This window comes from Streptomyces phaeoluteigriseus, from assembly GCF_001896135.2.
GTDB classification, from domain to species: domain Bacteria; phylum Actinomycetota; class Actinomycetes; order Streptomycetales; family Streptomycetaceae; genus Streptomyces; species Streptomyces phaeoluteigriseus.
In genome coordinates this window covers 65,653-180,734 of record NZ_MPOH02000003.1, presented here as the reverse complement: position 1 = coordinate 180,734, position 115,082 = coordinate 65,653, and the positions used below count along the sequence as shown (strand labels likewise).

Here is a 115,082-nt window from a genome sequence, read left to right as displayed (position 1 = left end):
GTCCGTGACGGTGGCGTCGTACTCGCCGGCTCCGGCGAAGCAGCCGGCCGGTCCGGAGGTGGGCCACCGCTGCCACAGCATCGCGCGCCAGCTGGCGTATCCGGTGTCCGCGCCGAGCCAGAACGGCGAGCTGGCGGACAGCGCCAGCAGCGGGGGCAGCCACGGCGAGATTGCGCACATGATCCGTACGGCTGTGTCCCGATCGCTCACGTCGACATGGACCTGGGCGCTGCACACGAGGTGCTCGTCGGCGACCTGCCGGTATTCGTCCGCCATGCGCCGGTAGCGGGGGTCGGGGGTGGCATCGCCCGAGGTCAATCGCGCGAGAGGCGCGGTCCCGGCCGCCACGACGGCGAGTCCGAGACCGGAGGCCGCCGCGTCGAGCCGCAGCCGCGCCTTGACCACGTCGGCGTGCAGGGAGTCCAACGAGGCGTGCACCCCGCTGTTCCACTCCACGGCGGACCGCTGCAGCTCGGCGGTGAAATCGGACCTGAGGCGCAGGCGGCCGAGGACCGCGTCGGCGCGTGGTACCAGCAGCCCGCTCTCGGTGTCCAGCACATGGAATTCTTCTTCTACCCCGATCCGAACGGCCACGGCACTCCCTCATCCGCACCGGACGATCGCCCGCCCGGTCGGAGACCCGCGGCGATCACAGCCCACCACGAGTTCCCGGCATATGCGTAAATAAGCCTCATTTCTGCACCCATGTGTCGCCGGTGTCACAAATGAGCGGCACCCGGGTGTGGGCGCCGGCCACCGCGCGGTTCCGGGAGGGGGCCCGACGCCGACGCAGGAGTAGCGTGAGAGCAGAGGCACGCCATGCCGACCGTTGACCGGCGTCAGGCGGTGGACGCACCGGAGGTTGTTCCTTCGGAGACGGGACTCCGTCGACCCCGGTGGCACGACAGATGCCGACTGAAGGGGCCTGGGGCCTTGCGAAGGAACACACGATGAATGCCGACGACGCGTACGACGCCAGCCACATCACCCAGTGGCTGCTGGAGACGGACTCGCTCGAAGACTTCCTCCAGACGCTGGCCGACGCCGCCCTGGAGCTGTCCCTCGCGGAAGGCGCCGGAGTGACGCTGGAGCGCGACGGCCGGCCCGTCACCGTGGTCAGCGTAGGGCCCGCGGCGCCCAAACTGGATGAGAAGCAGTACGGGCAGGACGACGGCCCCTGTCTCCAGGCGCTCCGGACCGACGAGGAGGTCTCCGTCCCCGACATGCTCGACGAGAGCCGCTGGGGCGACTACCCCGCCTACGCCGTGTCCTGCGGGATCCGCTCCTCCTTCTCCCTGCCGATCGCCGCCCACACCCACACCGCCGGCGCCCTCAACCTCTACGCCGGTCCGCCCAACGCGTTCCGGAGGGCCGACCTCGCCGCCCTGCGGTCCCTGGCCGCCCAGGCCACCGGCGGCATCGCCCTGGCCCAACGCATCAGCGACACCCAGGAGTTCGCCGAACAACTCAGGACCGCCATGCAGTCCCGCAGCGTCATCGACCAAGCCCTCGGCGTGGTCATGGGCCAACGCCGCTGCACCGCCCAGGATGCCTTCGACACCCTCCGCTCGGCCTCCCAGCACCGCAACATCAGACTCCGCGACCTCTGCACCGAACTGATCACCAACCTGACGGGCCACCCCCCGACCAACCCTGAGCTGCGGCCCCGGCCCTGACGGCACAGGGCTTGCCCGCGACGTCACGGCGACACGGCGACAACCGCTGCGCGATTCCCGGCACCCCTCCACGCCCGCGCGTGGACCGCCAGACGCCCGCCTGACGACCGCCCGGAAACGGAAGGATCGGCCCCAGGTATCCCTACGGCGTCGACGTCGGCGTCGGCACGTCCAGCGCACGGCTGAGGGCGGAGGTGACAGCGGTGGCGTGCTCGGGCAGGTGCCGGGCGGCCCACGCGGCGGCCACCTGGAGGAAGTCGCCCAGATCGCGCTCCGCGTCCGCGAGCAACCGGCGCAGGTCGGTGACGGGCAGCTCGATCACCGGACTGTCGTCACGCTCGGCGTCGACGGTCAACCGGACGGTGTCGCCGTGCCGTTCGGCAAGCGGAGAGGGGTCGTGGCCGAAGGAGGCGAAGCCGTCGCCGTCGACGACCTCCCGCCAGTCGCGCCTCTCGTCCAGCCCGTTGCAGCAGCCGGGCAGCAGTGTGGTGCCGGTTGCCGTGTCGGTGATGCGCAGGCCCCCGGACGCGAACAGGTCGTCCATGGTGAGCAGTCCGTGCAGGAAGCCCCCGAGCGGATCGGCGGGCCGAGGCGGACGGCCGTCGTCGCCGGGGTCCATGTCGTTGCAGTCGACGATGCGCATCACCGCCGTGCCGACCTCCGGCGCGTCGAGCCCGCCGCTGAGCGGCAGAAAGCCGTACGGCACGGAGCGGGCGACAGGCCACAGGCCGAAGCCCCCGCAGGCGTAGATCTCCAGAACGGGCTCCACGACGATCACCCGGGAAGTCTGCGGCACACGCCCTCGCCGCGCACGGCGATCACCGCGCACGACCCCTCTCCGTGGCCGCGGAGGTCCTCGGGAACCGACACGTGGCCGCGAGATTCCTCGGGAACCGACACCCGTGGACGCCGCGCCCCCGACACCCGCACGCCGCGGGCGCCGGCGCCTGAGTACCCGTACCTAGGCCGATCGTGTCGCTCGGCTCAGTCGCGGCCGATCTTCGTCGCCCACGATGACATGGCCCCACCCCGCGTCGAAAGAGGTGCTCATGGACCATGGCCTACAGCTGCGCGCTGCCACTGCGGAGGATCGCGAGTGGATCCACGAACTGCGCCACCGTGTGTACGCACAGGAGTTGGGCCAGCATGCGCCGAATCGGGTCGGGCGGCTTCGCGACGGGCTGGACGGTGACAGCGTCTGTCTGGTCGCGGCGCGAGGCGCGGCCCGCGTCGGCTTCATCAGCGTGACTCCGCCGTGGTCGGGGCGGTACGGGCTGGACAAGTACCTGACCCGCGACGAGTTGCCGCTGCTGGCCGAGGACGATGTGTTCGAAGTGCGCATCCTCACCGTCGAGCCGCGCCGACGGGGCGGCGCGGCGGCGCCGCTGCTGATGTACGCGGCGCTGCGCTGGATCGCCGCGCGGGGTGGCCGCCGGGTGGTGGCGATGGGGCGCACCGAGTTGCTCGGCATGTATCTGGCCGCGGGCCTGCGCCCGGTCGGTCGCACCGTGCGCAGCGGTGCGCTGACGTTCGAGGTGCTGACCGGCGAGGTGAGCGAACTGACGAGGGTCACGATGGACCGCTACCGCGCCCTGGTGGAACGTCTGCGGTCCGCGGTGGACTGGCGGCTCGACGTGCCGTTCGCGCCCGGGCCCGACGGCTGCGAGCACGGTGGCGCCTCGTTCACCGCCATCGGCACGGACTTCCGTAGCCTGCACCGCCGCCATGAGGTGGTCGCGGCCGACGTACTGGACGCCTGGTTCCCGCCGGCCCCCGGGGTGCGTGCGGCGCTCGCGGAGGATCCGGCGTGGGCGGCCCGGACGTCGCCGCCGACCGGCGCCGAGGGCCTGGTGGCGGAGATCGCCGCGGTCCGGGGGTTGCCGGCGGAGACGCTCGCGGTCGGCGCCGGCTCGTCCGACCTGATCTTCAGGGCGTTCGGCCGGTGGCTGACCCCGGAGAGCAGGGTGCTCCTGATGGACCCGGGCTACGGCGAGTACGCCCACGTCACGGAGAGGGTGATCGGATGCCGGGTGGACCGCTTCCGGTTGCGCCGCGAGGACGGCTGGCGGATCGATCCGGCCCGGTTGTCCGCCGCGGTCGGGTCCGGCCGCTACGACCTCGTCGTGGTCGTCAACCCGAACAACCCGACCGGCCGCCACGCGTCGGCCGCGGAACTACGCTCCCTGATCGCCGCCGCGCCGGCCCGGACCCGCTGGTGGATCGACGAGGCGTACCTGGGCTACGTCGACCCGGCCGAGTCGCTCGCCGACCTCGCCGCGACGGACCCGCGGGTGGTGGTGTGCACCTCGCTGTCGAAGATGTACGCGCTGTCCGGCATGCGGGCCGCGTACCTGGTGGCCGAGCCCGACACCGCGGCCCGGCTACGCCGTTGGACGCCGCCCTGGCCGGTCAGCCTCCCCACGCAACTGGCCGCCGTGGCAGCTCTGCGCGACCCGGCGTACTACAGCGGCTGTTGGCTTCGCACGCACACGCTGCGCCGTCAACTGGCTGCTGATCTGCGCGGGTTGGACGAGACGTTGGTGGTCGAGGAGTCGGTGGCCAACTTCCTCGGCGTGACGCTGCCGGCCGGCGGACCGAGCGCCGCTCGATTCGTCGGTGAGTGCCGCCGCCACGACGTGTACCTGCGCGACCTGTCACCGCTGTCCTCTCTCTACCAGGGCCGCACCGTGCGCATCGCCGTCAGGGACACCGTCGAGAACGCACGCGTCGTGGCCGCGGTCCGGGCCGCGCTGGACCTGCTGCTGCCGTCGCGCCAGGTCTCGCCCGTCCCGGTGTCCGAGGGCGTCACGGCCGCCGGCCCGGCCCGGTGATCACGGTGGCTTCGCTGGCGCCCTACCTCGGTGGGGCGCTGGCGTTCAGCGGCGTCGCGGTGGCTGCCTCCCGGCGCCGCGAGCTGCGGATCCGGTGGTGTGCCTGGGCGGTCGGGGTGCCGCTGGTCACCGGTGCGTTCTGGCTGGGCAACCCGGGGACGGCGGCCGTCGCCGTCGCCGTCGCGGTGATCGCCGTACAGGAGTACGGCGGGCTGATGCGGCTGGGCCGGGCGGACCGGGTGGTGCTGGCCGCGGCGGTGGCAGGGATCGTACTGGCCGCATGGCTGGCGCCAGGACAGGTGCTCCGGGTGGCCGCGATCGGTGCGCTCGCGGTGGCCGCGGTGCCGCTGCTGGCCGGGGACGCCGACCGTGGCCTGCACCGGCTCGGGGCGGGTCTGCTGGGACTCGCCTGGCTCAGTGCGCTGGCCGCGCTGGTGCCGCTCGGGGCGGGCGCGCTCGCGCTGTTCGTCGCGGTCTCGGTCGCCGACATCGTGGCGTACTTCGCCGGCAGGCGACTCGGAGGGCCTCGGCTGTCGCCGCTGTCTCCGGCCAAGCGGTGGAGCGGGACCCTGGCGGGGGCGGCGGCCGGGCTCGGCGCGCTCGCCGTGCTGTCCGCGTTCGACTGGCCCATGGCGGTGGCGGTCGCGGTCGGCGGCCCGGCCGGAGACCTCCTCGAATCGATGATCAAGAGAGGTGCTCGCGCAAAGGACACCGGCCGCTGGCTACCCGGCTCAGGCGGCCTGCTCGACCGGATCGACTCCCTGCTCGTCGCACTGGCCGTGCTGCTCGTCCTGCGCTGAGTCCTGGACGGACCGCACGGGCGTACGCCGCGGCGAGCCTGACCGGTCGAACTGCGTATCGGGCGCGGCGTCGCGGCCGCGCCGGCAAGCCGTGCTGAACGTCTCGTCCCAGGGCGGCCCCGGATCGCCGCGTGCTGCCGAACCTGAAGGCGAGCCGGTACCTGAAGGCGAGCCGGTCGGTGCCGTGGAGCGCGGCACGCGGAGCGCGCACGACACCGAGGACCACCTCACCGAGCCTGTCCGGCTTCCCGTGGTGCGCGAACGCCCCTAGCCAGTGCGGCGGGACCCGGAACCCGTGTTCCTGGCAGGTATCGGCCCACTCCCCTCAACGCGCCTACGTGCATGGGGAGTCGGGCCCGGAGGCGATCGCCGGGGCCGACGGTCAGGTGCTCGTCGCGGGCCGGGATCAGACCTTGCCGGCGGCGAACGTCGCGGCCGTGTCGGCGTCGTCGCGGTAGCTGAGGTGGGCGAGCGTGTCCGTGCCGCCGCTCTCGCAGACGGGGTCACCGTCGGCGCAGATGTCGGGGGTGCGGCTCTGGTAGGTGCCGGTGACGCTCTTGCCGATGGCCCGGATCGGGTTGCCGAACAGCAGCACCGCGGCGACCTTCGGTTCGAGCGCGGTGGGAATGGTGGCCACGATGGGGTTGCCGACCGGCGCTCCGGCGCTGCTGATGCCGATGGAGTTGTCGACGACGTTCGCGCCCTGCGAATAGCCGACGAGGATGAAGCGCTGGTCGGGACAGGTGGCCGCCTGGCTCCGCACATGGTTCACCAGGTCACTGTTGCCTCGCGCGGCCGAGGTGAGGGAGAGGTTCGCGGGGATCCAAACGACAGGCGGCCCTAGCCGATCGGAACGGCCTGTCCCGTCACGCGTGTGCGCGTGCTCCGGGGGTCCACGTCGATCAGCAGGTCACTGGGGCGACCCATGTCCTCTCCCTGCCGGATGCTGATCCTGGTCGGGGCGGTGACGAGACCCAGGGTGCGCAGGTATCCGCCGAACGCCGCGGCGGCCGCTCCGGTGGCGGGGTCCTCGACGACGCCACCGACCGGGAACGGGTCGCGGGCGTGGAAGCGTTCCGGCGACTCGCGCCACACCAGTTGGAGGGTCGTCCAGTCGTGACGGCGCATCACCTCGGCGAGGCCCTCGAAGTCGTAGTCCAGGGACGCCAGGCGCGCCCGGGTGGCCGCGGCCAGGACCAGGTGGTCGTTGCCGCCGAACGCGACGTGCGGTGGCAGCGTCGGATCCAGGTCGTCGGCCGCCCAGCCCAAAGCCTGCAGAGCCGCGTCCCGTTCGGTGCGCTCGGCGGGGCGGGAGCGGGTGGCGACGCTGGTGAGCGTGGCCGACACGGTACCGTCCTGCGCCACGGTGGCCACCGGGATCTCGCCGGCCGCGGTGTCGAGGACGATCTCGCCGGGGCCCGTCCGCTCGGCGAGGGCGACGGCCAGGGCGACGGTCGCGTGCCCGCAGAAGGCGACCTCGGCGAGCGGGCTGAAGTAGCGGACGCCGAACCGTCGGTCCGTTCCGTCGCGGCTGGTGACGAAGGCCGTCTCGGAATAGCCGACCTGGGCGGCGACCGCGAGCATCGTCGCGTCGTCGAGCCCGCGGGCATCGAGCACGACTCCGGCGGGATTGCCGCCCGCCGGATCATGGGTGAAGGCCGTATACCGCAGGATCTCCACGGGCGGCCGGGGTGCGTTGACGGGGCTCGTCCCGTCGGCGTCGGTGCTCATGCGCTCCACGCTGCCATCCCCTGCCGATCGAGTCCAACGATGGATTTCGATCCCGTCCATCGCCTTACCGCATGACTCCACCTAACCTGGGGCGTGTGGACACCCGCCTGCTGCACACCTTCACGACACTCGCCCGGACGGGCAGCTTCACGGCCGCCGCCGCCGAGTTGCACCTGGCCCAGTCCACGGTGACCGTGCACATCCGCGCGCTGGAGCGGGAACTCGACGCCCGGCTGTTCGACAGGCTGCCCACGGGCGCACTGCTCACCGATACCGGTCGACGGCTGCTGGAGAGGGCCGAGGACGTACTCGACGCGGTGGCCCGGCTGCGGGCGGACGGTGACGGTGCCGGGGGCGTGGGGGGACGGGTCGTGGTAGGCACCCCCGAGTCACTGTGCACCACCCGGTTGCCGGGGGTGGTCGCGGCCCTGCGCACGAGCACCCCGAGGTGGACATCCAGCTGTACGCGGGCGGCACCGCGCAGTGCGTCGAGGGACTGCGGGCCGGGCGCCTGGACGTGGCCCTGCTGCTGGAGGAGGAAACCGACTTCCCCGATGTGACGACCGAGGCCGTCGCCCGCGAGCCACTCGCCTTCGTCTGCGCTCCCGGCCATCCGCTCGCCGCACGGACCGACGCGGCGACCTGGGCGGAACTCGCCACCGAGAGCGTCTTCCTGCTGGAGCAGGGCTGTTCCTACAGCGATGAGTTGGAGCGGCGCCTGCTCTCCGTACCCGGCGCCCGGCCGCGCCTGACCCGGTTCGGCAGCGTGGACGCCGCGCGTTCCTGCGTGACCGCCGGACTGGGAGTGACCCTGCTGCCCATGACGACCGTGCGGGACCACCTCGGCGACGGACGGCTGGTACGGCTCGTCGGGCCGCCGTTCGCCGATGTCCCGGTGCGGCTGGCCCGGCATCGCAGACGGTGGACGTCACCGGCCGTCCAGGCGTTCGTCCAGGAACTGGTACGGCAGTTTCCCCACTGACGAGCCCGTCCCGACCGGTGCGCGGACCGGGCCACCGGGCTCCGTCGGTCACGTGGGGTTCTACTTGCCCCCGGTGGCCTTGTCCGTGAGGGCGGCGTAAGCCAGTTGGAGCGCGTCCGCACCCGCCAGCGCGGTGAGCGCACCCATGGCCGTCCGTGTGGCGCGCGGCCAGAGCAACTGGCTGCCGGTCAGGGTCGCGGCCACCCAGACGCTCATGCAGAACGGGCAGGTCACCAGTTCGCCGACGGTGTCCTTGCCGTCGTCGGCGCGTGCCTCCTCGTGCAGTTCGGCCGGGCCCTGCGGGCCGACGTACCGCGTGAAGGGAGCCCGCAGCGGACTGGTCACCGATGCCTTGCTGATCAGTCGGCTCAGCCGGAAGGTGGCCACCGCGGTCAGGACCACGTCCCAGGGCTCCGGCCGGTCGGGCAGCGGACGCCCACGCAGCCGCACCAATGTCGCCCAGGCCGCCGTGTACGTCCCGAATCCCGCCATGGCCGCGAGGTAGCCGCCCAGCGGCCGTTCGTGGCCTGCCGAGTAGTCACGTTTCGTGCCCAGGGCGAGGCTCTTCAGGCGTTCCGCGAGGCGGCTGTCAGCTCCTGTGCCCATGATGAGTGCCCGTTCCCGTTCGTGTGCCGTGCGTTGGCCGGTCGTTCCCGCCACCGATGTTCGTGCGCCCCCCGCCGTTCCGGTTCGGGTCGTCGGGCGGGGGACGCCGGAAGTTGTGGATGTGGTGGTCGGCATCCATGTCCCCACCCGGGCGTCCGGCAAACGGAGCCGACCGGCGGCGCGTCCCGGCTCTCAGCCGCCCGGCCGGATGACCGCGCGTACGCAGCCGTCGGACTTGTGCTTGAACATGTCGTACGCCCGTGGTGCCTCGTCCAGCGTGACGGTGTGGGTCGCCAGATGCGATGTGCTCAGTTCCCCGGCCGCCATACGGTCGAGCAGCATCGGGATGTAGCGCTGGCCGTGCATCTGGGCACCGCGTACGGTCAGGCCCTTGTTGATCACCGCGCCCAGGGGGAACTTGTCCACCGCGCCGGCGAAGACACCCAGGATGAACACCGTCCCGGCCTTGCGGCACGCGTGGATGGCCTGCCGAACGGCGGTGGGACGGTCCGTCTGGAGCCGCAACTGCTGCTTGGCCTGGTCGTACAGGTGCACCGGGCTGTCGCTGTGCGCCTCCATGCCGACCGCTTCGATGCACACGTCCGGGCCCCGGCCGCCGGTCCGTTCGCGCAGTTCCGCCCCGACGTCGGTGGCCGTGTAGTCGATGACCTCGCTGCCGACGTGCCGCTCGGTCATCTCCAGCCGCTCGGGAATCCGGTCGATGGAGATCACCCGCTCCGCGCCCAGCAGAAGGGCGGCGCGCGCCGCCATCTGCCCTACGGCCCCGCAGCCCCACACGGCGACCACGTCACCGGGTTTCACGCCCGCCAGGTCCGCGCCCATCCATCCCGTGGGGACCGAGTCGGACACGAACAGCGCACTGGTGTCGTCGATGCCCTCCGGGACGGGGAAGGCGCCGTAGTCCGCGAAGGGAACGCGCACGTACTCGGCGTGGCTGCCGCGCAGCCCGCCCATGGCGTGCGAGTAGCCGAAGATGCCGCCGGTGTCGGCGCCGAACAGGGCCTGTCCGATGCCGGGGTTGGTGTTGGTGTTGTCGCACAGCGACCACAGGTCGTTGGCGCAGTACCAGCAGCGGCCGCAGCCGACGAACGAGCAGACGACGACCCGGTCGCCCACCTTGTGGCGGCGCACCGCGGCACCGACCTCGACGACCTCCCCGAGGAACTCGTGACCGATGACGTCCCCGGACCGCATGAAGGGGATGTAGCCGCCGATGAGATGCAGATCCGAGCCGCAGGTGGTCCCCGCGATCAGCCGCACGATCACGTCCTGGTCGTTGCGCAGAACCGGATCGGGCACGTCCTCCACGGCGAGCTTGTTGACGCCTTCCCAGCACAGAGCCTTCACAGCACACCCTCCCCGCCCGCGCGCCTGGTCAGCAGCCCGACGAGTTTCCCGCCGGGGGTGTCGTGCGTGGTGGGTGGCGCGTCGGGCAGCAGCACCTCACCGGCCTCCAGCAGCGACTTCGCCTCGCGCAGGGCGCGGCGCAGATCCTGGCGCGGGTCCTGACCGGCGAGCCGCGCGGGCACGGAGTCCGAGGTGCCCGACCGTGTCTGCCTGAGGCGTACGGCCAGCTCCGTGCCCCGGTCACCGGGTGCGGGGCGGATCCGCGTCTCGATCCGGTCGCCGTACTCCTGGAGCGGCGCCGGCAGCCTGTCGGGCTGGATGTCACCCGGTCCGCGATTGATCGTCACCGTCAGCCAGCGGTCGGCGGCGGCCGGATCCGCCGGACGCACCGTCGAGCGCCGTACCACGACGGCTCCGGCGGCGAGCGCGGCAGCGGCTGCCCACAGTGATTTTCTGGAGGTCATCGGCGTCACGTCCCATCCCGGCTGTGTCGTCCTCCGGCGGCGCATGGATGAGCGCCGGTGCTCGGCGAGTACCCCCGCAGCGCGTTGCATGCCGGCGGTGGTACCCGCCGGTCGGGTGGCTGTCTCGCGTCGGTGCGGCGCGGGCGCCGTGCTCCGGTGCCGGCGCCGTCAGGCTGGGCCGAGGCTCCCGTCCGCCCCTTCCGGCGAGTGATCTCCGCGCCCGGGGGGACACGCCTACCCACCATCGACCGCCCTGGAGGCGAGAGTGACCTTCAATCCCTTGGAACAGCGCGGTATCCCGCTGGACCGCCAGCTCAGGAACTGGCGCGAACTGAACGTCACCCCCATCGATCCCGACCACTGCGACCCGTACACCCGCTGCCGCATCATCACGATGAACGGCATCGAGGTCGAGGCGATCATGTTCAGCCATCAGCTGGCCCGGAACACCGTCGATCCCGAGGTGAAACGCCAGCTGGCTCGGACGCGGTACATCGAGGCGCAGCAGCAGAAGGTGGTCAACTGGCTGTTGCCCGGCGTGTCGTCGGTGCTGGAGACGACGATCGCCTACGAGCAGGTGGCCGTGGACCTCACCGCCTGGGTCGCCCGCATGGAGCCGGACCCGTACCTGAAGCAGGCGTACCAGTTCGGTGTCCTGGAGGACTTCGACCACCTGTACCGGTACGCGAACCTGTACGAGATGATCGAGCACCGCAAGGCGGAGTCGATCGTCGAGGGCCTGACCGAGGTGATGCCGGGCCGGCCGACGAAGTTCCACCACCGCCACCCGACCGACAACGTCCGCGACCCGTACGTCAAGGACGAGACCAACCCGCTGTCGAAGCTGCACGCGCTGACGATCATGTCCGCGGAGCAGCAGACCATGAACTTCTACATGAACACCGGCCCCACCTACATGGAGCCGATCGCCCGCCAGCTCTACCAGGAGATCGGCCTCATCGAGGAGGAGCACGTCACGCACTACGAGTCGCTGGTCGACCCCGGCGAGACGTGGTGGGAGCAGCTCGTCAACCACGAGTACAACGAGTGCTACCTCTACTACTCCTTCATGGAGCAGGAGAGCGACCCGAAGGTGAAGGCGATCTGGGAGCTGCACCTGAACCAGGAGCTGGAGCACCTGCACATCGCCTGTGACCTGATGCGCCGTCACGACGGGCGCGACCCGGAGTCGGTGCTGGCACCGCAGCTGCCCGATGTGCTGACCTTCGAGCCGAACAAGGCGTATCTGCGGGAGCTGCTCGACACGCAGATCGACCTCACCACGCTCGGTGCCGGGTACGTCCGCGAGGCCCACGAGCGCTTCGAGAAGATGCAGGAGCAGATCCACGGCGGTGAGGCGCCGCCGAGCGAGCGGGTCATGACCCAGCACGACGAGATGTTCGGGCGCGAGTACCGCGTCGAGACCGAGGGCGAACACCCCGACCCCGCCCTGCGCGAGAAGTGAGGAGAGCGGCCATGTCCGAGCTTCACACCCCACAGGCCGGCGACGACGCCGCCCCGGACAACGACGTGGTGTCCCTGCTGATGCGGCAGCACGGAGACATCCGCAATCTCTTCGACGAGGTCGAGGCCTCGACGGGAGAAGCCCGGCAGGAGGCCTTCCACCGCCTGGTACGCCTCCTCGCCGTCCACGAGACGGCCGAGGAGGAGGTCGTACACCCGTTCGTCCGCCGCAGTGTCGCAGGCGGCGACGAGGTGGTCGAGGCCCGTCTCGCGGAGGAGCGGGCGGCGAAGGAGACACTGAGCGACCTGGACGACATGGACACGGGGGACCCCAAGTTCATGCCGCGACTGCTGGCGCTGCGCACCGCGGTCCAGGAACACGCGCGCGCGGAGGAACGCTACGAGTTCGTCCACATCCGGCGCAGTGCCGACGCGGCGGCACTCGCGTCCCTGGCCAAAGGCGTCAAGGCGGCCGAAGCCATGGCACCCACCCGGCCCCATCCGGGCGTGGAGTCCGCGACGGCCAACGTGGCGCTCGGGCCGGTCGCCGCTCTGATGGACCGCACCCGAGACGCCGTCCGTACGGCCATGGGCCGCGACTGACGTCGTCCGTTCCGGCCGACGGTGACATGTTCGCCGCTGCCGCAACACCCGACGCGGGGCCCCACCGCACCGAGCGGCAGGGCCCTTCCGGGGAACGCGGCTTTCCGGGTGGTGAGGCCCGAGCCGGGTCGCCGCCGCGCCTCGCGGTGCGGCTGACCCGCCGTACCCCGTGGTGTCCCGATTCGAGCGGGTCCGGTCGGCGGCGGTGGGATCGTCGCGGTGCCCGGCTCCCGATGGATGGCGCGCCCGTCGGGAGCCACTGGCAGTGCCCGGCAGGGACCGCTCCCGGGGCCGATTCCCCGCACCCGAGTGGGCCCCGGCTCCTCGTGGCCGCGTGCCCGGTCTCTGGTCCCCACGGTGGTCCCTCAAGGCCGGTCATGGCTGCCTCCGGCGGCGTCAGGGGCTGGGCGGGTTCCCCGCGGCCGACGCGGGAACCAGCGGACGCGCGTCAGAGGACCGGCGAGTCCGCACTCGGCCTGCGCACCACCGTGAGCAGATCCCCCTGCCCGGCCACCGCCTCCAGGGACAGCGTGCGGTACCCGGCCCGGTCGAACAGCACCGTGATGCGGTCCAGGTCCTCACTGAGCACGGTGCCCTCTCCCCACTGCTCGTGCCGCACTTCGGTGCCGACGGGGAAGGCTGCGGCCGACGGGTGAGCGGTGCGCGCCTCCTTCCCGTCCTCGGCTCCCTCCTCGTCGCACCCGTCGCAGTTGCCGCAGGGCGCCGGGTAGGCCTCACCGAAGTAGCCGAGCAGGAAATACCGCCTGCACCCTGTGGTTTCGGCGTACGCCCGTGCCATCTCGACCCGCGACCGGTCGGTCCGGCGATGCTCCTCCGCGGCCTTCTGCGCCTGCTCGGTGGCCCGGCGGCGAGACACGCCCGGTGCGGGACGTACCTCGCCCTCCTCCCCCGTCGCGACGGCGTCGGCCTCCTCCAGCAGGTTCACCGCCGCGGTGACCCGGTTCCTCGACAGGCCCGTCTCCCGGCGCAGTCCCTCCAGGTCGGCCGGGTCCCCGCGGTGACCGTGGACGGCCTCGACCACGTCGGCGAGGGCGCCGCGGCCCGGACTGCGGCCCGCGAAGAAGGTCTGCATGCCGGTGTCGTCCGGCCGGTAGTGCAGGACGGCCAGGGCAGGACGTCGGTCTCTGCCGCAGCGACCGATCTCCTGGTAGTAGGCGTCCAGGGAGCCCGGCAGCGACGCGTGCAGGACGAACCGCACGTCCTCCTTGTCGATGCCCATGCCGAAGGCCGAGGTCGCCACCACGACGTCCGCCGTGCCGGAGAGGAAGGCGTCATGGATGCGGGCGCGTTCGGAGGCCCGCATCCCGGCGTGGTAACTCTCGGCGGCCAGTCCCAGAGAGGCCAGTTCCGTGGCGTAGTACTCGCTGTCCTTGCGGGTCGCGGCGTACACGATGCCCGGCTTCGGCTCGGCCGCGGCCCGCTCGACCACGGCCCGGCGCCGGTCGGCCTCGTCCAGGAAACGGCTGACCTCGAGCCTGATGTTCGGCCGGTCGAAGCCGGTCACCATCACCCGGGGCCGGCGCATGCCCAGCCGTTCGGCGATCTCCTTGCGCACCGGTGGGGCGGCGGTCGCGGTCAGGGCCAGCACCGGTGGGCCGCCCACACGCCGTACGGCCTGTGCCAGCCGGAGGTAGTCGGGGCGGAAGTCGTGCCCCCACGAGGACACGCACTGGGCCTCGTCCACCACGAACAGAGCGGGACGCGCCTCGGCCAGCTGTTCCAGCACCTCGTTCTTGGCCAGCTGCTCCGGTGACAGGTACACAAAGCGGGCCTCGCCCCGGCGCACCGCCTCCCAGGCGGCCGCCGTGTCCGCGGCACCGAGGTCGGAATTGACCGCGACGGCGCCGGGCACGCGGTCGCCGTCCGGCAGACCGGCGATCTGGTCACGCTGAAGGGCAAGCAGCGGCGACACCACGACGACCGGCCCGGACAGCATCAGGGCGGGGACCTGGTAGACGGCGGACTTGCCGGACCCGGTCGGCATCACGACGAGGGTGTCCCCACCTTCCAGCACCCATTCCATGGCCGTGAGCTGCTCGGGCAGAAGTGTCTCCCAGCCGAACACGTCCGCGGCGATCCGGGTCAGGCGCTTCGCCCGCTCGTCCGCCGTCCCCGGCCCTGCGCGTCGTGCCATGTTCCGCTCCGCTCCCTCGTTGCCCGGGGCGGGCGCGTGCACGGGGTGCGCAGCGCCTGCCGCACCCCGGAGTACCCGCGGGCCTACGGACGATGCGGTGACCGTGCCCACTCGGCGCCGCGCGGTCCCACGACGGGACCGGCGACGGCAAGGACTCACCCGGCAGGGGCGGCGATCCGCCGGTCAGGCCCGCGGGCACCGGCCGGACGTCTGCCGCTGCCGGCGGCCCCGGCCCTCACGACCCGTGCTCGTGGCGGTCTTCCCCGGCGCGACTCGCCATGACGCCGTCCGTGAGCCGTGCGGCGAGGGCGTCGGGCGTCGACGTGCCGACGGGCTCGGCGCTCGATCCGGCGGACGGTGAGGAACGGGATTGGCGTCAGAGTCCCGTAAGAAGCGCCGGTGCCGTGTTCCGCTACGGCGAGGGCGGGACCGGGAAGAGCATGCAACTGCTGGTGGCGTGGGCGAACAGACGACCCGTATCGTCGACCAACTGCGCCTGCGCGAGAGCGGTTTGGCGGCCCTTGCTGACAACTGTGCCGACGGCACGCACCGTTCCCGTGTCCACGGTGATCCGCCGCAGGAACTTCACCGTGAGGTCGAGCGAGGTGTACGCCATGCCCTGCGGAAGGGTCGACTGGACGGCACAACCGGCCGCCGAGTCGAGCAGGGTGGCGAAGATGCCGCCGTGCACGCTGCCGATGGGGTTGTAGTGCTCCTCGCCCGGTGTCAGGGAGAAGACCGCCCTGCCGGGCTCGACCTCGTCCAGGGTGAAGTCGACGGTGTGACCGACGGGTGGACCCGGCAGCCGCCCCGCGCGCAGCTCGCGCAGGAAGTCGATGCCTGACATGCGTCCGGCTGCTTCCGCCAGGATCGCGGGGTCGTCCCACTGATACGTACGCGTTCGTCCCACGAGTCGAGGCCTTCCGTCTGACTTTTGCAAGTGAAGCTAGCCCTCGGCTCACCTGACTGTCAATGACGAAGCCAGACCTCTACCATGGCGGAATGGAGTGGCTTGAGGCGAGCACGGAGAACTGCCCCGTCCAGCGCACGCTCGACGTGGTCGGAGAGAAATGGACGTTGCTGATCCTGCGTGACGCCGTCAACGGGGTCCGCCGCTTCGACGATTTCCACCGCCACATCGGCCTGTCGGAGGCCGTCCTCAGCGACCGTCTCCGGAAGCTGATCGCGGCTGGCGTCCTGCGGACCGTCCCGTACCGGGAACCCGGTAACCGCTCCCGCAACGAGTACCGCCTGACCCGCAAGGGCTGGGACCTGTGGCCCGTCCTCATGGCGCTGAGCCAGTGGGGCGAGGCCTACGCCCTCGGCACCGAGGGCCCCATGCTGGACGTCCGCCACACCGACTGCGACGCTCCGGTCCGCGTCGTCGTCGAGTGCTCCGCGGAGCATGCGGCCCTCACCCCCGGGGATGTCACCGCCCGACTGGGACCCGGCGCCCGCCCCCGCTCCTGACCAGGACCTCGCACGGCCCCCGCTCCTGGCGGGGACTTCGCACGGCCTCCGGTCCTGACGGGGATCTCGCACGGCCTCCGGCCCTGGCGGGGACTTCGCACGGCCTCCGGTCCTGACGGGGACCTCGCACGGCCTCCGGCCCTGGCGGCGAGCGCCTCACCGCCGTGGGTGGCGGCACCACCCTGTCTCCTGGTTCAAGGCCGACTGGCCTCCCGCCCTTGCGACGGCGTGACGGTCCACGTCAGCGACGGAGTGCGGCGACCGTGGCGGCCTGGGCACCTGGGGCGGGGAGGACGGGAGATCCGGATTCACACGGTGCAGGGTGCCGGGCGCTGCAGCGCCAGCGGCGGCGGGAAGTGTGGTGGGGGCCGGCGGTCCAGGCACCACAGCGCCGTCGCACGAGCGGCGACCCGAATGCCGATGACCGGGCCTGCGGCGGGCCTGGGCGCGGGCCCGAGCGACGCGTCGGCCGACGATGCCGCCGGCAGGCGTGTCCTCACCCTTCCCGCGAGGTGCCTTCGCACCGGTCGCCGGGGAGCCGACCACGCTCGACCCCGAAGTGACCGGTCGGCTCCCCCGGGATCCGGACGTCCGCCACCTGCGGCCCGGCCCGAACGCGCCGGGCATCGAGGACGTACGGGCACACCACTGGATGGCGGGCTCCCGCTCGGCATCCACGGCCGCCGGGCCGACGACGCCCGAACGCGGCACGACACCCCACAGCACGCCTTGGCAACGGCGGGTGCTCAGGCCGCCGTACGACAGGAACCGCGCCCCGCGCTCAGGCGCTCACCTGTCGGCGCGCGGCCATCCTCCGTGGGGCGGCATGGTGCACCGGCCTGCCCGCGCCGGCCGACTGCTGACGCCACAACCACAGGGACGTCACGGACAGCAAGGCGGTGAAGATCGCCAGGAAGAACACCGACACCCACATCTGCCGACTTCCCGGATCCTCCCACCCCGTCCACGCGGCCGAGGCGGCCCACAGGGCGGCTCCGCCCGCGTAGACGGGGCGGATGTGCCGCAGCTGCCGTGCGGCACGCACGGATTCGGTGTGATCCTTCTTCGGTGTCATGCCGGCCCGTGTACCCCGCAACTCGCACTCCATCAGTCCCCGGCTTCGGCGCGGGCGACCAAGTCGGTGATGTGCTCCCGCATGGCAGGCGCGTTGGTGTACCCGGGAAGTGGCGCAGTGGCTGATCGCGATGAGTTCGACGCCGCCTGCGGCCGGCGCCGGGCGGATCCCACCCGAGCGGCCAAAGTCGCCGGAGCGGGGCGCCGCCGAGGTGGCGCCCAAGACGGGATCCGACCCCGGCACGCCGGCCGGGCACCTCCCCGGACATCGCCACCCGGTCCGGGCACCTCCCGGTCCTCGCCACCCGGCTGGACACCACGCGGACACCGCCGCCGCGCGACCGACCACGGCGAGAGCCGGGCTCATGGGCGTCGATGCCATCGGCTTCAGCGCCACCACGTCCGCCCCCACGGCGAGGGTTCGGATGGTGGCACGCTTGTGGCCGACCGGGGGAAGTGCGGCGCGCTGCGGCGACGACGCGGCAACATGTGCGCTCACCCAGTGCTCCACAAGGCCCTCGCCAGCGCCGGCCTCGCCTCCCGGACACGGACCCCGCCCCGTCGCCTGCCCCCTCAGCCGTCCTGCCGGTCCGGCCCGCCCGACATACCTGCCGATCCCCCGGCCCGCCCGACGTCCCCGCCGATCCCTCTTCGCGGCCTCGGCGGCAGCGCCACCTGGTCTCCTCGCCCCCACCGCATCCCGATGCTGCAAGCGTGATCTGCGCTGCCGCAGCCGGCTGCCCGCGTCCGGGGGCCCGGCGAAGAGGTGAGCAGCGGGCGACGGCTCACGCCTGACGGTCGGGAGTCCGCCGGAACGCCACCGCCGCCGCGACGCCGCCTATCAGACCGAAGAGATGCCCCTGCCAGCTGACGCCGGTCGCCGTCGGCAGGACGCCCCAGAGGATCGACCCGTAGACGGCACCGACTAGGAGACCCACGAGTACGTCACCGATGCGGCGGTCGACGAAGCCGCGGACGACCAGATAGCCGAAGAGGCCGAAGACGACGCCGGAGGCACCCGCGGTCGTCGAGTACGCCGGTGACGTGAGCCAGACGCCGAGGCCGCTCACCAGGGTGATCACGGCGACGACGGAGAGGAAGCGGCGGATGCCGGACAGCGCGGCCAGGAAACCCATGACCAGCAGCGGCAGGCTGTTGGCCGCGAGATGGTCGAAGCCGAAGTGCAGGAAGGCGGCCGGCACCACGTCGCGCAGCTCGGCGAACTCGCGTGGCGTGATGCCGTAGGTGTCCAGGGCGTGGCCGCTGATCGCGTCGATGACTTCCAGCGCCCACAGCAGGGTGACCCACCCCGCGACCAGCACGGCCGCGTCGCGGGCCCGCGCCCGCCGCGATTCCGGTGCGGGGCGCGTCACGCCGTACGGTCCGTTCCGAGGTCCGGAACCGAAGTCCGATCCGTACACCACAGCAGCCCCCTCCGATGCCCTCGCATCCCGGCGACGACGCCCCACTCGCCGGTTCGCGGTCCTCGCCCGTCTACTGCTCAACGCAGCGAGGGCTCGTCGTGGTTCCAGCCTCGGGTGGCTTGTTCGGACCGCCCACTGCCCCGCACCGTCTCCATCTCCGCGCCCGCCGCCCGGCCGCTGGTAAAATGGGGGAACGCTTCGACACCGCCGGGGTCCGTACCAACGGGTACGGACCCCGGCGCGTTCCGGGCGTTCACACCGAGGAAGGTTCCCCATGAACGCGAAGTCGCCGGCCCCCGGACTCCCGCATGCCGGAAAGCACCGGTCGGCGACGGCGCCGCAGGGTGAACTCACCACACCGCAGCCGGTCTCCCCCGGCCTGCCGCCGGCCGCGTCCTTCGACGCACTCGGCCTGCCGCCGGAGCTGTTGACGGCGATGACCGGCCTCGGGGTGACGGAGCCCTTCCCGATCCAGGCGGCGACCCTGCCCAACGCCCTGGCCGGCCGCGATGTCCTGGGCCGCGCCCGGACCGGCTCCGGCAAGACGCTGGCCTTCGGCCTCGCTCTCCTCGTCCGTACGGCCGGCCGACGGGCGGAGTCGAAGCGACCGCGGGCGCTGATCCTGGTGCCGACCCGGGAGCTCGCCCAGCAGGTGGGCGAGGCCCTGGAGCCGTACGCGCGGACGCTGGGCGTACGCCTCGCGACGGTGGTCGGGGGCCTGTCGATCAACAAGCAGACGGCGTCGTTGCGGGACGGCGTCGATGTCGTCATCGCGACGCCGGGGCGGCTGACCGACCTGCTGTCGCGCCGGGACTGTCATCTCAACCACGTGCGGATCACGGTGCTGGACGAGGCGGACCAGATGTGCGACCTGGGATTCCTGCCCCAGGTCTCGGGCATCCTCGACCAGATCCCCGCCGACGGACAGCGGCTGCTCTTCTCCGCCACACTCGACCGCAACGTCGACCAACTGGTGCGGGACCACCTGCACGACCCGGTTCTCGCGTCGGTCGACCAGTTGGCCGGCTCGGTCACCACCATGGAACACCATGTGCTGAACATCCACGCCGCCGACAAGTACGCGACCGCCACGGAGATCGCCGCGCGGGACGGCCGGGTGCTGATGTTCCTGGACACCAAGGCCGCCGTGGACCAGTTCACCCGCCACCTGCGCGCCAGCGGGGTACGTGCCTCCGCCCTGCACAGCGGAAAGTCACAGCCCCAGCGGACCCACACGCTGGCCCAGTTCAAGAACGGCGAGGTCACCGTGCTGGTGGCCACGAACGTCGCCGCGCGGGGCATCCACATCGAGGCCCTCGACCTCGTCGTCAACGTCGACCCGCCGACCGACGCCAAGGACTACCTGCACCGTGGCGGGCGTACGGCGCGTGCCGGGGAGTCCGGCCGTGTGGTCACACTGGTCACGCCCAACGAGCGGCGCGAGGTGAACCGGATGATGTCCGAGGCCGGGATCCGGCCGACGGTCACGCAGGTCCGCTCCGGGGAGGCGACGCTGACCGCCATCACCGGGGCGAAGCGTCCGCCGACCGCGACGAAGGGCAGTGGCGGCAACGCCCCCTTCCGCGGCCGCGGTATCCGTCCGGCCGGCGCTGCCAAGGAGTCCCGCAAGACCGTCGAGGCCCGCAGGACGGCGGAGGCCCGTGCGGCGGCCCGGGTGCGCAAGGGCCGCTGACAAGGGACGGACGGGTCCCCCCTCGGGACTTTCCGCCGCGGGTCAGGCCGAGGTCTTGCGCCGTTCCGCCTGGTGGCGCAGCTCCTCGTTGATGCGCCTGGCCTCTTCGAGCTGATCCTCGAGGATGATGATCCGGCAGGCGGCCTCGATGGGGGTGCCCGCGTCGACGAGTTCCCGTGCGCGGGCCGCGATGCGCAGCTGGTAGCGGGAGTAGCGGCGGTGGCCGCCCTCGGAGCGCAGAGGCGCGATCAGACGGTTGTCCCCCAGGGCGCGGAGGAACGCGGGAGTGGTGCCGAGCATGTCGGCGGCCCTGCCGATGGTGTAGGCGGGATAGTCGTCGTCATCGAGCGGGTCGGGGGTGCGGGGGCCGGCAGGCGGCATAGACCTCTTCTTTCCAAGGACGCGTCGGGGGGCCCGAGCGCTGGCGCCCGGGCCCCGAGGTTTCAACACCATCTACCGGCTGACCTGCACCGGCTTCTTTGTTCCGCCTGCCCGCCCGCGAGGACGGACTGCGGGGATCGCAAATGCGTGACCGTGGACCACCTTCCGATCTGGGGCCTGCGGCACCCGGGCGGTTGTTCGTCCTCGCCCGGGCGATCCTGATGGCGTCTGCTCCTCACCTCATTCGGTTGCGCGGTTTCGGTACTTTTGGCTTCTGCGCGGCAACTCGTCCTGCCGCCTACTTCGACTTTCCTGATACAGGAACAACGTTAGCCCCCGCACATCTCAATGTCTACCGCCGCCACGACAGATTTTCTTCGACCCCACGAGATCGCCCACCGTCGCAGGGGGAGCCTTTCGAGGGTCCGTGCGACACGGCGGCGGCGCGGCGTGCCGCGGGGAGTCCGGAGTGCGAGCCCGCCAGGGCCGGATTGCGGCGACCGGCGTGAAGCAGGATGCCGCGAGGGCGTCCCGCGGTGTGCTGATCGTCGAAATCCGGGCGCGGGGAAGCCGCCTCCTCCGCGTTGGTTGGAGCGACGGACAGCAGGGGTACCCGGGGGCGCGAAAGACTGAACGGACGCTCCGGAGGTGAGCGCAGTGACCACTTCGCCCAGGTCGTCGATGGAGACCCATCCCGACATCGTCGCCATGCGTGCCCGACACGAAATGGCAGAACGAGCCACCAGTACCCCCCAGGCGCAGGCCGTCGAGACCCTCGCCTTCCTCACCGGTGTCTACCTGGCGGCTTCCCCGTGGATCGCGGGTTTCAGTGACCTGTCCGCGCTGGCGGTCAACAACCTGATCGTCGGTATCGCCTATGCCCTGCTGATGAGCGGCGGCTTCGGCCGGGCCTACGAACGCACACACAGCATGGCGTGGGCCGCCTGCGCGCTGAGCCTGTGGACGATCATCGCCCCCTGGGCGGTGGCCGGGGACGTCAGCACCACCCGGACCGTCGTGAACAACGTCATCGTCGGAATCATCGGCGTCGTGCTCGCGCTGGCCGCGAGCGCCGTCGCACGGGAGAAGCCGTCGGCGCGACGTGACCGCGGCGCCTAGGCCGGTAGCGGTGCCGGGACCCACCCCCGCGCGCGCAGGAGCGCGGATCTCCATGACGGTGCCGCAGGGCACCCGGCCGGGGGCGGGGAGAGTCGATGACCTCCTCGCCCACCGGCCACGGGCCTCGGCGTGAGCACCGGAAGTCCCTGGCGGCAGGGCTCCTGATCGGCATGGCCGTCATGGCCGCGACCGATGAGATCGTCTTCCACCAGCTCCTGGGCTGGCACCATTTCTACGACCGGTCCACCAACAGTGTCGGTCTGCTCTCCGACGGCCTGCTGCACACCGCCGAACTCCTCGCTCTCGTCGCCGGTTTCTTCCTCTCCGCCGACCTGCGCCGCCGAGGTGCCCTGGTCGGCGCCCAGCGGCGGGCGGGCTTCTTCCTCGGCCTCGGTCTGTTCCAGCTGTTCGACGGGGTCGTGGACCACAAGGTGCTCCGGGTGCACCAGATCCGGTACGGAGTGGACGTCACCCCGTACGACTGGGCATGGAACGTGAGCGGCCTGGTCCTCCTGATCGTCGGCTGTGCCCTGACCGTCCGCGCGGCCCGCCGCGACGGGACGCGGCGGCCGACGGCGTGACGCGGATCCACGTCCACCCCGGGGCAGCCGTCGCCGAGTGGGGCCCGGTCACCGAACTCTGCGTCGCTCTCGCCGCGTCGGCAGCCGCCGCGGTGTATCTCCTGACCGCCCGGCGACTGCGCCGCCGCGGGGACACCTGGCCGTGGGCTCGGGACGCCGCCTTCGTCCTCGGCTGCGGCGCCGTGACCTGGGCCACGTCAGCACGACCACCGGGCGGGCCGTTCACCGGGCACATGGCACAACACCTGGTCGTCGGCATGGTCGTCCCACTGCTGCTCGTCCTCGCCAGGCCGCTCACGCTGGTCCTGCGCGGCCTGGCCCCGGGGAAGGTGCGGCTCGGCCTGCTGCGGGCTGCACACGCGGGGCCCGTCGCCGTACTGCTCTCCCCTCCCGTGGCGGCGCTGGCGGACATCGGCGCGCTGTGGCTGCTCTACCGGACCGGACTGCTCGCCGCCACGCATGAGAACCGCGTGCTGCACGTCCTGACGCACACACACGTCCTCGTCGCCGGACTGATCTTCACCTTCTCGGTCTGCCAACTCGATCCGGTCCGCCGCCGCTGGAGCCTCACGGCGCGCGGCACCGCCGTACTGGTCGTCGGCGCCGCCCACTCGGTTCTCGCCAAGGGGCTGCACGGGGCACCACCGCCCGGCACCGCATTCGCCACCCACGACCTGCGCACCGGCGCCCAGTTGATGTACTACGGCGGTGATCTCATCGAGATCGCACTCGCCGTCACCCTTGCCGTCCAGTGGTACGGCGCCACCGGACGCGCCCATGCCCGCCGCTCCCGCCACGGACGGGGCGCGGACCACGCGGCGGTCGCGGCCACCAGGTCCGACGGGTGACTGACAGCGCCGGGACCCCGGGGGTGTCCCGCGTACGTGACACCCCCGGGATGCCGCCCGGAGCGCTCTAGCGGGCGAACAGGCCGACCGCCGCGCCCACTCCGGCAGAGCAGGCCAGGACCGCCGAGGCGAACGCGGCATGGCGTCTGAGCAGGTCGCGCCGTAGGTCGGCGTACCGGCTCTCGTACTCCTGCCGAAGCTCGGCGGCTCGGCGGAGTGTGTCCTGGAACATCAGGCGGGTGAGGTGGTTGCGTTGCCGGATGTAGTGGTGGGCGAGGTCGTCGGCCTGGGCGGTGGTCAGCCAGGGCAGACGGGCGCAGAGGTCTTCGGCCTCGCGGTGCGCCCGTTCGCGGTGGACCCGGGCGAGCAGGTAGCCCTCGGCTTCGGCGGCCAGGACGCCCTCCCGCCCGTCGGGGGCGGGGTGCCACCCGTGGGTCACCGGGGTTCTCCCTTGTGGCCTTCGGCCTCGATGGCATCGCGCCGGCCGGCGTTCGCCTCCTGTTCGATCTGGGCGAGTTCGGGGTGGTGCAGGTCGAAGGCGGGTGATTCGGAGCGGATGCGCGGCAGGGTGACGAAGTTGTGGCGCGGCGGCGGGCACGAGGTGGCCCATTCCAGGGAGCGGCCGTACCCCCAGGGGTCGTCGACCTCGACCCGCGCCCCCTTCTGCGCGGTCATCCAGACGTTGTAGAGGAAGGGGAGGGTGGACAGGCCCAGGAGGAAGGCGCCGATGGAGGAGATGGTGTTGAGGGCGGTGAAGCCGTCGGCGGCGAGGTAGTCGGCGTAGCGGCGGGGCATGCCTTCGGCGCCGAGCCAGTGCTGGATCAGGAAGGTGGTGTGGAAGCCGACGAACAGGGTCCAGAAGTGGATCTTCTCCAGGCGGTGGTCCAGCATCGTGCCCGTCATCTTCGGCCACCAGAAGCTGAATCCGCCGAACATCGCGAAGACGATCGTGCCGAACAGGACGTAGTGGAAGTGGGCTACGACGAAGTAGCTGTCCGTGACGTGGAAGTCCATGGGCGGCGAGGCGAGGAGGACGCCGGTCAGTCCGCCGAAGAGGAACGTGACGAGGAAGCCGGCCGCCCACAGCATCGGTGGTTCGAAGGAGATCGACCCCTTCCACATCGTGCCGATCCAGTTGAAGAACTTCACCCCGGTCGGCACGGCGATCAGGAAGCTCATGAAGGAGAAGAACGGCAGCAGCACGGCCCCGGTGGCGAACATGTGGTGCGCCCAGACGGTCACGGACAGGCCGGTGATGGCGATGGTGGCGCCGACCAGACCCATGTAGCCGAAGATCGGTTTGCGGGAGAACACCGGGAGGATCTCGGTGATCACACCGAAGAACGGCAGGGCCAGGATGTACACCTCGGGGTGGCCGAAGAACCAGAACAGGTGCTGCCACAGGACGGCCCCGCCGTTCTGCGGGTCGAAGATGTGCGCACCGAACTTGCGGTCCGCCTCCAGGGCGAAGAGGGCGGCTGCCAGGACGGGGAAGGCGAGCAGGACCAGCACCGAGGTGAGCAGCACGTTCCAGGTGAAGATTGGCATCCGGAACATGGTCATGCCTGGCGCGCGCATGCAGATGATCGTGGTGATGAAGTTGACCGCGCCGAGGATCGTCCCGAACCCGGTCAGCGCCAGCCCCATGATCCACAGGTCACCGCCCAGCTGGGGGGTGCGCTCGCCGGCACTGAGGGGGGTGTAGGCGGTCCAGCCGAAGTCCGCGGCGCCCTCGGGGACCATCAGGCTGCTGATCACGATGAGGCCGCCCAGGAGGAACAGCCAGTACGAGAGCATGTTCAGCCGTGGGAAGGCGACATCCGGGGAACCGATCTGCAGCGGCATGATCGCGTTCGCGAACCCGGCGAACGTCGGCGTGGCGAACAGCAGCAGCATGACCGTGCCGTGCATCGTGAACGCCTGGTTGTACTGCTCGTTCGACAGCAGCTGCAGCCCTGGCCTGGCCAGCTCCGCCCTGATCGCCAGAGCCAGTGCTCCGCCGATCAGGAAGAAGCCGAAGGACGTGATCAGGTAGAGGTGACCGATCTTCTTGTGATCGGTCGTGGTCAGCCAGGTGACGATCACTTGGCCCCGGCCATGGCGCTCCGCGGCCGGTACAGGAGCAACGGGCTCGGTATGGGTCGCCATCAGATCCCTCGGTCGGCAGTGGGTGGTCCGGGTCGGCGGAGACGCGCTGAGAGCGCGGGTCCCAGTCCTGTTCTTCGTCGAGCCGGATTCGGGTGAGGCAGTGTGTAACCAGCCCAGCGGAAACCACTCGGACCAACTCGGCACCACGCCCGGAAGCGTCCCCTTCTCAGCCGAAAGAGGGACACGGACACCCGCCTGGACGCGGTTTCAGCTCCTCCCCCGCTCAGGACGACCGGCGCGGGGACCCCGGTAGGCCGCGCGGCGAGTCGCGGCGAGGGTCCTGCCAGGGGTCATTCCCTCGACGCCGTGCCGGTGGATGTCGAACTGCGCACTCTCCTCCTGGCCGAGGGGCGGCGGACTGCTGACGGTCAGCACGGCGAACGCGCGCCATGTCCCGTCGGGAGTCCCGGCGCACAGGTCGTGGACGAGTGGCCCGGAGGCCGGTGCCCGGCGCAGACTCACCGGATCGCCGCGTACCGGTGCCCGACCGGAGCGGCGCGGGAAGGCGGCGAGGACGCAGGGGCGCCCGCCGACTCGGTAGGAGAGCAGGCTGGAGTACGGGCCGCCCGGCGCGTCGGCACGCAGCCGCGGCAGACGGCGGGTGATCCGGCCCCGGCCCCGGCCCCCGCCACTGCTCGTGACCAACAGGTCGAGGGGCCGGCCGGGCCGGGCGGCCTGTTCCATCCGTGCCGCCGGCCCGAGACCGTCGGGCAGGCGCCGAGGCAGCCCGACCGCTCCGGAGAGGCGGACCGTCGCGGCGTATCGCCGTGGTGCGTCGAGCCACTTCTCTCTCCCCCCACGGCCCCGCTCATGGGGTCCACGACGTCCAGCTCTGCCGTGCACATGAGTCCGCGGGGCCCCGTGGCTCGTCAGGTCGCGGGGTCCGGGCGGCTAACGTGGCCCGCATGCCCGAATTGCCACAAGATGCCGGTGGTGAGTCCCCTTCCGCGACCCGAGGGTGGGCCAGGTTCAAGGAGTCCCCCTTCCTGCCCGCGGCCGTGCTCGTGTTGATCCTCACGGCGGCCGCGGCCCTGTTCGCGGGTTCCTACACCTATTCCATGGCGGACCCCACCCCGCGCTCCATCCCCACCGCGTTGGTCGGCTCCCCCGAGCAGCCCGACGGCCGGAGATTCCTCGTGGGCATGGAGAAGGCCCTCAACACGGCGGTGAAGATCCGCCCCTACGACACGGTGGCCGAGGCCCGGACGGCGGTCGAGGAGCAGCGGGTGTTCGCGATCCTCGACCTGCGGAAGGGGGACCGGGGCGTCGTGCTGGATCTCTCCTCGGCGTCCGGGGCCTCGGTGGCGGAGGTGCTGGCCGAGGCGGCGCCCGCCGTGAGCCGGCAGACGGGCGTCGCGGTCACCGTCCGGGACATCAACCCTCTTCAGGAGGGAGACCCTCGGGGGCTGGCCCTCTTCTACATCTCGCTCGCGGCCGTCATCATCGGGTTCGTCGGAGCGATCCAGCTCAGTGTGCACGCGCGTGCCCTGACGCCGATCGAGCGCATCGCCTGCACCGCCCTGTACGCGCTGCTGGGCGGGCTGGCGATCGCCGCGACGGTGGACTGGCTGCTGGGCGCGCTCGATCTGCCGTTCGTCGAGTCGTGGCTGATTCTGGCGCTCACGATGTTCACGAGCGGCATGGTCTTCACCATGTTCAACACGCTCGTGGGCCGCTGGGCGATGCTGCCGACCTGGGGGCTGATGGTCCTGTTGGGCAATCCGTCGTCGGGCGGCGCGGTGTCGTGGCCTCTGCTGCCCTCTCCGCTGGGCCTGATCGGCCGCTGGCTTCCGCCGGGGGCGTCGGTCAACGCGCAGCACACGGCGGTGTACTTCGCCGGGCATCAGCACGCCTTCCCCTTCCTGGTGCTGACAGGGTGGGCCGTGGTGTCCTGCGGAGTCTTCTGGACCTGGCGCCATCGGCACCCGGGAGGCCGCGAGACCCGCCCGGACGGCGGTGCCGACGCGGCCGGGGCGCCTGACATAGGCGGGTGCGGTGCCCGAGCGGGCTGTCGGCGGCCACCCCACCGGGGGCCCGTCCCCGCCCTGGTTCTGCGGACCGAGGGCGAGCACGAAGAAAAACCCGGGTGTCAGGCCTCCCCGACCGTCACGGTGACGGGGGTGCCGGTCTCCACCGTCCGGCTGACCGTGCAGAGCTTGTCGTGGGACACCTTGACCGCCCGGGGGAGGATCGCGCGGGCGCGGGCGCCGGCTTCGTCGTCCGGGAAGGCGACGGAGAAGGTGACGGCGAGGTCGGTCAGCCGGTTGCCGAGTTCGTCGCCGACCTTGTTGCCGGTCACGGTGACGGTGAATTCGGTGGGCTCGCTGTGGCGGGAGGTTGCGACGTCGACGTCCACGGCCGAGCAGCCCCCGAGCGCGGCGAGCAGCAGTTCGACCGGCGTGAAGTCCGTTCCGCCGTCGCCCGCGGAACCGGTGCCGAAACTGATCGTGCCGCCGCGTGGATTCGTGGCCGTGAAGTGTCCGGTGCCGGTCCGCTCGACGCTGACGGAGCGCAAGGTGTTTTCGGTCATGCGACGGACAGTAGTGGGCGCGTGTGCCCCATCGCCGGGCGGGCCCACCGGCCGACGAGCGCGTCACCCTCGTACGTCTGAGGTACCCGTGACGTTCGTCAGCGCTTTCACTGCTCCTGGAGCGGCGGTCCGGCGGAGGTGGCGGGGCGCGGTGACATCGGCACACGACGATCGGGGGATCCCAGATGTACACGTCAGCGCGAAGTCGTTCGGCGGTCGTCCTGCGGTGGTGCCTCCTGGCGGTGGCCCTGGTGGGCATGGCCGTGGCACCGGCACGGGCCGCCGAGCCGGGTGCCGGGCCACGCGGCGCACCGGCCGCGGCGGCGGCACTCGACATTCCACCCGGGGTGACGGCGGGTGTCGCGGTCTTCGACCGGCAGACGGGCACCTTCACCGAACAGCACAACCTGCGCACGCGGTTCCGGTCCGCTTCGATCGTGAAGCTGCTCATCGCGCTGGACCACCTGTGGAACCGGGGCCCCGACTACGGCCTGCCCGCGGACGACCGGGCGCGCCTGGACACGATGCTGCGGGCCAGCGACGACGCGAGCGCCTCGTACTACTGGTCCCGCAACGGCGGCAGCGCGATCGTCGACCGGATGGTGACCCGACTGGGCCTGGCCGACACCGCGGGGCCCCCGGCGGGCCATCCGGCATTCTGGGGATACACGGCCCTGTCGGCGGCCGACACCGTACGGATCTACCGCCATCTCCTGGACAGCGCCCCGGAGCCGGTCCGCACGATCGTGATGGGCAACCTGCGGCAGTCGGCGCGATGCGGCACGGACGGGTTCGACCAGCGGTTCGGCATCCCGGCGTCGTTCGAGCGGCCTTGGGCGGTCAAGCAAGGCTGGTCGGGCTTCGGTGACTCCGGTGACTGCTCGAACACCACTGCGGTGGCCGGGACGCGGGGAGCCGTCGGGGCGAACGACGTGGACGTGACGCAGCGGGCGCTCCACACCACCGGAACGGTCGGAAACGCGGACCGCTCGATCGTCGCCGTGTTCACCCTCCAGCCGACGAGCACCTCGTTCGGCGCCGCCTACACCAACGTCAACCGGCTGGTCCGCTCGCTGGACGTGCCCGGCGGCGTGCATCCGTCCGGTACCTGGTTCGGCACCTGGGGAACGGACGTACGCGTCCGGGCGGGGACGACCACCTCCTCGACCGTACTCACCGAACTCCCCGCCGGAGTGGAGGTGTTGGTCCGCTGCCAGCGGCAGGGCCAGCAGGTCGAGGTACCGCCGTACGTCAACGACTGGTGGGCCCGTCTGCCGCTGTACGGCGGCTACATCACCAACATCTACGTCCGCTCCCCGGACAACGTGTTGCCGGGTGTTCCCTCGTGCTGACGGGAGGGCCCAGTACGGCCGCCGCCGGCTTGTACCGCCGGATGCCTTCCGTGCCGGACGTGACCGGATCGCGTCCGGCGTGCACGGCTCGCATCCGGCGTGCACGGCTCGCATCCGGCGTACACGGGTCGCGTCCGGCCGGATCGCGTCCGGCGGGCCTCGCCGGCGCGCGCCGCTCGGGCAGGTCAGTACCGCTGGGCCTTGGCGATCTTCGCCGTCAGTTGCGGCTCGGGGGGCTTACGGCTGATGGCCAGGGGCAGTGCCCGCTCCCCCGGTGCGAGGTCTTCGGCGCCGACGTAGCGGGTTTCGACGACCTTGCCGTCGGGAGCGTGGAAGTCGACCTGGACGGCGTACGAAGCGGTGTCGTCGGAACGGTTGGTGATGTTCACGACGACGGCGAGCAGTCCTCCCGTCTCCGCGCGCGGCTTGCCGGTGAGGGAGACGTCGGCGGTGGCGTTGCCCCGGCCGTCGACGTCCTTCAGCTCCTTCTCGGCGGCGGTGCCGGCGCGGGCGACCTCGGCGGACACCGAGGCCTCGAACTCCGAGGCACGGGCCGAGGCGGAGGACGCGGCAGCGGAGACCGACGCCTTCGCGGACGCCGCGAACGATTCCAGGGCGGACGGCACCGCGCCGGTGAAGGAGGCGGTGGCGGGCGCCGAGGGCCGTACGGTCGCGGACGGACTCGTGTCGCCGTCACCGTCGCCGTCCGAGCCGCATGCGGCGAGCGCCGTCATACCGAGGACGGGGACGAGCGCCATCGCCACAGTCGCCAGGGCGGCCGCCGTCGGCCCGCCGTGTCCCCTCGTCGTGACGTCGTCCTGGTTCGGTACGTGTCCATCGGTGCGGTCCTCCCGCGTCTCGAGCAGCACGGCCTCACGGGGTGCGGCCGGAGCGGGCGCCTGCCACCGGGCGACGGCGGCACTCCACGCCCGCCTCATGAGGTGGGGCCCGGGGCCCTCTACCGATGATCTGGGCGATGCGGCGACGCAGCCACTCGGGGGGCCCGACCGGCTGCGCACGTCCGTTCCCCTCGGTCCGCCTCGTCGGTCCGCGGGCGACCCACGAGGCGGGCGAGGACGGTGCCACGGAATCGGCGTGGTCGGCCCGGTGCTCGTTCACCGTCGGGCTCCGCCGAGCGGCCCGAGAGGGAGGTGCGAGCGCATGGCCGTGCCCCCGGTGCGCTCGTGCGCGCCGGGGCACCGGTCCTCGGGGCAGTAGGGTCCGCGGGCGGGGTCAGCCGATGATCCGGCCCAGTTCTATGCGGTCGATGTTCGGTGCCCATGCGCTCGCGTTGGCGAACGTCACCTTGCTGGGGCCTTCCTCCAGGTCGACGGGGACACCCCGCGTCCAGTGGTCGTCCCAGCTCCACGTGTTCTTGAAGGTGACCTCGCGGGGCGCGGCCGTGCCCACGCTGACGTCCGCCGTACGGGACATCGTGGTCGACCCGGGGACCTGCGCGCCGGGGGACATCGCGCCGGGAGCCGGACTGCTCGGCCACGCCCAGGCCTATCTGGACTGCCTGTCGAGGTGCTGGACCGCACCCGGGCCTGGTGATCGAGAACTGCGCCTCGGGCGGGATGCGGATGGACGGGGCGACGCTCGCCGTCACCCAGCTCCAGTCGACCAGCGATCAGCAGGACCCGCTGCGCTTCGCACCGATCGCCGCCGCCGCTCCGACCGTGGTGCCGCCCGAGCAGGGCGCCGTCTGGGCCTACCCCCAGCCCGGTTTCGACGACGACCTGATCACCTTCACCCTGGGCGGGGCGTTGCTCGGCCGGATCCACCTCTCCGGCCATCTGCACCGGATGCCGGAGCGTCAACTGGGCCTCGTGCGGAACGCGGTGGCCGTGTACAAGACGCTCCGGGCCGACCTGGCGCGGGCGGTGCCGTTCTGGCCGCTCGGTCTGCCGGGGTGGACGGACGACTGGCTGGCCCTCGGGATGCGGGTGACGGGCGAGGGCGCGTCGTACGTCTCGGTCTGGCAGCGTGGCGGGGACGGCGAACTCCGGTTGCCCGTGAACCATTTGGCGGGACGGGAGGTCCGTACGGAGGTGTTGTACCCGTCCGCTCCCGTCGCCGGGTCGGTGCGGTGGGACGGGGGGCGGACTGCGGGTGTCGCTGCCGCGCGCGCCCGCTGTTCTGTTGATCCGCCTCACGTGCGGGGCGTAGAGGGGCCTCCGGGACGTGGAAGCCGGCGAGGTGGTGGGGTCGCGCGCACGGCAGGCGTACGGGACTGTCATGCCACGCGCGCCGACCGCCCAGACCCCGGCCCCGCCGACGTACCGCGCGGGGGACCGGGGCCGGGCTCAGTACAGTGCCCGCAGCGCGCCGGGCAGGACCGTGGCCGTGACGGGCAGTTCGGCCTCGACCTCGCCGTCGGCGCCGTAGGGGATGCCGCGGTCGGCTTCGATGCGGACCTGGGTGCCGCGCAGGACGCGCACCTCGGGGCGGCGGATGTGGGTGCCCGTCCTGAGTTCGTTCATCAGGGCGAAGAACAGGTGCCGCGGTGCGTGCCGGATCAGCACGATCTCCAGGAGGCCGTCGTCGATCCTGGCGTCGGGGGCGATGAGGCGGCCGGAGCCGTAGAAGCCGGAGTTGGCCGCGACGACGGTGTAGCCGCGGTGTGTGTGCTCGACCCCGTCGACCGTGACGCGGTATCGGGCCGGACGCCAGCCGGCCACCGCGCGGAGGCCTCCGACATAGTAGGCGGCGGCGCCACGCAGCAGTCCGGCGTGGTTGGCGTGGCGGTTGGCGATCGCGTCGACTCCCGCGTAGACGCTGCCGAGGACGACGGTGCGCTCGTGGATCGCGGAGCGCACCTCGATGGTGTCGACGGGGCGCGCCTCGGCTTCCAGCAGGACACGGGCCAGGGCGTCCGCTTCGGTGGGCAGGTCCAGGGCCCGGGCGAAGTCGTTGCCGCGCCCTGCCGGTATCAGGCCGAGGATCGCGTCGGTGCCGCTGAGGGCTCCGCCGACGGCGCCGGTGATGCCGTCCCCGCCGACCGCCAGCACGATCCGCCCGCCTGTCCCGGCGGTCCGGGCGAGCTCTCGGGCGTGTTCCAGACTGTTGCTGTAGGCGGTTTCGAGGTCGGCGCCCGCCTCGCGCAGCAGCCGGGCCACCCCGAGGAGGGCCGCCGCGCCGGTGGCAGCGCCTGCGGTGGGGTTGACGACGGCCGTGAACTGTCGCATCGGGTGAACCTCCGGGCGGTCGGCGGACAGGCGGGCGGGGAAGGGGGGCTCGGGCGGGGTTCAGTCTGCGGGAAGCAGGACGCCCGGGTTGAGGACTCCGGCCGGGTCGAGGCGTCGTTTGACGGCTCGCAGGGCGTCCACGGCCAGGTCGCCCGCCTCGCGTACGTACCAGTCGCGGTGGTCGGTGCCCACTCCGTGGTGGTGGGTGATGGTGCCGCCGGCGGCGAGGATCGCGTCGTTGGCGGCGTGCTTGGCGCGGCTCCAGTGGGCGAGGGGGTCGTCGCCCTGGGCGCTGACGACCGTGAAGTAGAGGGAGGCGCCGTTCTCGTAGACGTGCGAGACGTGGCACATGACCAGGGGCGGGGTGCCGGCGTCGGTGAGTGTCGACGTCAGGGCGTCGCGGACGGCGGCGTACAGCTCAGGCAGGCGGGACCAGAACGCGGCGGTCTCCAGGGTCTCGGCGAACGCGCCCGCGTCGAGCAGCGCGTCCCTGAGGTAGGGGGCGGAGTAGCGGCCGTGCGCCCAGCGGCGGCCCGGCTCCTCGCCCAGCGGCTCTCCGCCGGCCTCGCGGAGCACCGCGGTCGCCGTCTCACGGCGGTGGGAGGTGTCCTCCTCGGTGCCCTCGAAGCCCACGACGGCGAGGCAGCCGGCGTTCTGCTGCGCGGCTCCCGAGCCGATGGCGTCGGGCTGGGCCAGGCCGACGAGGGTCTCCGTCTCGTCGGAGAGGCGCAGCACCGTCGGGCGGGGTCCGTCCTGGGCCAGGCGCCGCAGGGCGTCGGCGCCCTGCCGGAAGGTCGGGAAGCGCCAGCCGTCGTAGACGCGGGCGCGGGGAACGGGACGGACGCGCACGGTGACCGACGTGATGACGCCGAACGCGCCTTCCGAGCCGAGCAGGAGCTGGCGCAGGTCGGGGCCGGCCGCCGAGCGCGGGGCGCGGCCGGTCTCGACGGTGCCCTCGGGGGTGGCGAGGGTGAGGCCGAGGACCATGTCGTCGAAGCGGCCGTAGCCGGCGGAGGCCTGTCCGCTGGAGCGGGTGGCGGCGAATCCGCCGATGGTGGCCCACTCGTAGGACTGGGGGAAGTGGCCGAGGGTGAAGCCGTGTCCGGCGAGCAGTGCCTCGGCGTGCGGGGCGCGCAGTCCGGCCTGGAGGGTGGCGGTCCGCGAGACGGGGTCGACGGCCAGCAGGCCGTCCATGCGGCGCAGGTCGAGGGCGACGAAGGCGCCGCGCCGTACGGGGGCGAGGCCGCCGACGACCGAGGTGCCGCCGCCGAACGGCACGGCGGCCAGTCCGTGGTCGGCGCAGACCCGCAGCACGGCGAGGACCTCGTCGTGCCCGGCGGGGAGCACCACGGCGGCCGGGAGGTCGTCGACCTCGCCGTCGCGGATGCGCAGCAGGTCGGGGGTGGACTTGCCGCGTGTGTGGCGGATGCGGGTTTCGGCGTCGGTGCGGACGTGTGCGGGGTCCCCGCCGACGGCGGCCAGCAGGGCCTCGCGCGTGGCGGTGTCGAGCGGTGTCGCGGGGACGGTGATCCGGTCGAGCGTCACCGGGCCGGTGGTGCGGGGCGTCACGCCGAGCAGGTCGTGCAGCAGCCCGACCACCGTGTCGGGCAGCGGCGTCGCCGCGGCGGGGTCGCCCCAGCCGCTCCACAGCATGTCCATCGGTGTCGTCCTCCCGGTCGGCGGTACGGGACGCCGTCTGGGAACGGCCCCCGTGAGGCGTTACACTGTTACACATGACGCCTATTCGTCACAACCAGTCGGACGGAGACGCGGTGCTCGACGCGGTGCGCGACTGCGTCCTGGCCGTCGGAGTCGCCGTACGACACTCACCGACGTGGCCCGCCGGGCGGGGGTCTCCCGCATGACCCTCTACCGGCGCTGGCCCGACGTCCGCTCGCTGGTCGGCGACCTCATGACCCGCGAATGGGTCGGCGTGGCCACCGGCGCCATGCCCGAGCGGCGCGTGGGCACCGACGCCCGGACGCTCCTCGTCGACGGCCTGGTGGCAGGAGTGGCCGCCTTCCGCGACCACCCGCTGTTCCGCAAGATCGTCGACGTGGATCCCGAACTCCTCCTCCCCTACGTCCTCGACCGGCGCGGGGCCAGTCAGGAAGCACTGCTGAAGCTGCTCGCCGACGGCCTGCGCGAGGGCCACGCGGACGGCTCGGTGCGGCCGGGCCATCCGGAACGGCAGGCGCGCTCCCTGCTGCTCGTCGTCCAGTCGTTCACCCTGTCGCTGCGGACCATGACCGACGAGGACGACCCGGACCTCGACTCCGCGGCCTTCCTGGGCGAGTTGCGGACCCTTCTGGAGAGGACCCTCACGCCGTGAGCCGGACCAGCAGCCCCGCCCCGCCCGTGAACGCCTCCTCGCTCTCGGCCGCCCGTCGCTCGCGGGAACTCGCCGCGACCGTGGGCGGGCCCACGGTGGACGTCCTGGTCGTCGGGCTGGGCGCGACCGGTGCCGGGGCCGCCCTCGACGCCGCGGCACGGGGGCTGACGGTCGCCGCCGTCGACGCCCACGACCTCGCCTTCGGCACCTCGCGCTGGAGTTCCAAGCTCATCCACGGCGGCCTGCGCTATCTCGCCTCCGCGCAGTTCGACGTCGCCCACGAGAGCGCGGTGGAGCGCGGGCTACTCATGGAGCACACCGCCCCGCACCTGGTCCGCGCCGAACCCTTCGTCCTGCCCCTCACCCCGCTGGTCTCGCGCGGCCAGGCCACCCTGGCCTGGGCCGGCTTCCGCGCCGGGGACGCCCTGCGGCTGGCCGCCCGCACCGCGCGGGCGACCCTGCCCGCGCCCCGCCGCCTCTCGGCGACGGAGGCCCGCCACCTCGCCCCGGCCGTACGCCCCGACGGACTGCGCGGCGGCCTGCTGTCCTGGGACGGCAAGGTCACCGACGACGCCCGCCTGGTCACCGCCCTCGCCCGGACCGCCGCCGCCCACGGCGCCCGCGTCCTCACCCGCGTCAGAGCACTACGGCTCACCGGGTCCGGAGCCACCGTCCGCGACGAACTGACCGGCGAGGAAGGCGAGATCCGGGCCCGTACCGTCGTCAACGCCTCCGGGGTCTGGGCCGGCCGCCTGGTCGACGGCATCCGGATACGGCCCTCGCGCGGCACCCACCTCGTCCTGCGCTCCGAGCACCTCGGCGCGCTCCCGGCCGGACTGCACGTCCCGGTCCCGGGCGAGACCAACCGCTTCGTCCTCGTCCTCCCGCAGGGCGACGGCCGTGTCTACGTCGGGCTCACGGACGAGCCCGTCGACGGCGCCCTGCCCGACGTCCCGGCCGCCCCCGAGTCGGACATCGGCTTCCTCCTCGACGTCCTCGGCTGCGTGCTCGACGTCCCCGTGCACCGCTCGGACGTGGTCGGCGCCTTCGCCGGGCTGCGCCCCCTGCTGGACTCGGCGGACACGGGCCGTACCTCGGACATCTCCCGACGGCACGCCGTCATCGCCCAGGACGACGGCGTCGTCACGGTGGTCGGCGGCAAGCTGACGACGTACCGGCGGATGGCCCAGGACGCCGTCGACGCCGCCGTCGCCTCGGGCCGCCTCACGGCCGCCCCCTGCCGCACGGCCCGCCTCCCCCTCGTCGGCGCGGCGCCCGCGCGCACGCTCCGGACCGTCGCGGCGCCACGCCGCCTCGTCCAGCGCTACGGCACGGAGGCGCCGGCCGTCCAGGCCCTCGCCGCCACCGACCCGCGCCTCGCCGCCCCGTCCTCGCGGGCCATCCCGTCACCGGCGCCGAACTGCTGTGGGCCGTACACCACGAGGGCGCCCTCGACGAGGCCGACCTCCTCGACCGCCGGACCCGTATCGGCCTGGTACCGGACGACCGCGACCAGGCCATGGCCGCCGTACGCCGACTGCTGGGCGGGGCCTGCGACCGGCCGTCCCCGGGGCGGGTGTGAGCCCGCACGGGGAGCGAGCCGGCCGGCCACCACCGCTGCCGAGGTCGCGCTCGGCGGCGCACCGGCGGGCGCGTTGCCCGGGCAGGCGTGGAAGACGCTCGGCCATGGCGAGGACGCGCCCGACGCGCCCGACGAGGAGCGCGAAGGGGCCGAGGTGGTGACGGCGGCCGTCCTCCGGGGCACGATCCTCGCCGGGTCAAGGCCGCCGTCGGCCGCGGCGGGCCGCCACCGGCCGCCACCACCCCGTCGGCCGGTCGGCAGCGGGCCCGGTCGCACCCCGCCGCCCGACCGGCCACTCGGCGCACGGCCGTTCGGCCGCCCGTCGGGCCGAGTTCGGCGAGAGCCCGCCTGCCGTCCGGCACGGAGGCGCAGCTCACCGCGCTGATCGAGAGGGCCACCGGCCGAAACCGTGGCGGAGCGCTGATTACCGGTACGGGCCATGCCTTCGGCAGGATGGCCCCATGACCGAGATCCGCACCCCCCGCCTCATCCTCCGTCGCTGGCACGACGACGACCTGGTCCCCATGGCCGAGATCAACGCCGATCCCGATGTGATGCGCTGGGTCGACGACGGCTCGGTGCTCGACCTGGACGGCACGGCGGAGGCCATCGAGCGGTGGGAGGAGGAGTGGGACGAGGAGGGGTTCGGACTCTTCGCGGTCGAGTTGCTGGCCTCGGGCGAGCTGGCCGGCTTCACCGGCCTGTCCGTGCCCGATCACCTGCCGGAGGTGGCCTCCGAAGTGGCGATCAGCTGGCGGCTCGGCTCACCGTTCTGGGGCCAGGGGTACGCCTCCGAGGCCGCGCAGGCCACGTTGGAGTTCGCGCTCCAGGACCGTGGCCTGGACCGTGTCATCAGTGTCTGCCGGGTGGGGGACGAGGCCTCCGAGAACGTCATCCGCAAGCTCGGCATGGTGCCGGAGCGGGTGACCACCCATCCGGTGCACGGCTTCCCGCTGGGCATTCACGCCATCGACCTCACCGAGTACCAGGGGTGAACCGGCTAAGCCGCGTCCCCGGTCACGCCTGACCGGTCTTCGGTGGGCGGACGGACTGCTGGTGACGGAAGACGTCGTGGGGGTCCCAGCTCGCCTTCGCGCGTTGCAGGCGCTGGTAGTTGTCCTTGTAGTAGAGCTTGTGCCAGGGCTGGCCGGACGTGTTGAGGTGCGGGTCGCCCAGGTCGGTGTCGGGGTAGTTGACGTAGCAGCCGTCGGTGTTCGACGACAGGGACGCGGGCAGGGCGGGGTCGGGCACCGCGGGCACTCCCCCGGTGGACTGGTAGACGTCCCGGTAGAAGCCCTGGATCCAGCGCAGGTGCGGGCCCGCGATCTCCGGGTCCCTGTCGGCGTCCCGGTAGTCGTACACCCCGTTGCCGTCGGCGTCCTTGCCCCAGCTCCAGTACGCCTGGTATTGGAGCTTAAGGACCGAGGAGCGCTGCGGCACGGCCGTGTCGCCCGCGGCCACGTCGTTGATCCTCCCGCCGTAGGAGTCGACCTGGAGCAGGGCGTCGGGGTTGCTGTACCCCGGGTCGGTGACATGGCGGTGGATCGCGTCGATCTGCTGGTCGGTGAACCCCTTGGTCATGTAGGCCGACTTGTACTTGCCGCAGCGGTTGGGCCCGGAGTCGTTCAGGCTCTGGGTGGCGGTGAGCCAGGGCAGCAGAGTCGGGATGAACAGGGCGTCCTGCGCCGGGTGTTCACCGATCTGTTTGTCCAGGGCCGTCTCGGTGACGTGGTGGCCGCTGCCGGTGGTGAAGCCCTCGGTGATCCAGTCCAGGAAGGCCTTCAGGCGGGCGGGGGCGTCCTTGCCCGTGCCGTCGAGCTGGACGGTCAGGCCCACCTTGCCGTTGCTCATGTGGGTGAGCTTGAGGAGGGTGAACATGTCGCGGTAGCCGTTGCGGTGGATGAAGTCCGGGCCGGTGCCGTGCTGTTCGTGCGTGAAGAACTCCCCGTAGCGGCGTACCAGGGACTTGAACAGATCGGGTCGCTCACGGAAGTCGTCCCAGGTCCAGGCGACGGACCGGAGCAGCACCTGGGCCGGTGGCGACTGCAGACCTCGGAACCAGTACCTGGTGATGACGCCGAAGTTCCCGCCGCCGCCTCCGGTGTGCGCCCACCACAGGTCGCGCAGCGCGGGATCCTCGGAGTCCTTGCGGGCGACGGTGCGGCGGGGGGTCCTGCCGTCGGCGGCGGTGACCACCTCGACGGCGTACAGATAGTCGACGGTCAGTCCGAGCATGCGGGACAGCAGACCGTATCCACCGCCCGAGATGTGGCCGCCGAGTCCGACCGAGTTGCAGGACCCGCCGGGCAGGGCGAGGCCGGTCGACCGGTAGAGCTGGGTGGTGCTGTGCCAGTTCGTCGCCCCTGCCTCGATGCAGTAGGCGTCCATGGAGGCGTCGAAGAAGACGCGGTTCATCTGGCTGACGTCGATGATGACGCCGACGTCCTCGGAGGAGACGAAGTCCTCGTAGCAGTGGCCGCCCGAGCGCACGGTGATCCTGCGGGTGGCGTGGGCGGGGTCGGCGAGGAACTTGGCGAGTGCCGACTCCACGTCTTCGGTGGAGGTGGCGACGACGACGTAGTCGGGATGGGCGATCCAGCGCTGGTTGAATCCGCGGCGCAGCGCGTCGTAACGCGCGTCCCCCGAGCTGACTTCGATCGGACTCACGGACATGACACCTCTCGGGGCTCGCGGAACGGTGACGTTAAGTGCACACGAAGAAACCTAAAGTCACCGACCGGGCGATGTCCGTCGATCCGCCGGGCCCCGCCGGATAAACCCTGACCGCCCGATGCACGGACACACGCCGCCCGCGCGCGGCACCGCGTCCGGCCCCGCCGCACACCCGCCGACTCCGGCGCACGCCCCCGACCCGTCACGGCCCGACCGGGGGCGCCGCCGGCTGCTGCGGACGGGCCATGAGGATGGCGACGTCGTCCTGCGCGGGGTACGGCAGCATCTGCTCCAGGACGTCGTCACAGAGGGTCGCGAGTGACCGTCCGGGCGTCCGCAGGGCCTGGGCGAGCCGGTCGAGGCCCTGGTCGAGGTCCCGGCCGCGGGCTTCGACCAGACCGTCGGTGTACAGGACCAGCAGGCTGCCCGGCGGCAGCGGGACCTCTTCGGTGCGGAACTCGTGCCCTCCCGTCCCCAGCGGGGTTCCCGGCGGGCCGTCCAGGAAGACGATCGACCCGTCGGGTGCCATCACCGCCGGCGGGGGGTGGCCGGCGCGGGCCACCAGGCATCCGCCGGAGGCGGGATCGTGGACGGCGTAGACACAGGTCGCCATCTCGTCCTCGCCCATGTCGGCGACGACGGCGTCCAGCGAGCGGAGCAGGCGGGCCGGATGCATGTCGTGCCGGGCGAGGGTGCGCACCGCAGTGCGGAGCTGCCCCATGACCGCGGCGGCGTGGATGCCATGGCCCATGACGTCCCCGATGACGAGTCCGGTTCTGCCCTCGGGCAGCGCGATGACGTCGAACCAGTCGCCGCCGACGTCGTGTTCGCTGGCGGGCAGGTACCGTCCGGTGAGTTCGAGGCCGGGGACGACGGGCAGCGCGCTGTTGGTCAGGCTGCGCTGCAGGGTGAGGGCCGCCGCGCGCTGACGGGTGTACATGAGGGCGTTGTCGATGTTCAGGGCGGCGCGCGCGGCCAGCTCGTCGATGAGGACGCAGTCCTGCTCGTCGAAGGGCTCGCGGCTGCGCAGCCGGGTCACCACGACCGCGCCGAGCACCTTGCCGCGGGCGACCAGGGGGATCAGCCGTGCGGAGCCGAGGGTCATCAGGTACTCGCGCAGGTCCTCGGCCCGGGGGTCGGTGACCAGCGCCCGGACGTCCGAGCGGTACAGGTTCGTCGGCCGCCCCTCGGTGATGACCCGCTCGTACAGGGAGCCGTGCGGGAGCTGGTACGTCACGCCCGGCGCGAGCTTCGCCATGGGGGCGGAGGGGTCGGTGAAGTGGGCGGCCATGCGCCGGACCACGCCGTGGGTGGAGGCGGCGGAGTCGTCGGGCTGCATGACCTCTTCGAGGAGCTGCACATCGGCGGAGTCGGCGAGCTGCGGCACCAGCATCTGCGCGATCTCCTCGGCGGTCTGCCGTAGGTCCAGGGTGGTGCCGATCCGGGTGCCCGCCTCAGCCAGCAGGGCGAAGCGGCGTCTGGCGCGCTCGGCGTCGGCCTCGGCGCGCTGGCTCTCCGTGATGTCGATGAGGGAGGCGATCAGGCCCAGCGTCCGGCCGGCGCCGTCGACGAGGGGGGCGTAGGAGCAGGACCAGGTCCGGTCGTGTCGGGGATCCGCCGCGGTGCGTCCGGTACGGCGGACGTCGACGACGGCGGTGCCCTGGTCCAGGACCTTCCTCATCGTGGACTCCAGTGCCACGGCGTTGACACCGGGCACGACCTCGGTGAGCCGTTTGCCCAGGTGCTCGGCGGCGGAGAGGCCGTTCATCCGGGCGAGGGCGTCATTGACCCGCAGGAAGCGCAGGTCGGTGCCGAGGGTGGCGAGACCGATGGGCGACTGGCTGAAGAGGCTCTCCAGGGCCGCCAGCGAGTCCCGCATGCGCAGCACCTGCGACGTCTCGACGGCGATCAGCAGCGCGCCGGCCCGTCCGCGCGCGTCGGCGGCGGGGACGATCCACATCTCCATCCTCACCTGGTGGCCGTCGCGGTGGCGCACCCAGAGGGTTCCGACCACGGTTTCCCCGGCGTGGACGCGGCGGGTCAGCTGGTCGGCGAGTTCACCGTTGCCCTCGGGGACGAGCAGGGCCGAGGCGGGCCGGTCGAGTACGTCCCCGGGCCGGTAGCCGAGCAGGTCCTGGGCGGCTAGCGACCACTCCGTGACGCGGCCGTCGGCGTCCTCCCGCCACAGTGCGATCGGCAGCAGTTCGCGCAGCACACCCGCGTACCCGACAGCCGTGGGGGGCTGTTCCGGCACCGGTCCCGCCGTCTGGTGAGCGTCCACCGCACGACCTAACCACCAGGCAATATTTCATCTGAAAACACCCTATCCGGATCAGCCGAGTCCACCAGGCGGGGCATCGCGCCGACCGAACACGGAGAGCACATGTCGACCAAATGGTCCCATTCGGGCGATTTCGGGCTTATCGACTTATCCTGACGTCGGGAGGGCTCGATCGTCGAGAGCCGGTCAGTCGACCGGCGGGAAGCGAGCTTCCATGGCTGAGCGATTGAAAAGGTCGGGACTGGTGGGCGAACTGTCGGCCGAGTTCGCCGGCACGATGGTGCTCATCCTCTTCGGATGCGGCGTCGTCGCCCAAGTGGTCGCCGGCGGGGCCCTGACGACACCGCCGGGCGGCCTCGGAAACCACGACAGCATCGCCTGGGCGTGGGGCATCGGCGTCACCCTGGGCGTATATGTCGCGGCCCGGCTGAGCGGCGCCCACCTCAATCCCGCGGTGACCGTCGCGCTGGCGGCGTTCAAGGGATTCCCGTGGCGCAAGGTCGCGCCGTACGCGGCGGCACAGACGGCGGGCGCCTTCGTGGCGGCCCTCATCGTCCGGTGGAACTACACCGAGGCACTGGCGAAGGCCGACCCCGGTCACACCATCAGGACACAGGGCGTGTTCTCCACACTCCCCGCCAACGGCAACACGAATCTCCCCGTGCACGAGTGGGGCGCCTTCCGCGACCAGATCATCGGCACCGCCATCCTGCTGCTGCTGATCATGGCCGTCACGGACCTGCTCAACAACCCGCCGGGCGCGAACCTGGCCCCGTTCATCGTGGGTCTGATCGTCGTGGCCATCGGCATGGCGTGGGGAACCAACGCCGGTTACGCGATCAATCCGGCCCGTGACTTCGGCCCCCGGCTGGCCAGCTTCCTCACCGGCTACGGCGGAGCGTGGCGAGATCAGTACGGGAACATCTACTTCTGGGTGCCGATCCTCGGCCCCCTGATCGGCGGCCTGCTCGGCGCCGGACTGTACAAGGCGTTCATCGGCCGGTTCCTGCCGACGGCGGAGCCGGAGCCTCCCGGTCGTGTCCCCGCACCCGACCCAGAGCGCTGACACCCGCAACCAGAGCGCCGGCACCCGCAGCAAAGGCGGCAACCCATGGCTGACTTCGTGGGCGCGGTGGACCAAGGCACCACCAGCACCCGATTCATGATCTTCGACCACGCCGGGAACGAGGTGGCGAAGCACCAGTTGGAGCACGCCCAGATCCTTCCGCGGTCCGGCTGGGTCGAACACGACCCGGTGGAGATCTGGGAACGCACCAACTCCGTGATGCAGAACGCCCTGCGGCACGGCAACCTGTCCCCGGAGGACCTGGCGGCGATCGGCATCACCAACCAGCGGGAGACCACGGTGGTGTGGGATCCGCGCAACGGACGCCCCTACTACAACGCCATCGTCTGGCAGGACACCCGCACCGACTCCATCGCCGCGGCTCTGGAACGCTCGGGCCAGGGCGACGTCATCCGCCGCAAGGCGGGCCTGCCCCCGGCGACCTACTTCTCCGGCGGCAAGATCCAGTGGATCCTGGAGAACGTCGACGGGGTCCGCGAGGCCGCGGAACAGGGCCACGCCCTCTTCGGCAACACCGACAGCTGGGTCCTGTGGAACCTCACGGGCGGCCCCGACGGCGGCATCCACGCCACCGACGTGACCAACGCCAGCCGGACCATGCTGATGGACCTGGAGACCCTGGACTGGGACGACGAGCTGCTGGGCTTCTTCGGGATCCCCCGGGCCATGCTGCCCAGCATCAACTCCTCCTCCCACCGCGAGGCGTACGGCGTCACGCGCACCTCGCGGCCACTGCGCGCCGCCATCCCCATCACCGGGGTGCTCGGCGACCAGCAGGCGGCCACGGTGGGGCAGGTCTGCTACGCCCCCGGCGAAGCCAAGAACACCTACGGCACCGGCAACTTCCTGGTCCTCAACACCGGTACCGAGCTGGTCCGTTCACAGCACGGCCTGCTCACCACGGTGGCGTACCGGTTCGGCGACGAGCCGGCGGTCTACGCCCTGGAGGGCTCCATCGCGGTGACCGGGTCCGCGGTGCAGTGGCTGCGCGACCAGATGAAGATCATCAGCACTGCCGCCGAGAGCGAGACGCTGGCCCGTACCGTCGAGGACAACGGCGGCATGTACTTCGTGCCCGCCTTCTCCGGCCTGTTCGCTCCGTACTGGCGCTCCGACGCCCGCGGCGCGATCGTCGGTCTGGCCCGCTACAACGACAACGGCCACCTGGCCCGCGCGACCCTGGAGTCGATCTGCTACCAGAGCCGTGACGTCGTCGAGGCCATGGAGCAGGACTCCGGTGTCCACCTCGACGTCCTCAAGGTCGACGGCGGTGTCACCGCCAACGACCTGTGCATGCAGATCCAGGCCGACGTCCTCGGGGTCCCCGTCAGCCGCCCGGTCGTCGCCGAGACCACCGCGCTCGGCGCCGCCTACGCGGCGGGCCTGGCGATCGGCTTCTGGCGCGACACCGACGAACTGCGCACCCACTGGCAGGAGTCCGAGCGCTGGCAGCCCCAGTGGTCGGACGAGCAGAGAGCGGAGGGCTACGCGGGCTGGAAGAAGGCGGTGGAACGCACGCTGGACTGGGCCCAGGTCGATTAGGCACCCTTCGGGCGCCCTTGCGGAATGCTCTCCCGAGCCGGGACCGACAGCATGTGCCGGTCCCGGCTCAGCCGCGTCCCGTTCAGGGTGTGCACCGTGGCGGCGGCCCCGGCAGTCCCCGGGGTACGGTCTGCCTGTCCGGGGCAGCCGGACAGGCAGAGACCCGGAGGCAGCTCCGGCCGAGCGCAAGGAGCCTGTCCACGATGGGAACCGCCGTCCACGTGCCGCAGACCAGGGACATGATCGGGGAGGAACTGTCCGGCGACGAGGCACTGATCGCGTTGCGCCGCTACGGCGGCATGTCCCTGCTCGTCGACGCCTTCACCCGGTTCCGGTACGCCGACGGCTTCACCAACGCGCGGGCGCTCGCCTTCCAGGTCGTGCTCGGTCTGGTGCCCTTCACGCTGGCCCTGGTGGGCCTGGCGACCTCCGTGCACACCGACTCCGTGGGCCGGGTCATCGAACGGACGCTCGGTGACATCGTGCCCGGTACCGGCGCCGACCTCCTCGACGACGCGTTCGCCGGGACGCGGCGCAGCGCGCACGGCGACGTGTGGAGCACCCTCGCGCTGTGGCTCGGCCTGGGGTTCGCCATGCTGAACCTCGCCTCCGCGATGGCCCAGATAGAGCGGGGCGCCAACCGTATCTACGGCATCGAGCGCGACCGCCCCTTCCCGCGCAAGTACGGACGCGCGCTCCTGCTGTCCGTCGCGGCAGGGATGCCGCTGGTGCTCGGGTTCGTGGCGCTCGCGGCCGGCGGGCCGCTCGGCGACGCCGTCACCGAGACCCTCGGCGTCGGTGTCGGCGGGCACCTCTGGTGGGACGCGCTGAGGATCCTCGTGGGTCTGGGGCTCGCGTGGATCGCGTCCGCCGCCATCTTCCGCTGGTCTCCGCGCCGCAGGCAGCCCGGCTACACCTGGCTCGCCTTCGGCAGCGCGGTGCACCTGGTCCTGTGGGTCGGGGCCACCTGGATGCTGGCTCTCTACGTCGGGAAGAGCGCCTCGTTCGGCGCCGTGTACGGCCCGCTCACCGCCTTCGTCGCACTTCTGCTGTGGGCCAACGTCACCGCCATCGCCCTGTTCCTCGGCATCGCCTTCGCCGCCCAACTGGAGGCGGCCCGCGCCGGTATCGAGGCCCCCGTCCGCCCCGACCCGGGATCCGGCCCCTGAAACCACACCGCCTGCCACCGGGACGGTGGACACGACACACCCACCCGCGGCCGGCGACCTCCACCCGGACGCGCCGGAAGCAGCCCGCGCCGGTATTGTCCGGGACGGCCACGGCACCCGTCCCGGCCGGCCGGGACGGCGTGGGCCGGCGCAGCAGGCGGCGCGGGTCGCGGAGCCGGGCGGGGCGTCGGCCGTGCAGGAGCCCCAGAACGATCGCGGCGGCCACCGCGATCAGGTGCTCGCGGCCGGCCAGGTTGGGCTTGGCCATCGACTCCCACACCATCGAGCCGCCGGTGAGCGTGAAGACGACGGGGGCGCGCCGGATGACGGAGATGTAGGTGAACAGGCCGACGACCGCGGCCGACGGGCCCGTGTCGAGCACCTGCCCCGCCTCGGGCGGGAGACCGAACCCCCACCGGTCCGGGCCCGCCATGATCATCACGCGGGCGGTGAGGGTGCCGGCCAGCGTGGTCGCGTAGGCGACGGCGAGCGTGCGGGCCCGGCCGAGGCTGTTCTCGGCCAGCGCGAAGGCGAGGAACAACTGGGTGATGCCGGCCCAGACCGGCAGGTCGAGCGCGGGGACGTACAGCGAGACCGGGGTGCGCAGGAGGGCCAGCCACAGGGGCAGATCGCCCTGCACGCCGCCGACGGCCCGGACGACGTCCGCCCCGGCCGGCCGCTGGGCGAGGGCGTGGAAGAAGACGACGCCCCCGACGGCGACACCGGCGAGCAGCAGCCCGGCGGGCCCGCGCCTGCGCAGTCGCCGTACCGGGTCGACGAAGATGTTGTGGCCCTCGTCGCGGAGCGTGCGCAGGACGAACGCGCCGGCGCGGGCCGGCAGGCCGAGCGGCTCGCGCTTCGCGCCGTCGCGCGCGGCACGGCCACCGTCCGCGGTTCCGCGCCGTTCCTCCGCTGGACGCACGACTTCCACACTCTCCCCCCACCGCTCGCCGCGCGCGGGGAGCGCACGGCCGTGTCCGGCACCCGTGCGGGCGGCGTCGGCCCGGTCGGCCGGACCCGCGCGCCGGGTCATACGCCCATAGAGACGTCAGGAAGGCCTTCAGGGATCACTCCGGTGCTGTGATGAGGAGAGACACCGGACCGACATCGGACCGCACCCCTCGCGTGGCAGGGGGTGCGGGGTCCCGGCCGGATCGGACACGGGGGAAGTCGGCGCCGGCCGGGAACGACCGGGGTTCCCTGGGGAGCCGGCCGCTTCCCCACCGTAGGACGCCGGCGCGGAGCCCGCCCGGCGGGTGGGCAGACCGGGTGATCGGCGCCGGACAGCCCGGCGACCGGCCCCTGGCTGTCCGGGACCGGGTCCGCCGGGCGGCTGCGGGTTCTCAGCCCTGGCGGGCCTTGAAGCGGGGCTCCTTCTTGTTGATGACGAAGGTGACCCCCTTCCGGCGCACGACCTGGGCTCCGGGCCTGGACTTCAGGGAACGCAGGGAATTGCGCACCTTCATGGCTGCCTCCTCGTGTTGCATCCTCGGGCCGACACACTGAGGCCGGCGCTCCTCGGGCAGCGCCGTGGCGCCGGCCCTTCTCGGGTCATACCGCCGTGGCGCCGGCCCTCCTCGGGTCATACCGCCGTGGCGCCGGCCCTCCTCGGGTCACAGCGCCGTGGCGCCGGCCCTCCTCGGGTCACAGCGCTGTGGCACCGGCCCTTCTCGGGTCAGCGCTCCTCGCGGAACGTGACGTGCCGTCCGGCGACCGAGTCGTACTTGCGCAGGACCAGCCGGTCTGCGTCGTTGCGGCGGTTCTTGCGGGTCACGTAGGTCGCGCCGGTACCGGCCGTGGACCTCAGGGTGACGACGGGGCGCGCCGTGCTGCGTGCCATGGGGGCCTCCTCTCACCGGCATCGCACTCATTGAGCGGTGCATGCCAATCGAGGTTTGCAACAGCGGAGGGGACGAGGTCATTCCCGTGCCTCTCGGTTACAGTGCTCCGCCGGTGTCGAACAAGAGGCCGGTTTCGAGCGGAGGAGAGACAGCGGTGCGCTTCGGGGTGGGGAACGGTTGGCGGGGGATCGCGGCGGCGGTGCTGCTGACGGGGATGGCGGCGGGGTGCGGGGAGTCGGGGGAGGACTCGGGTCCGGCCGGCGGCAAGGGCTCGGCCACGGCCGAGGTCGCGGCGCGCGGGGAGACCATCGGGGCCGCCGGTTCGGCCTGTGAGCTTCCCGTCACCTTCGACATCGCCGAGTTCTGGGAGGCCGAGAGGATCGACGCGGCGGCGCAGCACAGCGACACCGACGACGAGGTGTCCGACGCGGTCGGCGACGCACTCGCCGACGCCTTCCTGCACCAGGGCCCGGTCACGATGGCCTGCGAGGTCGACGCCAAGCCGGCCGGAAAGCTCGGCTTCCTGCGGGTGTGGACGGGCAAGCCGGGCGACGCGGACGCCCGCGACGTACTGGAGGGCTTCGTGGGTGCCGAGAAGACGGCGAGCGGGGAGAAGTACCGCGCGTTCAGGTCCGGCTCGCTCTCCGGCACGGAGGTGGAGTACACGACGACGAGTGAGCTGCTGGAGGAGACGAAGAAGGAGCGTGCCCTCGCCGTGAGCACGCCCGACGGCCCGGTCGTCGTCCACCTCGGGGGCATGGACACCGAGGAGCACGAGGCCATGCTGCCCGCCTACGAGCTGGCCAAGAGGACCCTGAAGGCGACTGCCTGACGCTGCCCTGACCGGCCCCTCGCGGCCCCGCAGGTCGCTCAGCCGGCGAGCAGCTCCCGCATCCGTGCGGCGGCCCGTACGGCCGCGTCGGCGCAGCAGTTGTTGAACAGTACGTGCACGCGTTCGACCCGTTCGGCGAGGGCGTGCACCCTGGGGAGCCACTCGCGCAGTTCGTCGTCGGTGTACTCGTGCCGGAAGCGGTCCTCCTTGCTGCCCGTCCCCCAGGCGTGGCTGCGGCCGTGGAACCGCACGACCGCCAGCCGTTCGCAGGTCACGGGCGTGACCGGCGGGATCGCGGACGGCAGCGACGGCTCCATGTCGACGGCGACGGCGGCGAAACCGCAGGACCGCAGCAACTCCTCGGTGATCGACCGCTGTTCGCCGCGCCACCAGTCGGGGTGCCGGAACTCCACGCAGACCGGCCACCCGGCGGTGCGCTCACGGCATTCGGTGAGGACGGCACGCGCGCGCGGGCGGGTCGCAGCCACGGCGGGAACTGGAAGAGGACGGCGCCCAGCCGGCCCGCCTCGCGCAGCGGCGCGATGCCGTCCGTGAAGCGCCGCCACACCTCGTCGAGCGCCTTCGGGGAGCGGACGTCGTCGGGCAGCCCCGGCGGCAGTACTTCGGAGCGGGTGGGGTGGCCGGTGAGCAGGGAGAACGCCTTCACGTCGAAGACGAACCCGTCGGGGGTGCGCTCCGCCCAGAGGCGGCATGTGCGTTCGGAGGGCAGGGCGTAGTACGTCGCGTCGACCTCCACGAGGGGGAAGCGTTCGGCGTAGTGCCGCAGCCGCCCCTCCGCGTCCCGCCGTCCGGCCGGGTACCAGCCGCTGCCGAGGAGTGCCCGGTCCGTCCACGAACAGGAGCCGGTCAGTATCGTGCCCATGGCGGCCGGTTACCCCGGACGGGCCGGGTCAGCCACCGATCGCTGTGCCCGGTGGACGAGATGACCGCCCGTCACCGCCATTAGGGCCGGCGCCTGCGGCAGTTCGTCGGCGGGCGCCTCGACCGGCTCCAGGTCCAGGGACGGGATGACCGCCCGTCACCGTCAACAGGACCGGCACCTCGGGCAGTTCGTCAGGGGGCACACCTCGGCCGGGTCCACGGCCAGGCGGTCAGGTCGGCCCGGGATCCGGGCACCGTACGGTCCACGTGCTCCGACTCCCGGCGGCGCGGGTGGCGTTGCGTGGTGCAGCCCTCCAGCGCCTCAAGGCCGGTCAGGCCGGGCCGCCGGGAGGCCGCGCCACGCGGGGCGCGTGCGGTGGTCAGAACCGCCCGGACGTTGTAGCGGGCGGAGCCGAGGCGAGGGTGGCGCCGAGGACGGTCTGGGCCGGCCCCGCGACGTAGAGGGAGCCGTGGCGGGGGTGGACGCGGCCCGGGGCGCGAGGCAGCACGCCCTCCTCGCCGAGGGCGAGGGCGAGGGCGAGGGCCGGAGCGGTTGATGGCGTCCTGGAAGGTCGGGCGCCGTGGATGATGGAGCAGTACGAGCGGGCGGTGACCCTGCTGCTGGACGCCGGGTGCCGTCGGTGAGGTGATGCCGCTGCTCATCGCCCTGGAGAAGCCGGTCCTGGGCGCCGGTCCTGGGCGCTGGTCCTGGGCGCCGCCCTCGACCTCGCGGCCCCCGAGACGATGCGGGAACCGACCGACCGCGCCCCGACCCCGCGGCCGGCCCGTGCCCTCGCCGCGGTGCCCGAGGGCCGGGCGGCCCGTGCCTTCGAGGCGGGCCTGACCGCTTTCATGACCCACGCCCGCGCGCTGCGGACCGCCGGGGCCTCTTCATAGGAGCCGTTGGGAGTGGGCGCGCCAGGACCCGTGGGGGTGGGAACGGTGAGAGCCGCAGGCGCCCTGACGGTCGTAGGAGCCCTGACGGTCCTGGAACCCCTGACGGCCGTAGCAGCCCTCGCCGCGCCACCCCGACGGACGTACGCGCGTCGGGGAGCTGTGAAGCGGAGGCACCCGGCGTCGACGCGCGCCGGCCTCAGTCGCCGGGCAGTTCACCGCGACCGCTGCCACGGAGCCGTGCGGACGCACGGCGCCGTCCGTGGCGCCGGGTCCATCACACCGCGTAACGCCCCTCGCCTGACGGAGCCGGGCGGTGTAGACATGGCACATGGTCCGACTCCTGGGGCGATCGGGTACCCGGCCGGCCCGTCGTCCCCGGGGCCCGCTGGTGCGGCGCACGCCCGAGACCACGCTCGGCGGGCGCAGCCTCGCCGCGCAGGTGTTCGTCCTCCAGGTGGTCGTCGTCCTGCTGCTGGGCGTCGCGGCGGTCGTCGCCCTGGTGCTCCAGGCGCGCCACGACACCACCCAGGAGGCCCGCAACCGCTCGCTCGCCGTCGCGGAGACCTTCGCGAACTCCCCGGGCATGCTGGAGGCGCTGCGCAGCCCCGACCCGACGGCGGTGCTCCAGCCGCGGGCGGAGGCCGCGCGCGAGGCGTCCGAGGTCGACTTCATCGTCGTCATGAACCCCGACGGCATCCGCTACACCCACCCCAAGCCGGACCGCATCGGCAAGCAGTTCGTCGGCACGCTGGCCCCGGCGCAGGCCGGCGGGACGGTGCTCGAGGAGATCGACGGGACCATCGGGCGGCTCGTGCAGGCCGTGGTGCCCGTGAGGGCGGCCGACGGCCGGGTCGCCGGGCTGGTGTCGGCCGGCATCACCACGGAGCACGTCGGCGGGAACGCCAACCGTCAGCTGCCGCTCGTGCTGACCACGGCCGTGGCGGCCCTCGTCCTGGCCACCGCGGGTACGGCCCTGGTCAGCCGCCGTCTGCTGCGCCAGACGCACGGCCTGGGCCCGCGCGAGATGACCCGCATGTACGAGCACCACGACGCGGTCCTGCACGCCGTACGCGAAGGGGTGATCATCGTCGGCGGCGAGGGCGAGCTGCTCCTGGCCAACGACGAGGCGCACCGGCTGCTGGACCTGCCCCCGGACGCCGAGGTCCGCAAGGTGTTCGACCTGGGCCTGGACGCCGACACCGCCGAACTGCTCGCCTCCGGGCGGGTGGCCACGGACGAGGTGCACCTGGTCGGGGAACGGCTGCTGGCGATCAACCAGCGGCCCACCGACGTCGCGGGCGGCCCGCCGGCAGCGTCGCCACGCTGCGTGACTCGACCGAGCTGCGCGCCCTGTCCGGCCGGGCCGAGGCGGCGCGCGAGCGCCTGGACATGCTCTACGCGGCCGGCGTGGGCATCGGGACGAGCCTGGACGTGACACGGACCGCGGAGGAGCTGGCGGAGCTGGCCGTGCCCCGGTTCGCGGACTTCGCGTGCGTCGACCTCTTCGACGCCGTGCTGGCGGGCGAGGAACCGGAGGCGCGGGGCGCGCTGCGGCGCACCGCGATGAGCGCGATCCGCAAGGGCGCGCCGCTGTACGCGGTGGGTGAGCAGATCCGGTTCGTGGAGTCGTCCCCGCAGTCCCGCAGCCTGGCCCGGGGCCGGCCCGTCCTGGAGGCCCGGCTGGCCGAGTCGCCGGGCTGGCGGGCGCAGGACCTGGAGCGGACGGAACAGGTGGTGGGGTTCGGCATCCACTCGCTGATCACCGTGCCCGTGCGGGCCGGGGCCCTGGTGCTGGGCGTGGTGAGCTTCTGGCGTTCGGAGCGGCCCCAGCCCTTCGACCCGGAGGAGGTCGCCCTCGCGGAGGAGCTGGTGGCGCGGGCCGCGGTCTCCATCGACAACGCGCGGCGCTTCACCCGCGAGCACGGCATGGCCGTCACCCTCCAGCGCAGCCTGCTGCCGCGCACCCTGCCCGAGCAGGGCGCCCTGGACATCGCCTACCGCTATCTGCCCGCGCAGGCGGGCGTCGGCGGTGACTGGTTCGACGTACTGCCGCTGTCGGGCGCCCGCGTCGCGCTGGTCGTCGGCGACGTCGTCGGGCACGGGCTGCACGCCGCGGCCACCATGGGGCGGCTGCGCACCGCCGTCCACAACTTCTCCGCCCTGGACCTGGCGCCGGAGGAACTCCTCGTACTGCTCGACGAGATGGTCAGCCGCATCGACCAGGACGAGGCGGCCGACGGCAACAGCGCGCCGGTGGCGGGGGCGACCTGCCTGTACGCCATCTACGACCCGGTGTCCCGGCGCTGCGCGGTGGCCCGGGCCGGCCATCCGCCGCCCGCCCTGGTCCATCCCGACGGGCGGGTGGAGTTCCTGGAGGTTCCGGCGGGTCTGCCGTTGGGGCTCGGCGGGCTGCCGTTCGAGACGGCCGAGGTGGAGCTGGCGGAGGGCAGCCGGCTGGTGCTGTACACCGACGGGCTGGTGGAGGACCGCAAGCAGGACATCGACACCGGCCTGGAGCGGCTGCGCCTGGCGCTGGGACGCGGTGACGGCTCGCCCGAGGAGACCTGCCGGGTGGTCCTGGAGTCGCTGCTGCCGGCCCGCCCGAACGACGACATCGCCCTGATCGTGGCCCGCACGCGGGCGCTCGGAGCGGACCGGGTCGCCGAGTGGGAGGTGCCGGTGGACCCGGCGGCCGTCGGCGAGGTGCGGGCGGCGGTGGCCCGGCGGCTGGCGCTCTGGGACCTGGAGGACCTGTCGTTCACGACGGAGCTGATCCTCAGCGAGCTGGTCACCAACGCGATCCGGTACGGCAGCGCGCCCGTCCGGGTCCGGCTGCTGCGGGACCGCACCCTGATCTGCGAGGTCTCCGACAGCAGCAACACCTCGCCGCATCTGAGGTACGCGGCCATGACGGACGAGGGCGGGCGCGGGCTGTTCCTGGTCGCCCAGCTCACGGACCGCTGGGGCACCCGCTACACGCCGACCGGGAAGGTGATCTGGGCGGAGCAGTCACTGCCCTGAGCCCTCAGGAGTAGCCCTCCGGAGTGGCCATGCGGGGCCCCCCCCGGGCGGCTCGCGCACCCTGCCGCGACTCATAAAGGACGTTTATGGGCTCATAGACCGGACCCGCGTACCGAGTAAGGTTTGCCTTAGTTTAGGCTTCCCCCGAGTCGATCTGTCGCCACTCGAAGGGAACCTGATCATGCCCCGCCCCCTGCGGGTAGCCATCGTCGGAGCCGGCCCCGCCGGGATCTACGCCGCCGACGCGCTGCTCAAGTCGGATGTGGCCACCGACCCCGGTGTCTCCATCGACCTCTTCGAGCGCATGCCGGCCCCGTTCGGTCTGATCCGGTACGGCGTGGCCCCCGACCACCCCCGGATCAAGGGCATCATCACGGCCCTGCACCAGGTCCTCGACAAGCCGCAGATCCGTCTCTTCGGCAACGTCGACTACCCGGCCGACCTGAACCTGGACGACCTGCGTGCCTTCTACGACGCCGTGATCTTCTCGACCGGCGCCATGGCCGACCGCGAGATGTCGATCCCGGGCATCGAACTCGACGGCTCCCACGGCGCCGCCGACTTCGTGTCCTGGTACGACGGCCACCCGGACGTGCCGCGCACCTGGCCGCTGGAGGCGGAGAAGGTCGCCGTCCTCGGCGTCGGCAACGTCGCCCTGGACGTGGCCCGCATCCTCGCCAAGACGGCCGACGAGCTGCTGCCGACGGAGATCCCGCCGAACGTCTACGAGGGCCTCAAGGCCAACAAGGCGCAGGAGATCCACGTCTTCGGCCGCCGCGGCCCCGCCCAGGCGAAGTTCTCCCCGATGGAGCTGCGGGAGCTGGACCACTCCCCCACCATCGAGGTCATCGTCGACCCCGAGGACATCGACTACGACGACGGCTCGATCGCCACCCGGCGCGGCAACAAGCAGGCCGACATGGTCGCCAAGACGCTGGAGAACTGGGCGATCCGCGACACCGGCGACCGTCCGCACAAGCTGTTCCTGCACTTCTTCGAGTCGCCCTCGGAGATCCTCGGCGAGGACGGCAAGGTCGTGGGCCTGCGCACCGAGCGCACCGCCCTGGACGGCACCGGCAACGTCAAGGGCACCGGCGAGTTCAAGGACTGGGACGTCACCGCGGTCTACCGCGCCGTCGGCTACCTGTCCGAGAAGCTGCCGAAACTGCCCTGGGACATCGACTCGGGCACGGTCCCGGACGAGGGCGGCCGGGTCATCGAGGAGAGCGGCGCGCACCTCCAGTCGACGTATGTCACCGGCTGGATCCGGCGCGGCCCGGTCGGTCTGATCGGCCACACCAAGGGCGACGCCAACGAGACGGTGGCGAACCTGCTGGACGACTTCGCCCACGGCCGTCTGCACACCCCGTCCTCGCCCGCTCCCGAGGCGGTGGACGCGTTCCTCGCCGAGCGGGACGTCCGCTTCACCACCTGGGAGGGCTGGTACAAGCTGGACGCCGCGGAGAAGGCGCTGGGCGAGCCGCAGGGCCGCGAGCGCGTGAAGCTCGTCGAGCGCGAGGACATGCTCCGCGAGAGCGCGCCTGACCGGCGCGTGACCGGCCGCCGCGGAAGCGCGCGTGACCGTTGGTGGCAAGGGCCCGTGGACCGATGTCCGCGGGCCCTCGTCGTTGCGGCGGCCGCACGGGAGCAGGAAGGCCCGGACGAGGCCGGACGGTCACGCGGTACGGGAAGGAACGGTGGGCCATGACACCGGAGCGGGCTGCCCCCCGGGCTCGGTGGAGGCGGTCGTCGTGTACGCCGGACGCCTGCTGCTGGTGGGCGGGCGGGGCGGCTGGGGCTGCCCTCGGCTCGGGTGTTCCCGAGCCCGCCGAGTCCCCGCAGGCCACCGCGGCGCGCGTGATGTACGAGTTGACGGGGTATCCGACCGACGGCTCGTCGCTGCCGGACCGGCTCGGCGCGACCGTGGTGTGCCGGCTGTCGGCAGCCGACGCAGGATCGCGGACGGTCAGGACACCGTCGGCGAGACCGACCTCGACGGAACGACCCGTCCGGGAACGCGCGGCTCACCCGGAGCGGTTGCGCTGGGCCCCGTTCGCCGGGGCGATCGGCGCGGGCGGCTGACCGATCCCGTGCGCGTCCGTCCGGCGGGACAGACGCCGGTGTGAGGGATCATCCGTCGTCGCGCGGGTGGGTCTCGATGACCTCGCCGCGGGCGTTGGCCTCCAGGTAGGCGCTGCCGTACTCGTCGGAGAGGTAGACGCTCAGCGTCGGGTCGCTGTCCAAGGTCGTGGAGGCCGGGCTGACGACCAGGTAGCGGCTGGTCGGCTGCGGGATGCCGAGCGTGCGGGCCGCCTTGGTGAGCAGTGCGGGCACGGCGTCCCAGGCGAAGTCGTTCAGGTCGACGGGGACCGTGCCCTGCGCGATGGTGCCGCCGGGCCCGAACTTCACCGCCACGTCCGCGCCCCGGTAGATGTAGCGGTCGTACAGCTTGGGGCGGCCAGGGACGGGAGCGGTGGCGACGGCGTACTCCCCGTACACGACCAGGTCGGCGACCTTCGAGCCGCCCGTCGCCTCGGTCAGCTTCGCCACGGTCCTGTGCAGGCCGTCCGCGCTGAGGAGGTCGACGGCGTCAGCGGTGGCGTCCACGGGGGACGCGCTGGAGGACGCACCGGCGGAGGCCGTCGCCTTCGTGGATCCGGACGCCGTGCCGCGCGGCCCGGCCGTGTCGTCGCTCGCCCTGCCCCCGTCCGGCAGCAGCGTCCACACCAGCACGCCGGTGAGCACCGTGGCCGCGGCGCCCGCGGCGATCGCCGCCGTACGGGCCCGGCGCGGCCGGTGCGGTCCGGGGGCCGCCGTGACGTGGCCTTCCGCACCCCGCGGCCCCGCCCCGGACCCCGTTCCTCGAACGCGGGCGGGCCGACGTTACGTCCCGGCGCACAGCGGTACTCCGGCCTCGGGGAGCCCCCGGGATGCAAGGTGTGCTCCCACGATGAATGGTGTTAGTGGGCCCATGACGGCACCGGGCCCGCAGCAGCCCTCCGAGCCGAGGAGCCGTGACCATGTCGATCTCAGAGCCCGAGCCCTCCCTGCCGCCCTCCGAGCGCGTCACCCCGGACAAACTGCTCCACACCCGCACGGGCACCGAGGTGTCGCCCGAGGACATGGTCCTGGCCGCCGGCCGGGACCTCACCCCGCGCAACCTCGAGTGGGCGCGGCGCAAGCTGGAGGCGGAAGGGCCGGACAGCATCGAGAAGATGCTCCCCTGACCTCCAGGACCCCCGGGGACCCCGTGGGCCCGGTGGCCCTTGGTGAACCGGTTCCGAACCGGTGGCGGGTCGAGGCCGGTTCACCCTTTCGGAGGTGCCCTCCGGCTGACAGACTCCGGAGGTGCCCGACTTCGACATGCTCGTCCTCGGATCCGGCCCCGGCGGCCAGAAGGCCGCCATCGCGGCGGCCAAGCTCGGCCGCCGCGTAGCCGTGATCGACCGCCCCGACATGCTGGGCGGTGTCTCCCTCCACACCGGCACCATCCCCTCCAAGACCCTGCGCGAGGCGGTGCTGTACCTCACCGGCCTCACCCAGCGCGACCTCTACGGGCAGAGCTACCGCCTCAAGGAGGACATCACCGTCGCCGACCTGACCGCGCGCACCCAGCACGTGGTGAGCCGGGAGACCGACGTCATCCGCAGCCAGTTGTCCCGCAACCACGTCGCCCTGTACTCCGGCACCGGCCGGTTCGTCGACGACCGCACGGTCGCCCTGCGGGAGGCGGGCGGCCAGGAGCGGCTGCTGACCGCCGGGCACGTCGTGATCGCCACCGGGACCCGGCCGGCGCGGCCGGAGAGCGTGGAGTTCGACGGCCGGACGATCCTGGACTCCGACAACGTCCTCACGATCGAGCGGGTGCCGCGGTCGATGGTGATCGTGGGCGCCGGGGTCATCGGCATGGAGTACGCGTGCATGTTCGCCGCCCTGGGCAGCAGGGTCACGGTGGTGGAGCGGCGGGCCGGGATGCTCGACATGTGCGACGTCGAGGTCGTCGAGTCGCTCAAGTACCACCTGCGCGACCTCGCGGTCACCTTCCGTTTCGGGGAGACCGTGGCCGCCGTCGAGCGGCATGCGCGGGGCACGCTGACCGTGCTGGAGAGCGGCAAGAAGATCCCCGCGGACGCGGTGATGTACTCCGCGGGCCGACAGGGCCTGACCGACGGACTCGAGCTGGAGAAGGCCGGACTGGCCGCGGACGCGCGCGGGCGGATCACGGTGGACGAGCACTACCGCACGCAGGTCCCGCACATCTACGCCGTCGGTGACGTGATCGGCTTCCCGGCGCTGGCCGCGACCTCGATGGAGCAGGGCCGGGCAGCCGCCTACCACGCCTGCGGGGAACCGGTGGGGCGGACGCACCGGCTCCAGCCGATCGGCATCTACACCATTCCGGAGATCAGCTTCATCGGCCGGACCGAGGACCAGCTCACCGAGGACCGGGTGCCGTTCGAGGTGGGCATCGCCCGCTACCGCGAGCTGGCCCGCGGGCAGATCATCGGCGACGCGCACGGCATGCTGAAGCTGCTGGTGTCCCCCGAGGACCGCACCCTGCTGGGGGTGCACTGCTTCGGCTCCGGGGCGACCGAGCTGATCCACATCGGCCAGTCCGTGATGGGTCTCGGCGGCACCGTCGACTACCTGGTCGACGCGGTCTTCAACTACCCGACGCTCGCCGAGTCGTACAAGGTCGCGGCCCTCGACGCCACCAACCGGCTACGGCAGTTGGACCGGATCGGGGACTGACCCGGGGGTGCCTGGGGCCTGTCGTTCGGATCAGGCCGCAGGAGATCAACGGTGCTGTTCAGTGCCGGTGAGCGGGGTCCGGTGCGTGCGGCTGCGAGGCGGAGGAGGGCGTCGACGCGGAGCATCGGCAACCGACGACAACGCGGCGGATGCGCGTGCCGGGCCCCGCGTCCGCGGCGTGATCCAAACGACAGGGCCCTAGGGAAGGTTGTCGTCGTCCACCACGTGGACGGCGGCCTCCTCCGCGCCCGCGGCGCCGCCGTCGATGCCGACGTCCTCGGCGACCTCCTCCTTGGTGGCGTCCGCTCGCGCGCCCTGGTCGGGGGCGACCAGGCGGCCGGCCCGCTCATCGCCCGCCTCCGGGTCGACCGGTTCACCCTCGCCGCGCGGAAGATCGCCGATGCCGTCCCCGGCGGGCTCGGACACGTCCGGGACCTCCTGGGCGAGGCGCTGGTCGAGGGTCTCCCCCTCGTGCTGCTCGGCCGCGGTGGTGCCGTGCTTGGTGACGCCGAGCGGCTTCTCCGGCGGGGAGTAGCCCTCGTCCAGGATGTCGTCGTAGGTCCGTTCGTCGAGCGCGTCCTGGAGGTCGAGCGGCGCGGCGTCCTCCTGCTCCTCGTTGCCACCGGTGGGCTGGTAGGCGTCGTCGGCGGTCGTCTCGGGCTCGCTGCCCATGGATCCCTCCCGGGGTGCTGTTCCGGCTGCACTGTCCCCGTTCGCGTATCCCGTCACGCGCGCCCCAACCGTGTCACATGCCAACCGCACGAGCGGATACGGACGTTACCCGTCCGGCGATCCTGACAGCTCGGACGGTGGAGCTATCATCACTCGCACACTCCGTGTGACCGGCCCCCGACACAGAGGTGGGACGGTTCCACCACGCCCGTTCCCGCCCGCGCCGCGAGGCCGTCCCCCGCCGGTGCGCGGCGGCGCACCCCCACCCCCTACTACGCCGTCGGGCCTTCCCCGCCCCGCCGGTGTGCACGACGGAAAGCGGCACGACCATGAACAAAAACGGCAGAGGGCTTCAGGCGAACGCCCTCGGCACGTTCGACACGGTGGTGATGGCGGTCGCGGGCAGCGCACCCGCGTACTCGATCGCCGCCACGACCGCGGTGCTGGCCGGAGCGGTGGGAGTGGCCGGTCCGGCGGCGCTGCTGTACTGCGCGATACCGATGCTGGGCATCGCGCTGGCGTTCCGCTATCTCGGCCGGATCGACGTCAACGCGGGGGCCGGCTACTCCTGGGTGGGACGCACGCTCCACCCGTTCCTCGGCTTCGTCAGCGGCTGGGCGCTGGTCATGTCGGCGACGATCTTCATGGTGGCGGGTTCGCTGCCGGCCGGGTCGATGACCCTCGCCCTGTTCGACGAGGGCCTGGCCGACGACACGGCGCTGTCGACCCTGGTGGGCGCCGTGTGGTTCCTGCTGATGCTGGGCGTGGTGCTGGGCGGTGCCCGGCTCACGGTGCGGGCGCAGCTCGTCATGTCGGGGGTGGAGCTGGCGATCCTCGCGCTGTTCGCCGTCCTCGCGGTCTTCCACACCGACCACGCCCGCGCCTTCGACTGGTCCTGGCTGGGTCTCGGCCACTTCGACGGCGGGTCGGGGTTCGCGGCGGGCGCGCTCGTGGCCGCGTTCTACTACTGGGGCTGGGACGTGACCGGCAACCTCAGCGAGGAGACCCGCGACAGCCGGCGCACGACGGGGCTCGCGGGCCTGATCGGGGTGGGCGTCGGTTTCCTCGTCTTCGAGGTGTTCACCATCGCGGTGAACGTCATCCTCGGCGCGCGCCAGGTCGAGGAGAGCGGCGCCGACGTGCTCGCGGTGCTCGGTGAGGAGGTGTGGCCGGGCTGGGGCGGAAAGCTGCTGGTCGTGGCCGTGCTGCTGTCCACGGTGGCCACCCTGGAGACCACCCTCGTCCAGGTCACCCGCTCCCTGTTCGCGATGGGCCGCGACCGGACGATGCCGGCCGCGCTGGGCCGGGTGCACGGCACCTGGAACACGCCATGGGTGGCGATCGCCGTGGTCGGCGCGGTGGCGCTGGGCATGTTCGTCGCCTCCAACGCGCTGGGCTCGGTGGGCGACATCCTCTCCGACGCGATCTCGGCGATCGGACTCCAGATCGCCGTCTACTACGGCCTGGCCGGGCTCGCGGTCGTCGTCGCCTACCGCGGGACGCTGCTGAAGTCGCCGACCGTCTTCCTCTTCGGTGGGCTGTGGCCGCTGGGCGGCGCCGTGTTCATGTTCTGGATCTTCGTGGAGTCGCTGGGCGAGCTGAGCACGGCGGCGATCACGATCGGCCTCGGCGGGCTCGCGGTGGGTGTGGTGCCGATGCTCTGGTACTGGCGCAAGGGCAGCGACTACTACCGGCCGGCCCGGCTGGACGCCTCACGGACCGTCCGGGCCGACTACGTGCCGGGAGGCACCGTGCCCGCGCACTCCGCCGCCCACGAGGGCCTCCCCACCGACTTCTGAAGGGGGGACCCGATGGCGCGGGACCGCTTCGCTCCCGACTTCGACCCCGACTGCGGGGACACGGCCCTCTCCTCCGCCCGGCAGGACATCGTCATCGGACGCTGGCAGGGCCTGCGGGAACTCCTGCGGGCGACCGGCCCCGACCGGACGGCCCGCGGGCACCGGGTGCGGTCGCTCGCACAGGCCTGCGCGGGCAGTTCCACGGTGGAGACCTGGCTGGCGGCCGAGCCGCACAGCGCGGACGCGCTGGTGCTGCGCGCGGCCACCGAGACCACCCGCGCGTTCAACGTGGCCATCGCGGCGGGCCGGGGGGTGCCGATCGGCCCGCACCGGGTGGACGCCGCGGTGCGGGCCTGCCTCGCCGCGGCCGAGGCCTGTCCGGAGGACCCGACGCCGTGGATCTCGCTGATCTCGGTGGCGCGGCTGTACCCGTCGGGCGTACGACGGCGGGAACTGGCCCGCTGGTGGGACGAGTTGCACCGGCGCGACCCGCACAGCATGGAGGGCCACGTTCAGGTGCTGCACTACTACTCGGCGCGCTGGCACGGCACGCACGGCCTGATGTACGACTTCGCACGGGACGCGGCGGGGGCGGCCCCGGCGGGCTGCCCGCTGCCGGTGCTGGTGCAGTACGCCCGCGTGGAGGAGTACCGGTACGCCCTCGACACGGCGGGCGACAGCTCCACGTCGGTCGGTCCCGGCCGGCACTGGAACCACGAGGGCGCCCTCGGGGACGTCCGCCGCACCTGGGAACGCTGGATCCTGGGCCGCGCCGGTTCCGAGGTGGCCCCCGGCGAGCTGCGCGACGTCAACTACCTGACGCACGCGGCCTGTATGGCGGGCGCGGAGGAGGTGGCGGCCCCGCTGCTGCGGATGCTGGGCCGCCGCTTCACCCGCACCCCGTGGTCGTACACGGGGGACCCGGTGCGGCAGATCGTGCGCCGACGCACGCAGTGGGCGTCGCTTCCTTGAGCGACTCCGCGTGCCGCGAACCACAATGGGCCATGTCCCGTTACGACGCACAGGTTTCCGGCATGCCTGGCGGCCCCCGCCGGATCGCCCTCCTCGGGGGCGGTTTCTCCACGGACGCCGACGCGGTTCTCGACACGTGGGTGCTGGGGCACGCCCGCGCCGCCCGCCCCAAGGTCTGCTTCGTGCCGACGGCGAGCGGCGACGCCGAGGGGTACGTCGACCGGTTCCTGACGGCGTTCGGCGCGCTCGACTGCGAGCCGTCCGTCCTGCGTCTGTTCCGCCGCGAGGCGGACGACGCGTCCCTGCGCGCGTTCCTCCTGGCGCAGGACGTCGTCTACGTGGGCGGGGGCAACACGGCGAACCTGCTGGTGGTGTGGCGCGCGCACGGCGTGGACCGGCTGCTCACCGAGGCCTACCACCGTGGCACGCTGCTCTGCGGGATCAGCGCCGGCGCCAACTGCTGGGCGCAGGGCTCCCACACCGACTCCTTCGGCCCGCTGACCCATCTCCCCGACGGCCTGGGGCTGCTGCCCGGGTCGGTCTGCCCGCACTACGACGGCGAGCCGGGCCGCCGCCCCTCCTACCGCCGGGCGGTGGCCTCGGGCACCCTGCCCGCCGGCTGGGCCCTGGACGACGGCGTCGGCGCCCTGTTCACGGAGGGCACGCTGACGGAGACGGCCGGCCGGACGGCCACCGCCCGTGTGTACCGGGTGGAGCCGGACGGCCGGGGCGGCGTCTTGGAGGTGCCCGTCACGGTCTGAGGGACCCGGTCAGGGGGTCGTGCGGGGGCCGTCCGGCAGGCTCCGCCGCCGCTCGACCATCTCGTGGCTCAGCGCGGCGGTCTCCGACTCGGGGAGGCGCTCGAAGCCGTCCCCGTGATGACCGACACGAGGGGGAAGATCCGGCGGTTGAGGTCCGGGCCGCCGGTGGCGGAATCGTCGTCGGCCGCGTCGTACAGCGCCTGGAGGGCGGCCAGCGCGGCCTCGCGCCGGTCCATGCCCGGCCGGAACAGCTTCTTCAACGCGCCCCCGGCGTAAGGCGATCCGGAGCCCTCCGCGTGGAAGTCCCGCTTCTCGTAGAGGCCGCCCACGACGTCGTAGCTGAAGATGCGGCCCCTGCGGCCCTCGGGCGCCGAGGCGTCGTAGCCCGTGAGGAGCGGGACCACGGCGAGGCCCTGCATGGCCTGGCCGAGGTTCCCGCGGATCATGGCGGCCAGGCGGCGCGCCTTCGCGTCGAGGGTCATCGCCGTGCCCTCGATCTTCTCGAAGTGCGCCAGCTCGACCTGGTAGAGCTTCACCAGGTCCAGCGCGAGTCCTACGGTGCCGGCGAAGGCGACGGCCGTGTGGTCGTCGGCCGGGTGCACCTTCTCCAGGTCGCGCTGGGCGATGACGTTGCCCATGGTGGCCCGGCGGTCACCGGCGATCAGGACGCCGTCGCGGAAGGTGAGGGCCAGCACGGTGGTGCCGTGCGGGACCTGGCCGGGCGCGGCACGTACGCCGTGCGGGAGGACGCCGCGGGTGCTGAGCAGTTCGGGGCGGTGGGCCGCCAGGAACTCGGTGAAGGACGCGGTGCCGGGGGTGAAGAACTCCGCCCCCGGCCGCCCGCCGTGGTCGTTCCCCGTCATGACACTCCCCCTCGTCCGCCGGGCCGCTGCGTTCGAGTCCTACCAGGTGCGGGCGCGCGGGAAACGCGAGGCCGGTCAGAGGGACCTGCGCCGCACCAGGACGCCGAGCACCAGCAGGCCCGGCAGGAGCGGCAGCCACAGCGTCCAGAGGCGGTAGCCGAGGACGGCGGAGGCGGCCCCCTCGGCCGGTGCTCCGGCCGTGACCAGGGCCAGTCCGAGGGCCGCGTCGAGGGAGCCGATGCCGCCCGGGGTGGGCAGCAGGGCGGCGGCACCGCTCGCGGCGAGATAGAGCAGCGCCACCTCCGGCGCGGGCAGCGGCAGTCCCACGGCCCGGGTGACGGAGATCAGCACGCACGCGTGCAGCGCGGCGAACGCCAGCGAGCCGCCCCACAGGGCCACGGCCCGTCGCGGAAGGGCGTGCACGGCCTTGACGTCGGCCCACACGGTCGTCAGGGCGGCCCGGCAGCGGGGATGGCGGGCGGCCGCCAGCAGGACCGCGCCGACGGCCACGGCCGCGACGGCGGCCCAGCCGCCCCAGCCGGACGGGAGCCGCAGCAGGCCCGGACAGGCCGCGGCGAACACGGCGAGGAGGCCGACGCGCGCCACCGCGCCGGCCGTGGCCTTGACGGCGACGGCGGTCGCCGCGTGTCCGGCGGTCAGTCCGCGGCGCATCAGGAAGCGCACGTTGACGGCGCCCGCGCCCAGGCCGGCCGGCAGCAGGTGGTTGGCGGCGGACGCGGCGAACTGCGCGGCCACCAGCGGGCCCGGAGGCAGTCGTGGGACGACGGAGCCCTGCTGGGCGACCGCCGCGCACAGCCAGGTCCCGGACGCCGCCACCGCAGCGGCGAGCAGCCAGCGCCGGTCGGCCCCGGCGAGCCGCACGGCTCCGGTGTGCAGCACGGGCCAGTGCCGGTGGGCGAGCCACACGGCGGCGACCAGCACGGCGAGGGTGAGCGCGGTCCGCCAGTAGGTGCCGCTGCCGCGCCCGGCCCCGACGCTGATCCGCTCGGACGTCATCGCGTCCCGTCCCCGGGCGGTGACGGCGCGAGGTGCAGGTCGAGTCCGGCGGACGGGTGGGTCCGCCAGCCGCGGGCGTACGGCGGCGGTGGTGTGCCCGGCGGGGAGAGGGCGGCGGTCGGGACGCGGCCGGCGGTGCGCCGGATGCCCGCCTCGGTGATGTTGACGTTGTGGCCGCGCGGGTTGGCCGAGGAGCAGCCGGCGTAGTACCCGACGGGGATGGCCTCCGTGCCGGTGAGCAGGCAGGGCGGGCGTACGCCGAGCCGGTGCAGGTCGGCGGCGGTGCGGGTCCAGGCACGGCGGTCGGCGGCGGTGCGGTCCACGGTGCGGTCCAGGACGACGTACTGCACCGCCAGATGTCCGGCGAGGCCGAGCGCGACCACCGCGGCGACGGCCGGGCGCAGCCGGCCGCGCGGCGCGGTCACCAGGTGGCACAGCGCGTCGGCGACCGGGAGGGCGAGCAGCGCGTAGAAGGGCAGCAGGAAGCGGGGGGCCGCGTAGCCGATCAGGAAGAGGTACGGCACGGCGGCCGTGGCGGCGCAGGCCAGCGGCACCAGCGTGGGCCGGGTGCGGCGGGCCCTGGCCGCCACCGCGAGGCCCGCGACGGCCAGCAGCGGCAGCGCGAACCACCAGGCCATGATCACCGGGTGGGGCGTCTCGACGGTGCAGGGCCGGCACAGCGTCCGGCCCACCAGGCTGCGCAACTGGTCGTCGACAGCGAGGTTCCAGCCGAGACCGCCCTGGATGCGGGAGGCCTCGGAGAGCCGTTCGCCGAGGCCTCCGTGGTTGAGGTACGCCTCGACGATCCACTGGCCGCCGCCGGTCGCGAGGCCCGCCAGGAGGGCGAGGGCCAGGCGGACGTCGCGGGCCGGGACCAGCAGGACGAGGAGGGGCAGGGTGGTCCAGACGGCGTCGGTGGGGCGCATCCAGGCCATGAGGGCGGCACCCGCCGCGACGCCCCACAGCGCCGCCCGGTCGGTCCCGTCGGCGCGGACCCGCAGGAAGCAGCCGACGCAGACCAGGGCGCCGAGCGCGACCCAGTGGTTGGGCATGGCCGCCGGGCCGTAGAACAACGTCACCCACAGGGAGGCGTAGAGGGCGCCCGCGGCGGCCAGGACGCGGGGCGGGAAGAAGGTGCGCCACACCCGCAGGGCCAGGTAGAGGCCGAGGCCGGACAGGACGGCCAGGTAGACGCGCAGCAGTTCGGTCGACGTCGACCAGGACGTGACCGGCGCGACCAGCAGGGAGACACCGCGGGCGCGTGGCGCGCTGAAGAAGGCGGGCGGGGCCTGGGCGGAGATCTGGCTGACGTACACCGTCTCGTCCCAGCCGAGGCCCAGGCCCGGCCCGACGAGGACGAGTTGCGCCACGGTGAAGGCGGCCGCGACTGCCGCGAGCAGCCAGGAGCCGTGCGCCCGCCAGGGTGCGCCGGGCACGGTCGCCGGTGCGCCCCGCCGCGCACCGACGAGCGTGGCGTTCGAGCCGTCGGCCATGCTCCACCCCTCGCCCGCGGTTTGCCCTCAATCGGAAAAACATGGCCAAACTAACGTGTGTGGGCCGGGTACGCAGGGTGATATACGGCCAGCCGCGCGAGCGGGTGCCCGCGGTGGTCAGCGGACGTGGGGGGGCCGGTGCCTCGGCTGCTCGGGTTCGGGGCGCGCGGGTGTGGTCGGGATGGGCCGCACCGCGGGTCCGTCGCCGTCGAGGTGAACCGGCGTCCCATGGTGATGGATCGTCAGCGGAGGCCCCGACAGCAGGGTGTACGCGGCCTTGTCGGGGCCGACCTCCACGTGCAGGCGGCGGCCGAGGAACTGGAGGGAGAAGGCGAGACGGCTGAACGCCTCCGGCAGGCGGGGCGAGAAGTACAGGGTCTGGTCACCGTCCCGGCGCAGCCCGCCGAACCCGGCGACCAGCGCCATCCAGGTGCCGGCCAGCGAGGCGATGTGCAGTCCGTCGCGGGTGTTCTGCTCCAGGTCGGCCAGGTCCATCAGGGCGGCCTCGGCCGTGTAGGCGTGGGCCAGCCGCAGATGGCCCACCTGGGCGGCGACGACGGCCTGGCAGCACGCCGAGAGGGAGGAGTCGCGGACGGTGAGCGGCTCGTAGTAGGCGAAGTTGCGGGCGACCTGCTCCTCGTCGAAGAAGTCGCCGCAGGTGTACATCGCCAGCACCAGGTCGGCCTGTTTGACGACCTGTTTGCGGTAGAGGTCGAAGTAGGGGAAGTGCAGCAGCAGGGGGTACTGGTCGGGGCGGGTGCCGTCGAAGTCCCAGCGCTGGTAGCGGGTGAAGCCGGCGTGCTGTTCGTGCACGCCGAGTTCCTCGTTGTACGGGATGTGCACCGCCGCGGCGGCGTCCCGCCAGGCCGCGGACTCCTCCTCGTCGACGCCGAGCCGGGCGGCCTCCTCCGGGTGCCGCTCGACCGCCGCGGCCGCGGACAGGAAGTTCGCCCGCGCCATCAGGTTGGTGTACGTGTTGTCGTCGGCGACCGCGCTGTACTCGTCGGGGCCGGTGACGCCGTCGATGTGGAAGACGCCGTGCGCGTCGTGGTGGCCGAGGGAGCGCCACAGGCGGGCGGTCTCCACCAGCAGCTCGACGCCCGTGTCCCGCTCGAAGGCGGTGTCGCCGGTCGCCGCGACGTAGCGGACGACGGCGTCGGCGATGTCCGCGTTGACGTGGAACGCGGCGGTGCCGGCCGGCCAGTACGCCGACCCTTCCGAGCCCTCGATGGTGCGCCAGGGGAACGCGGCGCCGCTCAGTCCGAGCTGGGCGGCACGCTCACGGGCCGCGTCCAGGGTGCCCTGTCGCCAGCGCAGGGCCTCGGCGACGGCGCCGGGCGCGGTGTAGGTGAGGACGGGCAGGACGAAGGTCTCGGTGTCCCAGAAGGCGTGGCCGTCGTAGCCGGAGCCGGTGAGGCCCTTCGCGGGAATGGCGCGCCGCTCGGCGCGGGCGCCGGCCTGGAGGACGTGGAACAGGGCGAAGCGGACGGCCTGCTGGATCTCCTCGTCGCCGTCGACCTCCACGTCCGCGCCGGCCCAGAAGTCGTCGAGGTAGGCCTGCTGGTCGTCGAGGAGGCCCTGCCAGCCGCTGTGTCCGGCCGCCGCGAGGGCCGCCTCCACCTGGTCGCTCATCGCCGGCCGGGAGCGGGCGCCGGACCAGCCGTGCGCGACCAGCTTCTCCACCCGGAGCGTCTCGCCGGGCTCGAGCACGGAGGTGACGGTGAGGCGGGCCACGTCCACATTGCTCTCGCTGCCGGTGGTGGTGCGCTCGGGGCCTGTGACGGTGTGGTCGGCCGCGACGGCGACGCGCAGTCCGCTGCGCCGGGTGCGGTGCACGAGCCGCAGCCGCTGCCCGACGGCGACGTCCTCCTCCGGTTCCAGCGGCGACTTCAGCGCGCGGGCGGCGCGCGGGTCGGCGTCGGGTTCGGGCAGGCTCTCGTTGGCGACGAGTTCGGACTGGATGACGACGCGGGAGCGGCTGCCCACGGCCTCCACCTCGTAGGCGATGGCGGCGACGGCGCGCTGGGTGAGGGAGACGAGCCGGGTGGAGCGCACCCGGACCGTCGAGCCGGCCGGCGAGGTCCATTCGCAGGTGCGCTCCAGGACGCCGCGGCGCAGGTCCAGGACGCGTTCGTGGGAGACGAGCCGGCCGTAGCGCAGGTCGAACGGCTCGTCGTCGACCAGCAGCCGCAGGATCTTGCCGTTGGTGACGTTGATGACGGTCTGACCGGACTCCGGATAGCCGTACCCCGCTTCCGCGTAGGGCAGGGGGTGCAGCTCGTGCACGCCGTTGAGGTAGGTGCCGGGCAGGCCGTGGGGTTCGCCCTCGTCGAGGTTGCCGCGCCAGCCGATGTGACCGTTGGACAGGGCGAACACCGACTCGCTCTGGGCGAGGACGTCCAGGTTGAGGCGCGTCTCGCGCACGCACCACGGCTCGACGGCATAGGACCGGTCGGTGATCACGCGTGTTCCCCCAGTTCGGCCAGGTCTTCGACGACGACGTCCGCGCCGTGGGCGTACAGGGCGTCGCGCTGCCCCACCCGGTCAACGCCCACGACGTACCCGAAGTGCCCGGCGCGGCCCGCGTCCATGCCGGCCAGCGCGTCCTCGAACACGGCGGCCCGGTCCGGCGCGACGCCGAGGTCGCGGGCGGCGGCGAGGAAGGTGTCGGGGTGCGGCTTGCCCGGCAGGCCGCGCTCGGCGGCCACCACGCCGTCGACGCGCACCTCGAACAGGTCCTCGGCCCCGATCGAACGCAGTACGTCACGGGTGTTGGCGCTGGAGGAGACGACCGCCGTGCGCAGGCCCTGCGCGCGGACGGCCCGCAGGTAGCTCAGGGTGCTGTCGTAGGCCTCGACGCCGTCGGTGCGGATCTTCGCCAGCAGCAGTTCGTTCTTGCGGTTGCCGAGCCCGTGGACCGTCGCCGCGTCCGGCGGGTCGTCGGGGCCGCCCTCGGGCAGATGGATGCCGCGGGAGTCGAGGAAGGTCCGGACGCCGTCGGCGCGCGGGCGGCCGTCGACGTACTCGTCGTAGTCGTGGGAGGAGTCGAACGGCCGGTACCCCGCGCCGTCGCGTTCGCGCAGGAAGGCGTCGAACGTCTCCTTCCAGGCCGCCGCGTGCACCACGGCGGTCCGGGTGACGACCCCGTCGAGGTCGAAGAGGCAGGCCTGGATCGTGTCCGGGAGACCGAGCGTCGTCGTCATGGAGGACCCGTTCCCCGTACGCGGGCTCCCCACCGGGTGGCGCGCGCCACATCGCCGCGGCGCGGCGTCAGTCGTGCGGGAAGGAGTGGTGCTCGTGGGTGATCAGCCAGCGGCCGCGCCGCTTGCGCAGGCCGAACGTCAGCCGCAGCCGCAGGGTGGGTCGCTCGGCCAGTTCCTCGGGCGTACCGCAGCGCAGCAGGGCGTGCGCGAAGGCGACCTCCGGGCCGGAGGCGACGTCGAGGACGTCGATCTCGAACAGCGCGCCCTGCGCCTGCCACGCGAAGAACGGCGGCCAGAGCGCCCGGTAGGCGGCGAGGCCGCGCAGGCCCTCGTGGGGCGGGGTCACGTGGTACAGGTGCAGGTCCTCGGCGTGGTCGGCGAGGACGGCCTCCAGGTCGCCGCGGTGCACCGCGTCGGCCCAGCGCGTGATCAGCGCGCGGATCCGCCTCTCGTCCTCCGACACGTCCTGTCCTCCTCCGCTCGCCGTCCGCTCGCCGTCCGGTCCCCCTCCGGGTTCCCTTCAAGGCTGCGACACTCTGCTGTGTGGCGACCTACGACGACCTGCTGCCCCGCGCGCGTTCCCTCGCCCGCCGGGGGCGCCGCGCGATCCTGGGCATCGCCGGCGCTCCGCGCGGGCAAGACGACGCTCGCCCGGCACCTGGTGCGGGAGCTGAACGGCACCGGGGAGCCCTGGGTGGCGCACGTGCCGATGGACGGCTTCCACCTCGCCGACGCGGAACTCGACCGGCTCGGCCGCCGGGACCGCAAGGGCGCGCCCGACACCTTCGACGCGGCCGGGTACGCGGCCCTGCTGCGCCGGCTGCGGGAGGAGGCCGACGGCGACGACATCGTGTACGCGCCCGGCTTCGAGCGGGACCTGGAGCAGCCCCTCGCGGGCGCCGTGCCGGTACCGCCGACCGCCCGCCTGGTGGTGACGGAGGGCAACTACCTGCTGCTGGGCACGGGAGCGTGGGCGCGCGTGCGGTCCGCGCTGGACGAGGTGTGGTTCTGCGAGGTCGACGAGGCCGAACGCGTCCGCCGGCTCGTCGCCCGCCACGAGGAGTTCGGCAAGGCCCGCGCGCAGGCGGTGGCCTGGGTCCTGGGCACGGACCAGCGCAACGCCGACCTGGTGGCGGCGACGCGGGACCGCGCCGATCTGGTGGTGCGGGGCCCCGCGGGCTGAGCGGCGGGGCCCCGGGGCCGGGTCGGCCGCGCGGTCAGGCCGCGCGCAGGGTCAACTCCGGTTCTCCTTGGGCGTCGTCGGCCCCGAGTACGGCCGTGAAGGCGGTCGTGCGGATGACGAGGTCCGTCCCGTCCCGGGTGACGGACACGGTCAGCGGGTCCGGTGAGCCGTACCGGACCGCGAAGACGTGGAGGTCGTCGGGGGCGTCCTGGACGGGTTCCGCCTCCAGGGCCGTCGAGCTGACCAGGTGGCGCCAGCCCGCGTCGGGGTCGCCGTAGCCGCGCGGGTCGGCGGCGAGGGCGAACGCGGCCTGTTCCTGGGTGAGTTCGGCTCGGGCGTCGAAGTGCTCCGCGCCCTCGGCCGCCGGATGGGTCAGGCGGAGGGCGCCGGCCGAGACGACCTCGCCACGTGCCGTACGGCGCACCCGGTCGCCGTCGTCCTCGGCGTACGGCATGCCTGCCAGCAGGTACGGCGGGGCGGCGAGGCGTTCGACGGCCACCGTCGTCCAGAGCCGGGTGCCGTCGGTGACGTACAGGGAGCGGACGTACCGCAGCACATGGTCGCGGCCGACGACGGGCTTGGTGACGAGCTTGGCCGTCAGGCCGCCCGTGCGGAGGTCACGGACGCGGACCTCACCCATGGGGCGGCAGAGGAGGAAACCGTCGGTGACGGGGCCGAAGCCGTGCTGCCGGGTGACGGCGGCGGGCAGGTAGTAGGTGCCGCCCGCCTCGATCACCGAGGGGGTCATCCGGTCGTCGAAGGCCACCGAGACGGCGCCGGCGCGCAGTTGGTGGCGGACCGGGTGCTCGGCGGGCCGGCGGTGCCAGGGGGTGGTGTCCTGGATCTGCCAGACCAGCATCCACGCGAAGTGGCCGTCGACGCCGCCGTCGGCCTTCACCGCGTGCCGGCCCCAGCGGGTGTCGCCGCGGTAGCGGCCGAGGTCGGAGCCGATCCGGTGGCCGAAGTAGCGCAGGCCGAGGACCGACTCGAAACCGGAGTGCTGCTCGCTGTAGCGGGGGCCGCCGATGTCGAAGCCGCCGTTGGTCAGCCGGGCGTCGATGTAGCGGGCGAGCGCGTCGCCGTCGCGGGCGAAGACCTCCTCGCCGCTGACCCGGTGGGCCTGGGCGAGGAAGGACAGGGAGATCGGGCCGTAGTTGTTGTCGTAGGCGCCGCCGTGCTCGGGGGGCAGGAGGGCACCCCGGTCGCGCACGCGGTGGGCGCGGATCTCCTCCTCGTACAGGCTCATGGCCCGGGCCCGCACGGACTCGCCGTCAGGTCCGTGGAGTTGGCGCGCCAGCATCAGGCCGCCGACGACGCAGCCGATGGCCTGGTTGCCGGCCTCCTGCGGGTTGAAGAAGGTCGCCTCGGTCAGCCAGCGCCAGTAGCCGTGGGCGACCTGGAGCATCTCGTGGCGGAGTTCGTCGTCGAGCAGGTTCGTCGCGGTCTCGGTCACGTTGACGATCTGGAGCAGCGCCCAGACGGTGCTCGGCCAGTCCCCGATCGGGTGGGCGCCCGGCGCGAGCGTGTAACGGGCGTACGGCAGCCCGGAGTCGCGGACCCGCAGGTTCGGGTAGCCGGGGTTGTCCTCCCGGTGGACGCGCTCGCGCAGGTGGAAGTCCACGCTGCGCCGTACCGCCTCCGGCAGGCGGGGGTCCCCGGAGCGCTGCCAGGCCAGGGCCAGCAGGGAGGTGACGCCGAGGGAGGTGTCGCCGATGTCGTCGACGCAGTCGGGGTGTTCGAGGCTGCCCTCGGGCGTCAGCCGGGCCAGGGCCTGCTCGGTGACGTCGGCGAGGACGGCGTCGTAGGCCTGCGGGGTGTCGTCGAGGTCGTGCAGCGGGCTGCGCTGGTGCGGGAGGTACACGTCTGCTCAGCCCTTCATGCCGGACGTCGCCAGGCCCTCGACCAGCCTCTTCTGGAAGATGAGGAAGCAGATCAGGGTCGGCAGGAGGGCGAGTGTCGACATGGCGAACATGGGGCCGTAGGACGAGCCGCTGGTCTGGTCCAGGAACAGGGTCAGGCCGAGGGGGACGGTGAACTTGTCGTTCTGCTGGAGGTAGACGAGCTGGTGCAGGAAGTCGTCGTACGTCCAGATGAAGGTGAAGATGGTGGTGGTGATCAGGGCCGGCTTCATCAGCGGCAGGATGATCTTCCAGTAGATCTGCCAGGGGTTGGCGCCGTCCACCATGGCCGCGTGGTCCAGCTCGCGCGGAATGGAGCGGATGAACTGGACCATCAGGAAGATGAAGAAGGCGTCCACCGCGAGGAACTTCGGCACGATCAGCGGCAGGTAGGTGTTGATCCAGGTCAGGTTGTAGAAGATCGTGTACTGCGGGATGAGGACGGCCTGGGTGGGCAGCATCAGCGTGCCGAGCATCAGGCCGAACCAGATCCGCTTGCCGCGGAACTCGAAGCGCGCGAAGGCGTAGGCGGCCAGCGAGCAGGAGATGACGTTGCCGATCACCGCGCCGATCGTGACGATCAGCGAGTTGGTGATGTAGAGGGAGAAGGAGTTGCCGGAGCCGCTCCAGCCCTCGGAGTAGTTCGCCGGGCGCACTTCGCTCGGGATGAGCCCGGGGTGGGTGAAGATCTCGGTGTCGGGCTTGAGCGAGCTGCTCAGCATCCACAGCAGCGGATACAGCATGACGACCGCCACGCCGATCAGCAGGGTGTGGATGAAGATGCGGCGGGCGCCGGTGGCCGAGCGGAGCTTGTGCAGCGGCGACGTGGTCGGGGTGATGGCGGACATGGTGGGAAGGACTCCTCGCTCGGACGTCAGGCGTCAGTCGTCGTAGTGGACCCAGTAACGGCTGGCGATGAAGTTGACCGCCGTGAAGCCTGCGATGACCAGGAACAGCACCCAGGCCATGGCCGAGGCGTATCCCATCTCGAGGTCGGTGAAGCCCTTCTTGTACAGGTACAGGGAGTACAGCATCGTCGAGTTGAGGGGTCCGCCGGTGCCGTTGCTGATGACGAAGGCGGGGGTGAACGTCTTGAACGCGTCGATGATCTGCAGGACGACGTTGAAGAAGACGATCGGGGTCAGCAGCGGCAGGGTGATCTTGAAGAAGCGGGTGGCCGGGCCGGCGCCGTCGATCGCCGCCGCCTCGTACACGTCCCTGGGCAACTGCTTCAGGCCGGCGAGGAAGATGACCATCGGGGTGCCGAACTGCCAGACGGCCAGCAGGATCAGCGTGTAGATCGCCGTGTCGGGGCTGGAGATCCAGTCCTGGCCCTTGATGCCGAACCAGCCGAGGAAGTCGTTGAACAGACCGTCGCCGCCGAAGACCTGGCGCCACACGATGGCGACGGCCACCGCACCGCCGAGCAGCGAGGGCAGGTAGAAGGCGGCCCGGTAGAGGCCGATGCCCTTGAGGTCCCGGTTGAGCAGCATCGCCACGCCGAGCGCCAGCGCGAGCTTGAGGGGGACGGAGACGGCGACGTACAGGAGCGTGGCGTGCACCGTGTCCCAGAAGACCGGGTCCTCGGCGAACATGTGCTCGTAGTTCTTCGTGCCGACCCACTCCGCGGGCGTCAGCAGGTCGAAGTCGGTGAAGGACAGGTACAGCGAATCGAGCATCGGGTAGATCGTCAGGCCGAACAGGCCGACGAACCACGGGGCCAGGAAGACGTACGGCCACCAGCCTCCGCCTCGCTTTCTGGCGAGGCGGCGCCGCATACGATCGCGCTCCCGCTGGTCGGGCGGGGACGCCGGGGCCGGCGTCTCCTTCACGACCTCGTCGGTCTTCGCGGTGGTCATACTCATCTCCCTGGCCTCTCCCGGTGTTTCCACGTGCGCCGCGCGTTACGCGGACAGAATCCCTGCCGCCTGGTCGAAGAACGCGCCGAGCTGCGCCTTGATGGACTTCTTGCCGAAGGCCACGGCGAGGTTGGACTGGAACAGCAGGTCCCAGACCTGGTCGGCGCCCTGCGGCGGGGGTACCGGGTTGGGCAGCGCGTCGGTCGCCTTGCCCACGCGCTGGGAGATGTAGTCGGCGTTGGCCATGTTCAGCTTGTCCGTCTCGGACAGGCCGGCCGAGATGAGATTGCGGGCCTTGTCCGTCGGCGGGATGCCGCGCAGCAGCTGGAAGTCCTTGATCGCGCTGTCGTTCTGTGCGATGAAGGAGATGATCTTGACGGAGTCGGCGATCCTCTTGCTCTTCTTCGTCGCGCTCAGCAGCACTCCGCCGTTGACGAAGTTGCCCTCGCGGGCCCCCGACCAGTCGCCCTGCGGGGTGGGCAGGAAGTCCAGCTGCGCGTCGGTGATCGAGCCGCCGGCGCCGTAGACGCCGGAGTCGAAGGTGAACAGCGACTTGCCGATGACGACGGCGTTCTTGGTGAGGTCGTTGTGCGCGGCGGAGGTGATGGCCGGCGGCGGGGCGGCGTTCAGCTTGCGCATCTCGGCCCAGTACTCCCACCACTCCTGGAGGGTGTCGGCGGTGAAGCCGACCTTCTTGCCGTCCTCGGAGAAGAAGGTCTGGCCCTTCTCCCGGGCGAAGATCTCGAAGCACTGGAGGGTGCCGCCGCCGCCGTCGTCGACGCCGTAGGTCTTGCCGCCGCTCTTCTTGTAGACCTCCCGCGCGATCGACTTGAGGTCGGCCCAGGTCCACTCGCGGTCGGGCAGCTTCAGGCCGAGGGCCTCCAGGCCGCTGCGGTTGACGGTGAGCTGGTTGACGCCGATGCCGGAGGGGACGCCGTACAGCTTGCCGTCGACGGTGCCGTTGGCCAGGAGCGTCTTGGCGAAGCCGGTGAGGTCGAGGCTCTTGCCGACGTACTCGTCGAGCGGGGCGAGGACCCCCTTGCGGGCGTACTGGGCGACGAGCGCGGTGTCCATCTGCATGAGGTCGGGCGCGCTGCCGCCGGCGACGTTGGTGTTGAACTTGTCGAAGTACCCGTCGTACCCCGAGTAGGTCTCCTGGATGTCGATCTTCGGGTTGTCCTTCTGGAACGTCGCAAGCGCTTTCTTGTAGGCCGCGTGACGCTCGTCGCTCCCCCACCAGGTCATGGTCAGCTTGCTGCTGGTGCTGCCGGCCCCGGTGCCGCCGGAACAGGCGGCGAGCGAGCTGCCGAGCGCGCCGACTGCGGCGAGACCGCTCGCGGTGCGGAAGAGGGTTCTGCGCGAGATGTGGTGACCCACCGGGTCCTCCCTGAGGTGCGTGACGGAATTCCCGGCCGGTCGATGCGGCACGGGGATGCTGCTCTGGATGGCGCCTTCCGGTGGAGCGGCCTCGCCCGGCCGCGCCATCCTCACGGGTGCGGATCCCCGGCCGCCATGGCCGTCGTCACACGAGCACGCCCTCGTGCGGCTGCCGTACCTCGGGTACGGGCGGGACGCCTGCCCCAAGTCGACGTCCCGGCCGACTTAGAAAGCGCTTGTCCGGACATTGGCAGACCGAGTCCGAGGCCGTCAATCCTTCGCCCGCGCCGCCTCGGTCACGGTTTGGACTCCCCGGGCCACCGCGAGCCGGGCCGCGCCGACGACGGTGCCCAGGTCACCGACGGTGCTGCTGACCACCTCCGTGGGCCAGCTCAGCCGTTCCACCTCGGCCCGCACACCGGGCAGCAGCCGCGGATCGGCGCCGGTGCTGCCGCCCAGCACGACCAGGCCCGGATCCAGTACGGCGATCACGGCGGCGGCGAGCCGGCCCACGTCCACGGCATGACGGTCCAGGACGGCACGGGCCGGGGCGCTGCCCCTGGCGGCCAGGGCGAGCAGGCGATCCGTCGTGCGCGGACACGGCCCGTCGTCCTGCCGCCAGACCTCGGCGGCGCGGCGCAGCAGGGAACGGGCGCCCATGTAGTCCTCCAGGGCCTCGTGCCGGGGCTCACGGCCGTCGGCCCAGGGGTAGGGCAGCCGTGCCAGCTCTCCGGCCGCGCCGTTCGCTCCGCGCAGCACCCGCCCTCCGACGACGATGCCGAGGCCGATGCCCACACCGATCCGCAGGTAACCGAAGGTGCGCCGGCCCCGCGCCGCGCCCTCGTGCAGCTCGGCCAGCGCGGCGCAGTTCACGTTGTTCTCCAGGTGGACCGGCACCCCCGGCGGCAGTGCCACGGCCACCGCGTCGAACACGGGACCGGCCTTCGCGGTCGCCGGGCGCACGCCGGCGCCCCGCTCCCCCGGCGCGGTGACGTCACCGACGGCGACGACGATGGTCCGCAGCGGGGCGTCGCCCGGCAGCGCGTCGAGCGCCTCCCGCACCACGTCGGCGGCTCCCGCCCGTGAGCCGGTGGCCTCGGCGAGCAGCGTGCCGTCCAGGGCGCAGCCGCGCACCCGGGTGAGGGCGGGGCCGAGATCGACGGCCAGTACGGCCCCGGCGGCCGGACCGAGACGGTATACGGCGGCCGAGCGGCCCGTACCCCCGGAGGAGGTGCCGGAGTGGGCCGCGAGCGGACGCCCTCCAGCTCCGCGACGGCGGAGGACACCGTCGGCTTGGACAGGCCCGCCATGGTCGCGAGTTGCGGCCGGGTGGCGCTGCCCGCCTCGGCCAGCACGGCGAACACCGCCCCCGCGCTCTCGGTCAGCCGGGGGGCTCTTGCCACGACGTCTTCCACATTCCCCCACTCAGGTCACGGGCCGCACCCACACTCGCATCCCGACCGGCTCCCGTCGGTCAGCTCGGTGGAACACGGCGACTGGAAGGCCGGCGTCCAGCGTTTCCGACGCGTTCCCGGCCCGGCCGGAACGCACTCGGGTCCGAGTGCGCGACGACTCTTGACGCACTGTACTTCGTTAGTTAACTTCCTAACGAACATCACGGTACTCGCCTGCCGTGCTCCGTCAGAGGCCCGTCCCGGGGCCTCGTTCACCTCCTGCGTCTCCTGTTCTCCCCCGTCCTCCAGGACACGGTTCGCCCGCCGTCGCAGCCCAGCGCAACGACGAAAGAGGATCCGTGCAGGACTCTCCTCCCACGTGCCCCCTGCTGGTCGGCATCGACGTGGGCGGCACCAAGACGCACCTCCGCGCGCTCGCGGGGGGCGGCCTCATCGCCGACCACGTCCGCGCCAGCGGCGGCTGGCGGCCCCACGACCCCGCTGCCGCCGCCGGCTGGCTGGCCGCCCTGGTGCGCGACACACTGCCCACCGGCGCCCGCCCCGCCGCCCTCGCCGTCGGCGCGCACGCCTGTGAGACGCCCCGGCAGGGCGCCGCGATCGCCGCCGCCGTCACCGCCCTCCTCGACGTGCCCGCCGAGATCGTGGGCGACGCCGAACTCCTCGTCCCCGCCGCCGGTCTCGACAAGGGCGCCGGCCTGGTCGCCGGCACCGGCTCGGTGGCCGTGGGCCGACTGCCCGACGGCACCCCTGTCCAGGTCGGCGGTTGGGGCGCGGTCCTCGGTGACGAGGGCGGCGCCGCCGGTCTGGTCCGTGAGGCTGCCCGCGCCGTACGGGCCGCCCACGACCGCGGGGAGCGGCCCGACCGCCTCGCGCTCGGGTTGCTCGACTCGCTGCGGGGTCCCCAGGTGCCGGCCCTGGCGCGGCCTGGAAGGCGCCGCGGACCTGTCCGCCGAGTGGGGCCGGCACGCTCCCACCGTCTTCGCGGCCGCCGCCGACGGCTCCCCGCTCGCCCGGACCGTGATCACCGAGGCCGGCGAGGCGCTCGCCGCACTCGTCGCCCGGCTCGCCGCCCGTGGGGTTCCCGTGGACGACGTCGTGGTCGCGGGCGGCACGGTGCTCGCCCAGCCCGCGCTGTACGAGGCGTTCACCACGGCACTCGCGCGGGCCCTGCCGGGGGCCCGCGCCAGGGCACTGCGCGTCCCACCCGTGCAGGGAGCGATCGCACTGGCACGGGGACTGTTGTGAGGGGCGCTCAGCGGGACCGGTGCCCGGTCACCGGCCGCGGGCCGGTGGGGCGGTGGGGCGGGGGTGGCTGCGACATGGCGTCCGCCGCATGGCGGACGACCAGCAAGCGGAGACGCGAGAACGGCGGTGACATGGCGTCCGCGCCTGGCAGACGACCGGGCAGCGGCAGCGCGGGAGCAGCCGTGACATGGCGTCCGCCGCCCGGCAGAACCCCCAGCGGCGACGCGAGAACGGCCACGACACGACATTCCCCGCCGACCGACAACCGGGCGCCAGCAGTGCGGGAGCGGCCGTGACATGGCGTTCGTCGCCTGACGGACGACCGGGCAGCGGTGACGCGAGACGGTCGCGACACGGCATTCCCCGCCCGGCAGAACACCGGGCAGCGGCAGTGCGGGAGCGGCCGCAACACGGCGCCCCCGCCCGACCGACAACCGGGCAGCGGCGACGCGAGAACGGCCGGGACAGGGCGTTCGTGCACGCACCGGGGGCGCCGCGCACACCCGTGGCCGGGAGTCGCCGGCAGTGGGTGGGCGGGCGCGTCGGTCCGGTCGTGGCGCTGTCGGCAGCCGACGGTCACCACCGCACCCGCCGCGCCCTGCCACGGCACCGCACCCCGTTCACCCGCACCCCCACACCCCACCGACGGCACCGGCACCCCGTTCACCCGCGGGACACGTCCCGGTCGCCGAACCCTCGCCGGTGGGACACGACACGGCCGTAGATCTTCGCACGTACGCACCCTTCGGCTCACGGATCGTCACAACCGTTCAGAGTCGCACTCGATCGCACGACCTCCCCGGCCGCACGGCCGAAACGACCCCAGAGAGGCACCTCTATGCCGTCAACCGCCGTGAACCGAAGAGGCTTCCTGAAGGCGTCCCTGGGCGGCTCCGCCGCGCTGGTCGCCGCGCCCACGCTGGTCTCCTGGCTGGCCGCCGCCGACGCCAAGGCCGCCACGGCTCCGCTCGCGTTCGTCGACGACTACCGGTCCAACGTCATGGCGAACCTGACGCCGGAGACCAACGCCGTGGTGCGCGTCCTGGGCGGGATGGCGGAGGTCTGGACGACCGGCGCGGCCTGGAACACCGGCACCGCGCTGCGGCCCGACGTGCTGCGCGCCAACATGCGCTACTGCGCCCGCGTCACCGCCGCCCGCACGGAGGCGCAGGCCAGGGAGGCGTTCGTCCACGACCGCCAGCACCAGAGCTACGCGATGATCGGCGCGCTGGGTCCGCTCGCCGACCTCTACCGCACGGGAGCCAAGGCGGTCACCTCGATCACCACCGCCCCGGACACCACTCCCCCGACCCCGATCAGCGACGCCGTTCCGGCCGACGCCCCGGCCGGTTCCGCGCTCGGCGCCGGGTCGTACACCTCGGACCTCGGACAGGTCGCCAGGCTCGTCGACACCGTGCGCGGCCCCTTCGCCTCCGGCAACCCCGGCAAGTACACGTTCCAGTACCCGCGCCCGTGGCGCATGAACGAGAACAGCGAGGTCGTCGACACCGGCCGCACCGACGCCCTCGGCTACCCGGTCTACGACTCCGAGGTGGTCGTCGTCACCCAGTTGCTGCGTCAGCGCAGCACCTCCCCCGTCGACGACGGCGGTTTCCCCAGCGGGCACACCAACGCCTTCCACCTGGCGGCCCTGGCGTTCGCCTACGCGGTGCCCGAGCGGTTCCAGGAGCTGGTGACGCGTGCCTTCGAGCTGAGCCACACCCGGATCGTCTCCGGCATGCACTCCACCGTCGACGTCATGGGCGGGCGCATCATGGCCACCGCCCTGGCCGCCGCCGCGCTGGCCGACCCGGCCAACGCCGAGCTGAAGCAGGCGGCGCGGGCGCAGGCCCTCGCGTACTTCACACGGCGGACCGGCACCACGGCCGACACCCTGTACGCCCACGCGCACTCCGACGCCGGTGACCGCTACGCCGACCGTCGCGCCAACCGCCGTTCCGTCGAGCCCCGGTTGACCTACGTCCTCACCCGCGAGGGCCGCGACGAGCCGCTCACCGTCCCCAAGGGCGCCGAGGTGCTGCTGGAGACGCGGCTGCCGTACCTGAGCGCGGCCCAGCGCCGCGAGGTCCTGCGCACGACCGCCCTGCCCGCCGGGTACGTCCTGCTGGACGGCTTCGAGCGGTGGGGCCGCCTCGACCTGTTCACGGCGGCCGACGGCTACGGCTCCTTCGCCTCCGACGTGACGGTCACGCTGGACGCGTCCGCCGGCGGCTTCGGGGCGGCCGACACCTGGCGCAACGACATCGACGGGCGGGGCGGACTGACGAAGAAGGGCACCGGCACCCTCACCCTGACCGGCCACAACCGGTACACCGGCGGGACCGTCGTGGAGGACGGTGTCCTGGTGTCGGCGTCGGCGCACGCGCTGGGCCACGGTGACGTGCGGGTGCTGGGCGGGACCGTCCGCGTCGACGAACCGGTCCAGGTGCACGGCCTGTTCGCCCAGGAGTCGGGCACGCTGGAGCCGACCCTGCGCGCGGGCCGGCGCAAGGCGGTCCTGACCGTGACGCGCCGGGTGGTGCTGGGCCCGGACAGCGTGCTGTCGCTGCGCCTGGACGAGGAACGCCCGCCGGCCGTGGGCAGCACCGTCCGCGTGATCGACGCTCCGGCGCTGCGCGGCCGCTTCGACCGGGTCGAGCTGCACGGCGGCACGGACCGTCTGCGGGCCGTGCCGGTCTACACGGCGGACGGTCTGTCGGTGCGCATCGCGCGGCGATGACGACGTGGCGATGACGTACTGACGGGTGGCAGCGGTCCACCGGCGGGCGCGGCCTCGCCGGTGGGCCGCTCCCCCTCCGGCCCGCGCCCCCTCACCAGGCGCGAGCCCGCCCTCTCGCCCACCCGACCGGGCACGGTCCGTGAGCTATGTTGAGCTTCGTGGGAGAACACGGAGGAGGACCGGTGCCATCGCCTCAGCAGGCACGCGCACAGGCGACCACGATCACCTCGGGCAAGACCGATCCGGAGGCGGAGGTGTCCGCGACCTCCCGCCTCAGGGCGCTTTTCGACGGGCCCCATCTGTCCCCGGGCCAGCGGCGCATCGCCCAGTACCTGATCGAGCACATCACCGAGGCGGCCTTTCTGTCGATCACCGACCTCGCCGACCGGGTGGGGGTCAGCCAGCCCTCGGTGACCCGGTTCGCGGCGGCGGTCGGCTTCAGCGGGTATCCGGCGCTGCGGGAGAGGCTCCAGTCGATCGCGCTCGGCACGCTCGCGGGCGGCCCGGCGGCGACCGAGGAGAACGGGAGCAACGAACTCCAGGCCGCGGTCGACGCGGAGATCGAGAACCTGGAGAACCTGCGCCGCGACTTCGCCGATCCCGACCGGGTCATCGACGTCGGCCGGCTGCTGTCGGCCTCCACCCCGCTGACCGTCCTCGGCCTGCGCATCTCGGCCTCGCTGGCGGAGTACTTCGCCTACGCCGCCCGCCGTGTCCACCCGGACGTACGGCTGGTGACGCGGGGCGGCAGTGTCGCCTACGACGCTCTCCTGCAGTCCCGCGAGGCGGGCGGGACATGGGTGCTGGCGTTCTCGATGCCCCGGCACGCGCAGGAGACGCTGACCGCGGTGCGGGTCGCCCGCAGTGCCGGCCTCAAGGTCGCGCTGGTCACCGACCTGGCGCTGGGGACCGTGGCCGACGAGGCCGACGTCACCTTCGCCACCGGGACCGGCTCCCGACTGGTGTTCGACTCCTACGCCGCCCCCGGTGTGGTGGCCGCGGCCCTGCTCCAGGCCATGACGGACGCGGGCCCCGAACGCACCCAGGCGCGGCTCGAGGAGTACGAGCAGATCGCCGAGCAGCACCAGTTCTTCCTGCGCGACTGACCCGCCGCCGGGCCGTCGTCTCCCCCGCACCCCCGTCCCGGCGGAATCGCACAGGGATCATTGCGAACAAATCGCGCATGAATGTTTTCATACGCCTTGCAAAGAGGACGGCATATATAAATACTGCTTCACGGCCGCACCCGCCCGCCAAGGGCACCAGAGCGGGCATCCGAAGCCGCCGTCCCCTACCCGCGTCGGCGCCGAGGGTGCTCGGGGCTTCGCCGGAGCGAGCCCGCGGTGGCCCCGGTCATCCCCTGGACCGGGGCCGCCCAGAACCGTCGGACCACCCGTCACGACGACACACACCCGGAAGCGATGATCATGCCCCTGACGACGACGCGCATCAGCCCGGACTGGCCGTGCCAGGTCAAGACCCCCGGCAGCTACGACTGGGAGCGCTCCGCTGCCAAGTGGCTGCGCGAACTGGTGCCCGCGCGCTACGCGAGCTACCCCGCGCTGCTGCGCCACCCGGTACTGCTCGCCCGCCATGCGCAGATCCAGGTCCAGCACGAGATCCGGGTGGCCCGCACCGCTCTGCAGACCGCCCGCGCGGACCTGCCCCGCCTCGGCCTGCCCGAGTCCGTCATCGAACACACGATCAAGATGTACGCCGCCGAGGTACTGCAGCTCCAGCACATCGCCCGCAGCGTCCGCGCGGTCACCGAGGCCCTCGCGGAGAGCGGGCCCGGACGCTGAACGGCGTCCTCCGCTCCACCGCCGCACCCTCGATCGTCGCTGGCCGGAGCGATGACGCAAGACCGTGCTCGGACCGCGGCCGGTGTGCCATGCTCAAGACGTGACGAGCGAAGCCGCCCGGGCCCCGGAGCCCGGTGCCGTACCCGACCTGGCCGCCCTGACCAAGGTCATCGCCCGCCAGCGCGCCGAACTGGACCGGCTCCAGGACATGGCCGCCGCCTCGGTGGTCCAAGAGCGCGCCAAGGGGGCCGTCATGGCCCGCACCGGCTGCTCCCCCGAAGCCGCCCACGAAGGACTTCAGCAGCGCGCCAAGGAGGCCGGGCGGACGCTCCTGGAGGAGTGCTGGATCACCCTCGGCGGCCTGGGCCCGCCGGGCCGCACGGCCGCTCAGCAGCCCCCGGACGACGAGGTCGCCCACCGCCCACCGCGGCCCGCCGCACTCCCGGCGGGATCCGACGGCGAGGACCTCGCCCGCCTCGGCCGTGCACTGGTCCGGGTGGGCGACCGCAGGACCTCGCCCGCTGCCTGCTCGACCACCTCCCGCCGGACGTCGGGGCCGACGCCGTCCTGATCTTCGCCCGGCTGACTTTCGGCGGCCTCGAACTCGTCGGGCACGCGGGCGTCGACGACCTGCTCGTCCAGCAGTGGAGCCGGGTGCCGCCGGTGAGCGGGATCGCCCCGCTGGACGCCCTCGACGCCGGCGAGGCGCGCTGGCTGGAGGACATCCGCGTGGACCGGCAGCGCTATCTGCTGATCGGCAATCCCGCCGACCAGTGGATGTCCCGCGCCTGGCTGCCGGTGGCCACGGGGCAGTCGGTCGACGTCGTCGTCGGCATATTCCGGCACCACGAGGGGCCGTTCACCGCCGAGGTCCGTCGACACCTGCTGGCCGCGGCCCGGTTGTGCGCGGGCGTGCTGCGCATGTCCGGCATCCGGCAGAACCCCACGGTCGGCGCCGCCACGGACGCGTTGCGGACGGTGTTCGACCGGCTGCCGGGAACCGCGGTCCTCCTCACCCCCCTGCGCGGCCCGTCCGGGGACGTCGAGGACTTCCGCGTCGACGCCGCCACCGCGGACACCGCCGACGCCCTCGGCCGCAGCGGCCGGGAACTGGTCGGCATGCGCTTCCTCGATTGCTGGCCCATGACGCCGGAGGAACCACTGTGGAAGGGCTGCCTGGGCACCCTGGTCTCCGGACGGCCGTACGAGAGCGAACCGTTCGCCCAGCAGCACTTCGTGGACGGCATCAGCGAGCTGTCCACCTATTCGGCGCGGGTGGCACGGCTGGGTGACGGGCTGGTCGTCAACTGGGTCAGGCACGATCCCTCGGACCGGCAGGAGCAGCGCCTCGCGGACGTGCAGCGGCTGGGCAACCTCGGCTGGGCGAACTGGAACCTGCTCACCGGCGAGGTGAACTGGTCCTCCCAGGTCTTCGCCATCTTCGGCCGCGACCCCGCGGAGGGCGCCGTGCCGCTGGGGCAACTGCCGGACCTGGCACTGCCCGAGGACAAGCCCGCGGTGGCCCGTGCCGTGGCCGAGCTGATGGGGCAGGGCCGGCCGTGCGACGTGCCGTTCCGGCTCGTCACCCGCGAAGGGATCCGGCATCTGCGGGCCGTCGCCGAGGCCGTGCCGGACGACCGGGGCACCCCGGTCGAGGTGCACGGCTTCGTCCAGGACGTGACCGCGCAGCGCAGTGCCGAACTCGCCCTGATCGCCAGTGAACGGGCCGTCCTCACCCAGCACGGCGTGCTCCAGGCCGAGCGCACGGTCGCGGCCAGGCTCCAGGACGCGCTGCTCCCCCTGCCGAGGCAGCCCGTGCGGCTGGCGGGACTGCGGGTCGACATCGCCTACCTGCCCGCCCAGTCGGGTCTCAACGTCGGCGGCGACTGGTTCAGCGCCATCGAACTGCCCGACGGCGACGCCCTGTTCGTGGTGGGCGACGTGGCCGGGCACGGCATCGACGCCGTCGCCGCGATGGCACTGCTGCGGTTCACGGCCAAGGGCATGATCATCACCGGCTCGTCGCTGACCGGGGCGCTCGTCCGGCTCAACGCCCTGCTCCTGCACTCCCGCGATCCGCACGGCACGGCGACCATGGTCCTGGCCCGCTACACCCCCCGCGAACGGCGGCTGGTGTGGGCGCAGGCGGGTCACCCGCCGCCCCTGCTGCTGCGCGACGGGAAGGCCCGCTACCTCGACCGGCCCTTCGGGATGCTGCTCGGCGCGGGCGACAGCGCGCGTTACGAGGAGGCCGAGTGCCGCCTCGCGCCCGGCGACCGGCTGGTCCTCTACACCGACGGCCTGGTCGAGAGGCCCCCGGAGAGCATCGACTGCGGCCTGGAGCGCCTCGCCCGCGCCGCCGCGGTGCCGGGCGCGGGCGGCTCGGCCCCGCTGGACCGGCTGCTCGGCGCACTGCTGGAGCCGGAGCGGCGCGACGACGTCTGCGTACTGGACATCCGGGTGCCCGTCGAGGGGGAGGAACCGGCGCAGTAGACGACGCGGCGCCCGTCAGCCGGTACGCGACTCCAGGTCGCGGCGGGTGTCGTCGCCGTAGACGCCGGTCTCGTCGCCGCGGATGCCGTACCAGAGCTGGAAGCGCGCCACGGCCTCGGCGAGGACGGTGTCGTAGCGGCCGTCGGTGGCGCCGTCGGCGTAGACGTCCGGGATGCGCCGCAGGCGCTGCTGGAGGTCGGTGACCTCGGGGCCGGTGGCGCCCTCGCGGAGGGTGCCGGAGCCGTCGGGGTCGGCCGGGGGCACGGTGGAGGCGGGTGGGACGGCCGGGAGGGTCCGGGCGGCGCTCACCCGGTCGCCGTCCGGCAGCAGGAGGGCGCAGCCGAAGCCGAGGAGCGCCGCCGCGAGCACGGCGCCCGCGACGACGGCACCCCGGCGGCGTCCGGGACCGCGAGAGGGTCGTTTCACCGGCGGGACCCGCGGGAGTTCCTGTGTCCGCGCCTCGGCCGACGGGAAGGGAACGCTCTCGTAGCCCTCGTAGCCCTCGGTGCCCTCGGCGTTCTCGGTCAGCTCGCGGAACAACTCCGCGAGGGCGTCGGTGTTGCGCGGCCTGAGGACCCGGACGGGTTCCAGTACCGGGCGTTCGTGCGGCTTTCCGGGCTCGTCGGCTGTCGGCACGCTGCTCTCCCTCGGTACCAGGATCCCTGGGTCCCCGGGGAGAGATACGGGCGCGGGGGCGGCCCGGTTCAGCCCGCGAGGAAGCGGTGCAGCGACCGGGTCATGGCGGTGACGAAGGCGTCCCGCGTCCCGTCGTCCAGAAGGTCCAGGGACAGGTACGGGTTGAGGTCCTCCAGCTCCACCAGCAGCAGCTCACCGTCCGGGGCGCGGCAGGCGTCCACCCGCTGGATGCCGTGCGCGAGGCCGTTCCAGTCGACGAAGCGGCGGGCGAAGTCCAGGTCCCGCGCGGTGGCCTCGTAGGGCTCCAGCTGCCAGCGGCGGTCGGGGTGCGGGGCGTACAGGGCGTACTGGAAGTCGTCGTCGACGAAGTAGAAGGAGATCTCGTGGGCGAAGTCGACGCACGGCTGGACCAGGGTGGCGCCGTCGGCCAGGGCCGGCAGGGCGTCGGGGGCGACGATCCGCAGGCCTATGGAGTCGGCGCCCAGTTTGGGCTTGACCACATAGCGGTCGGCGGCGGGCAGCCGGTGCAGGTCCTCCGGGCGGTCGACGGTGGGGATGACCGGGAAGCCCGCCGCGGTGAGGTCGAGGAGGTACTGCTTGCCCGCCATGTCGGCGCGGCCCGTGAGCGGGTTGTAGACGCGGGTGCCGGCGCCCAGCGCGCGCTCGCGGAAGGCCTCGTACTCCTCGCGGTAGCCGAGCACGGGTCCGCTGTTGCGGACGACGACGGCGTCGAAGGCGTCCATCAGCGCGGCCGCGTCCAGCGGGTGGCACAGGGCGAGGTCGAAGTGGGCGCGCAGCCGGGAGGTGAGGAAGACGTCCTCGTCGCCGTAGCGGCGCCCGCGGGCCTCGTAGGCCAGGTCGGTGACGTAGAGGAGGCGGGGGCGGACGGCGGACATGCGGGACTCCTCGACGGTGCGGGCGGTGCGGGCGGTGCAGGCGGTGCGAAGCGACGGCGGTCGCGGTCGCGGTGCGGGCAGCGTACGTCGGCGTTCCGGGCGCGGCGGGCGTGGGGCGGGCGGGACGTACGATGACGGGGTCGGGTATCGGATCGTCCGACCGGTCCGGGACAGTGTCGTCTCTCCCCGTCGTCTCTCGTACGTGTTCTGCACTCCCGAAGGGCTCGCGACTCCGTGACCACCGCAACACTCCTGGACGGCAAGGCCGCAGCGGCCGACATCAAGAGCGAACTGGCCCTGCGCGTGCAGGCGTTGAAGGAGCACGGCCGCACGCCGGGGCTCGGCACGATCCTCGTCGGCGACGATCCGGGCAGCCGCTCCTACGTCGGCGGCAAGCACCGCGACTGCGCCCAGGTCGGCATCGCGTCGATCCGCGTCGAGCTGCCCGACACCGCCTCGCAGGCCGATGTCGAGGCGGCGGTGCTCCGGCTGAACGCCGACCCGGCGTGCACCGGGTTCATCGTGCAGCTCCCGCTGCCCGCGCACATCGACACGCACGCCGTGCTGGAGCTGATCGACCCGGTCAAGGACGCCGACGGCCTGCACCCGGCGAACCTCGGCCGACTGGTGCTGGGCATACCGGCGCCGCTGCCCTGCACCCCGCGCGGCATCATCGACCTGCTGCGCCGCAACCACGTGGCCATCACCGGCCAGCAGTTCTGCGTCATCGGCTGCGGAGTCACGGTGGGCCGACCGCTGGGCCTGATGCTGACGCGCAGCTCCGAGCACGCCACCGTGACCCTGTGCCACGAGGCCACGCAGGACGTCGCCGCGCACGCGCGCGTGGCGGACGTGGTCGTGGCCGCGGCCGGTGTCGCGCACATGGTCATGCCGGACTGGATCAAGCCGGGCGCGACCGTGCTGTCCGTCGGCCTCACCCGCACCGTCGAGGGCATCCTCGGGGACGTCCACCCGGACGTGAGCGGTGTCGCGGGATCGTTCGCGCCGCCGGTCGGCGGGGTGGGCCCGATGACCCGGGCGATGCTGCTGACCAACGTGGTCGAGGCGGCCGAGCGCTTCTGAGCCGTGCCCCCGGCGGCCGCACCCAGTCCCCCGCGCTGCACTCAGTTCCCCACACGAGGGAACTGAGTGCCATCGCCGCCGGTCGGATGTAACGTTCCCTGCCATGAGCTCCAGTGACAGCGCCGAGGCGGCCGGCACCAAACCGCCCATGCGGGACGCCCTGGTCGCGGCGGCCTTCCGGCTGTTCCTGGAGCGCGGCTACGAGCAGACCACCGTCGACGACATCGTGGCGCTCGCGGGGGTGGGACGGCGGTCCTTCTTCCGCTACTTCCCCTCCAAGGAGGACGTGGTCTTCCCCGACCACGAGCGCTGCCTCGCCGATATGACCGCCTTTCTCGCCGCGAGCGACGAGGGGCACGAGCCGGTGCTCCGGGTGTGCGACGCGGCCCGCCTCGTGCTGGGGATGTACGCCGAGAACCCCTCCTTCTCCGTGCAGCGTTACCGCCTCACCAAGCAGGTGCCCGGACTGCGGGCGTACGAGCTGTCGGTGGTGTGGCGTTACGAGCGTGCCCTCGCCGAGTACCTCCGGGGCCGCTTCGCCGGCCGGCCCGACGGGAGTCTGCGGGCCGACGTGGTCGCCGCCGCCGTGGTCGCCGCCCACAACAACGCGCTGCGCTCCTGGCTGCGTTCGGACGGGAAGGGCGACGCGAGCACCACGGTGGACCACGCGCTCGGGTACGTACAGTCCGCGTTCGGCGCTCCGCCCGCCGCCCCGGCACCGGAGCACCCCGCCGAGGACCCCGAGCACCCCGAGGACGTGGTGGTGGTCGTGTCACGGCGGGGAGCGCCGCTGTGGCGGGTGGTGCGGGAGATCGAGACCACCCTCGGACGCGAGTAGCCGGCCGGTTCTGCGTCGCCCTCCTGGTTCTGCCCGGCGTGGCCTCCTGGTTCCGCCCGGCGCCGCCCGCCCGGTTCCGTACGGCGTCACCCCCCCCCGGTTCCATACGGCGTCACCCCGGCAGATTGGGGGTACGCAGTGCCTTTACGGGTGGCACTGAGTGCCATAACCTGTGGGCGTGCACGGTGGCACGGCGAACCGAGCACGCCTGTGCCCGGGTGAGCCGCGCACGGGGGATTCCGGCCGAAGTGCAGGGAGTTGACCAGCGTGTACCACCACTCAGGAAGCGCCGTTCAGCAGGCGGCGGGCTCCTCGGCGGGTCTCCTCGACCGCCGGGCCACCACGGACACGGACGCGATCCTCTTCCAGCGCTGCACCTACTGCGGCACCGCGATGTACCACCGGCTGCTGTGTCCGGTCTGTCAGGGCAGCGAGCTGCGCACGGAGCGCAGCGAGGGCACGGGCACCGTCCGCCACGCCACGGTGGTGCACCGCAACACCCCCTCCGCGCGCAACGTGTCCCTGGTCGAGATGGCCGAGGGCTTCGTGGTGCGCGGCCGGGTGATGGGCCCGCTGATCGGTATCCACAGCGGTGACCGGGTCCGGCTGTCCACGGCCAAGGACCCGGTGCGGGGCGAGCCGGTCTTCCAGCTGATCGACGAGCCGTACCGGGCCTGGCACTGACCCGGCCCGGCGGCCCTCCGTTGCGGCCGGGTCAAGTCCGGGCGTGGCAGGGGAAGTTGCCGCTGTCCGGATTCTTGTCCTGAGCGGGCGGAATCCGCCACGGATCCGTCACCACAGGCAACCCACAGGTCCCTTTTCGCTTCCTTCGTGACGCGAGGGGCTCCGGATACGGACGGGGTTCCCGCGCTCCGAACGTTGAGGAGTGGACCCTTGATCCGTGCCCGGCGAATAGGTGTCACCGCCGTGGCCGCACTCGCGGCCCTGGCGGGAACACCGGGACTGGCACAAGCCCGGCAACCGTCCGAGACGGGACTGGCACAAGCCCGGCAACCGTCCGAGACAAGACCGTCGACCACGTCCTTCGACAGCGCCCTGCCGCCCGGCTGGAGAATCGGCGGTGAGGGCGCCGAACGCCTGCTGGTGTGGCGCTCGCCCCGGCCCGTGCCCATGGGCGACGCCCGCGTGGAGTTCCACGCCGGCGACCGGCTGCTCGGCGCCCCGAAGGCGGAGAACGACGGCCGTACGTTCCGGCTGTCCCTCGACGCCGTGGGCGACACGCCCCTGAAGGACCTCCAGGTCCTGGCGGGCGGACGCCGGTTGGACGCGCCCGCCGGCGACACCGCGCGGAAACGGCGCGACGCGCTGTCCGCCGCCGAGCCCCCGGCCGCGCTCCCGGCGAACTCCGTGGATCCCGGCCGGCCGGGCGCGTACCGCACGGTCACCGGTGAGTACGGCCTCGCCCCGGTGAAACTGCCCGGCTTCGCCCAGCCGGTCGAGATGGAGGCCGTGGTCGTGGCGCCCCGGGGCGCCACCGGCAAACGGCCTCTCGCGCTCTTCCTGCACGGCCGGCACGGCACCTGCTACAAGCCGGGCGGCGACGACGTGACCGGCGACTGGCCCTGCCCGGCCGGCCTGAAGGCGATCCCGAGCCACCAGGGCTACCTGAAGGACCAGCGACTCCTGGCCTCCCAGGGCTATGTGACGGTGTCGATCTCCGCCAACGGCGTCAACGGCCAGGACTGGGAGGCCGAGGACGGAGGCGCGCAGGCCCGCTCCTCACTGGTACGGCAGCACCTCGCGCGGTGGGCCGGCTGGGCCGCCCGTCCGGGCAGCGCCCCCGCGGCCGTACGCGACGCCCCGCCGGCCGACCTGTCGCGCGTCCTGCTCGTCGGGCACTCCCGCGGCGGCGAGGGCGTCAACCGCGCCGCCATGGACAGCCTGTACCCGCCGCCGGCCGCCCAGGACGGCTACCGCGGCCCGGTGCGCTGGAAGATCCGCGGCACCGTCCTCATCGGACCGACGATCTTCGGCCAGAACCCGGTGGCCGACGTGCCGTCCGCGACCATCCTGCCGGGCTGCGACGGCGACGTCTCCGACCTCCAGGGCGAGGTGTACGTCGACGGCACACGCGGTATCAGCCGCGGCACCGCCCTGCACAGCGCCGTGTACGTGGTCGGCGCCAACCACAACTACTTCAACTCGGAGTGGACGCCCGGCCTGTCGGAGGCGCCCTCCTCCGACGACTTCTGGGACGACCCGGAGCAGCCCGACCCGGTGTGCTCCGCGGGCGCCCCCACCCGGCTGACCGCCGACCGGCAGCACCAGGCCGGTGCCACCTACATCGCGGCCGCGGCCCGGCTGTTCGTCGCCGGCGCGACCGGGTGCGCCCGCTGCTCGACGGCTCGGGACGCCGCGCCCCGTCCGCGGGCCCGGCCCAGGTGCTGACCCACGCCGTCGGCGCCCGCCGCACGGCCGGGTTCCTGCCCGACGCGGGGTGAAGGTGACCGGCGGCAGGCTGTGCGCGGCGATCGACCCCGACCCCGCCGAGGCCTGCCTGCCCCCCGACACCACGGGATCGTCGCCCCACTTCGCGTGGTGGCAGACCGACAAGGAGGCCGGCCGCGGCGCGGTCGCGCTGAACTGGACGGCACCGGGCACCGCGACCCGAATCCGCCCGGCCGCGCCCCTCTCCCTCAACGGCGCGAAGAGCCTGGCGCTGCGCGTGTTCGTGCCGCCGAACACGACCGGCACCGCACTGGACGTCTCCGTCACCGACTCGGCCGGCCACCGGGCCCGGCTCGGCCGCGTCACGGTCGACGGCCTGCCCGGCAGCGAGCGCACCGCCTCCTACTGGGCACGCGAGGTGCGCGTCCCGCTCACCGCGGCCACCCGCGCCGGACTCGACCTCAAGCACGTCAAGTCCCTGGAACTCACCCCCCGTTCGGGCTCCGGGCAGGCCTGGCTGATGGACGCCTGGGGCTGGGCGCCCGGCACCCCGGCGGTGACGGCGGCGGCCCTGCCGCGCGTCGACATCGGCCGCCTCACCGTCGAGGAGGGCGACTCCGGAACCCGGACCTACCACGTCCCGGTGCGGGTCTCCGGACACGGCAGCGGCACGGTCCGCTTCTCCGTCCTGGACCCGGACACCGGCCAGTCCGTGGACAGACTCGTCACCGTACGGCCCGGCGCCACCCCCGTCGACGTACCGGTCGAGGTGAAGGGTGACACCCGCTTCGGCTACGACGAGCAGCACGACGTCCTCGCCAAGGCCGTGCGCGGCGCCGTCATCGGCTCCTACCGGGGCGGGGTCACCGCGCGGAACGACGACCCCGCGCCCGAGGTGACCCTGACCCCGGTCACGGACCGGGTGACCGAGGGCGGGACACTGACCTGGCGGATCTCCCTGTCCGAGCCCGCCGACGTGGTGTTCTGGCAGCCGGTGCTGGTCATGCCGGTCACCGAGGGCGCCGAGCTGTCCACCAGGGACGTCGACCCGCAGTGGCTGCTGGAGCACGCCGGTGCCCTGCCCGATCCGGAGCGCCCGCTGTCCGGGGCGGACGTGTGGGCGTGGATGGGCATCCCCGCCGGCACCACCACCGCCGACTTCTCCGTGGTGACGGTGGCGGACCAGGTGACGGAGCCCGTCGAGTCGGTGCGGCTGGCACTCACCGACGACGAGGCCGAGCCGCTACCCGGCCACCCCGTCCTGACGGGAACGGTGACGGACGCGTCATAGCGTCCCGGCGTCGTGGACCGCACCCGTGCGGTGAGGGGGCGGGGACCGGACGGTCCCCGCCCCTTCGTCCGTTCACAGGGTCACGCGGATGCCGACCGTCCCCGCCGGGCCCCGCCGGAGCCTGCTGCCGAGCAGCGTGAGGCGGCCGACGACACCGTACTTGCGGGCGATCAGCGTGCGGTAGCGGGCGGTGGTCCGCGCGTCGCAGATCTCGGCGGTGGCCGGGATCTGCTCGCCGGTGGGGTTGCCTCGGACGTCGCACGGCCCGACCATGACGTCCCCGCGGGCCCGGATCCGCTTCACCTTCCAGGCGTCGGCGGCCGACCAGGCCCCGAGCGCGTCCCCGTCGCGCACCACCCACACGGGGGTGGCGACCCCGGTCCCGTTCTTCCGATAGCTGGTGATCAGCAGATACTTCCCTGCTCCGAGCCGGTCGAGCGCCTTGTCGTCCATGCCCGCAGTGTAGGCACGCGTGGACGGCGTCAGCGCAGGGCGGACGCCATCCTCCGCACCGCCTCCGCGAGGATCTCCGGCGAGGTCGCGAGATTCAGCCGTACGTGGCCGGCGCCGCCCGTGCCGAACTGCGGGCCGGGGCTGAGGGCGACCCGGCCCCGCTCCAGGAAGACCCGGGCCGGGTCGTCGCCGAGGTCCAGCGCCCGGCAGTCCAGCCAGGCCAGATACGTCGCCTCACCCGGCCGGTGCACGACGCCGGGCAGTTCGTCGGCGAGGAGAGCGGCGAGCAGGCGCCGGTTGTCGTCGAGGCCGCCGAGCAGCGCGTCCAGCCAGGCGGCCCCGTCGCGCAGGGCGGCGGTGTGGGCGATCACGCCGACGTGGCTCGGGCCGTCGCCGACCTCCTCCGGCAGCAGGGCCAGGTCTGCCTCGGCCGCGGGCCCCGCGACGGCGAGGGCGGCCTTGAGCCCGGCCAGGTTCCACGCCTTCGACGCCGACATCAGCGACAGGCCGCTGTCCGCGCCGGGCACGCTCAGGTACGGCACGAAGTCGACGCCGCCGGCCGTGAGCGGGGCGTGGATCTCGTCGGCGACCACGCGGACGCCGTACCGGTCGGCGAGGGCGGCCACGGCGGCGAGTTCCCCGGCGGTGTGGACCGTGCCGGTCGGGTTGTGCGGGCTGCACAGCAGGTGCGCGGCGCGCCCGCCGCCCGCCACGGCCCGCCGGTAGGCCGCCTCCAGCACGTCGAGGTCGAGCCGCCCGTCCGCGCCGAGCGGCGCCTCGGCGATCCGCCGGTCCAGGTGCTCGACGAACGGGAAGAACGGCGGGTACACCGGCGGGTTGACGACGACCGGGTCGCCGGGCCCGGTCACGAGCCTGAGCATCTCGACGACGCCCAGCATCACGTCGGGCACGATCGCCGTCCGCTCGACCGCGAGGCCGTGCCACCCCCACCGCTCGGCGGCGAACGCGGCCAGCGCCTCCGCGTAACCGGTGCCGGCGGCATAGCCGGTGTCGCCCAGGGCGAGCGCGTCACCGACCGCCCGGACGACGGGCTCGGCGAGCGGGACGTCCATCTCGGCGACCCACAGCGGCAGGACGTCGTCGGGGTAGGTGCGCCACTTCATGCTCGTACGGCGTCGGAGGCGGTCGAGCGTGAGGGCGCGCAGCGGATTCGGTTCACCGGACGATTCGTGCGGGATCCTGGTCATGGGCCCAAGATAGGGGGCCGTGGCGTGAGCCGGGACGACCCGGACGGGCCGTCGGCGGGCCTTGCGGGGGCCGCGGAAAGCCCGGGACCGCGCACGGAGATCAACTCACCGGTCTAGATTGCTCCTTGACCCGAAACACCGCACGCACCAGGCATCCCAGGAGCAGATCCGTGTCCGAGAACCCGCCGGCCGTGGACCAGGCGGCGCAGTCACTGCGCGACCGCATCAACACCAACCAGCCGCACACCGCCCGCATCTGGAACTACTGGCTGGGCGGCAAGGACAACTACGAGGTCGACCGCGTGGCCGGCGACCAGATCCGCCGGCTGCACCCGGGCATCGGCGAGTACGCCCGCGCCGACCGTCTCTTCCTGGGCCGCGCCGTGCGCCACCTGGTCCACGAGGTCGGGATACGCCAGTTCCTCGACATCGGCACCGGTCTGCCCACCGCGGACAACACCCACGAGGTCGCCCAGGCCGCCGCCCCGGAAGCCCGGATCGTCTACGTCGACAACGACCCGCTGGTCCTGGCGCACGCCCGTGCCCTGCTCACCAGCTCGCCCGAGGGCCGCACCGACTATCTCGACGAGGACCTGCGCAACGTCGACGCGATCCTGGAACACGCCGCGAAGACCCTGGACCTCAGCAAGCCGGTGGCGCTGATCCTGCTCGGCGTGGTCATCTTCGTCGGCGACGACGAGGACCCGTACTCCCTGGTGCGCCGGCTGGTCGACAGGCTGCCGGCGGGCAGCCACCTGGTGCTGTCGCACACCGTCACCAGCCCGTCGATGCCGGACGTGGACGAGGCCGTGAAGTTCTGGAACGAGCACGGCACGCCGAAACTGACCCAGCGCACGCCCGAGGACGTGGCCCGGTTCTTCGACGGTCTGGAACTGCTGGAGCCGGGCGTGCTGTCCTGCTCGCGCTGGCGCCCGGAGGACGGCGACGGGGCGGAGCCGGAGGAGGTCGCCATGTTCGGCGGGGTGGCCCGCAAGCCGTGAGGTGACCGTTTCCGGGCTGAACGCGGCCGGGTCCCGGCACGTAAGGGAGTGAGGGTTCTCAACGACGGGAGGACCCCGCGGTGTTGGGACCGCGTGTTCGCTGTTTCGGGAGCCATGCATGAGGCACGTACGACGACGGACCGTCCGGCGAGCGACACGGCTGGCGGCCGTCGGCGGGCTCCTCCTCGGGGGCGTCATGGTCACGCAGGCCGCCATGGCGAGTGTGCCGCCCGCCACCACGACCGTGCCGGGTGGTGCGGCGCAGTCCGTCGCGAGCACCGGCGCGGACCTGGTGAAGCGGCTCGGCACCGCCCGGACGGCGGGCTCCTGGGTCGACGCGGAGGGCCGGCCGGTGGTCGCGGTCACCGACGAGGACTCGGCCGCGACGGTCCGTGCGGCGGGCGCCGAGGCGAAGGTCGTCGGGCACAGCCTGAACGAGCTGAAGTCGGCCGCGGCGGCGCTGCGTTCGGCGCCCCGGGTGGCCGGGACCGCCTGGGTGATGGACTACAAGTCCAACCAGGTCGTGGTGCGCGGCGACAGCACGGTGTCGGCCTCCGACTGGGGGCGGATGACGGACGTGGCGTCGGGCATCGGCAGTTTCGTCCGCATGGAGCGCACCGAGGGCACCTTCACCACCCGGCTCAACGGCGCCCAGCCCATCCTGTCGACCGGCGGGCGCTGTTCGGCCGGCTTCAACGTGACCAACGGATCGAACGACTTCATCCTCACCGCCGGACACTGCGGGCCCACCGGGTCCAGCTGGTTCGCCGACAACCAGGGCGCCCAGCAGGTGGGCGAGACGGTCAACTCCACGTTCCCCGGCTCCGACTTCTCGCTCGTGCAGTACGCCGGCGGGAAGGCCGGCGCGGGGGCGGACATCGTGGCCATCGGCGACGGCAACGGCGTGCGGATCACGGGGGTGGGCGACGCGGCCGTGGGACAGCGGGTGTTCCGCAGTGGCAGCACCACCGGGCTGCGCGACGGCGAGGTGACCGGCCTCGACGCGACGGTCAACTACCCGGAGGGCACCGTCTCGGGCCTGATCGAGACGAACGTGTGCGCCGAGTCCGGCGACAGTGGCGGCCCGATGTTCTCCGAGGGCGTCGCACTCGGCGTCACCTCGGGCGGCAGCGGTGACTGCACGACGGGCGGCACGACGTTCTTCCAGCCGGTGACGAAGGCGCTGGCGCAGCTCGGGGTGCAGCTGATCGTGGCGGCGCCCTCCGACGCGGCGGGGAACGGCGCCTCGCCCGCACCGTCCGAGGGCGCCCCCCAGCCGTCGTCGTCGCCGACGCAGGCGGCGGTGGCCCCGGGTTCGGTCACGCCGGGCTCGACGACACCGGTGACGGGCGGCACGGGCACCGTGTCACTGGTGGCGCGGCTCACCGATCCGCGCAACATCGGCCCCGGCCTGCTGGTGATCGCGGGCAGTCTGGTCGCGCTGGTGGCGACCCGGTACATCCGGGCGGAACAGGACCGCAAGGCGTACCAGCGGCACTACTCGGCGACCTGGGGGTGAGGTGACGCCGGACACGGTGGCGTCGCCGGACAACGAGAAGGGCACCCACGCGGGGTGCCCGGACGGAGTTGCGGAGGCGGAGGCGGAGCAGCGAGGCGGAAGGCCCCGCGGCCGGACGGCTGTCAGGCCGCCTCGGCCGACTGCGGGGCCACGGCGGCCCACTCCAGGACGAGCCGCCGGTACTCCTCGCGCTGCTCGCCCGTCAGTGTCCCGCCCGACCGGAGCCACAGGGCCCGGATCTCCTCGTTGACCTCCGCGGCCGATCGCTCGGAGAGGGGTTCAACAGTGGTGGACATGGTGTGAATCTTACGGGGCCTGGGGTGAAGGCGACGTGAGTAAAAGACGTCCTAAACGGACAATACGGACGTGTCACTGATCACGTCCGTTTGCCCGTATCCGCTCGTCCGGCTCCCTGTCAGGTGCCCGGCTTGCGGCCGTACACGAAGACGTCGTCGCCGGTCTTCAGCAGGGACCAGTACTTCTTCGCGGCGGTCTTCGTCATGTTGACGCAGCCGCGCGAACCGGGCGGGTTCCACATGCTGACCCCCGCCGAGTGGAACGCCTGGCCGCCGTCGAAGAACTGGCTGTACGGCATCGGCACGTCGTAGATGCTCGACACGTGGTCGATGTTGCGCCAGTAGACCTTCTTCAGGCCGGTGCGGGTCTCGTAGCCGTCGCGTCCGGTGCGGACCGGGACCGGCCCGTAGACGAGGCGGCTGCCGTCCTGGATCCAGCTGATCTGGAGCGTGAGGTTGACGCAGGCGATGCGGCCCTTGTTGGTCGGGCACTTGCCGGCCTTGTTGGGCTTGCTGCCCACCGCCTTCTGCTTGTTCATGAGATCCATCACACCCCAGGTGACGGGCCCCGCGTAGCCGATGTTCGGCCTGATGCCGTGCTTGTTCTGGAAGGCCTGGATGGCCTTGCAGTCGGTCGACGACTGCCTGCCGTCGACCGGCCGGCCGAGGAACTTCTCGACCTGCTTCTGGTACGGCCCGGCCTGCGTGGTGCAGCTCGCGGCCTGTGCGGGCGCCGCGCCCAGCGCGAGCGTCAGCGGCGCGATCAGCCCCGTGACCCCGAGCACGACGGCTCCTCGTCTGCGTATGTCCCCCATGACTGCCACTGCCCTCTCCCTGGCCCGATTCCGGCGACTCGACCAACTAGACCCGTCTCCCGGCGCTTCGGTTGTAGCGCGGCCCGTACTGTGACGAAACGGTGAACTTCTCCGAGGGTCCGGTCCCGGCGGGGCGGAACACCGGCGGGAGCGCCGGCGCGGGTGCGGCAGGCGCCGGCTCAGCGGTACCCCGTCGTGTCCGCCGGTTTCCCCGCGTCCTGGACCTCCACGAGGTAGCGCCAGGCGTCGGGGCGGCTGCCGTCGAGGTCGGTGAAGCCGTACTCGGGGGCGAGACCGCCGCTGGACAGCGACTGCCCGTTGAAGCGGGCCACTTCGGGATCGGCGGCGAGGGCCGCCACGGCACGGCCGACATAGCGGGGCGTCTCGGAGATGGCGAAGTGCGGGACCTTGTCGAGGGCGTCGCGCCAGTTGTCCTCACGCACCCCGAAGTGGCCGAGCATGATTTCGGAGCGCAGCCAGCCGGGGGTGAGCGCGAGGGCGGTGGCGCCGTGCGGGCCGAGTTCGTGGGCGAGGGCGAAGGCCATCCGCAGGACGGACGACTTGGCGAGGTCGTAGAAGAAGTTCACGCGGTAGGTGTCGCGGTTGTACTCGGCGGTGCCGTCGGTGACCTCGACGACCAGGCCGCCCGGGCGGCGCAGCAGGAGCGGCAGGGCGTGGTGGCTGGTGATCGCGTGGGTCTCGACGGCGAGCCGCAGCAGCCGCAGGCCCTTGTCGAGGTCGTGCTCCCAGACGGGGGTGTCCCACTCGAAGAGGTTCTCGCCGCCCCAGATGTCGTTGACGAGGACGTCGAGCCGGCCCTGTTCGTCGGCGATCCGGTCGACGAGCGCGCGGACCTGGGCGGGTTCGAGGTGGTCGGTGGGTACGGCGATACCGTGGCCGCCCGCCTCGGTGACCAGGTCGGCGGTGTCCTCGATCGTCTCGGGGCGGTCGTACTCGGAGCGGCGGGAGCGGGTGGTGCGGCCGGTGACGTAGACGGTCGCCCCGGCCGCACCCAGCTCCACGGCGATGCCCCGCCCCGCTCCCCGGGTCGCCCCGGCGACCAGGGCGACCCTGCCTTCCAGCGCGGCGTCTTTCGCCGACGGACCGGACATGTGCGACCTCCTGTGGTGTTCCTTCGATGCCTTCACCGAGGATCACGCGGAAGCCGGACATCTTCTGTCACCTTTTCCGGCGAGGTCACTCTTCCGCCGCGGTCGTACGTCCGGCGGGTCGTTGCTCCGGCGGGTCGCCCTTTCCTGCGGCGTCACCCGGCCGACGGACAGATGCCGGTGCGGCGGCGCCGGTCAGTGGCCCCGCGTGATCCACTCCTGGAGGTGGGGGGCCTCCGCGCCGATGGTGGTCGGGTCGCCGTGGCCGGTGAGGACCTTCGTCTCGGGCGGGAGGGTCAGGAGGCGGTCGCGGATGGAGTCGATGATGGTCGGGAAGTGGGAGTAGGAGCGGCCGGTGGCGCCGGGCCCGCCCTGGAAGAGGGTGTCGCCGGTGAACAGCACGCCGAGCCCCGGCTCGTACAGGCAGACCGCGCCGGGCGCGTGACCGGGCGTGTGCAGCACGGTGAGGTCGGCGCCGGCGGCCTCGATGACCTGGCCGTCGGCCAGGCGGGCGTCGGGCTCGCGGTCGGGGTGGGTCGTCCTCCACAGGGGCAGGTCGTCGGGGTGCAGCCAGATGGTGGCGCCGGTCGCGTCGGCGAGGGCGGGAGCGGCACCGATGTGGTCGTTGTGGGCGTGGGTGCACACGATGGCGGTCAGCCGGCGGTCCCCGAGGGCGGCGAGGATGGCGTCGGCGTCGTGGGCGGCGTCGATGACGACGGCCTCGTGGTCGTCGCCGATGATCCAGACGTTGTTGTCGACGTCCCAGGTGCCGCCGTCGAGGCTGAACTGACCGGAGGTGACGAGGCGTTCGATGCCGGCGGCCATCACAGCACCACCACCGAGCGCAGCACGTCGCCGTGGTGCATCCGCTCGAAGGCCTTCTCCACCTCGTCGAGCTGGATGGTCTCGGAGACGAACGCGCCGAGATCCAGGCGGCCTTGCAGATGCAGGTCGATCAGCATGGGGAAGTCGCGGGAGGGCAGGCAGTCGCCGTACCAGGAGGACTTCAGCGCGCCACCGCGTCCGAAGACGTCCAGCAGCGGCAGTTCCAGCTTCATCTCCGGCGTGGGCACACCCACCAGCACGACCGTGCCGGCCAGGTCGCGGGCGTAGAAGGCCTGCTTGTACGTCTCCGGGCGGCCGACCGCCTCGATCACCACGTCCGCGCCGAAGCCGCCGGTCAGCTCGCGGATCGCCTCGACCGGGTCGGTCTCCTTGGAGTTGACCGTGTGGGTGGCTCCCATCGTCCGCGCGGTGGCGAGCTTGCGGTCGTCGATGTCGACGGCGATGATCTTCGCGGCCCCCGCGAGGCCGGCCCCGGCGATCGCCGCGTCGCCGACGCCGCCGCAGCCGATGACGGCGACGGTGTCACCGCGGCCGACGTTGCCCGTGTTGATCGCCGCGCCGATGCCGGCCATCACGCCGCAGCCCAGCAGTCCGGCGACCGCCGCCGAGACGGACGGGTCGACCTTCGTGCACTGACCGGCCGCGACCAGCGTCTTCTCCGCGAAGGCCCCGATGCCCAGCGCCGGGGACAGCTCCTGCCCCGTCGAGGCGAGCGTCATCTTCTGCTGCGCGTTGTGGGTGTCGAAGCAGTACCAGGGGCGTCCGCGCAGACAGGCCCGGCACTGGCCGCAGACGGCCCGCCAGTTCAGGATGACGAAGTCGCCGGGGGCCACGTCGGTGACGCCCGCGCCGACCGACTCCACGACGCCGGCCGCCTCGTGGCCCAGCAGGAAGGGGAAGTCGTCGTTGATCCCGCCCTGCTTGTAGTGCAGGTCGGTGTGACACACCCCGCAGGCCTGGATCTTCACCACGGCTTCCCCGGGTCCGGGGTCCGGCACGAGAACCGTCTCCACCCGCACCGGTTCGTTCTTCCCCGGTGCGATCACTCCGCGCACTTCCTGCGCCATGGTGCTGTTCCTTTCGTCGGCGGCCGACCGTCCGTCTTCGACCCTACGCGTGACCGATCGGTAGCGGACGTACATCGAGCCAGGTCACCGGCACGAACGCGGTCCCCCGGCCGGGGCCCGCGGGCGTCGACGTAGCCTGAACGGCGCAAGCCGACCGGTATCGAGGAGCCTCGTGAGCATCGCAGAGACGGCCGCCGTCCAGCCCCCGTGGCGGCAGCTGCTCGGATACGTGAGACCGCACCGCTGGACCCTGCTGGCGGGAGCGCTGCTCTCGCTGGTCACCGGGGCGACCGGCCTGCTGCTGCCGCTGGTGGCGCGGGGGTTGATCGACGACCTGTCCCACGACCGGGCGATCACCGGCGCGTTGGTGCTGCTGTCGGCCCTGGTCGTCTCCAACGCGGCGGTGGGCGCGCTGGGTTCGTACGTGCTGCGGCGCACGGCCGAGTCGGTGGTGCTGGGCGCGCGCAAGGCGCTGTCGTCGTACCTGCTGCGGCTGCGGATCGCGGCGGTGGACCGCAGCGAGCCCGGTGACCTGATGGCCCGCATCACCTCGGACACGACCCTGCTGCGGGAGGTGACCACCGACTCGCTGGTCGGCCTCGGCACCGGCGGGCTCACCCTCGTCGCGACGGTGGTGCTGATGGGCGTGGTGGACCCGGTGCTGCTCGGGGTCACCCTGGCGGTGATCCTGGTCGCGGGCACGGTCATCGGGGTGATCGTGCCGCGCATCAACCGGGCCAGCCGCCGGGCGCAGGACGCGGTCGGGGTGATGGGCGCCTCGCTGGAGCGGGTGCTGGGCGCGCTGCGCACGGTGAAGGCGGCGGGCGCCGAGGACCGTGAGGAGAAGGCGCTGCACGCGGCGGCGGAGGACTCCTGGCGGCAGAGCGTGTCGGCCGCCAAGTGGTCGGCGGCGGCGGGCAACACGGCCGGGCTGGCGATGCAGACCGCGTTCATCACGGTGCTGGCGGTGGGCGGCGCTCGGGTCGCCACGGGCGCGATCGACATCGCGACGCTGGTGGCGTTCCTGCTGTACGTCTTCTATCTGATGTCGCCGATCCAGCAGGTCATCGGCGCGGTCGTGCAGTACCGGACGGGCTCGGCGGCGCTGAGCCGCATCCAGGAGACGCTGCTGCTGCCCGCCGAGCCGGCATCCGGCCCCGCGCCCCTGCCCGCAGCGACGGCCGAACCGGCCTCGCTGGCCTTCACCGACGTCCGCTTCCGGTACGCCGACGATCTGCCGTACGTCCATCACGGGGTGACGTTCGACGTCCCGGCGCGCGGCATGACCGCGTTCGTGGGCCCGTCCGGGGCCGGCAAGACCACGGTGTTCTCGCTGATCGAGCGGTTCTACGACCCCGACTCCGGGACCATCACCCTCGACGGCCGTCCGCTGCCGGACTGGGAGCTGGGCCGGCTGCGGTCCGCCATCGGCTATGTCGAGCAGGACGCCCCCGTGCTGTCGGGGACCCTGCGCGACAACCTGCTGCTGGGGAACGCGGAGGCCGACGACGACACCGTGCGGCGGGTGCTGAGGACGACCCGGCTCGACACGTTCGTCGGCGGTCTGCCGGACGGTCTCGACACACTGGTCGGGCACCGGGGGACCAAGCTGTCCGGCGGGGAGCGCCAGCGGGTGGCGATCGCGCGCGCCCTGCTGCGCAACCCGCGGCTGCTGCTCCTGGACGAGGCGACCTCCCAGCTGGACGCGGTGAACGAGGCCGCGCTGCGCGACACCGTCACGGACGTGGCCCGGACGACGACCGTGCTCGTGGTCGCGCACCGGCTGTCGACGGTCACCTCCGCCGACCGCATCGTCGTCATGGAGGCCGGTCAGGTCCGGGCGGTGGGCACGCACCGTGAGCTGGTGGCGGCCGACCCGCTCTACGCCGAGCTGGCGGCGACGCAGTTCCTGGCGACGGCGGGCTGAACGCCGGTGGGGGCCACCCGGACTCCGGGCGGCCCCCACACGGGACACGGGAACCTACGGCCGAGGTCAGGAGTGGACGGCCGGGAGCAGCCCGGTGACGGGGGCGACGAGGCCGGTGATCTGCTGCAGCTCGTTCAGCTGCCGCAGCTGGCGCACCTTGTTCAGCTCGCCCAGCTGGCCCGAGAGCGGCGGCAGTTCGCCGCGCTGCCCGGGGGGAACCTGCGCCTCGGTGAGCGAGTCGAGTGCGGTCATCGGGTTCAACCGGCCGACGGCCGGGGCTTCGGCGGCGCTCGCCAGGGGCGCGGCGAGGCCCGTGACCCCGGCGGCGAGAGCGGCGACGGCGACGATGCGACGAGTGGAGATCATGCCTACAGCAACGCGCCGGACCGCCCCGCGGTCACGGGTACGGGGCGGCGCTCACCCGACAGGCGCAGCACGCCGTCCGCGCTTGCCGAGCACGGCCCCGCGGAGGAGTCTCTAAGGGTGAGGGCCCACCGGGCCGTCCCCCTCGGCCCGCGGTCCTCGAAGGAGGTCACCATGGGCACCGCGACGGGCTCCGCCTTCGACACCGAGACTTTGCGCAGAGGCGTAGAAGGCCGTACACCGGAGACACTGCTCTCGCTGTACGCGGACGACGCGCAGATGCGCGTCGTGGACCACAACAGCCGGCCCAGCCACCCGACGGTCCTGCGCGGCCGCGACAGGATCGCCGAAATGCTCGACGACGTGTACAGCCGCGACATGACCCACCACCTGGAGGACTGCGTGGTCCAGGGCGACCGCGCCGCCTTCAGCGAGTCGTGCACGTACGCGGACGGCGTCCGCGTCCTCTCCGAGTCGATGATCACCCTGCGCGACGGCAAGATCGTCGAACAGACGATGATCCAGGCGTGGGACGAGTAGGAGTCGTAAGGCACAAGATGGACAAGCGGGACGGAGGGTGACGAGACAGGCGCGAGGGGCGAGACAGGACAGGGAGCAGGCCACCCGATTCGAACCGCACATCCCGCGAAGGGTCCCGCCCCGTTCCTCGCGGTCGCATACTGGCCCTCGTGAGAGTGGCGATCATGACGGCCGGGTCCCGGGGTGATGTGGCTCCCTTCACCGGGCTGGGGTCCGCGCTGGTGGCGGCGGGGCACGAGGTCACGCTGGTCACGCATGAGCGGTTCGCACCGCTGGTGACGGGGTCGGGGGTGGGTTTCCATCCGGTGCCGGTCGATCCGCGGGCCGAGCTGGAGTCGGAGCGGGGGCGGGGGCTGCACCGCAGTTCCACGGGTGTGGGCAAGCTGGTGCGGGTGGCGCGGATGGCGCGGGCGGTCGTGGGGCGGGTGACGGACGATCTCGTGGCCGCCGCCCGGACCAGTGACGTCCTGCTGCTGTCCGCCTCGGTGGCGCCGCTCGGGCATGTCATCGCCGACGGGCTGTCGCTGCCGAGCCTCGACCTGGCCCTGCAACCCGTCGCTCCGACACGGGAGTTCGCGCCGCCGATGCTGGGCGGCGGCTCCTGGGGCGGGGTCGCCAACCGGTTCGCCGGGCACGGTGTGGAGTGGGCCGTCGAGCAAGTCTTCGCCCCGGCTCTGCCGGCCGTCCGCGCCCGGCTCGGGCTGCCCGCCGGCCGTCGGGCGGGCGCGCGGCGGGCGGGGCCCGTGCTGCACGGTTTCAGCCCGCGGCTGGTGCCCCGGCCCCGTGACTGGCGGCCGGAACTCGACATCACCGGCTACTGGTGGCCGTACGACCGTGATGACCGGCTTCCGGCCGGGGTGCGGGAGTTCCTGGACGCGGGCCCGGCGCCGGTGTTCGTCGGCCTGGGCAGTGCGACCGTGCCCGGATCCGGGGCGGCTCAGCGGCGAGATCGTGCGGGGCCTGCGGCGGGCGGGGCTGCGCGGGGTCGTCCAGCGGGGCTGGGCCGGTCTCGCGGCCGACGGCGACGACATGCTGACCGTCGACGAGGTGCCCCACTCGCTGCTCTTCCCCGAGATGGCCGCCGTCGTCCACCACTGCGGCGCCGGTACGACGGCCGCGGGGGTGCGGGCCGGTGTCCCGGCCGTGCCGGTGCCGGTCCAGTTCGACGAGGGGTTCTGGGCGGACCGGCTGGTCGCCGCGGGGGTGGCCCCGGGGGCCGTACCCCTGCGCCGTCTGACCGCCGACACCCTGGCCGCGGCCCTGGTGCGGGCCACCCGGGAGTCCGCGTTCTCGGACCGGGCACGGGAGTTGGGGGCGCGGGTGCGGGAGGAGGACGGGGTGGGCAGCGTGGTGGAGGCGGTGGGGCGGATGGCGTGACCGCGCGCCGGCGCCGCTACCGGGACCGCTCCGGGCCCCAGCCCACCGGCCGCAGGATGCCCAGCAGTTGCCGCACCAGTTCGTCCACGACCTCGTCGAGGGTCGCGTCCAGCCAGCCCGCGCTCCAGTCGTGCAGGAGGCCGTTGACGCTGCCGATGAAGGCCGTCGCCGGGAGGCGGTAGTCGCGGGGGGGCGGCCTCGCCCCGGTCGGCGGCGGCCGTGGCCTCGGCGCAGATGAGTTCGACCCAGCGGGCGCGCCGCGCCAGGCGCTGTTCCTCCATGCGGGGGCTGACGCCGACGATCTCGACGAAGGTGATGCGGATCCGGCGCGGGTCGGCGGTGACATTGCCGGCGTAGGCGTGGAAGATCGCGGCGACCCGCTCCGCGAGGGGCAGCTCCCGGGCGGCGGCGAACGCGGCCACGACCGCTGCCTCGGCCCAGTCGTTGACCTGGAGGTGCAGCGCCGCCAGGACGTCCTCGAGGGTGCGGAACTCCTCGTAGAACTGCCGCGTCGACAGCCCGGCCGCCTCGCTGAGCGCCGCGACCGTCGTGCCCCGGTAGCCGGGGGTGTCGCCGAACAGTTGCAGCGCCGCGTCCAGGAATCTCCGCCGCCGCTCGGCCTGCCGCTCCTCGGCGGACTTGCCGGCGTATCGGCCGGTCGGCGCCCTCAGCCTGCCCGCCACGGTTCCTCCCTCGTCGTGCTCCCTCTCAATTTTGTCGTGTACGTGGTCTTGTGCGAAGGGCACCCCTTCCTTACTTTCCAGTAAGTCAACTCTGAACGCACCCGTGTTCAGATTCGGGACCTCCTACCCCCCCCCAGAGGAGAGAGCAGCCATGGCTGCCTTCAGAACCAGGCACCTTTGCTCCCTAGCCGCCGCCCTCGTCCTGACCGTCACCGCCCCCACGGCCGTCGCCACCGCCGCGACCTCGACCACCGACGCCGCCGCGCTGCGCGAGGTGCTGCTGGTCGCCAACAACTGGGACGGCACCGCCGACGTCATCAGGTCGACCGGTGACTACGCGAAGATCGGCCGGATCAACGTCATCCCCGACAAGGACCAGCGGATGGCGGAGATCAACGCCGATCCGATCCGGTGGATCGCCTTCATGACGATCCGCAACAGCGTCGGCGAGGGCCACGACCAGTTCGTCGACGACATGTACTCCACGCCGGACGGCACCTCCGTGGTGATCTCCCGGCCCAGCTTCGCCGACGTCGTCTCGATCGACGTGGCGACGGGGGCCGTCAACTGGCGTTTCCCGGTGTCGGGTTACCGTTCCGACCACATGGCCGTGTCCCCCGACGGCAAGCGGGTCGCGGTCTCCGCCTCGACGTCGAACACGGTCCACGTGCTGGACATCGACACCGGCAGGCAGCTCGGTTCGTACGCCACGGGCGACAAGCCGCACGAGAACATCTTCACCAAGGACGGCAAGTACATCTGGACCATGTCCATCGGCGAGGTGAACACCGCCCTCGACGCGCCGTGGCTGGACTGGACGAAGGGCGACCGGCGCATCACGGTCGTCGACGCCACGACGTACCGGCCGGTGAAGACGATCGACATGCGGCAGCGGCTGGACGCGATCGGCCTCTCGGACCACTCGGACGCCGTGCGCCCGGCCGTGTTCTCGCCGGACGAGTCCAAGCTGTACTTCCAGGTCTCGTTCTTCAACGGGTTCTTCGAGTACGACATCGCCACGGACCGGATCACCCGGACCAGGACGCTGCCGGAGAACCCCGCGACGAGCGACGACCGCACCACGTTCGTCAACGACTCCCGGCACCACGGTCTGTCGATGCGGCCGGACGGCAGCAAGCTGTGCGTGGCGGGCACGATGGACGACTACGCGACCGTCGTGGACCGCGCCACCCTCCAGGAGGGCCCGCTGGTCCCCGTCTCCAAGCCCTACTGGGCGACGGTCAGCGGTGACGACAAGGACTGTGTCGTCTCCGAGAGCGGGTCAGACCAGATCACGGCGATCGACTTCGCCACCGGCCGCAAGGTCGTCTCGGTGCCGGTGGGCGACCACCCGCAGCGGGTGCGGCTGGGCCATGTCGCGGCCGACTGGACGTCTCCGGCCGGCTGAGCAGGACCGTCCGCCCGTGCGCCGGGGTGCGGCGAAACCCGGCGCACGGGCGTGCCGTCACCCGCCGATCCGCTGCGCCGCCCAGGCGGCCAGCTCACCGCGGGCCGCGGTCAGCAGGGCCGTGGACGGGGCGGTGGCGCCGTTGGTCACCAGGGCGTAGTGCGGGGTGCCCGCGTCCGTGTCGGTGAGCAGCAGGCGCCGGCTTCCGGTCCCGCCCGGCTCGGCGGCGACACCGACCGGGGTGGTCGCGGTGTACGCGGGCGGCGCGTGGACCGTGCCGAGGTCGGAGACCACGGTCGTCGAGGCGGCCGGGAAGGAGGCGGGCAGGTGCAGTTCGGTCGGCGCCGAGCCGCTGCCCGAGCGCCACACGTGCAGCCCGTACTGCCCGGAGCCCACGAGTCGCGCGACGTTGGGCAGCGAACTCGGCACCGGGTTCCAGGTGAGGGTGGTCGAGCCGTCGCGGGAGCGGTCCTCGTAGGTGAAGGCCAGGGTCGTGCCGGAGGTGGCGCCGGGGTAGATCCGGTCGAGCAGCCGGGCGTCCTGGCGGAGCGTCGCCCTTCCGGTGTCGTCGAGGCGTACGGCGGAGAGGTCCTCGTCGTTCCAGGCGTCGCCGGTGGTGAGCACCTTGTCGGGGTTGCCGTTCATCAGCTCGTGGTGACGTCCGTGGTAGATGTCCCACTGCCACTGGTTGCCGGACAGGACCGGTCCGGAGGCGGCCGGGCGGGTCCACCAGTCGGCGCCCTTCACCCGGGAGTCGAGGGCCTGGTACATGGCCTTGAGGACGGTCGGCGCCTTGTCGGAGACCGTGCCCGCGAGGGGATGGCCGAACTCGCTGACCACGGCGGTCGTCCCGGCCGCCGCCGCCCGGTCACGGACGGTGCCGAAGTCGGTGACGTACTGGCCGTCGGCCGCCTTGCCCCACATCAGGATCGCGGAGATGGCCTTCTGGTCGTAGAAGTGGGTGTTGAAGACGTAGCGGGAGCCGAGGGTGCCCGCGTCGAGGAGGCCGCCCACGTGCTTCTGGGACTCGATGTTGGCGTTCCAGAACATGTTCGGCTCGACGAGGGCGGGCTTGTCCTGCCAGCCCGCCGCGTCCATCCGGGCCCGGAACCTGACGTAGAAGGGCCACAGCAGGTCGCGTTCCCAGGTGCGGCTGGTCTGGCCGGAGTCGTAGGTGCCGGCGAAGGGCTCGTTGTAGGGGTCGAAGCCGACGACGCCGGCGAACTGCTCGGCGCTCAGGTGCTGTCGGACGTACGTCATGGTCTGCTGGGCGGTGGCGAGGAAGGCGTCCTGGAGGCCGTGGGTGTTGTGCCAGAAGTCGTGCTGGGCGGCCTTCACCGCGCCGTTCTGGGTGATGTTCTGGCCCCAGAAGAGGCAGATGCCGCAGGACTCGTCGGGGTAGTCGCCCAGCTCCACCGCCCACCGGGGGGCGCCGTCGCCCGTGTACCAGCTGTCGGGGTCGAACAGCCAGCGGGAGTAGAGGTCCTGGTGGAAGTCGGGGTAGACGCGGATGCCGGCGTCGAGGAAGGCGCGCATCTGGTCGGTGGCGGCGTCCAGGTAGCCGGTGTCGACCTGGCCACGCACGGGTTCGGCGTATGCCCAGGAGAGCAGGAAGCGCACGGAGTTGCCGCCGCCGAGGGCGCGCAGGGCGTCGCCGACTTCCTGGCGTCGGCGACCGAGGCGAAGGGCAGGCCCTTGTTCTCGGCGAGCTTGGTCTCGCCGGAGACGTTGTAGCCGCGCAGCACCACCTCGCGGCCGGTGCCGTCCATGAAGCGGCCACCGGACACGGTGAGCGCGGTGCCGTCGAACGGGAGGGAGTCGGGGAGGGGGGCGGCGGTGGCGGCCGGGGTGCCCGCCACCGTCAGGAATCCGCAGAGTCCGCAGAGGACGACCAGAACAGCGAGCAGACGTGCCCGAATATTCGGCATGTCCACTACAGTCCGGCCATTTCCGGACACCGTCAATACCTTCTGACCCACGAGTAAGTTGACTGACCGTCACCTCGACGGGCCCGGTGCCCGTCTCAACCGCCCGTCCGGCCCGCCACGTTCAGCAGGTACTCCTTGCGGTCGAGCGGGTTGTGGTCGGTGCGCGGGCGCTCGGGGACCGTGCCCTCGACGACGGGCGCGTAGTGGTCGAAGGTGCTCTCCAGCTCGCCCTCGCCCCGCGTCAGCCCCGGCAGCCGCTGCTCCAGGGAGTGCACCCGGGCGGCCGGGACCGCGCCCTCCAGCACGCACAGCGCGCCCTGGGTCCGGGTGGTGCGCGGTACGGCCCGCAGCGCGGCCAGCACCGGCAGCAGCCCGCCGAGGGTGTCCGCCGGGGCCTCGATCCGGAAGCGGTGCATCGGCTCGTGGACCCGTGTCCCGGCCCGCCGCAGCGCCTCGGTCAGGACCAGCGGGGTCAGCCCCCGGAAGTCGTACCCCGTGCTGGACATGCTCTTGTCGAAGCCCTGGTGGGCGTGGCTCTGGCGGGGCCAGTAGCCGCCGTGCGTCATGGTGACCGCCACGTCGGTGACCCGCCAGCCGCGCAGCCCCTGGCCGAGCGTCTCGCGGACGGTGTCCTCGACCGCCTTGAAGAAGGCGTACGGCATCGAGCCCAGCTCCACCTCCAGCGAGAAGGTGACGCCCGCGCCCGGCGGGGCGGGGGCGACGCGCAGGCCGACGGTGGCGAGGAAGGGGTTGGCGCCCTTCTTGATGAACTCGGCGGCCGCTCCCGTGCCGGCCGGCCGTTCGACGCACAGCGGTGTCGTCCCACGGAAGGCGACCGTGAGGCCGTACTCGTCGGCGAGGGTGGCCCGGACGACCTCCTTCTGCACCTCCCCGTAGAGCGACACGGAGACCTCCTGACGGATCTCGTCGTGGCGCAGGCCGATCAGCGGGTCCTGCTCGGCCAGACGCGTGAGCGCGAGGTGCAGCGAGCGGCGGTCGGTGCCTGGGCCCGGCACCACGACCGTCTCCAGGGTGGGCGGCGCGAAGACCTGGCCGGGTCCGGTGCGCGGGACGCCGAGGCTGTCGCCGATCCTGACCTCGGGCAGGCCCCACAGCCGGGCGATCCGGCCCGCAGTGGCGCTCTCCCGCCGTACGTCGCTGCCGTGGTCGAAGACGCTGATCGCGGTGACCTTGCCCTCCCGGCCGCCGAAGGGGACGCGGTCGCGGGTGCGCAGGGTCCCGGAGAAGAGGCGCGCGTAGGCGATCTTCTCCCCCGCCGGCCCCCGTTCCACCTTGAAGACGGTCCCGCAGAGCGGGCCATCGGGGTCCCCGCCGGCCGTGGGCAGCAGGTCCCTGATGCCGGCGATCAGCTCGGGGACGCCCGCGCCGGTCGCGGCCGAGCCGAAGAAGACGGGGTGGACGAGGGTCCGGCGGGTCTGGTCGGCGAGGGCGGCCCGCAGGCGCTCCGGGGTGAGCGATCCGCCGACGTACGCGGCGAGGAGGTCGTCGTCGTGGTCGGCGAGGACGTCGGGGGCGGGAGGGGCCGGCCGGAACGCCGCCTCCCGCGTGCCGAGGCCCGTGACCGTGCCCATCGGGACGACCGGCACGGACAGCCGGCCGGTCAGCTCGCGCAGGACGCCCTGGTGGCGGGCGCCGCGCCGGTCGGTCTTGTTGACGAAGACCAGCGTGGGGATCCGCAGCCGCCGCAGGGTCCGCATCAGGACGCGGGTCTGCGCCTGGACGCCCTCCACCGCCGAGACGACGAGGACGGCGCCGTCGAGCACGCCGAGGGCGCGTTCCACCTCGGCGATGAAGTCGGGGTGGCCCGGGGTGTCGATCAGGTTGACGGTGACGTCGTCGACCGGGAAGGAGACGACGGCCGCCTTGATGGTGATGCCCCGCCGCCGTTCGAGTGCGAGGGTGTCGGTGTGGGTACTCCCGGCGTCGACACTGCCGATCTCGTCGGTGACCCCGACGGAGTGCAGCAGCCGCTCGGTGAGACTGGTCTTACCGGCGTCGACGTGGGCGAGGATCCCGAGGTTGAGCAGGTGCACGAAGCGTCATGTCCTTCGGAGTGGGGGCGATTCCTTCCTGGGGGGACATGAACGCTGCTCGCATCGGTGCTCCTGGATCCTTCGGTGACGGGTCTCGTGCAGTGCAGCAGACGGGCGGGAGCGGCGGCAACGGAATTAGGGCCCGTCCGGGTGCGGGCGGTGGCCGGACCGGCGGAGAGGAGCCGAGCGTGCGCGAGATTCTCCCGGTGCTGAGGGACTGGTACGCGGCCGGTGAGCCGTTCGGGCTCGCCACCGTGGTCGCGGTCAGCCGCAGTGCGCCGCGCGATCCGGGCGCGCCATGGCGGTCGGACCGGACGACGAGGTCGTGGGCAGCGTGTCCGGGGGGTGTGTGGAGGGCGCGGTGTTCGAGCTGGCGCGGGAGGCCGTCGCGAGCGGCGAGGCCCGGCTGGAGACCTTCGGCTACAGCGACGACGACGCCTTCGCGGCCGGACTGACCTGCGGCGGCGAGATCACCGTGCTGGTACGGCGCGTCACGCCCGCCCTGGACCCGTCGTTCGGGGCGGTCGCCGCATCGGTCGCGGCGGGCGGGCCGGTGGCCGTCGCCACGGTGGTGGACGGGCCCGCCCGGCGCGGGGCCACGCTCGCGGTCTGGCCGGAGCGGACCCGCGGCACGCTGGGCACGGGCGGCCTGGACGCGGCGGTCGCCGCCGACGCGCGCGGCGAACTCGCCCTGGGCGCCACCGGCGTACGGCACTACGGGCCGGGCGTCAGCGGCGCGAGGACGCCGTGGAGGTGTTCCTGCACTCGTTCGCGCCGCCGCCGCGCATGCTGGTGTTCGGGGCGATCGACCACGCGGCGGCCGTCGCCCGGATCGGGGACTTCCTCGGCTACCGGGTCACGGTGTGCGACGCGCGGCCCGCGTTCGCCACCCCGCGCCGCTTCCCGGCGGGCGTGGAGGTGGTCGTGGAGTGGCCGCACCGCTACCTGCGCGAGGCGGACACCGACGGCCGCACGGTGATCTGCGTGCTGACCCACGACCCGAAGTTCGACGTGCCGCTGCTGGAGGTCGCGCTGCGCCGGCCGGCCGCGTACATCGGGGCGATGGGCAGCCGCCGTACCCATGACGAGCGCAGGCGCCGGCTCGTCGAGGCGGGGCTGACCGAGGGTGAACTGTCCCGGCTGCGCTCACCGGTGGGACTCGACCTGGGGGCGCGCACCCCGGAGGAGGTGGCCGTGTCCGTGGCCGCCGAGATCGTCGCGCTGCGCTGGGGCGGCAGCGGGGCGCCGCTGACGGTCACCACCGGGGCGATCCACCCCTCCTGACGGCCCGCGCGTCGGCCCGCGCGCCTCAGCGGGGCGGCAGGCGGTGCAAGACGACGTCCGTCAGCCGGCCCGCCTCCACCGCGGCCGTCAGGTAGGTGCAGTGCGGCTGGCGCCTGCGGTCGGTCGGGGAGCCCGGGTTGAGCAGGCGCAGCCCGCCGGGCGCGGTGGTGTCCCACGGGATGTGGCTGTGGCCGAAGACCAGGACGTCGAGATCGGGGAAGCGGGCGGCGCAGCGGGCCTCCCGGCCCTGCGCGGGGCCGGTCTCGTGGATCACGCCGAAGCGGAGCCCGCCGAGGTCGGCGTACGCGACCTCGGGGAGGCGGGCGCGCAGTCCGGGGCCGTCGTTGTTGCCGTACACGCCGAGGAGCCGACGGCTGCGGCGCTCCAGCAGGTCGAGGGTGTCCGTGTCGACCCAGTCCCCCGCGTGCACGACGACATCGGCCTCGGGGAGCGCCTCCAGCAGCGGCTCGGGCAGCGCCTTGGCGCGCTTGGGGAGGTGGGTGTCGGACATGAGCAGCAGGCGCACGCCCTCAGGGTACGGCGGCGGGACGATCGGCCCGGGCGTGTTCAGTCCTCACCCCGGACGATGTTGCCTTCCGTGCCGAACCGCGTCGCGGGCGCGGTCCCGGGGATCTCCACGGCCGGTATCCAGGTGCGCGGCGCGGCTTTGGCGCCGCGCAGCCTGCGTGCCCTGGCCCAGCCCGACTCGGGCCGGCGCGCGGTCGGTTTCTCCTCCAGATGCGAGGTCGTCACGGTCGTTCATCGCCCTTCTCCGTCACGGTCAGCGGGCACCGGGGCCGCCACTGCCGAACGAGCCGCCGGACTCCTGGTTCCAGCGGGGGCGGCTCTGGTCGTCGCTCTCGCGGCTGCCGGTGGGCCGCAGCTCGTGCGCGGTGAGGCGTTCGCCGTCCTCCGGCCGCGGCATCTCGTTGGGCTCGCGCGCGCCGTGGCTCTCGCCCACCGGGCCCGACGCGGGCCTGCGGGGCTGTTCCTCGGGACGCGGCGGCGCGGGCTCACGGCTGCGGATCTTGGCGCCGAGCCGGAAGGCCCAGATCAGACCGCCGACGAGCGCGACGCCGACGACGACGAAGGCGACGGTGGCCAGAGCGGACCTGCCGGAGGCCGCCAGAACGGTGGTGGCAAAGGTGTCCATGGACGCCGTGTACCCGGCGCGCGCCCGGGGACACCCGCGCTCCCCCGGCTCGCTCTCTCGGCTCATCCCTCCAGCGTCAGTTCGCTCCACACCTGTTTGCCGCCGCTGACCGGCAGCGTTCCCCAGGTGTCGGACATGGCCTCGACCAGGAGGATGCCGCGTCCGCCGGTGGCCTCCCAGCCCAGGCTGGTCGGTTTGACGGGCGAGCGGGGCGAGTTGTCGGTGACGGAGACGCGCAGCCGGTGGCCGACCAGGGTCAGGTCGAGGCGGACCGGGCCCTCGGTGTGCACGAGGGCGTTGGTGACGAGTTCGGAGACGACCAGCAGGGCCGCGTCCATGGCGTCCACCGGCACACCCCAGGCGCGCAGGCTGCGCCGGGTGAAGCGGCGCGCGTGCCGGGCTGCCTCGGGGACCCGCCACACCGTCCAGCCCTCGCGCAGGGGGCGTACGGCCATGCCGTCGTAGCGCATCAGGAGCAGGGCGACGTCGTCGCCGCGGTGGGCGTTGCCGAGCAGGGCGTCGGCGACCAGACCCAGGTGGGCGGGGTCGGAGACGGACAGCTCGTGCGCGAGCCGGTCCAGTCCGGTGTCGATGTCCATCTCCGCGGACTCCACGAGCCCGTCCGTGGTCAGGGCGATGACGGTGCCGGGCACCAGCCGCAGCGGGGTCATCGGGAAGTCGGCCTGGGTGACGACGCCGAGCGGGGGGCCGCCGTCGGACTCGGCGATCTCCGTTGCGCCGTCCGGGTGACGCAGCACCGGCGGAGGGTGCCCGGCGCGTACGCACCAGGCGGTGCCCGCCTCCATGTCGACCTCGACGTAGCAACAGGTCGCGAAGAGGTCGGTCTCCAGTTCCATCAGGAGCCGGTTGGAGTGCGAGACCACCACGTCCGGCGGATGTCCCTCGGCGGCGTAGGCGCGCAGGGCGGTGCGCATCTGGCCCATCAGGGTGGCGGCGCCGGTGCTGTGGCCCTGGACGTCGCCGATGACGAGGGCCACGTGGTTGTCGGGCAGCGGGATCACGTCGTACCAGTCGCCGCCGACCTCCAGCCCCGCGGTGGCCGGCAGATAGCGGGCGACGGCGACCGCGCCGGGGAGTTTCGGCAGCCTGCGGGGCAGCAGCTGGCGCTGGAGCATGCCGACGAGTTCGTGCTCGGCGTCGAAGGCGTGGGCGCGCATCAGGGCCTGGCCGACGAGTCCGGCGGAGGCGGTGAGCAGGGCGCGTTCGTCGGGCCCGAAGTCGTGCGGGGTGTCCCAGCCGATCAGGCAGGCCCCGGCCATGCGGCCCCCCGCGGACAGCGGCAGGACGGCCAGGCCGCCGGGGCCGACGTCGGCGAGGGCCGGTTCCAGGGCGGAGCCGGCGGGCCAGATCCGGGCCCGCCCCTCGCGCAGGGCGGCGGCGAGGGTGGGCATGGTGCGCACCGGCGCGTCCGGCCACTCGGTGCGCCACTCCAGCCGCCACAGCTCGGGCCAGGACTCGGGTTCGGGCGGGTCCAGGACGGTGACGACGAGGCGTTCGTTCTCCAGCTCGGCCAGCGCGATCCGGTCGGCCCGCAGCGGGAGGCGCAGCGCGGAGACGACGGCCTGACTGACGTCACGGACCGTGCCGGCGGTGGCGAGGGCGGCGGCCAGGCGCTGCACGCGGGCCACGTCGGTGACGCCGGACCGCAGCGTGGAGACGTCGGCGACGGTGCCGACGAGACGCGCCGGGTGGCCCTCGCCCCCGGGCAGGAGACGGCCGCGCAGCCTCAGCCAGCGGTGCGGGCCGCCGCCGGCCCGCAGCACCCGGAACTCCAGCTCGCGTTCGCCGATCGACATGTGGTCGGCCTCGACCACGGACATCAGCGAGGGCAGGTCGTCCGGGACGGTGTGCCCGAGCAGGGTCTCGACCCGGCCGTCGAACTCGTCCCCGCGCAGGCCGAACAGCTCCAGGATCTCGTCGCCGACCTCGACGCGACCGGTGTCCATGGCCAGGCTGAAGGAGTTGGCGCGCACTTCCTCCGCCTCGTCGGGTTCGGTGGGAGCGGGCAGCGAGACGGCCTCGGCGACGAGTTCCAGACAGGCCCGGTCGTCGGCGTCGAAGCCGCCGGAGCTCTCGCTGACGGCGAGCAGACAGCCGCCGTCGCCGTCGCGTACGGGCAGTGCGGCCAGGTGGACGTCTCCGGGCATCCGCCGCGACTCCGGGCCGTCGGCGAGCTGCTCGGGCCCCAGCCACAGGGACGCCCCGCAGCGGTGGGCGTCGGCGGCGGGGGAACGGCCGTCGACGGGGTAGCTCTCGCGCAGCCCGTACAGCGTCCTGGGGACGCCCGCCGACTCGATCAGGCAGAGCAGGTCGCCGCCGTCGCCGGGTGTGTAGACGGCGGCCAGGCTCGCGCTCGAGAAGACCAGCGCCTGCTCGAGAACGCGCCGCATCCGCTCGGCCGAGGCGGGCCCGCCCGTGACCGTCTTCAGGGCAACCTCGACACGCAGGGCTCTCGCCTTGCGCTCCGCCGCACCCTGACTGACCACGACCGTAATTACAGCGCTAATAAGACGTTCCCGCAGCCCTTGCGACGGCGTGCGCTGTCGGCGGGGTACGACGCGACGCCTTGCCGGGCGGGCTGGTCGTCGGGCGTGGGTGGCCCGTTCGCCCTCCCGCGCCGAACCACTCGCCTGCGACCGCCCGGCCCGACGCGGTGCCGTGCCCACCCGGCCCGACGCAGTGCGTGCCCACCCGGCCCGACGCAGT

At 72.8% G+C, this 115,082-nt stretch carries 84 protein-coding genes and 20 pseudogenes (1 of these 104 running past the window's edge); 47 read left to right on the top strand and 57 right to left on the bottom strand.

Features of this window, described 5'->3' with window-relative positions:
* Window positions 1-594, bottom strand: the beginning of a protein-coding gene (locus tag BM536_RS02605; RefSeq protein WP_094102449.1) for a carboxylate-amine ligase. The gene continues 639 nt to the left of window position 1, outside the view; the window shows 594 of its 1,233 coding nt (coding positions 1-594); the start codon lies at window positions 592-594; its stop codon lies beyond the left edge, outside the window.
* Window positions 595-950: 356 nt separating this feature from the next.
* Here BM536_RS02605 and BM536_RS02600 point away from each other — a divergent pair, with 356 nt between their 5' ends.
* Window positions 951-1,676, top strand: coding sequence for a GAF and ANTAR domain-containing protein (locus tag BM536_RS02600; protein ID WP_073492394.1), 726 nt, complete (start codon window positions 951-953; stop codon window positions 1,674-1,676).
* 142 nt (window positions 1,677-1,818) lie between these two features.
* Here the strand turns inward: BM536_RS02600 and BM536_RS02595 are convergent, their stop codons facing one another.
* On the bottom strand, window positions 1,819-2,472 hold the full coding sequence (locus BM536_RS02595; protein WP_245873237.1) for a hypothetical protein: 654 nt from the start codon (window positions 2,470-2,472) through the stop codon (window positions 1,819-1,821).
* Window positions 2,473-2,725: 253 nt separating this feature from the next.
* Between BM536_RS02595 and BM536_RS02590 the strand changes: the two genes are divergently transcribed.
* Complete coding sequence (locus BM536_RS02590) at window positions 2,726-4,507, top strand: pyridoxal phosphate-dependent aminotransferase (RefSeq protein WP_094102448.1); 1,782 nt, start codon at window positions 2,726-2,728, stop codon at window positions 4,505-4,507.
* Complete coding sequence (locus BM536_RS02585) at window positions 4,504-5,307, top strand: phosphatidate cytidylyltransferase (protein ID WP_211362809.1); 804 nt, start codon at window positions 4,504-4,506, stop codon at window positions 5,305-5,307. The genes BM536_RS02590 and BM536_RS02585 overlap by 4 nt, the downstream gene beginning before the upstream one ends.
* 406 nt (window positions 5,308-5,713) lie before the next feature.
* Here the strand turns inward: BM536_RS02585 and BM536_RS02580 are convergent.
* Window positions 5,714-6,127: pseudogene (locus BM536_RS02580) on the bottom strand (cutinase family protein); the annotation flags it as partial.
* A gap of 20 nt (window positions 6,128-6,147) precedes the next feature.
* A complete protein-coding gene (locus BM536_RS02575) occupies window positions 6,148-7,038 on the bottom strand; it encodes a PhzF family phenazine biosynthesis isomerase (protein ID WP_073492390.1) in 891 nt (296 codons plus the stop codon).
* Between the two features lie 95 nt (window positions 7,039-7,133).
* Here BM536_RS02575 and BM536_RS02570 point away from each other — a divergent pair.
* Window positions 7,134-8,020: pseudogene (locus tag BM536_RS02570) on the top strand (LysR family transcriptional regulator).
* 60 nt (window positions 8,021-8,080) lie between these two features.
* Here BM536_RS02570 and BM536_RS02565 read toward each other — a convergent pair.
* From BM536_RS02565 to BM536_RS02555, 3 genes are all read right to left on the bottom strand, one after another.
* On the bottom strand, window positions 8,081-8,626 hold the full coding sequence (locus tag BM536_RS02565; protein ID WP_073492435.1) for a DUF1360 domain-containing protein: 546 nt from the start codon (window positions 8,624-8,626) through the stop codon (window positions 8,081-8,083).
* Window positions 8,627-8,818: 192 nt separating this feature from the next.
* Window positions 8,819-9,994, bottom strand: coding sequence for a zinc-dependent alcohol dehydrogenase (locus BM536_RS02560; RefSeq protein ID WP_073492388.1), 1,176 nt, complete (start codon window positions 9,992-9,994; stop codon window positions 8,819-8,821).
* Entirely contained in the window at window positions 9,991-10,458 is a 468-nt protein-coding gene (locus BM536_RS02555; protein ID WP_073492387.1) for a hypothetical protein, read from the bottom strand. The genes BM536_RS02560 and BM536_RS02555 overlap by 4 nt, the downstream gene beginning before the upstream one ends.
* A gap of 265 nt (window positions 10,459-10,723) precedes the next feature.
* On the opposite strand from BM536_RS02555, the gene BM536_RS02550 reads away from it, so the two are divergent.
* Both BM536_RS02550 and BM536_RS02545 read left to right on the top strand, forming a co-directional pair.
* Window positions 10,724-11,923: a hypothetical protein gene (locus tag BM536_RS02550; RefSeq protein WP_073492385.1), complete on the top strand. Its 1,200-nt coding sequence runs from the start codon at window positions 10,724-10,726 to the stop codon at window positions 11,921-11,923.
* Window positions 11,924-11,934: 11 nt separating this feature from the next.
* The gene (locus BM536_RS02545) at window positions 11,935-12,525 is read left to right on the top strand and encodes a hemerythrin domain-containing protein (RefSeq protein ID WP_073492383.1); all 591 of its coding nucleotides are present in this window, start codon (window positions 11,935-11,937) and stop codon (window positions 12,523-12,525) included.
* A 448-nt stretch (window positions 12,526-12,973) separates the two neighbouring features.
* Here the strand turns inward: BM536_RS02545 and BM536_RS02540 are convergent, their stop codons facing one another.
* Both BM536_RS02540 and BM536_RS02535 read right to left on the bottom strand, forming a co-directional pair.
* Window positions 12,974-14,680 (bottom strand): RecQ family ATP-dependent DNA helicase, encoded by a 1,707-nt coding sequence (locus BM536_RS02540; protein WP_094102447.1) that lies wholly within the window; start codon window positions 14,678-14,680, stop codon window positions 12,974-12,976.
* A gap of 412 nt (window positions 14,681-15,092) precedes the next feature.
* The gene (locus BM536_RS02535; RefSeq protein ID WP_073492379.1) at window positions 15,093-15,590 is read right to left on the bottom strand and encodes a PaaI family thioesterase; all 498 of its coding nucleotides are present in this window, start codon (window positions 15,588-15,590) and stop codon (window positions 15,093-15,095) included.
* Between the two features lie 92 nt (window positions 15,591-15,682).
* Between BM536_RS02535 and BM536_RS02530 the strand changes: the two genes are divergently transcribed.
* Window positions 15,683-16,150, top strand: a complete 468-nt coding sequence (locus BM536_RS02530; RefSeq protein WP_073492377.1) for a winged helix-turn-helix transcriptional regulator — start codon at window positions 15,683-15,685, stop codon at window positions 16,148-16,150.
* A gap of 781 nt (window positions 16,151-16,931) precedes the next feature.
* On the opposite strand, the gene BM536_RS02525 is transcribed toward BM536_RS02530, so the two are convergent.
* Window positions 16,932-17,225, bottom strand: coding sequence for a hypothetical protein (locus BM536_RS02525; protein ID WP_094102461.1), 294 nt, complete (start codon window positions 17,223-17,225; stop codon window positions 16,932-16,934).
* Window positions 17,226-18,009: 784 nt separating this feature from the next.
* The gene (locus tag BM536_RS02520; protein WP_073492431.1) at window positions 18,010-18,597 is read right to left on the bottom strand and encodes a rhomboid family intramembrane serine protease; all 588 of its coding nucleotides are present in this window, start codon (window positions 18,595-18,597) and stop codon (window positions 18,010-18,012) included.
* 325 nt (window positions 18,598-18,922) lie between these two features.
* Between BM536_RS02520 and BM536_RS02515 the strand changes: the two genes are divergently transcribed.
* The gene (locus BM536_RS02515) at window positions 18,923-20,341 is read left to right on the top strand and encodes a DEAD/DEAH box helicase (RefSeq protein WP_094102446.1); all 1,419 of its coding nucleotides are present in this window, start codon (window positions 18,923-18,925) and stop codon (window positions 20,339-20,341) included.
* Between the two features lie 42 nt (window positions 20,342-20,383).
* Here the strand turns inward: BM536_RS02515 and BM536_RS02510 are convergent, their stop codons facing one another.
* Window positions 20,384-20,722, bottom strand: a complete 339-nt coding sequence (locus tag BM536_RS02510) for a MerR family transcriptional regulator (protein ID WP_073492376.1) — start codon at window positions 20,720-20,722, stop codon at window positions 20,384-20,386.
* A gap of 681 nt (window positions 20,723-21,403) precedes the next feature.
* Here BM536_RS02510 and BM536_RS02505 point away from each other — a divergent pair.
* The 3 genes from BM536_RS02505 to BM536_RS02495 all read left to right on the top strand — a co-directional run bounded on the left by BM536_RS02505 (window position 21,404) and on the right by BM536_RS02495 (window position 23,270).
* Window positions 21,404-21,841, top strand: a complete 438-nt coding sequence (locus BM536_RS02505) for an SPW repeat protein (RefSeq protein ID WP_073492374.1) — start codon at window positions 21,404-21,406, stop codon at window positions 21,839-21,841.
* A 95-nt stretch (window positions 21,842-21,936) separates the two neighbouring features.
* On the top strand, window positions 21,937-22,422 hold the full coding sequence (locus tag BM536_RS02500; protein WP_094102445.1) for a DUF2243 domain-containing protein: 486 nt from the start codon (window positions 21,937-21,939) through the stop codon (window positions 22,420-22,422).
* Window positions 22,419-23,270 carry a cytochrome c oxidase assembly protein gene (locus tag BM536_RS02495; protein WP_245873236.1) on the top strand — a complete coding sequence of 284 codons (852 nt, stop codon included), beginning with the start codon at window positions 22,419-22,421 and terminating at the stop codon, window positions 23,268-23,270. Before BM536_RS02500 ends, BM536_RS02495 begins: the two co-directional genes overlap by 4 nt.
* Window positions 23,271-23,337: 67 nt before the next feature.
* On the opposite strand, the gene BM536_RS02490 is transcribed toward BM536_RS02495, so the two are convergent.
* The 3 genes from BM536_RS02490 to BM536_RS02480 form a co-directional block, all read right to left on the bottom strand.
* Window positions 23,338-23,709, bottom strand: coding sequence for a hypothetical protein (locus tag BM536_RS02490; RefSeq protein WP_245873235.1), 372 nt, complete (start codon window positions 23,707-23,709; stop codon window positions 23,338-23,340).
* Window positions 23,706-25,418, bottom strand: a complete 1,713-nt coding sequence (gene ctaD / locus BM536_RS02485) for an aa3-type cytochrome oxidase subunit I (RefSeq protein WP_094102443.1) — start codon at window positions 25,416-25,418, stop codon at window positions 23,706-23,708. The genes BM536_RS02490 and ctaD overlap by 4 nt, the downstream gene beginning before the upstream one ends.
* 207 nt (window positions 25,419-25,625) lie before the next feature.
* Window positions 25,626-26,102 (bottom strand): hypothetical protein, encoded by a 477-nt coding sequence (locus BM536_RS02480; RefSeq protein WP_073492371.1) that lies wholly within the window; start codon window positions 26,100-26,102, stop codon window positions 25,626-25,628.
* A gap of 221 nt (window positions 26,103-26,323) precedes the next feature.
* On the opposite strand from BM536_RS02480, the pseudogene BM536_RS42240 reads away from it, so the two are divergent.
* A pseudogene (locus BM536_RS42240) lies at window positions 26,324-27,379 on the top strand (ABC transporter permease); the annotation flags it as partial.
* 128 nt (window positions 27,380-27,507) lie between these two features.
* Here BM536_RS42240 and BM536_RS02470 read toward each other — a convergent pair.
* Complete coding sequence (locus BM536_RS02470; RefSeq protein WP_073492367.1) at window positions 27,508-27,948, bottom strand: OsmC family protein; 441 nt, start codon at window positions 27,946-27,948, stop codon at window positions 27,508-27,510.
* Window positions 27,949-28,133: 185 nt separating this feature from the next.
* On the opposite strand from BM536_RS02470, the gene BM536_RS02465 reads away from it, so the two are divergent.
* Window positions 28,134-29,300: an SH3 domain-containing protein gene (locus BM536_RS02465; protein ID WP_073492365.1), complete on the top strand. Its 1,167-nt coding sequence runs from the start codon at window positions 28,134-28,136 to the stop codon at window positions 29,298-29,300.
* Window positions 29,301-29,485: 185 nt separating this feature from the next.
* Here the strand turns inward: BM536_RS02465 and BM536_RS02460 are convergent, their stop codons facing one another.
* Window positions 29,486-30,058: a hypothetical protein gene (locus BM536_RS02460; RefSeq protein WP_107439540.1), complete on the bottom strand. Its 573-nt coding sequence runs from the start codon at window positions 30,056-30,058 to the stop codon at window positions 29,486-29,488.
* Between the two features lie 475 nt (window positions 30,059-30,533).
* A complete protein-coding gene (locus BM536_RS42235; RefSeq protein ID WP_425444594.1) occupies window positions 30,534-30,734 on the bottom strand; it encodes a carbohydrate-binding protein in 201 nt (66 codons plus the stop codon).
* Between BM536_RS42235 and BM536_RS42230 the strand changes: the two are divergent.
* Window positions 30,730-31,469 (top strand): annotated as a pseudogene (locus tag BM536_RS42230) (alpha-galactosidase); the annotation flags it as partial. The gene BM536_RS42235 and the pseudogene BM536_RS42230 sit on opposite strands and share 5 nt — an antisense overlap.
* A 137-nt stretch (window positions 31,470-31,606) precedes the next feature.
* Here the strand turns inward: BM536_RS42230 and BM536_RS02445 are convergent.
* Together BM536_RS02445 and BM536_RS02440 are read right to left on the bottom strand one after the other, a co-directional pair.
* Window positions 31,607-32,488, bottom strand: a complete 882-nt coding sequence (locus BM536_RS02445; RefSeq protein ID WP_094102442.1) for a YegS/Rv2252/BmrU family lipid kinase — start codon at window positions 32,486-32,488, stop codon at window positions 31,607-31,609.
* 60 nt (window positions 32,489-32,548) lie between these two features.
* Complete coding sequence (locus BM536_RS02440; RefSeq protein ID WP_170109871.1) at window positions 32,549-34,147, bottom strand: FAD-binding oxidoreductase; 1,599 nt, start codon at window positions 34,145-34,147, stop codon at window positions 32,549-32,551.
* Window positions 34,148-34,221: 74 nt separating this feature from the next.
* On the opposite strand from BM536_RS02440, the pseudogene BM536_RS02435 reads away from it, so the two are divergent.
* The 3 genes and pseudogenes from BM536_RS02435 (at window position 34,222) to BM536_RS02425 (ending at window position 37,397) form a co-directional block, all read left to right on the top strand.
* Window positions 34,222-34,820: pseudogene (locus tag BM536_RS02435) on the top strand (TetR/AcrR family transcriptional regulator).
* Window positions 34,817-36,402, top strand: a pseudogene (locus BM536_RS02430) (glycerol-3-phosphate dehydrogenase/oxidase). The pseudogenes BM536_RS02435 and BM536_RS02430 overlap by 4 nt, the downstream one beginning before the upstream one ends.
* Window positions 36,403-36,863: 461 nt before the next feature.
* Complete coding sequence (locus tag BM536_RS02425; protein WP_073498333.1) at window positions 36,864-37,397, top strand: GNAT family N-acetyltransferase; 534 nt, start codon at window positions 36,864-36,866, stop codon at window positions 37,395-37,397.
* Between the two features lie 22 nt (window positions 37,398-37,419).
* Here BM536_RS02425 and BM536_RS02420 read toward each other — a convergent pair whose 3' ends face one another.
* Window positions 37,420-39,075, bottom strand: a complete 1,656-nt coding sequence (locus BM536_RS02420; RefSeq protein WP_073498331.1) for an FAD-binding oxidoreductase — start codon at window positions 39,073-39,075, stop codon at window positions 37,420-37,422.
* 202 nt (window positions 39,076-39,277) lie between these two features.
* Window positions 39,278-41,329, bottom strand: coding sequence for a SpoIIE family protein phosphatase (locus BM536_RS02415; RefSeq protein WP_245873234.1), 2,052 nt, complete (start codon window positions 41,327-41,329; stop codon window positions 39,278-39,280).
* 241 nt (window positions 41,330-41,570) lie between these two features.
* Between BM536_RS02415 and BM536_RS02410 the strand changes: the two genes are divergently transcribed.
* The 3 genes from BM536_RS02410 to BM536_RS02400 all read left to right on the top strand — a co-directional run bounded on the left by BM536_RS02410 (window position 41,571) and on the right by BM536_RS02400 (window position 45,154).
* Window positions 41,571-42,422, top strand: coding sequence for an MIP/aquaporin family protein (locus BM536_RS02410; protein WP_073498329.1), 852 nt, complete (start codon window positions 41,571-41,573; stop codon window positions 42,420-42,422).
* A 45-nt stretch (window positions 42,423-42,467) separates the two neighbouring features.
* The gene (gene glpK, locus BM536_RS02405) at window positions 42,468-43,985 is read left to right on the top strand and encodes a glycerol kinase GlpK (protein WP_073498327.1); all 1,518 of its coding nucleotides are present in this window, start codon (window positions 42,468-42,470) and stop codon (window positions 43,983-43,985) included.
* Window positions 43,986-44,188: 203 nt separating this feature from the next.
* Complete coding sequence (locus tag BM536_RS02400; protein ID WP_073498325.1) at window positions 44,189-45,154, top strand: YihY/virulence factor BrkB family protein; 966 nt, start codon at window positions 44,189-44,191, stop codon at window positions 45,152-45,154.
* Here the strand turns inward: BM536_RS02400 and BM536_RS42225 are convergent.
* The 3 genes from BM536_RS42225 to rpmG all read right to left on the bottom strand — a co-directional run bounded on the left by BM536_RS42225 (window position 45,048) and on the right by rpmG (window position 46,994).
* Window positions 45,048-46,187 (bottom strand): hypothetical protein, encoded by a 1,140-nt coding sequence (locus BM536_RS42225; protein ID WP_245873233.1) that lies wholly within the window; start codon window positions 46,185-46,187, stop codon window positions 45,048-45,050. The two genes, BM536_RS02400 and BM536_RS42225, sit on opposite strands and share 107 nt — an antisense overlap.
* 310 nt (window positions 46,188-46,497) lie before the next feature.
* Entirely contained in the window at window positions 46,498-46,620 is a 123-nt protein-coding gene (gene ykgO, locus BM536_RS02390) for a type B 50S ribosomal protein L36 (protein ID WP_073498960.1), read from the bottom strand.
* A 209-nt stretch (window positions 46,621-46,829) separates the two neighbouring features.
* Window positions 46,830-46,994: a 50S ribosomal protein L33 gene (gene rpmG / locus BM536_RS02385; RefSeq protein ID WP_073498959.1), complete on the bottom strand. Its 165-nt coding sequence runs from the start codon at window positions 46,992-46,994 to the stop codon at window positions 46,830-46,832.
* Between the two features lie 155 nt (window positions 46,995-47,149).
* Between rpmG and BM536_RS02380 the strand changes: the two genes are divergently transcribed.
* On the top strand, window positions 47,150-47,827 hold the full coding sequence (locus BM536_RS02380) for a lipoprotein (RefSeq protein WP_245873232.1): 678 nt from the start codon (window positions 47,150-47,152) through the stop codon (window positions 47,825-47,827).
* Window positions 47,828-47,865: 38 nt separating this feature from the next.
* Here BM536_RS02380 and BM536_RS02375 read toward each other — a convergent pair.
* Together BM536_RS02375 and BM536_RS43825 are read right to left on the bottom strand one after the other, a co-directional pair.
* Window positions 47,866-48,710, bottom strand: a pseudogene (locus BM536_RS02375) (DUF72 domain-containing protein).
* A gap of 379 nt (window positions 48,711-49,089) precedes the next feature.
* A complete protein-coding gene (locus tag BM536_RS43825) occupies window positions 49,090-49,218 on the bottom strand; it encodes a hypothetical protein (RefSeq protein ID WP_281258531.1) in 129 nt (42 codons plus the stop codon).
* 235 nt (window positions 49,219-49,453) lie between these two features.
* Here BM536_RS43825 and BM536_RS42220 point away from each other — a divergent pair, with 235 nt between their 5' ends.
* The 4 genes and pseudogenes from BM536_RS42220 (at window position 49,454) to BM536_RS40170 (ending at window position 54,709) form a co-directional block, all read left to right on the top strand.
* Complete coding sequence (locus BM536_RS42220) at window positions 49,454-49,606, top strand: hypothetical protein (RefSeq protein ID WP_245873231.1); 153 nt, start codon at window positions 49,454-49,456, stop codon at window positions 49,604-49,606.
* A 328-nt stretch (window positions 49,607-49,934) separates the two neighbouring features.
* Window positions 49,935-52,627: pseudogene (locus BM536_RS02365) on the top strand (SpoIIE family protein phosphatase).
* A gap of 181 nt (window positions 52,628-52,808) precedes the next feature.
* Window positions 52,809-54,164: pseudogene (locus BM536_RS02360) on the top strand (FAD-dependent oxidoreductase); the annotation flags it as partial.
* Window positions 54,165-54,331: 167 nt separating this feature from the next.
* The gene (locus BM536_RS40170) at window positions 54,332-54,709 is read left to right on the top strand and encodes a hypothetical protein (RefSeq protein WP_245873230.1); all 378 of its coding nucleotides are present in this window, start codon (window positions 54,332-54,334) and stop codon (window positions 54,707-54,709) included.
* A gap of 48 nt (window positions 54,710-54,757) precedes the next feature.
* On the opposite strand, the gene BM536_RS02350 is transcribed toward BM536_RS40170, so the two are convergent.
* Window positions 54,758-55,360 (bottom strand): hypothetical protein, encoded by a 603-nt coding sequence (locus tag BM536_RS02350; RefSeq protein WP_143650767.1) that lies wholly within the window; start codon window positions 55,358-55,360, stop codon window positions 54,758-54,760.
* A gap of 287 nt (window positions 55,361-55,647) precedes the next feature.
* Here BM536_RS02350 and BM536_RS02345 point away from each other — a divergent pair, with 287 nt between their 5' ends.
* Together BM536_RS02345 and sthA are read left to right on the top strand one after the other, a co-directional pair.
* The gene (locus BM536_RS02345) at window positions 55,648-55,854 is read left to right on the top strand and encodes a hypothetical protein (protein WP_073496567.1); all 207 of its coding nucleotides are present in this window, start codon (window positions 55,648-55,650) and stop codon (window positions 55,852-55,854) included.
* Window positions 55,855-55,975: 121 nt separating this feature from the next.
* Window positions 55,976-57,379, top strand: coding sequence for a Si-specific NAD(P)(+) transhydrogenase (sthA, locus tag BM536_RS02340; RefSeq protein WP_073496565.1), 1,404 nt, complete (start codon window positions 55,976-55,978; stop codon window positions 57,377-57,379).
* A gap of 198 nt (window positions 57,380-57,577) precedes the next feature.
* On the opposite strand, the gene BM536_RS02335 is transcribed toward sthA, so the two are convergent.
* Entirely contained in the window at window positions 57,578-58,051 is a 474-nt protein-coding gene (locus BM536_RS02335; RefSeq protein ID WP_073496563.1) for a DUF5709 domain-containing protein, read from the bottom strand.
* 329 nt (window positions 58,052-58,380) lie between these two features.
* Between BM536_RS02335 and BM536_RS02330 the strand changes: the two genes are divergently transcribed.
* The 3 genes from BM536_RS02330 (at window position 58,381) to BM536_RS02320 (ending at window position 61,583) form a co-directional block, all read left to right on the top strand.
* Window positions 58,381-59,850, top strand: a complete 1,470-nt coding sequence (locus BM536_RS02330) for an APC family permease (RefSeq protein ID WP_073496561.1) — start codon at window positions 58,381-58,383, stop codon at window positions 59,848-59,850.
* Between the two features lie 12 nt (window positions 59,851-59,862).
* Entirely contained in the window at window positions 59,863-60,822 is a 960-nt protein-coding gene (locus tag BM536_RS02325) for a hypothetical protein (RefSeq protein WP_094102439.1), read from the top strand.
* A gap of 62 nt (window positions 60,823-60,884) precedes the next feature.
* Window positions 60,885-61,583 carry a Type 1 glutamine amidotransferase-like domain-containing protein gene (locus BM536_RS02320; RefSeq protein ID WP_094102438.1) on the top strand — a complete coding sequence of 233 codons (699 nt, stop codon included), beginning with the start codon at window positions 60,885-60,887 and terminating at the stop codon, window positions 61,581-61,583.
* Between the two features lie 9 nt (window positions 61,584-61,592).
* On the opposite strand, the pseudogene prcB reads toward BM536_RS02320, so the two are convergent.
* The 6 genes and pseudogenes from prcB to BM536_RS02290 all read right to left on the bottom strand — a co-directional run bounded on the left by prcB (window position 61,593) and on the right by BM536_RS02290 (window position 68,622).
* Window positions 61,593-62,446: pseudogene (gene prcB, locus BM536_RS02315) on the bottom strand (proteasome subunit beta).
* A gap of 75 nt (window positions 62,447-62,521) precedes the next feature.
* A complete protein-coding gene (locus tag BM536_RS02310) occupies window positions 62,522-63,463 on the bottom strand; it encodes a lysylphosphatidylglycerol synthase domain-containing protein (RefSeq protein WP_094102437.1) in 942 nt (313 codons plus the stop codon).
* Window positions 63,460-64,956: a hypothetical protein gene (locus BM536_RS02305; protein WP_094102436.1), complete on the bottom strand. Its 1,497-nt coding sequence runs from the start codon at window positions 64,954-64,956 to the stop codon at window positions 63,460-63,462. Before BM536_RS02305 ends, BM536_RS02310 begins: the two co-directional genes overlap by 4 nt.
* Window positions 64,957-65,073: 117 nt before the next feature.
* Window positions 65,074-67,419, bottom strand: coding sequence for a glycoside hydrolase family 65 protein (locus BM536_RS02300; RefSeq protein WP_094102435.1), 2,346 nt, complete (start codon window positions 67,417-67,419; stop codon window positions 65,074-65,076).
* Window positions 67,416-68,159, bottom strand: coding sequence for a beta-phosphoglucomutase family hydrolase (locus BM536_RS02295; RefSeq protein ID WP_094102434.1), 744 nt, complete (start codon window positions 68,157-68,159; stop codon window positions 67,416-67,418). Before BM536_RS02295 ends, BM536_RS02300 begins: the two co-directional genes overlap by 4 nt.
* Window positions 68,160-68,226: 67 nt before the next feature.
* Complete coding sequence (locus BM536_RS02290) at window positions 68,227-68,622, bottom strand: nuclear transport factor 2 family protein (protein WP_073496557.1); 396 nt, start codon at window positions 68,620-68,622, stop codon at window positions 68,227-68,229.
* 80 nt (window positions 68,623-68,702) lie between these two features.
* On the opposite strand from BM536_RS02290, the pseudogene BM536_RS02285 reads away from it, so the two are divergent.
* Window positions 68,703-69,342 (top strand): annotated as a pseudogene (locus tag BM536_RS02285) (nucleoside/nucleotide kinase family protein).
* Between the two features lie 34 nt (window positions 69,343-69,376).
* On the opposite strand, the gene BM536_RS02280 reads toward BM536_RS02285, so the two are convergent.
* The 5 genes and pseudogenes from BM536_RS02280 to BM536_RS02260 all read right to left on the bottom strand — a co-directional run bounded on the left by BM536_RS02280 (window position 69,377) and on the right by BM536_RS02260 (window position 75,891).
* Complete coding sequence (locus tag BM536_RS02280; protein ID WP_094102433.1) at window positions 69,377-71,203, bottom strand: hypothetical protein; 1,827 nt, start codon at window positions 71,201-71,203, stop codon at window positions 69,377-69,379.
* Window positions 71,204-71,209: 6 nt separating this feature from the next.
* Window positions 71,210-72,088 carry a carbohydrate ABC transporter permease gene (locus tag BM536_RS02275; RefSeq protein ID WP_073496554.1) on the bottom strand — a complete coding sequence of 293 codons (879 nt, stop codon included), beginning with the start codon at window positions 72,086-72,088 and terminating at the stop codon, window positions 71,210-71,212.
* Window positions 72,089-72,121: 33 nt separating this feature from the next.
* Window positions 72,122-73,099, bottom strand: coding sequence for a carbohydrate ABC transporter permease (locus BM536_RS02270; RefSeq protein ID WP_073496552.1), 978 nt, complete (start codon window positions 73,097-73,099; stop codon window positions 72,122-72,124).
* A 45-nt stretch (window positions 73,100-73,144) separates the two neighbouring features.
* Window positions 73,145-74,476 carry an ABC transporter substrate-binding protein gene (locus BM536_RS02265; RefSeq protein ID WP_073496569.1) on the bottom strand — a complete coding sequence of 444 codons (1,332 nt, stop codon included), beginning with the start codon at window positions 74,474-74,476 and terminating at the stop codon, window positions 73,145-73,147.
* A gap of 270 nt (window positions 74,477-74,746) precedes the next feature.
* A pseudogene (locus tag BM536_RS02260) lies at window positions 74,747-75,891 on the bottom strand (ROK family protein).
* Window positions 75,892-76,229: 338 nt separating this feature from the next.
* Between BM536_RS02260 and BM536_RS02255 the strand changes: the two are divergent.
* From BM536_RS02255 to BM536_RS02235, 5 genes and pseudogenes are all read left to right on the top strand, one after another.
* A pseudogene (locus BM536_RS02255) lies at window positions 76,230-77,136 on the top strand (BadF/BadG/BcrA/BcrD ATPase family protein).
* A gap of 838 nt (window positions 77,137-77,974) precedes the next feature.
* The gene (locus BM536_RS02250; RefSeq protein ID WP_073493662.1) at window positions 77,975-79,876 is read left to right on the top strand and encodes a phosphatase PAP2 family protein; all 1,902 of its coding nucleotides are present in this window, start codon (window positions 77,975-77,977) and stop codon (window positions 79,874-79,876) included.
* 182 nt (window positions 79,877-80,058) lie between these two features.
* Window positions 80,059-80,982: a MurR/RpiR family transcriptional regulator gene (locus tag BM536_RS02245; RefSeq protein ID WP_073493664.1), complete on the top strand. Its 924-nt coding sequence runs from the start codon at window positions 80,059-80,061 to the stop codon at window positions 80,980-80,982.
* Between the two features lie 315 nt (window positions 80,983-81,297).
* A complete protein-coding gene (locus BM536_RS02240) occupies window positions 81,298-81,678 on the top strand; it encodes a hypothetical protein (protein WP_211362806.1) in 381 nt (126 codons plus the stop codon).
* 100 nt (window positions 81,679-81,778) lie between these two features.
* A pseudogene (locus BM536_RS02235) lies at window positions 81,779-84,171 on the top strand (SpoIIE family protein phosphatase).
* A gap of 18 nt (window positions 84,172-84,189) precedes the next feature.
* Here the strand turns inward: BM536_RS02235 and BM536_RS02230 are convergent.
* Window positions 84,190-84,807 (bottom strand): annotated as a pseudogene (locus tag BM536_RS02230) (peptidoglycan-binding domain-containing protein); the annotation flags it as partial.
* 68 nt (window positions 84,808-84,875) lie between these two features.
* Window positions 84,876-85,703: an ATP-grasp domain-containing protein gene (locus BM536_RS02225; protein WP_073493666.1), complete on the bottom strand. Its 828-nt coding sequence runs from the start codon at window positions 85,701-85,703 to the stop codon at window positions 84,876-84,878.
* 234 nt (window positions 85,704-85,937) lie between these two features.
* Here BM536_RS02225 and BM536_RS02220 point away from each other — a divergent pair, with 234 nt between their 5' ends.
* The 4 genes and pseudogenes from BM536_RS02220 to BM536_RS02205 all read left to right on the top strand — a co-directional run bounded on the left by BM536_RS02220 (window position 85,938) and on the right by BM536_RS02205 (window position 91,324).
* On the top strand, window positions 85,938-86,786 hold the full coding sequence (locus tag BM536_RS02220; RefSeq protein ID WP_073493668.1) for a bifunctional methylenetetrahydrofolate dehydrogenase/methenyltetrahydrofolate cyclohydrolase: 849 nt from the start codon (window positions 85,938-85,940) through the stop codon (window positions 86,784-86,786).
* Window positions 86,787-86,934: 148 nt separating this feature from the next.
* A complete protein-coding gene (locus BM536_RS02215; protein WP_211362812.1) occupies window positions 86,935-87,624 on the top strand; it encodes a TetR family transcriptional regulator in 690 nt (229 codons plus the stop codon).
* Between the two features lie 267 nt (window positions 87,625-87,891).
* Entirely contained in the window at window positions 87,892-88,308 is a 417-nt protein-coding gene (locus BM536_RS02210) for a Zn-ribbon domain-containing OB-fold protein (RefSeq protein ID WP_073493691.1), read from the top strand.
* Window positions 88,309-88,518: 210 nt separating this feature from the next.
* A pseudogene (locus BM536_RS02205) lies at window positions 88,519-91,324 on the top strand (alpha/beta hydrolase family protein).
* 72 nt (window positions 91,325-91,396) lie between these two features.
* Here the strand turns inward: BM536_RS02205 and BM536_RS02200 are convergent.
* Both BM536_RS02200 and BM536_RS02195 read right to left on the bottom strand, forming a co-directional pair.
* Window positions 91,397-91,777 carry a PPOX class F420-dependent oxidoreductase gene (locus BM536_RS02200; RefSeq protein WP_073493670.1) on the bottom strand — a complete coding sequence of 127 codons (381 nt, stop codon included), beginning with the start codon at window positions 91,775-91,777 and terminating at the stop codon, window positions 91,397-91,399.
* 29 nt (window positions 91,778-91,806) lie between these two features.
* Window positions 91,807-92,985 carry a MalY/PatB family protein gene (locus tag BM536_RS02195; RefSeq protein WP_094102431.1) on the bottom strand — a complete coding sequence of 393 codons (1,179 nt, stop codon included), beginning with the start codon at window positions 92,983-92,985 and terminating at the stop codon, window positions 91,807-91,809.
* 170 nt (window positions 92,986-93,155) lie between these two features.
* Between BM536_RS02195 and BM536_RS02190 the strand changes: the two genes are divergently transcribed.
* Complete coding sequence (locus tag BM536_RS02190; RefSeq protein WP_073493672.1) at window positions 93,156-93,986, top strand: SAM-dependent methyltransferase; 831 nt, start codon at window positions 93,156-93,158, stop codon at window positions 93,984-93,986.
* A gap of 118 nt (window positions 93,987-94,104) precedes the next feature.
* Window positions 94,105-95,505: a S1 family peptidase gene (locus BM536_RS02185; protein WP_094102430.1), complete on the top strand. Its 1,401-nt coding sequence runs from the start codon at window positions 94,105-94,107 to the stop codon at window positions 95,503-95,505.
* Window positions 95,506-95,627: 122 nt separating this feature from the next.
* On the opposite strand, the gene BM536_RS02180 is transcribed toward BM536_RS02185, so the two are convergent.
* The 5 genes from BM536_RS02180 to BM536_RS02160 form a co-directional block, all read right to left on the bottom strand.
* Window positions 95,628-95,801: a hypothetical protein gene (locus BM536_RS02180; protein ID WP_094102429.1), complete on the bottom strand. Its 174-nt coding sequence runs from the start codon at window positions 95,799-95,801 to the stop codon at window positions 95,628-95,630.
* A 119-nt stretch (window positions 95,802-95,920) separates the two neighbouring features.
* Complete coding sequence (locus tag BM536_RS02175) at window positions 95,921-96,616, bottom strand: L,D-transpeptidase (RefSeq protein WP_073493674.1); 696 nt, start codon at window positions 96,614-96,616, stop codon at window positions 95,921-95,923.
* A 179-nt stretch (window positions 96,617-96,795) separates the two neighbouring features.
* On the bottom strand, window positions 96,796-97,728 hold the full coding sequence (locus BM536_RS02170; RefSeq protein ID WP_073493676.1) for an SDR family oxidoreductase: 933 nt from the start codon (window positions 97,726-97,728) through the stop codon (window positions 96,796-96,798).
* A gap of 192 nt (window positions 97,729-97,920) precedes the next feature.
* A complete protein-coding gene (locus BM536_RS02165) occupies window positions 97,921-98,550 on the bottom strand; it encodes an MBL fold metallo-hydrolase (RefSeq protein WP_073493678.1) in 630 nt (209 codons plus the stop codon).
* Entirely contained in the window at window positions 98,550-99,638 is a 1,089-nt protein-coding gene (locus BM536_RS02160; RefSeq protein ID WP_073493693.1) for an S-(hydroxymethyl)mycothiol dehydrogenase, read from the bottom strand. Before BM536_RS02160 ends, BM536_RS02165 begins: the two co-directional genes overlap by 1 nt.
* A 172-nt stretch (window positions 99,639-99,810) precedes the next feature.
* Between BM536_RS02160 and BM536_RS02155 the strand changes: the two genes are divergently transcribed.
* Window positions 99,811-101,565, top strand: coding sequence for an ABC transporter ATP-binding protein (locus BM536_RS02155; RefSeq protein WP_094102428.1), 1,755 nt, complete (start codon window positions 99,811-99,813; stop codon window positions 101,563-101,565).
* A 66-nt stretch (window positions 101,566-101,631) separates the two neighbouring features.
* Here the strand turns inward: BM536_RS02155 and BM536_RS02150 are convergent, their stop codons facing one another.
* Complete coding sequence (locus BM536_RS02150) at window positions 101,632-101,931, bottom strand: hypothetical protein (RefSeq protein ID WP_094102427.1); 300 nt, start codon at window positions 101,929-101,931, stop codon at window positions 101,632-101,634.
* A 171-nt stretch (window positions 101,932-102,102) separates the two neighbouring features.
* Here BM536_RS02150 and BM536_RS02145 point away from each other — a divergent pair, with 171 nt between their 5' ends.
* Complete coding sequence (locus tag BM536_RS02145) at window positions 102,103-102,468, top strand: nuclear transport factor 2 family protein (RefSeq protein ID WP_073493680.1); 366 nt, start codon at window positions 102,103-102,105, stop codon at window positions 102,466-102,468.
* Between the two features lie 164 nt (window positions 102,469-102,632).
* Window positions 102,633-103,845 (top strand): annotated as a pseudogene (locus BM536_RS02140) (glycosyltransferase).
* Between the two features lie 16 nt (window positions 103,846-103,861).
* On the opposite strand, the pseudogene BM536_RS02135 reads toward BM536_RS02140, so the two are convergent.
* A pseudogene (locus BM536_RS02135) lies at window positions 103,862-104,528 on the bottom strand (TetR/AcrR family transcriptional regulator).
* A gap of 151 nt (window positions 104,529-104,679) precedes the next feature.
* On the opposite strand from BM536_RS02135, the gene BM536_RS02130 reads away from it, so the two are divergent.
* Window positions 104,680-105,936 carry a YncE family protein gene (locus BM536_RS02130; protein ID WP_073493682.1) on the top strand — a complete coding sequence of 419 codons (1,257 nt, stop codon included), beginning with the start codon at window positions 104,680-104,682 and terminating at the stop codon, window positions 105,934-105,936.
* A gap of 57 nt (window positions 105,937-105,993) precedes the next feature.
* Here BM536_RS02130 and BM536_RS02125 read toward each other — a convergent pair.
* Both BM536_RS02125 and BM536_RS02120 read right to left on the bottom strand, forming a co-directional pair.
* A pseudogene (locus tag BM536_RS02125) lies at window positions 105,994-107,864 on the bottom strand (endoglycosylceramidase).
* A gap of 95 nt (window positions 107,865-107,959) precedes the next feature.
* Window positions 107,960-109,918, bottom strand: a complete 1,959-nt coding sequence (locus tag BM536_RS02120; RefSeq protein WP_073493684.1) for an elongation factor G — start codon at window positions 109,916-109,918, stop codon at window positions 107,960-107,962.
* A gap of 188 nt (window positions 109,919-110,106) precedes the next feature.
* On the opposite strand from BM536_RS02120, the pseudogene BM536_RS02115 reads away from it, so the two are divergent.
* Window positions 110,107-111,202 (top strand): annotated as a pseudogene (locus BM536_RS02115) (XdhC family protein).
* A 25-nt stretch (window positions 111,203-111,227) separates the two neighbouring features.
* Here the strand turns inward: BM536_RS02115 and BM536_RS02110 are convergent.
* The 4 genes from BM536_RS02110 to BM536_RS02095 all read right to left on the bottom strand — a co-directional run bounded on the left by BM536_RS02110 (window position 111,228) and on the right by BM536_RS02095 (window position 114,862).
* Window positions 111,228-111,728: a metallophosphoesterase family protein gene (locus BM536_RS02110; protein ID WP_073493686.1), complete on the bottom strand. Its 501-nt coding sequence runs from the start codon at window positions 111,726-111,728 to the stop codon at window positions 111,228-111,230.
* A gap of 41 nt (window positions 111,729-111,769) precedes the next feature.
* Window positions 111,770-111,955, bottom strand: a complete 186-nt coding sequence (locus tag BM536_RS02105; protein WP_073493688.1) for a hypothetical protein — start codon at window positions 111,953-111,955, stop codon at window positions 111,770-111,772.
* A 28-nt stretch (window positions 111,956-111,983) separates the two neighbouring features.
* Window positions 111,984-112,355, bottom strand: a complete 372-nt coding sequence (locus BM536_RS02100) for a DUF6479 family protein (RefSeq protein WP_211362805.1) — start codon at window positions 112,353-112,355, stop codon at window positions 111,984-111,986.
* Between the two features lie 62 nt (window positions 112,356-112,417).
* Window positions 112,418-114,862 carry a SpoIIE family protein phosphatase gene (locus BM536_RS02095; protein WP_170109870.1) on the bottom strand — a complete coding sequence of 815 codons (2,445 nt, stop codon included), beginning with the start codon at window positions 114,860-114,862 and terminating at the stop codon, window positions 112,418-112,420.
* Between the last annotated feature and the right edge of the window lie 220 nt (window positions 114,863-115,082).

Coding starts and splice junctions, on each gene's coding strand:
- BM536_RS02600 (WP_073492394.1), top strand. CDS start 951: ATGAATGCCGACGACGCGTACGACGCCAGCCACATCACCCAGTGGCTG.
- BM536_RS02590 (WP_094102448.1), top strand. CDS start 2,726: ATGGACCATGGCCTACAGCTGCGCGCTGCCACTGCGGAGGATCGCGAG.
- BM536_RS02575 (WP_073492390.1), bottom strand. CDS start 7,038: ATGAGCACCGACGCCGACGGGACGAGCCCCGTCAACGCACCCCGGCCG.
- BM536_RS02565 (WP_073492435.1), bottom strand. CDS start 8,626: ATGGGCACAGGAGCTGACAGCCGCCTCGCGGAACGCCTGAAGAGCCTC.
- BM536_RS02555 (WP_073492387.1), bottom strand. CDS start 10,458: ATGACCTCCAGAAAATCACTGTGGGCAGCCGCTGCCGCGCTCGCCGCC.
- BM536_RS02545 (WP_073492383.1), top strand. CDS start 11,935: ATGTCCGAGCTTCACACCCCACAGGCCGGCGACGACGCCGCCCCGGAC.
- BM536_RS02540 (WP_094102447.1), bottom strand. CDS start 14,680: ATGGCACGACGCGCAGGGCCGGGGACGGCGGACGAGCGGGCGAAGCGC.
- BM536_RS02530 (WP_073492377.1), top strand. CDS start 15,683: ATGGAGTGGCTTGAGGCGAGCACGGAGAACTGCCCCGTCCAGCGCACG.
- BM536_RS02525 (WP_094102461.1), bottom strand. CDS start 17,225: ATGACACCGAAGAAGGATCACACCGAATCCGTGCGTGCCGCACGGCAG.
- BM536_RS02515 (WP_094102446.1), top strand. CDS start 18,923: ATGAACGCGAAGTCGCCGGCCCCCGGACTCCCGCATGCCGGAAAGCAC.
- BM536_RS02510 (WP_073492376.1), bottom strand. CDS start 20,722: ATGCCGCCTGCCGGCCCCCGCACCCCCGACCCGCTCGATGACGACGAC.
- BM536_RS02505 (WP_073492374.1), top strand. CDS start 21,404: ATGGAGACCCATCCCGACATCGTCGCCATGCGTGCCCGACACGAAATG.
- BM536_RS02500 (WP_094102445.1), top strand. CDS start 21,937: ATGACCTCCTCGCCCACCGGCCACGGGCCTCGGCGTGAGCACCGGAAG.
- ctaD (WP_094102443.1), bottom strand. CDS start 25,418: ATGGCGACCCATACCGAGCCCGTTGCTCCTGTACCGGCCGCGGAGCGC.
- BM536_RS02480 (WP_073492371.1), bottom strand. CDS start 26,102: ATGGAACAGGCCGCCCGGCCCGGCCGGCCCCTCGACCTGTTGGTCACG.
- BM536_RS02470 (WP_073492367.1), bottom strand. CDS start 27,948: ATGACCGAAAACACCTTGCGCTCCGTCAGCGTCGAGCGGACCGGCACC.
- BM536_RS02465 (WP_073492365.1), top strand. CDS start 28,134: ATGTACACGTCAGCGCGAAGTCGTTCGGCGGTCGTCCTGCGGTGGTGC.
- BM536_RS02460 (WP_107439540.1), bottom strand. CDS start 30,058: ATGGCGCTCGTCCCCGTCCTCGGTATGACGGCGCTCGCCGCATGCGGC.
- BM536_RS42235 (WP_425444594.1), bottom strand. CDS start 30,734: ATGTCCCGTACGGCGGACGTCAGCGTGGGCACGGCCGCGCCCCGCGAG.
- BM536_RS02445 (WP_094102442.1), bottom strand. CDS start 32,488: ATGCGACAGTTCACGGCCGTCGTCAACCCCACCGCAGGCGCTGCCACC.
- BM536_RS02440 (WP_170109871.1), bottom strand. CDS start 34,147: ATGGACATGCTGTGGAGCGGCTGGGGCGACCCCGCCGCGGCGACGCCG.
- BM536_RS02425 (WP_073498333.1), top strand. CDS start 36,864: ATGACCGAGATCCGCACCCCCCGCCTCATCCTCCGTCGCTGGCACGAC.
- BM536_RS02420 (WP_073498331.1), bottom strand. CDS start 39,075: ATGTCCGTGAGTCCGATCGAAGTCAGCTCGGGGGACGCGCGTTACGAC.
- BM536_RS02410 (WP_073498329.1), top strand. CDS start 41,571: ATGGCTGAGCGATTGAAAAGGTCGGGACTGGTGGGCGAACTGTCGGCC.
- glpK (WP_073498327.1), top strand. CDS start 42,468: ATGGCTGACTTCGTGGGCGCGGTGGACCAAGGCACCACCAGCACCCGA.
- BM536_RS02400 (WP_073498325.1), top strand. CDS start 44,189: ATGGGAACCGCCGTCCACGTGCCGCAGACCAGGGACATGATCGGGGAG.
- BM536_RS42225 (WP_245873233.1), bottom strand. CDS start 46,187: ATGACCCGGCGCGCGGGTCCGGCCGACCGGGCCGACGCCGCCCGCACG.
- ykgO (WP_073498960.1), bottom strand. CDS start 46,620: ATGAAGGTGCGCAATTCCCTGCGTTCCCTGAAGTCCAGGCCCGGAGCC.
- rpmG (WP_073498959.1), bottom strand. CDS start 46,994: ATGGCACGCAGCACGGCGCGCCCCGTCGTCACCCTGAGGTCCACGGCC.
- BM536_RS42220 (WP_245873231.1), top strand. CDS start 49,454: ATGCGGGAACCGACCGACCGCGCCCCGACCCCGCGGCCGGCCCGTGCC.
- BM536_RS40170 (WP_245873230.1), top strand. CDS start 54,332: ATGACACCGGAGCGGGCTGCCCCCCGGGCTCGGTGGAGGCGGTCGTCG.
- BM536_RS02345 (WP_073496567.1), top strand. CDS start 55,648: ATGTCGATCTCAGAGCCCGAGCCCTCCCTGCCGCCCTCCGAGCGCGTC.
- BM536_RS02335 (WP_073496563.1), bottom strand. CDS start 58,051: ATGGGCAGCGAGCCCGAGACGACCGCCGACGACGCCTACCAGCCCACC.
- BM536_RS02330 (WP_073496561.1), top strand. CDS start 58,381: ATGAACAAAAACGGCAGAGGGCTTCAGGCGAACGCCCTCGGCACGTTC.
- BM536_RS02325 (WP_094102439.1), top strand. CDS start 59,863: ATGGCGCGGGACCGCTTCGCTCCCGACTTCGACCCCGACTGCGGGGAC.
- BM536_RS02320 (WP_094102438.1), top strand. CDS start 60,885: ATGCCTGGCGGCCCCCGCCGGATCGCCCTCCTCGGGGGCGGTTTCTCC.
- BM536_RS02310 (WP_094102437.1), bottom strand. CDS start 63,463: ATGACGTCCGAGCGGATCAGCGTCGGGGCCGGGCGCGGCAGCGGCACC.
- BM536_RS02305 (WP_094102436.1), bottom strand. CDS start 64,956: ATGGCCGACGGCTCGAACGCCACGCTCGTCGGTGCGCGGCGGGGCGCA.
- BM536_RS02295 (WP_094102434.1), bottom strand. CDS start 68,159: ATGACGACGACGCTCGGTCTCCCGGACACGATCCAGGCCTGCCTCTTC.
- BM536_RS02275 (WP_073496554.1), bottom strand. CDS start 72,088: ATGTCCGCCATCACCCCGACCACGTCGCCGCTGCACAAGCTCCGCTCG.
- BM536_RS02270 (WP_073496552.1), bottom strand. CDS start 73,099: ATGACCACCGCGAAGACCGACGAGGTCGTGAAGGAGACGCCGGCCCCG.
- BM536_RS02250 (WP_073493662.1), top strand. CDS start 77,975: ATGCCGTCAACCGCCGTGAACCGAAGAGGCTTCCTGAAGGCGTCCCTG.
- BM536_RS02240 (WP_211362806.1), top strand. CDS start 81,298: ATGATCATGCCCCTGACGACGACGCGCATCAGCCCGGACTGGCCGTGC.
- BM536_RS02225 (WP_073493666.1), bottom strand. CDS start 85,703: ATGTCCGCCGTCCGCCCCCGCCTCCTCTACGTCACCGACCTGGCCTAC.
- BM536_RS02215 (WP_211362812.1), top strand. CDS start 86,935: ATGCGGGACGCCCTGGTCGCGGCGGCCTTCCGGCTGTTCCTGGAGCGC.
- BM536_RS02200 (WP_073493670.1), bottom strand. CDS start 91,777: ATGGACGACAAGGCGCTCGACCGGCTCGGAGCAGGGAAGTATCTGCTG.
- BM536_RS02195 (WP_094102431.1), bottom strand. CDS start 92,985: ATGACCAGGATCCCGCACGAATCGTCCGGTGAACCGAATCCGCTGCGC.
- BM536_RS02185 (WP_094102430.1), top strand. CDS start 94,105: ATGAGGCACGTACGACGACGGACCGTCCGGCGAGCGACACGGCTGGCG.
- BM536_RS02180 (WP_094102429.1), bottom strand. CDS start 95,801: ATGTCCACCACTGTTGAACCCCTCTCCGAGCGATCGGCCGCGGAGGTC.
- BM536_RS02175 (WP_073493674.1), bottom strand. CDS start 96,616: ATGGGGGACATACGCAGACGAGGAGCCGTCGTGCTCGGGGTCACGGGG.
- BM536_RS02170 (WP_073493676.1), bottom strand. CDS start 97,728: ATGTCCGGTCCGTCGGCGAAAGACGCCGCGCTGGAAGGCAGGGTCGCC.
- BM536_RS02165 (WP_073493678.1), bottom strand. CDS start 98,550: ATGGCCGCCGGCATCGAACGCCTCGTCACCTCCGGTCAGTTCAGCCTC.
- BM536_RS02160 (WP_073493693.1), bottom strand. CDS start 99,638: ATGGCGCAGGAAGTGCGCGGAGTGATCGCACCGGGGAAGAACGAACCG.
- BM536_RS02150 (WP_094102427.1), bottom strand. CDS start 101,931: ATGATCTCCACTCGTCGCATCGTCGCCGTCGCCGCTCTCGCCGCCGGG.
- BM536_RS02145 (WP_073493680.1), top strand. CDS start 102,103: ATGGGCACCGCGACGGGCTCCGCCTTCGACACCGAGACTTTGCGCAGA.
- BM536_RS02130 (WP_073493682.1), top strand. CDS start 104,680: ATGGCTGCCTTCAGAACCAGGCACCTTTGCTCCCTAGCCGCCGCCCTC.
- BM536_RS02100 (WP_211362805.1), bottom strand. CDS start 112,355: ATGGACACCTTTGCCACCACCGTTCTGGCGGCCTCCGGCAGGTCCGCT.